Source organism: Oribacterium sp. FC2011 (genome assembly GCF_000701645.1).
Taxonomy (GTDB): domain Bacteria; phylum Bacillota; class Clostridia; order Lachnospirales; family Lachnospiraceae; genus Oribacterium.
In genome coordinates, this window is record NZ_JNJM01000008.1 from 57,672 (window position 1) to 173,014 (window position 115,343).

Consider the following 115,343-nt stretch of genomic DNA (forward strand, 5'->3'; position numbering starts at 1 on the left):
ATTTACCCGCGGTGCGCTGTCATGGTTGCCGCTTATGAGCATTATTTCTGCATCGGGAGCAGCGGCTGTAAGCTTCCGTATGAAATAATCAAAAAGATCCACAGCCTCTACAGGCGGTATGGCCTTGTCGTATATGTCTCCCGCTATAATGATGGCATCCGGTTTATGTTCTTTTGCGTAGTTGATGATTTTTTCGAGAATGTATTTTTGATCTTCCAGGAGATCGTGATTTATGAGTTTGAGACCCAGATGAAGGTCGGATAAGTGGAAAAAAGTCATGTTGTGCCTCCGTATTAATTTATAGTATATCATGGATCAGAAGACGAAAAAACGGAGGTCCGATAAACGAACCTCCGTGATGTGATCGTCGGAGTGACAGGATTCGAACTTGCGACCTCTTGGTCCCTAACCAAGCGCTCTAACCAAACTGAGCTACACCCCGATATCTATATGAAAATGAAAAAGTCGGGGTGACAGGATTCGAACCTGCGACCCCCTGGTCCCAAACCAGGTGCTCTAGCCAAACTGAGCCACACCCCGAGCTAAATGACCGCTCTTTTCAAGCGACTAGTGTATTCTACAAGAATAGAGAGCTGTTGTCAACAATAAATTTGTGGAAAAATAAAATTCTAAAAGCATGGCGCCGTCAGCGCCATGCTTCTTAAGTTATTACTTGATCTCGATGTATCTCGGAGCCTCGATTCTCTTAACTTCCTTCTTGGGAAGGTCGATCTTGAGGATTCCGTCTTCGAATTTAGCTTCGATGTCCTGTGGAGTGAAGTCATCGCCTACGTAGAAGCTTCTCTGCATTGAGCCGCTGTAACGCTCGCGGCGGATAACTCTGCCCTCTTTGTCCTTCTCTTCTTTGTTGTCATTATGTGTAGCGCTTATCTTCAGGTATCCATCATTAAGCTCAAGTTTAACGTCCTCTTTCTTGTAACCCGGAAGCTCGACAGCCATTTCATAAGCCTTGTCGTTTTCCCTGATGTCGGTTCTCATCAGATTTGCAGGCTGACTGTTATGTGCAGGTCTTGAATGCAGGTCGCGATTGAAGTCGCCGAAAAAGTCATCCATAAAGTTATCACCAAAAATACTAGGCATATACAACATATCAAATTCCTCCTTTATATTCAGGCTCTTGAAGATTTGTTTTTGATTCAGTATCAACTGCGGATCAGTTGTGATCCGGGAAGATTTGAATCAGTTTCTTGTCTTTTTGAACCCCTTTTTTTGTTTACAACTAAGTTATAGTCTTATTGTTAGCACATGTCAACGGCGAGTGCTAACAAAAATTATAAACTTTTTGTAAACTTAAAAATCCCCTGCCTCCATTTGGTGGTGGAGACAAGGGATTAATTTATTTATTCCGTACTTATAGTCCATCGAATAATAAGTATCTGACACATTGTGTGTTGTTAAATCGCTAAAACATAAGCTGTAATAACGAATATGATGTATCTGATACTTAACATATGCTGGACTAGTTTGTTTTATACGGTGCTCCGCAGCTCGGACAGAAATTGCCGCCCTTGTTTTCGGTTCCGCAGTACGGACAGAACTTGGGAACCTTCAGGCCAAACTTTTGAGCTTCCTGAAGAAGCGCATTACGCTCCTGCTCAGACTCCCGCATCATTCTCTCTGCTTCTGCCTTTGCACGCTCCTGTTCTTCCGGAGTCAGCTTGTTAAAAGCTTCCTGAGCAGCCTTTTGTGCCTCTTCCATCTTCTTCGCGAGCTCCTCAGGGGTAAGAGATGCAAATGCTTTTAATCTGGCAAGTTCCTTTTCATGGTCGATTTTTTCATCTTTTTTTCCGAACAATCCCATTATTTCAGCCTCCTATGTAAATATTATCATATTTCTTTTATACAAAACCGGGTCATCGGCTTAGGGCGATCAATGTCATGAGGACAGCAATGATCGTTAACAGTATGCCGATAATTGAAGCATTCTTACTTATTTCATTATAACGAGGATCGACTATGAATGAAACACATCTGGGTGTAAAAGGTAAAAATATATAAGGGGTTTAGTAACAGTTCAGCCGAGGTGCAGGCGGGTAGGATCCTTGAATTATATGTTTATTTTTATTCTTGATACTTATTGATAATAGATTCAGGAAATGCCTCATATTGGATAATTTCGATAACAGAGTCATCTATAACAAGCTGATACATTGACTCACATCAGCCAATCTCGGAAATGAAGTCATCCATTATAAGCGCAGCTATGACTCACATTTGGAAATACCGGATATAGAGTCAATAATAACAACATCAATTAATGACTCAAAACGACTATCACCGGAAATTGAGTCAATATGGAGTATCCTTTTTGATGACTTGGTTCTAAAATAATAAGATTGCGGTCAATGAAACCCTCTACTATCATTGACTCACTTTTGATATTTCATGTTTTGAGTCATATAAGTAATCTGAGATTATTGACTTATTATGACGAATACGAATATGTAGTCAATCAAAAGTTTCATAATCAGATAAACTGTCTGCGAGACTCCGGAATTGATTAAATCCATTGTCGGCTGAACTGTTACGGGTTTTATGCGTTAATGTCCCAGTCCCGGACTTCAAGGAGTGCCTTTGCAAGTTTTTCTGCGGAACGTCTGAAAATAATCTCGCCCTTTCCGGATGTGGCGCCACGGGGATCGCCTCCGATTCCGATAGGCTTTCCGTCGGAAGTTCTTAAGTCCTCTCCCATCCAATTGATGGCAGCTTCACCTGAAAAATTCAGGATTTTCTTTCCTTTGTAGCCTCCGTCTTTGTAGCCGGTTTCCGAAAGCTCAAGTTTGACGGTTTCAGGGTGAATCGCCATGATCATGGAGGTTTCCATCTCTCCTCCGTGGAAATCCCAATGATTATCCGGGCTTATGGTGGCCTGAACTTCAGGATCCAGGAAAGCACCTGATGTCAGAACAAAGGTGAAGATTCCGAAATCATGACGTAGCTGTCTTGAAAGAATATCAGCCACCGGACGGTTTCCTCCGTGACAAATAAGGAAAACAAGCTTCTTGAAGCCGTGATTTTGTATAGACTCAGCAATGTCATAAAGCATGTGGTAGTAGGTATCCGGCTTAAAGGAAACGGAGCCGGAGAAATTAAGATGCTCTATGGAAAGTCCCACCGGGATTACAGGAAAAATGAGCATGGGGAAATCAGGATCGATTTTCTCAAGCTCTTCTTTAACGTATTTGGGCATCGCTTCCGCTATCATTGAATCTGTGCCCAGAGGTGCCTGCGACCCATGCTGTTCTATGGCGCCGAGAGGTATGAGGACCATAGTTCGGTCCTTGTCGATAGCTTCCATTTCTTTTCTGGTTAAATCTCTGTAATTCTGAATCATGATAGTCTCCTGTTTGAAGGTGAAATAAGGTTACTGATTAAAGCCCCGGGGACTCACGGAAACTCTTTTACCCGGTCTTCACTACAGTAAAGAAAAGGCGAATGCCTCCGGATCGGAAACATTCGCCACCTGATGATCTTATGATATGGAAATAAATGTCTCCATAAAACCTGAAGTTATGCCTGTGCTGCGCTGTTCATTGAACGAAACCCTGGAACAGCAGCCCTTACTCTGCTGAAGATCACATATGAAAGTGTGTAAACCAAAGTGAGCTTGATGAGGTTAAACGGAATTGTTGCAAGGATGATAAAGGTCGGAAGATTCTTGATGAGAGGATTTACCGAAGATACCATAACCACAACATCGTCAATGCTTACGCCCATGGCCTTGGCATACATAGGAAGTGTGATGAAAGCATTGCAGAAGCACATCCATGCGGTGCGGATGAAAACATTGGTGATGAGTAAGATGGCAATGCTCTTTATGGACTTATCAGACTTCTTGTACATGAGCCACATAGGAACGATGAAAATAAACGCTCCAAGAAGGTTTGAAACCTCACCTACATACATGCTGTTTGTTCCCACTGTGAAAAGCTTGATGAGAAGCTTTGAAACTTCAACAAAGAATGCGGAAAATGGTCCGAGAGTGAAAAGTGCGATTACGCTCGGCATATCACTGAAGTCTATCTTGTAGAACGGCGGGAAGAAAGGAATGCTGAATTCAAGGGACATGAGCACTCCCGCAAGAGCTGCAAGAAGTCCGGTGTAAACCATTTTCTGAATGTTTGATCTGTTTGTCATAATGTTGTCCTCCAAAATTATAATGATAATTGAGGAAACAAGCTCTTTGAGATGGTTGAAATTTCGATCTATAATCGAACCGGAAATGCCCGGTAACGAAAAAAATCTCAGTACCTGAAATTCGGGTACTGAGATAAATCGTCGTTTATTTCACGTTTTCTTCTCTCATCCAGACTATACTGTCGGTACCGGAATCACACCGGTTCATGCACAAAGGCTCGCGGACTATACCGCCGGTAGGGAATCACACCCTGCCCCGAAGAACTTATTTCGTTTTCTGACTTTAGACTAGCATCAGAAGGCAGGACTGTCAACAGGTGATTTTGTATACGGTGAGGGTTCACAATACATTTTTATGAGAAATCCTGGGAAAATCCACGGGGGACCACTCTCGTTGGTGAGAACTGTTTCAAGTGTATTTCGAAATGATTAAGTACATTTTTTGTAAAAATATTGAAAAAATTATGGAAATCTTAATTATTTGCTGTATAATAGGCAAGGTAATTATGTATCACCCAAAGTGGTAAAAAATGCAAAAGAGGTATATTGAGATGAAAACTTCTAAGAAAATCTTAGCTGTCGCAATGACAGGCGTAATCGCAGCTTCAATGGCAGTTCCTGCATTTGCATCATCACAGGTTCGCAACATTGATCCATATTCAGGATCAGCTCTTGCTGCCAATGACGCTAATGCAAAGCATGATGCTATCATGGCTTCATGGGATGCTTATGTTCAGTCAGTAGGTGGTGAGGAAGCAGCTGCAGCAATTGCAAACGCTTCACAGGGAATCAAGCTTGCTCAGAACACAACAGAGTCAAGAATTGCCAATTCCAAGGCAGCAGCAGCTCAGGCTAACAACACTATTGAGCTTGCAAAGGAAGAGTTAGCAGGCAATACAGTAGTTGTAGCACCTGTAGTTACTTCAGCTGATTTAGCAGCTATTGCCAATGCAACATATGAGGCAACTCACGGCGCTAACTAATTTTAGTGCATAACGGTTTTCACTAAGAAAATCGGAGCCCATATCAATGATTGTATAGAGGTCATTGATATGGGCTCCATTTTTTTGATTTTTCCGGGAGACAGTGAATCTCTTATACATGTTTTGATGGAAAAACGTAGAATAAATGTAACATTTTGCAAGTGCCTTTTGGAATATAATGAACTTAGGGACTGGTGCTTATTTCAGGATCTTCGCGTAATGAATGGATAGCCATATGATCTTCAAAAACACCTGTATCCTAAAGTAAGGGGTTAGAGTTATGAATAAAATACCGGGTAAGTTATTGGTATCAATGATGTTAAGCGGGGTTATGATATCCGGCTTTGCGATACCTGCGATGGCGGACAATGTAGTGACAGTTTCTTCACTGCCCTCTTCCACATCTGCATATACAACATCAAACAGTCAGAATAAATCGTCTGCTGCTATCGGCGTTGAGCCGGGTTCTGAAGTCGCTTCAGGCAAAGCTGTTACACCGGTTATAACAGCTGCTGTCAATGTCCAGACCGCAGAGACTATCACGACACAAAATGTATCGTCAGCTTCATCATCAGAATCTTCAAAGGTTACGATACCCGTTATAAACGCGGCAGACACGATAGAGGCATCCAATACAAAAAAAGCTGTTGCAAACGAAGAGAAAACTGAGGCTGTTTCAACTGAAAAGATTGGAGTTGTGGATGCTACGCTGGGAAATATAAGTCTGAGCAGTCAGGCCGTAGCAGCAACTGAAGTAGGATATTGCGTTATCCTGTCATCATCACCGACAGGACTCATGACAGACTTATAAGAGCGAATTATTAAAGAAGCTCCGGGGATCACTATAGCAAGTGGTTTCCGGAGCTTTCGTGTTTAGAGCGGTTCAAAAGAATCCGTAAGGATTCTTTATATGTATGCCCGGGATGATAATCCCGGGAGCCGCGCGGCTTAGAGCGGTTCAAAAGAATCCGTAAGGATTCTTTCTATGACTAATCTATTGCAGTTATATACAGGCTGTATCCATCAGATACAATATTATCAAAAGTGTCTGACAAGTCTGCTTCAGCTATATGGTATCTTGAGCCGTACTCTTCGTCTGTCCAGATACGGACAGAGTCTTTTACTTCGGGTTCTCCGAAAAGATTTTTCAGGATCTGAGTAAGCTCCTCTTTTGAACGGGAAAGACCCTTGGTATTTACAGTGATTCTATTGAGGCCTTTATCGTTTATGTGAAAATAAACTTCTGAAGGTGTGTCAAAAGTAAGAAGATAAAGGTTTCCGCTGTAGATATCTGCACCGTCAGGATCTTTCATTCCGGTTTCTGTCAGCCTTACTCCCAGTTCCTCAGATATTTTCATCATGGATAAAGACTCCGGGTAGGCTTTCCTTACGAAAGAGCCGGAACCGGGTTCTCTCATATCCATAGATCTGATGGAATCTATAAAAGCTGTGCTGTTTTTGGAGACAGCATTTGTGAGCATATTTCCTATTATGGCTGCTGTGTCGGAAAGCTGTTCTGCATCCGGCACAAGAGATGACTTCTTTGCGATGCTCTCTTTTGTCAAATGTTGGGTCAGTAAAACAGATGGAATACCATTTATATGGTAAACAACATAATCTGTATCTGTGGATCTTTGAAGTTCAACCTTCTGCCCTGTCATTTTTTTGATGGAGCTTATCAGGGCATCTGAAAGGGGCGTTGCCTTTCCATTAACTGTTGCGGCTTTGAACCTTGGGTATTCGTCAGAGTTCTCCAGGTCAAGGCTTAATTCAAAAAGTATCCGCTGCTTATCCTCTGAGGAAAGATTCGACATATATTCTTCTGCTGTATTCCTCCCCTGACCGGGATCCCGGGATATAAGGAAGCGGATTTCCGCTGAAGCATCCATGGCAGACAGTCTTTTTGCTACCGACTCCAGGACCGCAATTTTTGCTGTATCATAAAATATGGCATCCGCATCCGAAGAATCAATATATGTAGAAATCAGGATGATGTCTGAGGCATCAGAATCTGATGATGTGGCTTTTACAGCACTAAGCATTTGAAATTCGTTCCCGGAATCACCATCTGAACTTCCGGTTAAGTAATCGATACTATATCCATTTTCCGATAATCTTTCTGCCAATGCCTCAAGCTGCAGTTTTTCAATCTGTTCATCATAAGAGGCAGAAGAATCATTAATTATACCGGTGGCTTTGATGGACGTTTTTATAAGGCCGGCATAATCAGATCCGTCAATCCTGACTTTTTGATAAATGAGTCTGGGAGCAAGTAAGATCACAGCCAGGAGAAAGGTTTTAAGTCCATGTATCAGAGCCTTTTTTTCTTTATAGATAGCGCCGTGAACAAACTGCATGGCGCTGTATACCATGACCAGAACTCCTGTGACGTATATTAGGAGAAATGGTATATCAACAGGGTCTTTTAACAAATTTGAAAGGTTCATGGTATCACTTGTGCATCTTCTTTAAGGTTTCAACCATTTCCACATCATCCTCAAGAACCTTGAAGTTGGTAGTCACAGGGTCAGAGCCCGGTTTTGTGATGGTTAACTCAATTACCGAACCGATGGGAATGCTGCTTGAAAAGGTGTGCTGCATAAATGCTACAACCTTAGGGTGATTGCTCTGGAATTTCTTCATTATACCTGCAATCTTCATCATTTCTGCGGGATTTATCATTAGTGGTACCTCCGATATTTATAAAAAAAAGTGGGGGCGAATTAAATCGCTCCCCACATATTAATCTAAAACGGGATATATTGAAAGAGAAAAAAGTATAAAGAAATAGTGAATAAATGTAACCATTCAGACGTCCACCGGATCTGACCAGGTTACTTCCCTGAGACCTGTTTGATTCATAAGCGTTTATGTTTATCTTCTCTTTCCAGCGTGAACCAGAAATCCACTCCGGTTCTGGTATTTTTTGCTCCGCACTTCTGATGGTGAGCTTCAACTATGGCCTTGACAATGCTTAAACCAAGTCCGCTTCCGCCATAGCTTCTGGTGTGAGCTTTATCCACCTTGAAAAACTTCTCCCATATCTTTGTAAGGTCTTCCTCCGGAATTGGATTTCCGGTATTTGACACATGAATGGACAGGGTTCCGTCCCGTTCTTTTTCGGAGAAGATGCTTATGTTATTTGGTTCCTTCAGGTGGTGTAAAGCATTGTTCAGGTAGTTTGTTATGATCTGCTCTACCTTAAACTCGTCTGCCCATACCATGGTGCCGTCGGGAATGTCTACTTCTACGTGGGCAGAAGCCTGCTTTATAAGAATCTCTGACTTGGTTATGACACCGTTTACCACCTTTGAAATATCAAAAAGTGCGAAGTCAGGAAGGTCCTTGCCCTGTTCTATGGAACTTAGATTCATAAGCTCATGAACCAAAGTGTTCATCCTTTTTGCTTCATCCACTATAACTCCGCAATAGTAGGCTCTGGTTTCCGGATCCTCTGCCAACCCTTCATTTAGTCCTTCCGCATAGCCCTGAATAAGAGCTATGGGTGTTTTGAGCTCGTGGGAGACATTGGCAACAAATTCCTGCTGACGTTCGGCATATTTTATCCTGGTTTCAACATCAGACTGCAGCTCATTGTTGGCGGTTTTTAGTTCTGCGATGGTTTTCTGAAGACTTTCAGACAGGGTGTTCATGGAATTACCGAGTACACCTATCTCATCCTGGGATGCCCCTTCATATCTGGCGCTGTAATCCTGGGCAGAAATCTTTTCACTGAGGCGGGCCAGCTGATTTATGGGTTTTGTGATCTCGCGGCTCATGAAATATACTATGATGGATCCAAAGATCATGGCCAGAATACCGATAAAAAGCAGGAAGCGGTTAAAAAAACCAACGGATTCCTTCAGGCTGGAAACCGGCATGGACATGATGAAGCAGGTGGTGTTATCTGAAAAATATCCCCAGCTTTCAAGATAAGTGTCCTTTGACAGATTATCAACATTTCTTTCAATTGAATAGTTGTCGAACTTTCTGACCACTTCGGCCGTAATGCCGGATCTGTTTCCGAGAATGTACTGATTTAGTTTTCGAAGCTGAAAATTAAGGTCTCCAAAGGTCGAGAAAATCCTGTCGGTTTTTGTGTCCAGGATGATAACATTAACATTGTAGGTCTCGGACAGTTCCTTAAGATACCTTGTAGCTGTTGTCTCGGTTTTGGGATCGGAACTGTCATAATCTGCCGGGAAGAGTTCTGAGGCGATGCCGGAATCTGCAGTGCTGTTAAGCATGTTGTCAAGCTTCATATATGCAGTCTCAAGAGTTGTAATCTTCTCTTTGGTATATATTCTTTCCAGAAGGAAAGTATTGGTCAAAAGTATGGCAGCCAGTATGGCGGCGATAATACAGATGAAAATGCAGGTATACCGCCACTTAATGCTTTTTTTCAGGATAGAGTTTTTATTCATTTAAATCTCCATTCCGTTTTTCTATACTCATTACGCTTCGAACTTGTAGCCCATGCCCCATACGGTCTTAATGTAGTCGCCCTTTTCACCCATCTTGGCACGCAGCTTTTTTACATGAGTATCAATGGTTCTGGCGTCTCCGAAATAGTCATAGTTCCATACGTTATTGAGGATCTTCTCTCTGGAGAGAGCTATGCCCTTGTTTTCTATGAAATAAACCAGGAGTTCATACTCCTTGAAGCTAAGCTCAACTTCTTTTTGGTCTATCTTTACGGAATGGGCGGATTTGTCAATGATTATGCCGCCGATATCTATCACGTCATCCTGGTTTATACCGGATCGTCTAAGTATTGCTTCGACTCTCGCCACAAGTATCTTTGGTGAAAAAGGTTTAGAGATGTATTCATCTGCACCATATTCAAAGCCTTTCAGCTCATCAGACTCCTCAGAACGGGCCGTCAGCATTATCACAGGAACCTTGCTGTGCTCCCGTACAGTTTTGAGAACATCCCATCCGTTCATTTTCGGCATCATTACGTCAAGAATGATAAGGGCTATATCCTTTACGGAGAAAAACTTATCTATGGCTTCCTCTCCGTCAGCGGCTTCGATAACTTCAAAGTCCTTGATTTTGAGAAAGTCGGAAATCAGCTTTCTCATACGATCTTCATCATCTACAACAAGTATTTTTAAACGATCCATAACTCCTCCCATCGTACCCGTTTCAAACATGATCCAGAGACCGAAAGTGTGCGGGTTTAAAATATATAGGATGCCCCGTGAGCGAAAGGACACATAAGGGCATTTATTTTTTCATTGCCTCCAGCAGAAACCTGCTTGGACTGCAATTTTTACTATATCTTTGATCTGTGAAATAAATGTGAAGTTCCTTTCTGGCTCTTGTGATGGCTACATAGAAACCACGGCGCTCTTCCTCGATATCCTCCTTTGAAACAGCCTTCCGGTAAGGAACAATGGTTTCATTTATATCCACAAGATGAACGATGTCAAACTCCAGCCCCTTGCTGCCATGGAAGGTCATGAGGTGGATGCCCTTTTCGGAACCATCCTGTTTTTTCGCAAGTTCTTCTCCGTAGTTTTCAACGAATTTCAGCCATTCATTTTTGTCCGGCAGGTGCCGTGCGGAAGCCTCTATCTCATCCATTATAGCATTTATGTTTTCAGGATTTACATGGTTCTCTCTTGCATTATCCTCGATAAAGCGGTCATAGCCGATCTTTTTCCGTATATAGATAATAGCTGCCACCGTAGGGAGTCGCTTTACAGCTTCCAGATCTCTCACAAGTAAGTTTATCTTATATATCATTTCAGATGATGAAGAGTAGTACCGCTTCAATTTGTCAAAGTTCATGTCCCGGTGGTCCATGGCCTTTCTCGATATATAGCGAAGCGGCTTATTCATTATCCTGAGAAAATCTGCCCGGGTTCCCAGGTTAAGGGATAACCTGATATAGGAGATAATGTCCCTGGCGGAGCTGCTGTCGTAGATATTTTTGACCTTGTTCTTTAAGGTATAGGGAATCTCCAGTTTGGAAAGCTCTGTCAATAGTGGGTGCACCAGAAGCTCTGTTCTGAAAAGAACTGCGATCTCCTCAGGTGGAACACCTGTCTTAAGCTCCTTTTTGATATTTTCGAGAACCTGGAGGTATTCGTTAAGCGGGTCCTTTGTCCTGTAGCATAATGTCACTCCCCCGGGACCATTCACAGCCCGGATATCCTTTGAAAAGCGCTGCTTATTGTGACTTATGACCTTTTTTGCGAAATTTACTATCTCCTGTCTTGAACGGTAATTGTTGGAAAGGAAAATCTGTTGTGAGTCGGGATAATCATTTGGAAAACCAAGCATGATGGAGGGTTCTGCACCTCTGAAACGGTATATGGACTGATCGTCGTCTCCTACTATGAAAAGATTGTTTTCGGGAGCCGCAAGCATTTTGACTATTTCATACTGAACAGGGCTGATGTCCTGAAACTCATCAACGAGAATGAAACGGTATTTCTCCTGCCATTTTCTGAGTTCCTCAGGTTCCCTCAGAAACAGTTCATGACATAAAAGAAGCATGTCATCAAAATCCACCAATCGCTGAATCCTGAGTTCCTGTCGGTACTGTTCCACGATGCGTAGAAACTTATCGGTATCTATGAGTTTGGAGGTGAAGCCGGAGGTATCCTTTCCGAGAGATTTAAACTTTGAGATTTCGGAAAGAAGCAGTCTGAAAAAGTCTATGTCATAGGAGCTGTCAATGTGTTCTCTCATGGTCAGCTCACGCAGAATCATTACCTTGGTTCTGTCGTTTATTATGTTCTTGAAGGAAAGATTGTATCTTAGTCTCAGGATAAAGAAAAAAACCGAGTGAAAGGTTCCGAATGTGATCTGATGTCCTGACATGCCTCTTTCTTTTATCAGTTTATTAAATCGTGTTTCCATTTCCTGAGCAGCATCTTTTGTGAAGGTAATGACCAAAATGTCTTCTGAAGGAATGCCTATGGACAAAAGGTGAAGGAGTCTTTGGGTGATGACTGTGGTTTTTCCGGAGCCGGGGCCGGCAAGCACCATGGCGGGACCGTATATGTGATTGATTGCCTGAATTTGTTCATTAGAAAAGCTCATGGCACACAGTGTACCATGAGCTTTCAAAATCTCCTATGGTCTGAATTTAGACCATACGGGTTAGCCCCGCCGGGGCTAACCCTGGTTTATCGAAGGTCTGTGCCGTATAAGATCTTTGCGAGTTCGGAATCTTTATCGAGGATGATGGTCTTGTCGCCTCTGCCTTTGAGTGAGGTTTTCAGGGCGTCGAGGGAGCGGATGTAGTTGTAGAATTCCGCTTTCTCAGTGGTGTTGTAGGCTTCGGCGAGGGTTTTCATGTATTCGGCTTCACCTTCGGCTTCAATGATGGCGGCCTGCTTTTTGGCCTCTGCCTCCATGATTGTTATCTGACGGTTGGTATCATTTCGGATCTTCTGGGCCTGGCTGTCACCCTGTGCTTTATAGGATGCAGCGATATTCTGGCGCTCGGAGATCATTCGTTCGTAAACGGCTTCCTTGTTGTCGTCGGGAAGGTCAAGGGCTTTAATCTTTGCTTCAGTGATGGTAATGCCGTAGCCACCGATGTCCGAATTGGAATCTTCGGTTATGAGCTTTGTAAGCTGTTCACCTCTTGCGGCAATGACTTCGTCCTGAGACATTGAGGAGATGGTGTTCTTTGTGGCATTATAAACTGCTACGCCTACACGATCTTCTGCGGCTCTTGTGGAAGCATTGAGAGTCTGCGTGAACTTTACGGGATCTGTGACCTTCCAGAGAATGAAATCATTCGCAATCATGGATTTTTTATCTTTTGTGATAACATCTGAAGGCTGTATATCGTAGATCTGAAGATCTTTCGGGATGTAGCGGACGCTCTCCAGGAATGGGAGCTTTGTATAAAGTCCTGCTTCGGTGCTTACTTTTGTGATCTTCCCAAGATGTGTTACAACCCCGTATTCATTGGGATTTACAGTATAAAAGGCGGTACCCGACAGGAATAAAAAACAAATGAGTACTACCACAAGGACAGCTCTTATTTTGTTGAATGTTTTCTTCATGAGTTGCTCTCCTCCTCAGTCAGGTAGTCTTCAGATGAATATGCATCTGTATCCGTAGTTTCAGAATAATTCACAGTATTAGTGCGGTTTTCTGATGTGAAGCTTGCAAGAGGAAGCATGGTCTGGGTTCCGCCGTCATCGATTATGACCTTAAGATCCGGAAGAACATCCTCCATTGTTTCGTAGAATAAACGTTGTTTTGTAATTAGAGGATTAAGCTTGTACTGATCGTACATAGCATTAAACCTTGCTACCTGTCCTTCGGCTTCAGCTATTCTGGCTTCCTTCTTTGCTTCTGCATCTTTTTCAATTTTGTCAGCGTTGGCCTCGGCTGCAGGAAGCTGTTCTGACTTGTATTTATTTGCGTTGTTAATTGAAGTCTCAGAGCCCTGCTTTGCATTTTCAACAGATTTGAAAGCGGACATAACCAGCTGGTTTGGCGGTTCAACGTCCTGTATGGAGACATTAACAACCTCAAGACCTATGTTTGCCTTTGTAAGGGCACTTACCAAAGAATCACGTACATCGGACTGTACTTTGTTCTTGCTGGTTGTCATGACATCATCAACATTGTAATTGGAAACAATGGTACGAATGGCTGCCTGTGCAAGGTTTTCCAGGATTGCCTCCGGGGCACTGGAATTATACAGATAGCTGACCGGGTCTGAGACTCTGTACTCAATGTAAAAATCGGTGTTTACAAAGTTGAAGTCTGAGGTAATCATCAGAGACTGTTCGGTAAGTGACTCGGCTTTTCCGTTTTCTCCGGCATTTTCGTCTACAACCTTGTAACCGATGGGAATGCCGTATGTGGTTGTGCGAACCAGGTGAACAGAATCGATAAAAGGAATCTTGAAATACATTCCGGCGGTTTTTACGTCCTGAACCTTTCCGAATCTTGTTAAGACCGCCTGTTCCTGCTCAGAAACTCTGTAAATGCCGGAAGTGATAAAGCTAATGGCCACGAAGGCTACGATGACCAATGTCAGAACATTAAGGAGCTTTCCGGCTGTTTCCTTTGCTTTTTTGGGATCCGGCATATCGATATGAGGCATTCCGGGGCCATTGCCCGCGCCTCCGTTGTTAAAATTTTTCATCTATTACTCTCCTCGTTTTTGATTTTAGAAATCATTAAAACGCCCAGCCTGAGCGGAAGGGCATCCGTATATAAACGAGTCGCTTGCGGCGGAAAATCTATAACTGAACTCCTTAGAGGCTCTAAGGGTTTGGTTATGATTTTTCTCGTCCGCGCTCAACGTTTATATACAGATGCCCTTCTTCGGTTCAGGCTTCCATTCCAGAATGGATTTATTTTTCTAAATATTATCCTCTGCGTTCTATGTCGTCTGCGATCTGGTTTGACTTTCCTGCGGCCTCCAAAGTGATCGGAGTGCTATGCTCATTTAAACATGGGTCAACCGGACGCTGAGCTTCCTCCTTCGGAGTTCTGTCAATCTTTGTGTAATCACCGATTCCCACAGCTTCTGTAAGAGCGCCAAGTGAAGAAACGGTTGCAGAAATATCTGTCGGAAGGAAAATCTTTGTTGCGCGACCGTCAGCCACAGTCTTAAGTGCTTCAAGACCGCGAAGCTTCAGAACTGTGTCATTAACATTGGCAGACTTAAGCATCTCAAGACCCTCAGCCTCTGCTCTGTAAACAAGCTTTACAGATTCAGCCTTACCTTGAGCAATGGCGATCTGAGCATCTCTCTCAGCCTCAGCCGCAAGAACCTTAGCCCTCTTGTCACCCTCTGCTCTCTTGACGATAGATTCCTGATGAGCCTCTGCCTGAAGGACAGTCTCACGTCTCTCACGCTCAGCTCTCATCTGCTTGGTCATAACCTCCTCAATCTCACGAGGCGGCTGGATATTCTTGACCTCAACTCTTGTAACCTTGATTCCCCATGGATCAGTTGCAGTATCAAGGGCCATCTGCATCTTGCTGTTGATGATGTCTCTGCCTGAAAGAGTCATATCAAGCTCCATCTCACCAACGATTGAACGAAGGTTTGTGGCTGTAAGATTGGCAAGACCGCTCATGGCATTTTCGATACCATACTGATAAGCCTTTGGATCAAAAACTGTCATATAAACTACAGAATCAATGGAAATAGTAACATTGTCCTTTGTAATAACAGGCTGAGGATCAAAATCGCAAACCTGCTCCTTCAGAGAAATCTTACGGAAAACCCTGTCAATGATAGGCATCTTAAAGTGAAGCCCCGCGTGCCAGGTATCATGATACTTTCCGAGACGCTCAACATTAACGGCATACCCCTGAGGTACGACCTTAATGCAGCCACTCAGAATAACGAAAATGATAACCAGAAAAGGAAAAAATAAAAAGAATCCCATACATACTCCAATCTGTCCTCCGAATATTGGAAGGACTAAAAAAATATACGAGACTATAATAGCATATAAGACAAAGATAAAATATTAACGATTATATACGAAAAAAGAAATTTGTGAGAAGACGATTAACAACATTTAAAACAGTTAAGCTGTGGCGAAAATAGAATATATTTTTTTGTAAATTAAGAGAAAATGTGAAAGAAAATGCAAGGGATGGGTGGCTAGGCTTGCGAACTGAAAGAACATCCTGCTCCTTATGTACGAACCAGATGCACAGAGTGCAGCTGGGGCGAACATAAGGAGCAGGATGTTCTTTCAACTTCGTGGGCCGTCACACGTCCCTTGCATTTTCTTGACCCATTTCAAAACCCTGCGGTAAAAACACTACCCCTCAAGCTTTGCGATTCCCGCCTCAAGTCTCTTAATAGACTCGTCCTTTCCGAGAACCTCCATGATTTCGGTAGCCCCCGCAGGAGTCATCTGCTTGCCTGAAAGAGCGATACGGATAGGCCACATAACAAAACCTGTCTTAAGCTCCTTCTCCTTGCCGTACTCCGAAAGAAGTGCGAAAAGCGCATCATTGGAGTAATCCTCCTGAGCCTTAAGAAGAGGAAGCACATCCTTAAGAAGCTCAAGAGAGTTCTCAAGATTGGTCTTTGACTTCTTGTTTACATAAAGATCATTCTCGTACTCCGGAACCTCCTCAAAGAAAGAAATCATCTCAGGGATATCCGGGAAAATCTCGATACGGGTCTTAACCATGGTAGCGATATGCTTGAAGTCAAGAGGCTTCTTAATGGTATCCTGAATGAAAGGAAGCGCTCTTTCATAGTACTTATCGAAATCCATAGCCTTGATATACTCGCCGTTCATCCAGCGGAGCTTGCCCATGTCGAAAACAGCCGGGCTCTTTGAGATACGGGTGTAATCAAACTTACGGATGAGATCCTGAAGAGACATGATCTCCTCATTATCATCCGGTGACCATCCGAGAAGTGCTACGAAGTTGACAACAGCCTCCGCTACAAAGCCCTGGTCAATGAGATCCTCAAAGGAAGAATGTCCTGAACGCTTTGAAAGCTTCTTGTGGTTCTCATCTGTGATAAGCGGGCAGTGAACATACTTAGGGATTTCCCATCCGTAAGCATCATAGAGACGGTTGTACTTAGGGCTTGAGCTGAGATACTCATTGCCGCGGACAACGTGAGTGATGCCCATGAGATGATCGTCGATAACATTGGCAAAATTGTAAGTAGGGAATCCGTCAGACTTGATAAGTACCATGTCATCAAGCTCGGAATTGTCTACTGTAACATCTCCGTAAAGTTCGTCGTGGAAAGATGTTGTTCCCTCTGTAGGGTTGTTCTGACGGATAACATAAGGCTTTCCTGCCTTAAGGTTCTCCTCGATCTCTTCCTTTGAAAGGCCGAGACAATGCTTATCATAGTGCATGATCTCTTCGCCGTTAACGGTTGTCTTCAGAGTCTCAAGACGCTCCTTTGTACAGAAGCAGTAGTAAGCCTTGCCCTCGTTTACGAGCTGCTTTGCATAATCCATGTAGATTCCGGACTTAACACGGTCTGACTGAACATAAGGTCCGCAATTACCCGGCTTATCAGGAGACTCATCAGGGATGAGACCTGTGTCGGCAAGGGTTCTGTTAATGAGGTCTACCGCACCTTCAACAAGACGCTCCTGGTCTGTATCTTCTATTCTGAGAAGGAAATCGCCGTCCTCGTGCTTTGAAATGAGGTAAGCATACAGTGCAGTTCTTAAATTACCAACATGCATTCTTCCGGTTGGTGACGGAGCGTATCGTGTTCTGATCTTCATTTTGTTCTCCTAAATGTAAAGAAGGGACTGTCGCCAGTCCCCGCTCTTAGATTTGAAATTTGATATTCACAGAAATCTATGCCTGAAAAGGCTATTCTCTATGTATTGAAGCCTCGGGAATAACATTGACACGAGATTCCCGAGGATGATTTTTTGTGATTATATCAGTCTTTGAGATCCTGTGGTCTCATGGTGAGGTTGATTCTGCCCATCTTGTCGATTTCCTGTACCTTTACGGTAACTTCATCGCCGATGTTTACAACATCCTCAACCTTCTCAACTCTTCCATCAGCAAGCTTTGAGATGTGAACCATACCGTCCTTGTTAGGGCTTAACTGTACGAATGCACCAAAGTTCATGATACGTACAACCTTACCTGTGAGGATCTGTCCCGGCTCGATGTCATTAACGATGGACTCAACGATCTTCTTAGCCTTCTCAAGAGCTGCAAGGTCGATGCCGGAGATGGAAACCATACCGTTATCGTCGATATCGATCTTTGCACCTGTTTCATCAATGATTGCATTGATGGTCTTGCCCTGCTTACCGATAACATCACCGATCTTCTCAGGATCGATCTGGAGAGTGATGATTTTAGGTGCATATGGTGAAAGCTCCTTACGAGGCTCTGCAATAGCATCCTTCATTACGCCATCCATGATGAAAAGACGTGCTTCATGTGCTCTCTTGATAGCTTCTGTTACGATATCCTTTGTAAGACCGTGGATCTTGATATCCATCTGGATAGCTGTGATACCTTCGTGAGTACCTGTTACCTTGAAGTCCATGTCGCCGAAGAAATCTTCGAGACCCTGAATATCTGTAAGTACGAGATAGTCATCATCTGTATCACCGGTTACAAGACCGCAGCTGATACCTGCTACAGGCTCCTTGATAGGAACACCGGCTGCCATAAGTGAGAGGCAGGATGCGCAGGTTGAACCCATTGATGTTGAACCGTTTGACTCCATTGTCTCTGAAACCGCACGGATAGCATATGGGAAATCCTCTACTGAAGGAAGTACAGGAAGGAGTGCTCTCTCTGCAAGTGCTCCGTGACCGATCTCACGACGTCCCGGGCCGCGGCTTGCTTTAGCCTCACCTACTGAGTAACCGGGGAAGTTGTACTGGTGAAGGTAACGCTTCTCTGTGATGTACTCATTAAGTTCCTCAACCTTCTGAACCTCTGAAAGAGGAGCAAGGGTTACGATATCAAGAATCTGAGTCTGTCCACGCTTGAACATAGCAGAACCGTGTACTCTCGGAATAAGGTCTACCTCAGCCTCAAGAGGTCTGATCTCGTCGATTCTACGACCATCCGGTCTCTTGTGGTCCTTGAGGATCATCTTACGAACTGTCTTCTTCTCATACTGATAGATGGCATCAGGAAGGATGGCAAGAGCTTCTTCATCCTCTGCAAGAGCCTCTTCAAGCTTCTTTGTAACCTCAGCCATGTTGAGATCTCTCTGCTGCTTGTCATCAGTGAATACTGCTGTTTCCATCTCCTCAGGAGGAACGATGGCCTTGATCTTCTCAAATACCTCTTCAGGTACTGCAGCACTAACGTACTCCATCTTCTTCTTTCCGCACTCTGCGATGATGGAATCGAAGAATCCGATGATCTGCTTGTTGATCTCGTCAGCCTTGTAGATAGCCTCGATCATCTTATCATCGGAAATGCAGTTTGCACCTGCTTCAATCATGATAACTTTGTCACGGGTTGAAGCAACTGTAAGGGCAAGGTCTGAAACAGCCTTCTCTGCATTGGTAGGATTGATGATGAACTCACCGTTGATCATACCAACCTGTGTTGAAGCACATGGACCGTCCCAAGGTACATCTGAGATAGCTGTTGCAAGGGATGAACCAAGCATCGCAAGAAGCTCAGGTGAGCAATCCTGATCAACTGACATAACCAGGTTGTCAACGAGACAGTCATTTCTGAAATCCTTAGGGAAAAGAGGTCTCATAGGACGGTCGATAACACGTGATGTAAGGATAGCATTATCACCTGCACGGCCTTCTCTCTTCTTAAATCCACCCGGGAATTTACCGACTGAATACATCTTCTCCTCATACTCGATCTGAAGAGGGAAGAAGTCAATGCCGTCTCTTGGAGCGGCTGAAGCGGTACATGTTGAAAGAACGGTTGTATCGCCATAGTGCATAAGTGCTGCACCGTTTGCCTGGGCACAAACACGACCGATATCAACGGTAAGTGTTCTGCCGGCGAGTTCCATTGAATAACTCTTGTACATTATTTACCTCCATTATTTTGACAGGGAGGTCCAAAAACACTGATATAACTCTGCTTCAAAGTCATGCCGTATATCCCCGAACAGAACACAGGGCATGATTAATCATGCCGGATGTATACAGCCGATTGTTTATACCGCTCTTTGAACCGGAATCTCATCAGTGATCTCGGATATCTCTCCTGTCGTTTGTTTTTTTGATCCGACCTTCTTAAAGAAAACTAAAATCTCTGATTTCTCATTTGATGATCACCATACAGATTTTAACAGATTCTCTAAGTTTGGTCGACCGTTTTTAAGTGATTTCTTAATAAAGAAAAAGAGCAGAGAAAAAATCTCCGCTCTTCTTTATCAAAATTACTTTCTGATACCGAGCTTCTCGATGAGTGATCTGTAACCCTCAAGGTCTGTCTTAGCAAGGTACTGAAGAAGTCCTCTTCTCTGACCAACCATCATAAGAAGTCCTCTTCTTGAGTGGTGATCCTTAGGGTTCTTCTTAAGGTGCTCAGTAAGCTCGTTGATTCTTGTTGTAAGAATAGCAACCTGAACCTCAGGTGAACCTGTGTCACCAGGCTTACGTCCGTACTGTGCAATAAGCTCAGCTTTCTTTTCCTTAGAAATCATTTTTAATTCCTCCTAAAATAACTTTTCACGATCTCTCGTGATTAAACTTACGTTAACAGAGTTCCCGAAAGGAGTTCCGAAGAACCATGCCAACGCGCATACTCATGTAATTTAACAAAGCACTTAAGCCTTGTCAATGCATTTCAAAAAAATAAACAAAAATTTACAAATCCATGGGATAATGCATAGCCGCGTCCACATCCTTTTCCAACTGGTGTTTGAGAACTTCAAGGGATGCAAATTTTTCCTGGTCTCTTATTCTGTCCATAAATTCCACGCGGATCTTTTGCCCATATATGTCTTTATTGAAATTAATGATATGGGTTTCTATGCTTACCGGATTGTCGGCTGCTACAGTTGGATTTGTACCTATATTGGTAACTCCCCGGTAAAGCACCTGCCCCACCAGGACTCTGGAGATATATACTCCGGCTTTTGGAAGGGTCTTTCCTGAAGTCGGCAGTATGTTCGCGGTAGGAAACCCCAGGACTGTTGAGCCTAAGTGTTTTCCGTGGATGACAGTGCCGCTTAATGCAACGTGCCTTCCGAGAAGATCTGCTGCCAGCTTGACATTACCCTTTTGGATCTCTTCGCGGATAAAGGTACTGGATATCTCTCTGGAGTTACCGTTCTCATCAAGAACCTGACGTTTCTTGATGATGTGGGCGGTATAACCGTATTTATCCTGGAGGGCCAGCAGCATGTCCGCATCTCCCTGGGCCTTGTGACCAAAACGGCAGTCGGTTCCTGCAACGATATCCTTTGCATTCATGCCCTCGATAAGCACATCTCGTAAAAAAAACTCCGCCGGAACCTTCATGGTGTCGTGGTTCACAGGATATGAAAATACGTAATCAAAACCAAGGTTTCTGAGTCTCGTGAGGTGTTCATCACTTGAAGAAATCGAGGTTTTGCTGGTTCCGGAAAAAAGATTGTCCGGATTTTGCGAAAATGTCAGCACAGCGGTTTTGCAATGCTTAGCTCCTGCGATGGCAAACATATTCTCAAATATGAGCTGGTGTCCTTTATGGCTTCCGTCAAATTTTCCGAAGGCAACAACTGCCGGCTCCGGAACAAAAATAGGAGGTTTTACTACGGAATAGAGTTCACCCTTCTCTTCAAGTTCAGAAAGCTCTGATATGGTATGGCTTTCTGAAAGAGTGTATTTTCCAACTCTGGTGCGGAGCAGTGCAGTCATGGCAGCTCCTGTTCCAAGCTTTTCACCTATATCCTTACATAAGGTTCTTATGTAGGTGCCTTTGGAACAGGTAATCTCCATTTTTACATAAGGAAGACTGATATCAAGTATTTTAATGTCGTGTACCGTTATTCTGTTGGCTTTACGTTCAACGGTCTTTCCCTGACGGGCAAGATCATAAAGCTTTTTGCCATTGATCTTTTTTGCACTGTACATGGGCGGGATCTGGTCATAGGTTCCTATGAAAGAACTTATGGCATCCCTGACCTCATCTTCGGTAACCTTCACAGGCTTCTCTTCCAGCACGGTTCCCGTTATATCCTCTGTATCAGTGATTATACCAAGCTGCATCTCGGCTTCATAAACTTTTTCGGTACCGGAGATGGTTTCCACAAGTTTTGTTGCGGCACCGGCGCAGACCACCAGTACTCCTTCCGCCAGAGGGTCAAGGGTTCCGGTGTGTCCGATTTTCTTTTCATGAAGTATTGAGCGCAGCTTTTTTGTGACATCAAAGCTGGTCCAGTTTTTTTCTTTATTTATTACTATTATTCCATCCATTGGTTATTTATCATTGGGCGCTGTTTGAAACGAATTCCGGCGCATCCAGCTGTTTTGCCAACTCCTTTGTAACGTTATTTATAACATCAAAATGTGATCCCTGAAGAGTGCATCCGGCTGCCATTTTATGACCGCCGCCGCCGAAATGAGAAGCCACTTTGGCAACATCCAGCATATTGTTGTTGCTTCTGAGACTTACCTTGTAATTCTGGTTAGTCATCTCGTAAATGAAGATGGCACAATCCACGCCACGAGTCTCACGCATGGTGCTTACTATACCGTCAATGTCTTTGGAGGTGACATTGTAAAATCTCATATCTTTGCAGGTCAGCCAGCCGGCTATGCATCGTTTATCCATGATCATCAGGCTTTCGGTGAGAACTCGTCCCAGTACCTGCTGCTGTGCATATGTTTTTGTGTAGTAAGTATCATCAATTATGGAACCGAAATCTATTCCCTTTGACATAAGACGACCGGCTATCTCCATGGTATGTCTGGAGGTGCAGTTATACTTAAAAACACCGGTATCATGCACTATTCCGAGATAGAGACAGGAAGCGGCATCTTTATTAACGTAGCTGTCATCCATAAGATCGTAAACTACCTCACAGGTACTTGATGCTTCAGGAATAATAGTACACTTTTCGAATTTCTGATTTCCCGGGATGTGGTGATCCACAACATAGAGATTTTCAGCATGTTCGGCAAGGATCTTGAAGTCGCCTACCCTGTCATAACCGTTGCAGTCACAGATGATACATAACTGGTATTTGCGGTCTGAGGGTACATGTATAATGTCATTGAAACCGGGCATAAACCTGAATTTTTCATTGGCGTTCTGGAGATAAACATTGACCTTCTTGTCAGGGTAACGCTCCTGTATATAAAGCTTTGTACCGAGTGTGGAACCAAGGCAGTCGCCATCGGGATTTGTGTGTCCAAGGATACAAATGCTTTCTGCTGCTTCTATCAACTTTTCAAATTCGTTCATGAAATACTCTCTCTCATAGTAGAAATTCAGGCAGATAATGCATGGCTGCACCTCTGCCTGTGAATGATCATACTTCTTCTGTTGTGTCAGGATCCTGAGCAGGATCTTCTTCCTGATCAACATGCTTTTCCGCATCTTCTCTGGCAACCTTGCTGATGAGCTCTTCCATGTGGGCACCATACTCTATGGAGTGATCCTCGATGAACTGAAGCTCCGGGGTGTGACGGAGATTTACGGTCTGCGCAAGTTCACGACGCAGGAAACCACTGGCGGCTTTTAAGCCTTCCATGGTCTTTTTAAGGGATTCCTCGCTGCCGAGTACCGAAATGTAAACTCTGCAATACTGAAGATCGGGAGTTACATCAGCACCGGTAACAGACACCATAGGTGAAATGCGGGGATCCTTGAGGTCACGGATCGCTACGGAAAGTTCTCTCATGACCTCGGCATTTATTCTTGTATTTTTAACGGAATTTTTTCTCAACGCTTAACCTCTTCCATTACATAGACTTCAACATAATCATCGATCTCGATCTCGTTAAAGGCTTCAAATACAAGACCACACTCGTAGCCTGCCTTTACTTCCTTTACATCGTCCTTGAAACGCTTTACGGAAGCAATCTCGCCCTCGAATACCAGATCCTGCTTTGGTCCGCGCATGATACGGGCCTTGGCGCCTCTCTGTACGAGACCGTCCTTAACCATACATCCTGCGATGTTACCAACGCCGGAAGCCTTGAAGATCTGACGGATCTCAGCATGACCGATAACCTTCTCCTCATAAACAGGAGCAAGCATACCCTTCATTGCATCCTCGATATCTTCGATAGCCTTATAGATAATGTTGTAAAGTCTTACATCAACATGCTCGCGTTCTGCAATTTCCTTTGCGGTTGCATCAGGCTTAACGTCAAAACCGATGACGATAGCATTGGAAGCACTTGCAAGAACCACATCGGATTCGTTGATGGCACCAACACCGGAATGGATAACCTTAACGGCAACCTCATCGTTCTTGATCTTCTCAAGGGAATCCTTAACGGCCTCAACTGAACCCTGAACGTCAGCCTTGACAACGATAGGAAGTTCCTTGATCTCGCCGGCCTTGATCTGATCAAAGAGTGCATCAAGAGATACCTTCTTCTTGGATTCCTCAACCATCTTCTGCTTGTTCTCTGTTACGAAGGCAGCAGCATAAGCCTTAGCTTCCTTCTCGCTGTCCTTAACCTGGAAAATCTCTCCGGCATTGGGAACAGTATTGAGACCAAGTATCTCACATGGCTGTGAAGGACCGGCTTTCTTGATACGTCTGCCCTTGTCGTCAGTCATGGCACGAACCTTACCGTAAGCGGAACCTACTGCAACTACATCACCCTGGTGAAGAGTTCCCTTCTGAACCAGAAGTCTTGCAACGGAACCACGTCCCTTATCAAGCTCTGCCTCGATAACAACACCGTAAGCTGAACGGTTCTGGTTAGCCTTAAGCTCCATAACGTCTGCCTCAAGAACTATGTTCTCAAGAAGATCTTCGATACCGATACCCTTCTTTGCAGAAACAGGTACACAGATGGTATCTCCGCCGTAATCCTCGGGAACAAGGTCATATTTCATAAGTTCCTGTTTAACACGGTCAGGATTTGCACCTTCCTTATCAATCTTGTTGATTGCTACGATGATAGGGGTGTTTGCAGCCTTTGCGTGGTTGATAGCTTCCACTGTCTGAGGCATTACACCGTCATCTGCTGCAACTACGAGTACAGCGATATCTGTTGACTGTGCACCACGCATACGCATGGCTGTGAATGCTTCGTGTCCCGGTGTATCAAGGAAGGTAATGAGACGGTCCTCGCCGTTAACATTAACGGATACCTGGTAAGCACCGATAGACTGTGTGATACCGCCGGCTTCCTTTGCTGTAACATTTGTATTACGGATAGCATCAAGGATAGATGTTTTACCGTGGTCAACGTGACCCATTACGCAGACTACAGGAGGTCTGGATACCATATCCTCTTCCTGATCTTCGATATCATCCTTAACAAGCTCGGCGATTACATCTACCTTCTCTTCCATCTCGCAAAGGATATCGTAATCAACTGCGATATTCTCGGCTTCTTCATAGGAAAGTTCGGTATTGAGAGTTACCATCTGGCCCTGCATGAAGAGCTTCTTTATAATGTCGGCAGGCTTCTGCTTCATCTTGTCCGCAAGATCCTTGATGGTGATAACCTCAGGAATGGTGATGGACTTGATCTCTTCCTCAACCGGCTTAACAACTTCAGGCTTAATAAATGCACCCTTTCCGGTCTTCTTCTTGCGTGCTGCCATCTCATCGTCTCTCTCGTAAGACTGCTCTGCAGTGTACTTGTTCTGCTTACGATTGGTACGGTTTCTCTTAGCTGCCTCAGCTCTCTCATTATCAAAATTCTTATTTCCGAAGTTCTTGTCTGAAGACTTGTGAGCATTTCTTCCTGCTGTAGGCTTTGAGGAAATATCTACGGCTGCTGCTGAGCTGTCTGTGCGTCTCTGACCGCCAAAGCCTGCACCTGCAGGTCTCTGTCCCGGTCTCTGCTGACCGCTGCGATCTGCGGGTCTTCCTGTACCGGAAGGTCTTGCGCCATCCTTATGGAAACCGCCCTGAGGTCTGTCGCCACGGTCGGTTCTCGGTGTGAAACCGGTTCTCGGCTGACGGTCGCCTGTTCTTCCTTCGCCGGAAGCTGCAGAACGTGTTTCAGCCTTCTTTCTTGCTTCTTCCTCTTGAGCTTTACGTGCTGCTTCAGCCTTTGCTTCTTCTTCAGCTCTTGCCTTGGCCTCGATTTCAGCCTTCTTTCTTGCTTCTTCCTCAGCTGCCTTACGTGCTGCTTCGGCCCTTGCTTCTTCTTCGGCCTGACGCTGCTGAATTTCATTCAGCTCGCGAAGAGGTGTAACTCTTGCTGTTCCGGGAGGAAGCGGTCTTCCGTTGGGACTTGTCTTCTTGGGTTGCTCCTTTTCCTTTGCCTCTGCAGCAGATCTGGTTTTGCGTGCACCCTGCTCCTTGGCTGAAGAAAGCTTTCCGCCAAGGGGATGGTTCTTATGATTAGCGGAGTTCTGGGAATGGAAAACCACAGCAAGCTTTTTCTTCTTTGGTGCCTCTTCCTTCTTAGCTTCCTTGCTGTTTAATCCATTTTCTTTCTGGTTCTCATCTGACATTCACATTACCTCCGTCAATATATTTGATCATCGCTTTTGCGAAACCTTCATCTTCTACGCTGAGAGATGACCGTTCGGATTTTCCGAGCTGCGCCCCCAGCCTGTCTTTAGTTCCCAATTCAAAATACGGCACATTTCTGTAGGTTGTCATATTTTTGAATTTTTTCTTTGTGTTATCTGACGCATCCTCGGGAACTATCACTAGCTGGGATTTACCGCCCTTAAGGGATTTTTCCACTGCGAACTCGCCACTTTTCAATTTGCCTGCTCTTTGGCATAGGCCCAGCAGACCGTATATTCTATCATCTATCAAGCTTTATCAGTTCCTCTCTGAGTGCCTGTGCTGTAGCTTCAGAAATACTTACCTTGAAAGCACGATCCAGTGCCTTGCGTTTTATTGCTTTTTCAAAGCATGCAAGGTCGTTGCAGATATATGCACCGCGGCCGTTTTTTCGGCCGGTCGGATCAATGCTGAAGGTATCGTCCTGTGAATGAACGATACGTATAAGGTCAGGTTTTTCTCTTTTCTGACCACAGCCTACACAGGTTCTTTCCGGCAGTTTCTTCATACCGGTCATACTTCTTCGCTTTCATCAGAAATCATTTCTGAATCTGACTCGTAATCATCTTCGGCTACACCATCATCTTCATAGTCTTCGCCCTGATAATCGATACCCATCTCATCAAAGATGCCCTGCTCCTGAGCCTGGGATTCTGATTTGATATCGATCTTGTAGTTTGTGAGCTTTGCAGCAAGGCGGGCATTCTGTCCTTCCTTACCGATGGCAAGACTGAGCATGGCGTCAGGTACGATAACCATGGCTTCTTTATTATCCTGATCAGCGATAACTGCGATAACCTTTGCAGGTGAAAGAGCATTTTCTATAAGGTATGCAGGGTTCTCGTCATAGTTAATGATATCGATCTTCTCTCCGCGAAGTTCTTCAACTACTGTATTAACTCTTGAACCGTTGAGACCTACACATGCTCCAACCGGATCAACATCGGGATCGTTTGATAAAACAGCCATCTTGGTTCTGGAACCGGCTTCGCGGGAGATAGCCTTGATCTCTACGATACCGTCTCTTACTTCGGAAACCTCTTCTTCGAAAAGGCGCTTAACGAGTTCAGGATGGGTTCTGGATACCATAACGCGCGGTCCGCGAGGAGAATCCTTGACTTCTACTACGTATACCTTGACTCTGTCATTGGTCTCAAGCTTTTCGCCCTTGATCTGCTCATTTTCTGAAAGATATCCGTCAACCTTTCCTAAATTGATGATAATGGATCTTCCGGTATCTCTGTCAACTGTTCCTGTAACAACTTCTTTCTCCATGGAGTAGTACTCGTTGTAAAGAACCTTGCGCTCTTCTTCGCGAATGCGCTGTACTATAACGCCCTTTGCATTCTGTGTCGCGATACGTCCGAAGGTCTTTGAATCAACTTTTACCGGAACGATGGAACCAAGTGTATAGCCGGGATCTATCATTCTTGCATCAGCAAGGGAGATCTCGGTATTTTTATCAAGTACTTCCTCTACTACAGTCTTGTCAGCTATAACTGAATAATCGCAAGTGTCAGGATCTACACTGACACGGATGTTGTCAGAAGAACCGAAGTGATTCTTACATGCTGTCTGAAGTGAAAGCTCGATTGCTTCTATAAGAGACTGCTTTGAAATACCTTTTTCCTTCTCAAGTAGATCGAGTGCTTCGCTAAGTTCTTTATTCATTAGTTTTTACCCCTCCCGGTAATATTGTCATTTGATCCATCATCTGAGGTTTCCTCTGCGTTATCATCAGCCGCAGTATCCGGTATGATATCGTCGTTTCCAGGCTGGTCTTTGAAACCGAGTGAACATACTTCCATCATATATTGCTCAGGAATGAAGTCCTCTTTGTCGAGCCACTTTGAAAGTTTTCTTGAAACTCTGGCACAATCATCTACAGTCATGTCGACTCCGTCTGTGCGGTAAATGAAAGATCTAAGGTACCATTCTCCGTTTTCAAGTGTAAAAGTAACGCTGTCCACCTGATAACCTTCTTTGGGGCACATCTCATCGAGATATTTTTTTACCCTTACTGTGTAATCACCGTTTGCCTGCATATAAAAATCCTCTAAACTTAAGTAAAAGGAGCGGGCTTAGCGCCTGCTCCTTTTAACTAGTCAATAAATACGGTACAAAGATAACACAAGAACATCGTAAAATCAACACTTTTTTAAAAATCTCCGGTATTAAACTCACAGAATTCCACAGGGGACGTTTCTCGCCGGTGAGAAACGTCCCCTGTGGATTAACGGCGAGAAACGGTCGCCGGTGGTTTTTCGTAAAAAATCTTTACATCAGTCCACGGATAAGGATAATAAGTATGAGTACCGGTAGAACGAACTGGAAGTAGCGTTTTACGCCCGGATGGATCTTCATACCCTCTCCCTTGTTGCATTCATTCATGTAATTATCAAAGCCCCAGCCCCACTTGCTCACGCAGAAAAGAAGATAAATAAGAGAGCCTGCCGGGAGAAGAATATTGGAAACAATAAAATCTTCTGAATCCAGGACGTCTCTTCCGCCAATCAGATGAACATCTGACCAGATATTGTAACCAAGTACACAAGGGATACTTGTGATAAGTATGAAAATGCAGTTTACAAGAACTGCTTTCTTTCTTGTCCATTTGAAATTATCAATGGAGGTGGAAAGGATGTTTTCAAATACAGTTATAACCGTACTAAAGCTTGCAAAGGACATGAACAGGAAGAAAAGAGAACCCCAGACCCTTCCCCCGGTCATGCTCATGAATACTTTAGGCAGCGTCATGAATATAAGACTCGGACCTGCATCGGGATCGACATTGAAACTGAAGCATGCAGGGAAAATGATGAGACCGGATGTTATTGCAACAAAAGTGTCCAGGGCGCAGATCCTTACGGATTCACCTACAAGTGTAAATCGGTCAGACATATAAGAACCGAAGATTTCCATACAAGCAACGCCAAGGCTCAGAGTGAAAAATGCCTGGTTCATGGCTGCCGAGATAACCGAACCAAGACCTTTCAGGATGCTTCCTTCTCCTGCTGCCGCAACCTTTTCAAGGCTGGGAACAAGGTAGAAATTAAGGCCCTTTGCTGCTCCCGGAAGAGAAATGCTGTGTATTGCAAGAATGATGATCAGGGCAAGCAGAACAGTCATCATGGCTGTTGTGACCTTTTCCAGGCCTTTCTGTATTCCGAATGAACATACAAGGAAACCTAAGAGAACTGTCAGCATCATACAGATCATCATTTCTTCCGGGTCTGAAAGAAGGTTAACAAAAACAGAATCCACTTCATCCATGGATATGTTATCGAATTTTCCGACGGCAAATTTCATAAAATATGAAACCATCCAGCCGGAAACGGTTGTGTAGTACATCATAAGGATGTAAGCTCCGGCAATGGCAAACCATCCGTGAATATGCCATTTGCTGCCGTAGGGTTCCAGATTTTTATATGCCAATACTGCACTCTTTCGTGAGGCACGTCCCACCGCAAGCTCCATTGTAAGGACGGGAACACCCATAATTACAAGGAAGATAAGATAGAATATTACAAATATTCCTCCTCCGTTCTGCCCTGCAAGGTATGGGAATTTCCATACGTTTCCTATTCCTATGGCACAACCGGCACTTACCAGAAGAAAGCCCAGTCTTGATTTAAAACTTTCACGATTATCGTTCATAAAATCTCCTCAAAAAAGGGCTTGCAGCAAACTGCAAGCCCTGAAATATTTATACAGAGCCGCCGGATAAAAAGGTGTCGGTCAAAATGACCGGCGGCTTACACGGTTAATGAATAAGAAGTTTATCCGTCATACCGGGACTTTCAGATAAGGTCAGTGTTCTTTGCGTTTTCCAAAACTGATGGAATCTCAGCAAGTGAAACAATGCGGTACTTGAGTTCGGCACGGGAACCGGCAAGTTCCTTAAGCTTCTTGGAAATTCTGTGATAGATTATGCCGCAATCTTCTTTTTTTGTACCTATAAGAAGAAGGAGGTACTGGCTTGAGCTGTATTTTGTATAGACATCACCCTGTCTGAGCTCTGCATAGAGAGCGTTTTTCAAGGCTTCGGCTCTTGCGGAAAGCTTCTCCTGATTCTGTATAGGTTTTCCTTCGTAGTCAACCAGAGTACAAAGCATCATAAAGATGGAGTTTCCTCTACGTACCAGGTTACGACGGAGAACATTGTAAACGTCGATAAAGCTTGAGAACGCACAGTAGTATGATCCGAGGCTGCGACTGTCGCCCTTACTGTTCTTAAGAGCTGCATCACGCTCAAGGATACCGGCCTGGATTTCCTCGATATCATCGGAAACAACCTTGATGTCATCATAGATGCGTTCGTAGCACTTGATAAGGTCGTCAGGAAGAGGAACTTCCAGATCATCAAGATAATAACGGGCTGTTTTATTGTAAAGCTCATAAGCTTCTTTGTATTCTTTGCGAAGAATCAATGCATCGATAACATTGATCTGCCATCCGCCGTCAGGATAAATCTGGCTGGCTTTGCTGTAAAGCTTGTAGAGGTTATTGTAATCTTCTTTTTTTCTGTAATAATCACCGAGGAACAGTACAAGCTCATCGAAGAGATGCTTCAGCTTGACAGATTCAACGATAACCCAGTTATCTGTGAAAAATTCGGGAAGAAGTTCGCCTTTATAGAGTTCGAAAGCTTGCTCATAAAGTTTTGCTTTTGTATCCTCATCTTCAGCTTCGGCAGCCTTGCGGCAATCGTCTGTGTAGGTCTTTACATCAAGAGTTACCTCGTAGCCTTCGGGCTTCTCAATGTAGTAAATGCCTTTCTTTCCTTCGATATACCGCTTTCCCGGAACACCGCTCTTTTTAAGCTGTGTTCTTGCCTGATGGAGCAGGTTGTTCAAGCTGTTGTTTTCGTCAAGAAGATCTTTGTAGCCGAAAACGCCGTCGATAAGTTCTCTCTTGGAGATGCCCTTCTTATAATTAAGAAGTATGATCTGTATCAGTTTTAAGAAATTTGCTTTATTATTCTGCCCGAGTCCCATGTACTGTCCGTTAACAGAAATGGAAAATCCACCGAGCATACGTATGTCTATTCTGTTTTCACTCATAATTTCCCCTTACTTTAAGACATTTTATAAGTTTTATATTAGTCTTATTCAAATGAAAAGTAAACAGAAAAATAAAAATTTTAAGCCTTTTTGTAATTATTTTTGTATAGCATGCCGCTTTTTTAATGAAGTTGGAAGAGCTTAAGCCCTGTTAAGCTCTTCTTCGGCCTTTATATAAGCCTCCTCCGGGATGCCTATATCTTCAACAAAGATCTTCCCGCTATACTCTTTTCCGGCCCCGTTCATAAGTCCGGTCTTATTTTTTCCGAAGGTGATGGTGACATCTGCTTTTATGCCGCATCCCAGAAGTTCGCCGGTGTCGGTATTGATACCTGAGGGAGAGTCAATGGCAAGGGTAAAGCCACGAGTGTGAGCATTGGCCTCCTCTATGAAGCTCCTGTAAACACCTTCTACTGGGCGGTGAAGACCTATACCGAAGATTCCGTCGATGCAAATGTCACAGTCCGGAAGCTCGTCACCGGCACGGAAAAGGTTTACTCTTCCGAGAAGTTTTTGAAAGTGGAACATCTGATAGAGAAATTCCCAACTTGCCTTTTCAAGCTTCCCCACAACCCATACCACCGGGTCATAGCCGGTCTCTTTAAGCATGCGGGCAGCAGCCACAGCGTCGGCGCCATTGTTGCCGACGCCTGCCAGCACCAGTATGCGGGCGTCTCTCTCATAGGTAAAATGTCTGTTTATATAGATGGCAATCTTTGAACTTGCGGTTTCCATTAGGGCAAGGGACTCAAACCCCATCTCTCCCATGGCTATCATGTCTGCCTTTTTAGCAACTGTTCCTGTTATCAGATCCTGCATATGAAGTCCTCCAAAAATATGATCCTCTCGGCATCAACAGCTTGTGACGGCTCAGGGAATTCCGTTCTTTTAATTATACAACAAAGCTAGTACAGGATGACGAATTTTCTAAACGTGCTCAAAATATCATAATGTTTACTTTTAAAACAAACAAAAAGCGCATAAGTCCGGATCCTGACTTATGCGCTATGAAAAATTTTAATCCGACCTCAGAGCGTCTATCGGGTTCAATGTTGCCGCGCTTCTTGCGGGCATGTAACCGAAAATGAGACCGATGGCAATGGAAATACTGAAGGATGCGATGACCCATCCGAAGGAGGGCTGCGCGTCAATGTTCATCACCTTACCGGCCAGAGTGGTACCGATGAAGCCGACTATAATGCCGATGATTCCGCCCATGGAACTGGTAACAGCCGCCTCAATGACAAACTGTGTAAGTATGGTGGAACGCTTGGCACCGAGAGCTTTTCTTATACCGATCTCTCTGGTTCTCTCCGTCACGGATACAAGCATAATGTTCATGACACCCACGCCGGCAACAAGAAGTGAGATTCCTGCGATACCGCCCAGCATCAGAGACATGGATGCGATCATTTCATTCATGGAATCCAGGAGCTCGCTCATGGCTGTGACCTTATACAGGTCATCATTTTTAAATATGGTGTAAAGGAAATCTTCGATGAGAGTGGTGACTGTTGAGGATTCCTCAACGTACTCATCATGAAGAGTGAAGGTGTAGCTGTTGATGGTTCCGTTTCGGGACAGCTTTACGGCTGCAGTGTAGGGGATGTAAACGAAATCATCACTTCCGCCCTCGCTCATCTCGTCGCTTTCGGAGGTCTGCCGTTCAACAACGCCCACTATCTCATACTTTGTTCCGTTAATGCTTATGCGTTGTCCGAGAGCCTTTTCGGCGCTCTCGTAATAGGTCTTCGCCACATAAAGTCCGATGACCGCAACCTTCTGTCTTGCGGCAATGTCTGCGTACTGGATGAAACGGCCTTTCTCAAGGTCATAAGCCATGATATCCAGATAGTCCTCAGAAACACCTGTAACAGAAGTGTTTGAGGAGTTTTCATTACCCACCTTTACAGTGGCACTGACATTAACCGTAGGTGAAAGATGTGAAAAATACTTTTCGTTATCCTGATAAAAGTCATACATCTCATCAACGCTTACCGAACGGGAGCTGAGATTTGTGACATTTACGTTGATACGGTTGGTTCCCATTGAGGCAAAGCTTGAGGTCATAAAGGACATCTCGCCGTTTACTATTCCTACCAGAATGATAACCGCCGCAACACCGATGATGATACCAAGCATCGTAAGGAACGAACGCATTTTATTTGCCCAGATGCTCTTAAGAGCAAGATTAAATGAGTTTAGCATAGTCCTCCGCTGTTCCGTCATAAACTACTTTGCCGTCAGAGATACGGATGATTCTTTTGGCTTCAAGTGCGATGGAATTGTCATGGGTTATCATGACTACCGTGTTTCCGTCTTCGTTGATTTCCTTAAGGAAGCCCAGCACCTGCTTTGAGGTTTTTGAATCAAGGGCACCCGTCGGCTCGTCTGCAAGTATAAGTTCGGGATCTCCCGCGAGAGCTCTCGCAATGGAAACTCTCTGCTGCTGACCACCGGAAAGCTGTGCCGGCTTCTGCATCCATTTGTCTGCAAGTCCGACGCGCTCCAGCTGCTTCATGGCTCTCTCCTTCTGCTCAGCCTTTGGAACTCCTGCATAAAGAAGGGGCAGGCAGACATTATCAAGAAGGTTATCCTTCGGAAGCAGGTTGTACTGCTGGAAGACAAAACCGATCTTCTTGTTTCTGATGGCTGCCAGTTCGTCATCCTTCATGGAAGAGGTATCCTGACCGCTGATGAGATATTTTCCGCTGGTGGGCACGTCCAGAGCTCCGATAATGTTCATAAGGGTAGATTTTCCCGAGCCGGATTTTCCGACTATGGCCACGAACTCTCCTTTGTAAATGTTTACGGAGATGCCGTCATTGGCATGAACCTCTTCGGAACCCATCTTGTAGATTTTGTAAATGTCGTGGAGCTCCAGCAGAGGAAGCTCTCCGATATGCTCCTTTGGGATGAAGACCACATTGGCATGTTCGGAGCTTGCCGAGGCTGCATCCCGGGCAGCCTTCAGCTTCGCGATTTCGTCGTGGTTTTCGGCATACTCGTCAGGTTCTTCTTCCTCAGCTTCGTTTTCTACGGAAGTGCTTTCTGTGTCAGCAGTACTGTCATTATTTAAATGATCAGCTTCATCCTTTGAGGAAACATCATCTGACGTAGTGTCAGAAATTGTCAAATCTTCTATTTTGAGAGATTCATTCTCCTGACTTTTTTCAGTTTTATTTTTATTGATAAAATCTTTTAATGACATAATTTCCTAAACACACACTAGGGTTATTTAAATCAGCAGTTTATTGCGGTTACAAGTATAACTATACCGGTATGGGATACGTATTTGTTCCCATGCCGGTATATTGATTTTTGTTCTGACTATTACATCGGACCGCCGCCCATGCCGCCACTTCTGCTTCCGCCAGAGCCGCCGCTTCTGCTTCCGCCTGAACCGCCTCCGAAGCCTCCGCCACTGGGCGGACCGCCGGAGCCGCTGAAACCTCCGCTCGGCTGGCCTCCGAAGCCTCCCATCATCATGCCGGCATCATCTGAGCCGACTGTGGATTGGGAAATGTAAACCTCGTCATCTTCGCTGAGGTCTCCCGAAAGGATCTCAACGTAGCTGTCTGAAGTAAGACCAGTTTCAACGGAAACCGAATGGAATCCTTCAGGTACATGGGAATTCTCATCTTCAGTGTAGGTCTCTCCTTCCTTATTCTTTACATAAACCTTGTTGCCTCTCTGAAGAGCATCGATAGGGATTGCAAGAGTGTTCTCAGCCTCATCAAGGATTATGACACCCTCAACGTTCATGCCCGGAAGGAGACTTCCGAATTCAGTCATGGTAACCGTTACAGGATAATAGGTAACACCGTTTGAAGAAGTACCTTCCATAGAAATCTTTGTTACCGTTCCCTTGAAGGTCTGGCCTTCAAAGGCATCTGCCGTAACATCCACAGACTGACCAACAGCAACATTGGAGATATCAAGCTCGTCAATGTTCATGTCAAAGGTCACTTCTGTCAGGTCATATATAACTGCAAGGGAAGTTGCCTGAGAACCGTTCTGGACATTCTCACCGGCATTAACTGTTTTTGTGACAACAGTTCCGGAAATAGGAGCAGTGATGGTGTAGTCTTCAAAGTTATCTGTAGTTGTATCAAGGCTTGACTGGGCGCTTTCCACTGAGGATTTTGCACTGTCGACTTTATCTTTATAGGAGTCAATGATGTCGTCTATATCATCTGCTTCTGCCAGGAAAAGTGCCTGCCCTGCTGTGACATAATCACCTTCATCAACCAAAATGTCTGCAACAGTTACAGTAGAAGTAAGATTCTTCGCCTTAATGGTAAAATCCCTTGCGGCTTCGAAGACTGCACTTCCTGAGGAATTCATGCCATTGATATTGGCAGTGGCATACATATCGGTGGTGAGTCCGCCGGGGTTTGCCACTTCGATGGTGATGTATCTTACAAGCTGTCCGCCGGTAAGTGTGGTTTCCATGGAATCCACAGAAGTAACAACACCGATGAGCTCTTCCAGAGTGTCATCAAGAATGACTGTGGCTGTATTTCCCACAGGGATCATTGCTGCTTCCACGGAAAGAAATGGAATGTCTATTTTCATGGTGGAGTCATCATAGATCTCGGCTATTGCGGTGTTGGAATTTACCTGATCACCTATAGAGATGTTGAGGGTCTTAATGTGACCGGAATAGGGAGACTTTACGGTATTTCCGCTGAAATCCGCCACTGCCGTGTCGTAATCCTTCACGGCATCACTGTACTTGTTTTCCGAACGCTCAAGGGAGTTGGTTGCGGAACTAAGCTTTGATGTAATGGAGGAAGAATCTATCTCGTAAAGAACCTGTCCCTTTTCTACCACATCTCCTTCCTGGAAATCTGCGGAAATGACTTTACCGTCCACCATGGAAGTGATATTGTAGCTGTTTTTTGGCGAGATGGTTCCGGAACTTGAAAGGGATGACTGGATGGTCTGTCTCGTTACGGTTCCGGTCTTTACTTTTTCTTCGGAAGCGGATTTTTGGCTTTTCTTTGAGTTAAAGAACTTTACTCCGCCTATCACCAGAGCCACTACTACAGCTCCGATGATGATCTTTTTAACTGGTAATCTTAATTTCATGAAATGCTCCAAAAAAGATTATTTTGAGTTTCCTGTATGTCCGGTCTGGTATAACCGGACCGGATATCAGGGATCTGAATGAGGGAAGATACATCCTTCTTTCAATATCATTTTGCAACTGCTGTGATCTCCTGCGTTCCGTCAGAGTCACGTCTCCATACAACGGTTACCTTGTCGCCCTTCTCACGGGTACTGTATACGGAGAATGCATAAGCCACATCGTCGCTGCCAACCTCGTATTCTGTTCCGTCGATCTCTACTGAGGTAGGAGTCATTAAGCTGCTTGAACTATAGTAAATATTGGTAATCTCGCCGGTGATGGTACCCATATCGTTTCCGTTTGAGGAATATGCGTATACCGACTTTGTTGAGGCATTATAGTAGATAACCACAGGATCACCGCTGGAAGCTTCATTTTCGATATCATCCGCAGAGGAAGACTCTCCGTTGAGAGTACAGCTTGCATCGCTTCTGCTGAAGGGGATGATGGAAGTGAGACTCTTGTCCACCTTAAGAAGGTAAGGACCTTTAAGATTGGACTCAAGGGTATCCAGAAGATTGATCTCATCGTTATCTGAAAGGGTGTAGCCAAATAATTTGCCGTAGATGGTGCTGTTGGATCTGGTGGCAGTTTCATTGGTAGAAGTATTGGTCTTCATAAGATTATAGAAAATGTTGACGCAATCCTCGTAGGTCAGGTATTCGTTCACACCCTTCGAAATGTTTTCCACGAGACCTATGGCTGTTGCTTTGGCATTTCTGTTTGACACCATGCTGCCGCTGAAATCCTCGTTGGTGTAACCAAGAAGAGTCAGGCAGGCTTTCTCTGCCTCCGCCATTTTTATGCCCTGATCAGGCTTGAAAAGACCGCCGAGATAGGCGCTGAGCCATCCCTGCTCTGCTGCTATTCTTATATAGGAAGCGTACTCTGAAGTTGAGAGTACGTCTGAAAATACTGAAACATTGGACTCCGCAGCAACTGTGGTATGGTAGGTTGATGCCATGACCAGCATTTTTGCGAAGAGTGCCCTGGAAACCGGCTGCTCATTTAAAGTCACATCGAAGTTCTCAATTATCTTTGCACTCACAAGCGCATTCTTTCTCTGGTTTAAGGTTGTTGATGCAAATGCTGTCATCGGTGTATATGAAACGACGCTCACAATGCCGGTTACTGCGGCGAGGGCGCCATACGTGAATCTGTTGTACATGTGATCTCCTTATCTGTGAATACTTTTTTGAGCCTCAATATCTGACACCTGGATGCAGATCTAATTGGCTCCCGAGCTCAATACGTTTTGCATTGTAAAGACGAAAACTGAAACGAAGCTGAAAAGTTTTTCAGAAATGGGCAAATTGCAGCATAGTTCACAAAAAAATCATAAATAGAAAAGCCGCAGGAATTCCACCGGGGCGGTTCCCGGCGGCGAGAACCGTCTCCGGTGGGATTTGGAAGTTCTCTTGCGGATTTTCAGTTTCTTTTAAGACTTAAAAGTTATGATTTTTCCCGTACTAAGATATAATAAAGAAGTGAGTGTTTTCAGGTGCTTAGCATTAGCATATTTAAAAATGTTGAAGGATAAAGGATAAGATAATGAAGATTTTGATTGTAGAAGACGAAAAACTACTGGCGGATTCCGTAAAGACTCTTCTGGAAGAAAAAGGTTACGATGCAGACGCTGTTTATGACGGTGAGTCCGGGGTTGATTACGCGGAAACCGGAGTTTACGACCTTATAATACTTGACGTAATGATGCCGAAGATGAATGGCTACCAGGTGGCAAAAAAGCTTCGCCAGATTCATTTAAGCACTCCTATCCTGATGCTGACTGCAAAGTCGGAGCTTTTGGACCGTGTGGAGGGGCTTAACTCCGGGGCTGACTACTATCTCACAAAGCCCTTTGACAGCAGGGAGCTCCTTGCCTGTGTCTCTGCTCTTCTTCGTCGTCAGGGGAATGAAGTAGACGAGCTTTGCTTCGGTAATACTTCCCTGGATCTTGAGACCGGTGCCCTCCTGTGTGAAGGCAATGAGCTTCGTCTCAGCGCCAAGGAATTTGACGTCATGAGAATGCTTATGCAGTCAAAGGAGAAGAATCTTTCAAAGGAAACCATTCTCAGCAAAGCCTGGGGCTACGACTCCGATGCGGTTGAAAACCATGTGGAGGTTTATGTAGGTTTTCTTCGTAAAAAACTTAAGTCCATAGGTTCCAATGTCAACATCGTTGCTGCAAGACGTCTCGGTTACCATCTCGAGCTCGAGGGGTAAATGATTATGGAAATGATAAAGAAACTGAGATTCCGTTTTGTAGCCATTACCATGACTATAGTAACCGTAATGCTCATAGTCATTTTTGGACTGGTGCTGAGTCTCACCCACAGACGTATATATTCAGACAGTGTGAAAATGCTCAGTCAATTGTCCGGAGTGCCTCTCGGTATGAACCAGAACCGTCGTCCGGAAAGACGGGAACGAAACAAGGAAACCAATGTACAGCTTCCTTTTTTCAGGGTTGAAGTGGACAGTAACGGAGAAATCATTGCCACAGACGGCGATTTTTATGATCTGACGGATGAAGACAGCCTCCAGACACTTGTAGATGATGTGCTGTCACGTTCAGACCGAATCGGAGACTTAAGCGACTATAATCTAAGATACTTCCGTTCAATGGCATCTGATATGAAAATGATGGATCCGGGAACCCAGCCGGCACCCGGCGAGAGTCCTGCAGTAGATAAAGATGGTAAAGCATTGGCAGAAGGGAGTTCAGAACCGATACCTTCGGAATTAAGTGGAAACAATAATATCATGCCTCAGGGAGATGATAACTCAAAGTCCATGAGTCAGCCTCAGGAGAATTCCGGCATGAAGGGTCCGGAGCAGCCACCCGAAAACTCCGGTCAGAATATTACAGGAAATGAAGCTCCAAATCCTGAAATAACCAATAAGGAAGATTTTGATCCGGGAGCGATAGGGAAGGAAAACTGGGACGGAAAGAGAAACCGTGTTATCGTTTTTGCCGACATTTCTTCCGAAGTTGCAACCATGCGAAACCTTATCAGAAACTGTATGCTTATTGCTATTCTCAGTTTCCTGGTATTCCTCGTTATAGCAATCTTCTTTGCTAGATGGGCAGTCAAGCCCGTGGAGGACGCCTGGGTTCAGCAGCGGCAGTTTGTGTCGGATGCTTCCCATGAGCTGAAGACTCCTCTCACAGTCATACTGACGGATGCGGAAATGCTTAAATCCCGGAAGCTGGATGATTCACAGAAAAAGCAGTTCGCTGAAAACATCTTCACCATGGCTCATCAGATGCGGGGCCTGGTGGACAGTCTTCTGCAGCTTGCCAGAGTCGATAACGGTGCCATCCAAAAGCAGCCCCAGGAGATAATCGATCTTTCAAAGATGATCTCCGACGAAATCCTTACCTTCGAAGTCCTCTTCTTTGAGAAGGGGCTGATGCTCACAGAAAATGTTCAGGAAGGAATCAGCATCAAAGGTTCAAGACAGCATATCAAGCAGGCTATAGAAATCCTTTTGGATAACGCCCAAAAGTACTCGGATCCAAAGGGTACGGTTACCGTCTCCCTTGAGAAGTCCGGATCACACAAGTGCCTCATAAGTGTTGCGGATCCCGGAGAACAGATATCCGAGGAAGATCTCAAAAACATCTTCAAACGTTTCTACCGCATCGACGAAGCCCGCGCCATGAACCATTCATACGGCCTCGGCCTCTCCATAGCCCAGAATATAGTGACAGAGCATAAAGGTAAGATCTGGGCGGAGTCGAAAGACGGCATCAACACATTTAAAATCGAACTTCCGATGGTATGAAATCATACTGTTATCAGTTTGGTTCCCGGTGGATAAATAAGCTAATAATCAGAGCCGGCTGGCATCCATTTTAAATGGATGCCAACCGGTTTTTTACAGAAACTTATGATTGAGCCACTTGTTACCCATGAATCGATGCAGGTAGAAAAGTCCTCTTACAAGCCAGTCCAGGCTCATGCCGTACCAGACAGCAATGGGACCGAAGCCGAAAAAGCGGATAAGGATGGTTGACAGAGCGACTCTTGAAAGCCACATGGAAAGGGAGGAGACTATCATCGAATACTTTACATCTCCCGCAGCTCTAAGGCCATAAGGGGTTATGAAGCTTGGTACCCAGATAAGACACTTTACTATGGTGATAAAGATCATCATGTCAAAACAGATTCGGGCACTCTCCGGCTCCATACCGGCCAAAGACATAACCGGCTTACAAAACAGAAAGGTCAGGAGGCAGGAAAGGATAATGATGTAATCTCCTATCCTCATATGCTTTACAATGTAGTATTTGGCTTCTTCTCTTCTGCCGGCTCCCAGTGTCTGACCGACGACAGTCATGAGTCCCATGCCGACAGCAATGGCGGCAATTCCATTGATGCTCTCAAAGATAATGGTCATGGCCTGGGCTGCTATGGCTGTGGTTCCCAGGGTTGAAACCGAGGACTGGATAGCCAGCTTTCCAAACTGAAACATACCGTTTTCTATGCCGGAAGGGATTCCGATGTAAAGGATCCGCTTTATCATCCCGGGATCCGGCTTTACGAGATAATGCCGTATCACGATGGGTTGTCTCGGAAATCTAAGGGAAACAGTCAGCACTACGGCGGAAAAGATTCTCGATAAAAGTGTTGATAATGCTGCCCCCATTACGCCCCATTTAAAGATGAATATAAACGTGAAATTTCCTATTATGTTAAGGATATTGGAAAGTACGGATATATTCATGGGATACTTGCTGTTTCCGCCGGCTCTGTAAAATGCTGCACAGACCTGATAAAGGCCGATGAAGGGGAAGGATGCAGCAGTAAACCGGAAGTAAATTTTTGAAGCTTCCATGACTGAATCATCTACCGAGCCGAAGATGAGTTTCAGGATTTCGGCATTGAAAATCTCTGCAATAAGCATTACCAGAAAAGCGATGACCATGACGGAAAGGACAATCTGCCGGGCAGCTTGATTGGCTTTTTTTGTATCCTTTGCCCCGATATACTGGGAACAAATGATGGTTCCGCCGGTGGCTATGGCCGAGAACATCTGAAGCACCAGGGTGTTGATGGCGTCGGTAAGGGATACTGCGGAGATGGCAGCGCTGCCGATACGTGTCACCATCATGGAATCTGCCATACCCATAAAGGAGGTCAGCAGATTCTCTATCATAAGGGGAATGAGAAGTTTACGTAGATCAAGGTCGGTAAACTCAAGATCATCCCAGGCGATTTTGCTTTTGTCATAAAGACGGTCTAAACGAAAAAGATAGTGGTACAAGTAGAGCTCCTTTATAAATGTATATGTATGCGTGGCAATTCAGAGAAGTATAAAGCTGAGGGTATCCATTTAAGTATGGAGCGCTTAGTCGAAATAACCTAAAATTGGATTCCCAGGTGTCTTCAGGACGATTAATCGTTTTCGTTCAAATACTTTTTTATCCTCTGATAAACTTCTGCAACCGGGAGGCCCACTACATTGTTGTAGTCTCCATCTATGCCTATAATGTACCTGGCGAAAGCACCTTGAATGCCGTAAGCCCCTGCTTTGTCCATGGGTTCAGCGGACTCGGCATAAGTTTTGATCTCTGATTCGGTCATGGGGTAGACATTAACATCCGTTTTAACTGCAAAAGAATCAATGGTAGCCTGACCTGCACTGTCTCTTGCTATGATGGTGACACCGGTGTAGACCTGATGGGTGCGGCCCTGTATGGACCGAATCATCTCCTTTGCTTCTTCGTGTGAATGAGGCTTTCCGAGGATATGGCCATCCACGGAGACCACTGTGTCAGCGCCGAGAATAAGGGTCATTTTATTTTGAAGAGATGATCCATGGGAAATGTTTCCGGAATTCAACGGTTGATGATCAGCTGCAGCGGAAATCTCATAATCACTCTCCGATTCCTGCAGCTTTGAAGCGATATCCATGGCCTTGCTTTTTGAGAGGCTGATCACAAGCTCACCGGGAACAGAGGTGGTGACCTTTTCATCTATATCACTTGGAATGATCTCCGGATTTATACCTATCTGCCCCAACAGCTCCTTTCGACGGGGGGAACCGGAGGCTAAAATAAAACGATCGATACTCATATTTTTATCCTTTCACAAAAAATGTAAGCCTTTACATTTTTGAAATGACTTCATTATACATTAATCCTTTCGGTAATGCCATATCAAAAAAACACATGGTAATAAGGATTATTCTTTTATGGAATTCTGTCATGTTGACAATAATTGTCCGGATAATTAGAATAAAAATATCAAGTAAATTCAATGAGTTTACCGGTTTTATGCCAGATCGGAGTAATGGAATGGGACGAGATGGAAAGATAACCATAAAAGATATAGCGTTAATGGCCGGAGTATCCAAGACTACGGTTTCTTTTTTTCTGAACGGAAAAACAGATAAGATGTCACCGGAAACTGAGGCCAGGATCCGTGAGATGATCGAAAAGACAAATTATCGTCCGAATATCGCTGCCCGAACTCTGAATCAGAAAAAGACAAAGCTGATAGGAGTGATCATCGGAGACATTACAAATTCTTTTTCAAGCAAGATTGTCAAGGGAATCGAGGATACCGCAAGAAAGCATGGTTTTCAGACTCTGATCGGAAATTCTTCTTATGATGCTGAGATGGAAGCAAGTTATGTGAACAGAATGCTGACTCTTGGGGCAGATGGATTTATCATTCAGCCTACACCGGGATTTTATGAGACCTCAAAGATACTAAAGAGGGAAGGAAAGCCCTTCGTATATTTTGACAGTAAGGTTTATGAGGACGATGCCTACTGGGTTAAGACGGACAATTATACTGCTACGTACCGAACCATGGAAAATCTTATGGAAAAGGGCTATAAAACTTTTCTTATGATTGGGGCGGATCCTTCCAGATTAAGTACCCGTATAGAGAGATCCTCCGGATTTACAGACTGTATACTTGAGAATGGGTACAGTTACGAGAGCCTTGAGATTAAGGATGGGGAAATAGATGGTGAAAAGGTTTTGGATTTTGTGAAATCCCATATGAAAGCAAATCATCCTACCCTTGTGTATGTACCTAACTGCTGGGCACTTCCTGAGGTCTATCATGCATTGCAGCCATTAAAAGAAAAGATCCCAAAGGAGCTAGGAATCATAGGCTTTGACAATGTTGAATGGGCCATATATTCTGACCCTAAGCTTACAACCATAGTACAACCGGCTTATGAAGAAGGTCAGAAAGCCGCCGAAATTCTCATAGATCAGATTGAAGAAAAGAACTCCGAAAAGCCTCATCAGACCTTGAAGTGCTCTGTGAACTGGCTGGAATCCACCATGTAAATCAAAAAATCCCGACGGTTTGGTCCGTCGGGATTTTCTTTATAATGTTGGGTTTTATCGTTTATCCCTGTCGATCATTTCAAGAGAAATGATTCCGATTGTTATACATACGATTCCTATGAGTGCGATGACGCCCCAGCAGTGAAGTATGTTATCGATGTTTCCGGCATAAAGAGGATTCTGCATGGACTGGGCTGAGAGCAGATCCATCTTATAACGTATATTGGTTTTCTGAATGTAGTCCACCAGTGACTGAACCTCAGGCACGGATCTGAACTGGTATATGGCTGAGAACAACGCATGCGATGTCAATGAATTGTAATCGGCAACAGAACATATGGCAACTGTTCCCCAGTGGCTGATGGTCATTTTCTCCACGATGACCGCAGGACCTGAGCTGAATGAAAAAATGACTCCCGCAAAAACAAGCTGTATTATGAGGAGGAAAGGCATCACAGTCATGGCAGCTGTGGTTGTCTTTACAATGCAGGATATCATCAGCGCTATCATATCCGCAGAGAAGGTGATGATCCAGAGTGTGATGGCAAAATCCAAAGTAAAGGATCCTGTGACTATACTTTCTTCCGGAAATTTGATGCCATAAAGCTTATATACAACTATGGATATGATAACCTGCAGGAGACACATTATGGCCTGATAGATCATGTGGGCGCCTATATAGGCAGTGATATGAAGTCCGGCCCTGTGTTCTCTTTTTACGATCGCTCTTTCACGGCACACCACCTGAATGGAATTAAAAAAACCATTCCATATACATACGCAGACGATGGCAAATGATCCCGCCTTGAGTCTTTCCATGTTGGTGAAGAGGCTCTTTCCCATTACAAATGCCACCATCAGTGCTATGGCAGCAGAAAGGGGAAGACCCTTCCAGTCGCGTTCATTTACAAAGATGCGGAAGAGCTTTCCGAGATAAATATTAACCTGCCCTAACCTTCCGGTGTGAATAGCGTTATCCATTTGCTGCATCCTCATTTCTTTTACAAAATATTTTCTCGGATGATATATCCGAGGTGCCCTTCATGTGAGAGACACTTCCACCTCAGGGTCCGGAGTAATGGTGTCTCCCGAAGGAGTTTTACCGGATTTTTTCTTGTCATCAGCGGTGATATTTTCTGAAGCAATCTTCTCTCCTGTTTCAGTTTTTACCTCCGCATCATCCACCTCCGGTTCTGTGTTTTCAACAGATGATGCCGCTTTTTCTGCCTGCAGCTTTGCAAATTTCTCTATGAAAACATCGGCCTGGCCTTCACCGCCCTCTCCCTCGCTGTTGATGGCAAGGACTATGTCTTCCATGGTCTCTTTATTGAAGAATTCCTTAGCTTCGCTGATGCTTCCGTAGAATGCCAGCTGGCCGGTATGGCTGCTGTTCTTTGCCAGAACGATAACTTTGTCAAAGAGGTCGATAACACGGTCCGGTGTGTGGGTGATTACCATAACAATCTTGTACTGATCGGCAATGTTTCTGAGCTGTTTCATAAGATCCCGGGCCATAACTCCGTCAAGTCCGGAATCCGGTTCGTCAAGGATGAAAAGACTTGGATCAGCTACGAATTCAACAGCTATGGAAAGACGCTTTCTCTGACCGCCTGAAAGCTTGTCAACCAGTTCATTTTTAACCGCATCAAGACCAAAGAGATCCAGGGTATCCTGGACACGGGCCCTGCGTGCCTCAAAGCTTGTATCACTGGGCATACGCATTTCCGCAGCATTGGTAAGGGTCATGATAACAGTATCATCTCCGCGGAGAAGATCCTGCTGTGGAACCATACCGATCTTGTATTTCATTTTTCCATAGTCATTATAAACGTTAAGGTCACCCTGGGTGATGTCTGCCTTCGCTTTCTCGTAGCCGGTGACGGCATTGATAAAGGTGGTCTTACCTGCACCGGAACCTCCCAGGATCAGAACCATATTGCCCGGTTCTATCTTCAGGTTGATGTCTTTCAGAAGAATCTGCTTTTTGAACATGTTCCGTACGGAACGCTCCTGGATATGGATTTCCAGGTCATGGTTTTTGAAGGTTTCGTGATTATAAGCAAGATAGTCCCCTACAAAAACAAAATGGGTATCGCCAATGTTTATAACATCATAAAGCTCCAGCTTCCTTGAACCTTCAATCTTATTCTGGTTTACAAGGACGCCTCTTGTGGTGTCAATGTCTTCAACGTACCAGCTTCCGTCAGTGTAGCGTACTACGGCATGATGCTCGGATTCTGACCTTGTTTCATCTATGGAAGCTGCCGGTTCGCCCTTTCTGTTTTTCAGATAATCACTGACATGACTATAGATATGATATACCTTTTGCTCCGGGTTAAGAGGCACACGCTTCCACTCCAGATTTCCTGCAAACTTCTTCAGGAAAACAAATATGAGCATATCATCGTCTTTTTTAATTCGTATAACATCACCGTTTTTTAAAATGGTATAGGAACCGAATTCCACTTCTGTGTCATTAATAGTTGTGACATTGTTTTCTGTGAGATTGGAATAATGCCAGTTTCCAAAGGTATGGCTGAATTTCCCCTGGTTTTTATCAAGAAGGGGATATTCCAAAGAGATTTTGTCATCATTTTTAAAGTGGAACAGACTCTGCTTTCCGATTGCGAGCTCCTTTTCCACTTTGAACTGCTTGGGAACACTTCCTATTTTTATCACGACGATTTTCGCGGGGTCGACGAGATCTTCCAAAAGTCCGGACATATATACCTCCATTTTATGAACATCGGTCCGGTGAAACATCACTTTCCTTTGAACCGATGTTACATATCAGGTTTTCAGGGAAAACCTGACACAACATAATCCAGGTAAATTATAGCACAGGATTTAATGCTATACCTATTTAATATCGGCTAAGACAGATTATATATAAAAGAAACCGCCGCCATCGGCGACGGTAAATATCAATCGTTGTAACAGGTCAGCAAGGGATAGTCAGTCTGGAGCAATATGATATCCCGGATTTAACTGCTGCAAATCACTTTCCATACTGTTTATACAGATCAGCATGGGCATAGACCACATTCCATGCACCGGAAGTTTTTCCTGTGACGCAGATATAATGCGAGCCGCTTGGACCTGTAAAGGAAGATACCGCACAGTTACCGGCTTTTGAAACATAACCGGTCTTTGCCATGAGGGCCTTTCCGCCTGTGGACTGGGAATCTATACGTGTCAGGAATTTGTTTGAGAAGCTTATTCCTGAGCTATGCTTGTTGTTTGCCTTTGTGGTGTAGTTTCTGGTTGAGAGAACCGCACTTGCATAAGGATTAGCCGCAGCATATTTCATGACCAATGCCATGTCCTTTGCTGTAGTGTAATGATTATCATCGTAAAGACCGGTACAGTTTGTATAGTGAGTAGTTGCGGATATACCAATCTCCTGTGCCTTCTCGTTCATAAGATTTACGAACTGTTTTTCGGAACCGGCAATAAGCCTTACAAGGGCAAGGGCTGCATCGGCTCCGGAAGGAAGTATAAGACCATATAAAAGATCCTTTACGGTCACTATCTCACCTGCCTTGAAGCCACAGTTTGAAGCGTCATTATCATTAACATAATCAATGATATCACTTGTTATCTCCACTTCCTGATCAAGATCGGTAATATGTTCACAAGCTACGAGAAGAGTCATAACCTTGGTCATGGAGGCAGGATACATCTTTGAATCCCCGTTTTTCTCAGCCACGATCATATCAGAGTCCGCATCTACCAGAATCATGAAATTGGCATTTACATCAGGATTGGCTGTAAGGGCAGTTTTGACAAAACCGGTACCGGCAGTTGTAGTTTGAAAGAAGCTGCCGATCTCTGCTTTTGCGGAATTTGATTCAGTGAATGTTTCGAATGTCCCGGTGGTCAATGATGTTGTAGTATCTGTAACAGCTGTCCCGGTTGTCTGTTCAGAAGCTGCTTCAGTCTCTGAAACCTGAGCTGCTTCTGCAGTCGGTGCTGAATACTGAACGTTTTCTGTTCCGGCAGCAGATGTTTCATCAACCTGAGAACCTTCAGTCATGGTAACATCAACCGTCTGAGAATCTGCAGAAACTGCGGAACCTGAAACCTCAACAGTAACAGAATTACCGGCCTCAACAACCTGAGCAGTACCGGCAGTGCCTGTTTCGGAACCTGCTGTATCTGAAACAGAAACCTTCAACCCCTCACTTGCTGCAGCAGCCTGAGACTCCCCCAACGCTGCACTTAAAGGGCCGTATTCTGAAATGACAACAGCAACCTCATTATCCGCAAGAACCGTAGACGATATGGACAATGTTGACATCACCGCCACCATAAGTCCGGCAGTTACTTTTCTCAAATATTTCTTGTAATTTTTCATATTATTTATTATGCTGACGCCCGACTCCGTGCAATAAAAGCTGTACTGAAAAAATCTCCAGATTTCCGGACGGACAAAGCAACCCTCCCTTTTTAGTACGTATATAGTACCATGAGGAGAGGCTCTAAAACCTTACCAAAACTTTTCAGATTTCCTTTGATTTTGAAACAGTTCAGATGTAAGTGAGTATGCCGGGGCGATTCGCATTCAAATGGATGCTCACCGCCCCGGCATACGGACTAACGGCTTTTAAGCTTATTCAGTGGCTTGTTGCCTTGCTTTTGAGGTTTCTGCGCCCTCGGCCGTATGAGACATTCGGGTCCGAACCCGATGAGGTCCTCCCGGTGCTCCCGGAGCAAAGCCTCCTTCACAAGCTCATAGTTCTCCGGCTTCTTATACTGTATAAGTGCACGCTGCATAGCCTTCTCATGCGGATTCTTCGGAACATAAACCTCCTCCATAGTGAGAGGATTGAGCCCTGTATAGTACATGGTTGTTGAAACGGTACCCGGCGTAGGATAGAAATCCTGCACCTGCTCCGGAATATAACCCATATCACGGATGTACTCCGCAAGAGTAATGGCATCCTTAAGCCTTGATCCCGGATGACTCGACATGAGATAGGGAACGATGTACTGATTAAGCCCCAGCTCCCGGTTGATCTTCTCAAACTCCTTTACAAAGGAATTGTAGACATTAACACCGGGCTTGCCCATCTCTTTCAGAACATTATCTGAAACATGCTCCGGAGCCACTCTCATCTGTCCGGAAACATGGTATTTACAGATCTCCTTCAGGAACTCCTTGTTGGAGTCCGCCATGAGATAATCAAATCTGAAACCTGAACGGACAAATACCTTTTTCACTCCCGGAAGCGACCTTACCTCCCTGAGCATCTTCACATAGTCAGAGTGGTCGACTTTGAGGTTTTTGCAGGGTTCCGGCCATAAGCATTTTTTATTGACACAGGCACCGTGTTTAAGCTGCTTATCGCAGGCGGGACCTCGGAACTCAGCAGTGGGGCCGCCAACATCAAAGATATAGCCCTTAAACTCCGGATCTTTCGTGATCTGCTTCGCTTCCTCCAGTACACTCTCATGGGAACGTACCTGGACGATTCGCCCCTGGTGCATAGTGAGGGCGCAGAAATTGCATTCCCCGAAGCAGCCCCTGGCCTGGGTGATGCTTTCCTTTATTTCGCCAAAAGCAGGGATGCCGCCATCCTTATCATAAATGGGATGCCATGCCCTCATAAAAGGCAGGGCGTAAACATCGTCCATTTCCATTTCCGTAAGAGGTGCGGCAGGCGGGTTCTGAACCACAAACATGGCGCCGTCATAGCATTCATATATTCGTTTTGCGCTTATAGGATCTGTATTTCTGTACTGGGTGGCAAAGCTTTCTGCATATTTCCGCTTACTGCTTTTGATATCCTCAAAATCCGGAAGCCTCACGGCATCATAGATTTCATCCTCGTGACGCGTCTTGTAAACAGTGCCCGGAATCCAGGTAATGTCTTTGACCTGAAGTCCTGAGTTAAGAGCATCCGCTATCTCAACGATACTGTGCTCTCCCATTCCATACGAAATAAGATCGGCTCCACTGTCCAGAAGGATGGAGCGGCGAATGCTGTCGGACCAGTAATCGTAGTGGGCAAGCCTTCTGAGACTGGCCTCGATACCTCCGATAATGACGGGAGTATGTTTATAGGTTTTTCTGATGAGGTTACAGTAAACCGTGGCAGCTCTGTCCGGGCGCTTTCCCATTACCCCGCCGGGGGTGTAGGCATCAGTCTTACGATGACGTTTTGCCACGGTATAGTGATTCACCATGGAATCCATATTGCCGGCAGAAACCAGGAAGCCGAGCCTGGGTTCACCAAACTCCGTAACAGAAGAAGGATTGTTCCAGTCAGGCTGAGGCAGCATGGCAACCTTGTAGCCGTGGGCCTCGAGTATTCTTGAGATAATGGCAGCGCCAAAGCTGGAGTGATCAACGTAAGCATCACCGCATACGTACACAAAATCAGGCTGCACCCAGCCTCTGTCCAGCATATCCTTTTTATTGATCGGTAAAAATCCTTCAAACATATCCTAAATCCTTTAGTTCAAATAAGGGCCAAGTACAGTTGTTATACAATGCAAAAACATTGCACTTACCCATTTTCTGATTTAAACAATGAAATTTGTAATTAATAAAGATTGTTAGTTTTCCGATGGAACTGAGGGAATTAAAACAATTTGATCCTCTATTATCATATGGCTATGGGTTTAGCGCCGTCTTCTATAGGACAAACGTAACCGGTGGCGGTTCTCTTCTCAAACTCCACCCGGGCTTCCTCAAGTATCTTCGGTTTTTCATAGAGATCAACCGCTGCACAGGCAAGGACCTTTCCTGCATGGATAAGTGCCTTGTGGCCGATGGAGGAGCCGCCGCAGGAAACATTCTGCCAGCTGTGACCGGGAGCACCGTTTACAAAACCCGCAACGTGTATCTGCGCTGTAGGTGTCTGCCAGGAAACGTCTCCGACATCTGTGGAGCCTGCCTGAAATGCGGTGCTGTGGAGAAGCGGTACGAGAAAATTATTGAGTCCGCTTTTTCCGTGGCTGCTCTGCTCCTCTGCAAATTCACGAATCTTGTCATCTAACTTTGACGCAAAACCGGGAGCCGGGTTTTCCGGACAGGTGGCACTTAGAGCCTTTGCAAAGCTTATTTCCTCTTCAGTGTATGCAGGAAGCCCAACCTCCTTGAAATTCTCGTAAAGCACTGTCTCCAATGTGAAGTTCGGCACCAGATCTGCTGTCCCGTCAATAAAGGTGCGATCAAAGCTCGTTTCAGTCATAAGCGCTGCACCCTCAGCTATTTTATCGACGCGTTTTAAAAGTTCAACACAATTTCTTACTATTCCGGCACGAACCATGTATAAAACCGATGCATGCTCCTGAACAACATTGGGGGAAACTCCGCCGGCATCAGTAATGGCATAATGCACACGACAGTCAGAAGTCATATGTTCCCTCAGGTACTGGACACCGGTATTCATCAGTTCCACTGCATCAAGCGCAGATCTTCCGTGCTCGGGATCTCCTGCGGCATGCGCGGAAACTCCGTGGAAGTCGTAAAGCACCTGAATAGTTGAGTTGTTGGTGCCGGTTTTTATTTCGTTAACATCCTCAGGATGCCAGGTAAGAGCTGCGTCCAGATCCTTCCAGATTCCGTCTCTCGCCATAAAAGCCTTTGCGGCACCGCCTTCTTCTCCCGGGCAGCCGAAAAAGATAACCGTTCCCTCATGCCCCGAAGTTTCCAGATAATGCTTAATGCCAAAGGCAGCGGCAAGAGCTCCGGTACCCAGCATATTGTGACCGCAGCCATGTCCCGGAGCACCGGTCTCCAGTGGCTTATGACTCAAAGCTCCCCTCTCCTGGCTTAAACCTGAAAGTGCATCATACTCCCCGAGAATCCCGATGACAGGTCGTCCGGAACCAAAAGTGCCGGTAAAAGCAGTCTCGATATCGTCGAAATTCTTCTCGACCTTGAACCCATTCTCTTCTAAAACCTTCTCATAAAGGGCAGCCGACTTAAACTCCTTCAGACTCAGCTCCGGATTCTCCCAGATCCTGTCCGATAAGTCAGTGAAGATTTTTTTGTTCTTTTCGATGAAGTCAATTATTTGCTGTTTTACTTCTGTCATGCAGTCCTTCCCTCCAGGTGATATTTTTTTGTTCTTTTTTCTATTTTTGATTGTATCGTAAAGTTTCTGTTGCTGTCATCAAAAAAGATGCACCTCTCAAGAGATGCATCTTTAGTCTATCGGATACTTTCAGGCTTCCAGAACTTTTCCGAGGAAATCCTTGAGACGTGCACTCTTCGGGTGATCAAAAATATCCTCCGGAGTACCCTCCTCAATGATATTCCCATCTGCCATAAATACGACACGGTTTCCAACTTCTCTTGCGAATCCCATCTCGTGAGTTACGCAGACCATGGTCATGCCGGCCTTTGCCAGCTCCTTCATAACCTCAAGAACTTCTCCAACCATTTCCGGGTCCAGTGCTGATGTAGGCTCATCGAAAAGCATAACCTCAGGGTTCATGCAAAGAGCACGAACTATGGCAACACGCTGCTTCTGACCGCCGGAAAGCTGTACGGGATAAGCACTGGCTCTGTCCTTAAGTCCTACTCTTTCAAGAAGCTCAAGGGCTCTCTTTTCTGCTTCTTCCTTGCCGGTTTTCTTGACGATCTGAGGCGCAAGAGTGAGGTTCTCCAGGATGGTCTTGTGAGGAAAAAGATTGAAGTGCTGGAACACCATACCCATGCGCTGGCGGAAGGCATCCAGATTGATCTTTGAATTAACTATCTCCTGCCCGTCAAAGATGATGCTTCCGTCTGTAGGTTCTTCAAGAAGATTTAAGCTGCGGAGGAATGTTGACTTTCCGGAACCGGATGGTCCGATGACAACCATTACATCGCCTTTATTGATATCGATATTAACTCCGTCGAGTGCTTTCAGTTTTCCGTAATTATAATGTTTTTTCAGGTTTCGCACCTGGATCAGTGCTTTATTATCTGTTGTCACTTTGACGCATCCTCCTCTCTACATGTTCAATGATCTTTGATGTCGGGTAGCACAGGCAGAAGTACAGGAAGGTTGCCATGAGGAGCGGTTCAGCGATGATGAAGGTGGCTGACTGCACGCTCTTGACATTAAACATGATATCCTGAACTCCGATGGTGTAACAAACGGAAGACTCCTTTATGATGGTAACGAACTCGTTTGCCACAGCCGGAAGGATGTTTTTAACTGCCTGGGGAAGGATGATATGGTACATTGTCTGTCCCTTGGACATACCGAGAGACCTTGCGGCCTCTGTCTGTCCTCCGTCAACGCCTTCGATACCTCCACGGATGACAGCACTCATGTATCCACCTGAGTTTAGTGCCAGGGCCACAGCAGCCGGGAAAAATCTCTCAAACTGTATAAAGCCAAGGAAGGTGAATTTTGGCAGTGATATATATCCAAATACAATGTAATAAACCAGGAATATCTGAACCAGCATAGGAGTACATCTTACGAACTGTACATATGCGCTTGCGATAAACTTAACCGGATTGAAACGGGCGATGAAATCAAGGCGCTTCTTTCTTTCCATGTCATCTGTCTTTATCTTTTCGAGATATCTCAAGGGTCTTACATCCGACAAAAGCATAAGTGCCAGTCCAAATGCCAAGAAGAAACCAAAGAATACAGTACATAAAGCAAGCAGAACCGTTACGATCAGGCCCTGCTGGAACATGGTGCTGTAGTTGAGGAGTTTGGTTATATTGCTCCAACTGATGGTCATATATAATTCCTGCCTTTCAAAATTAAAAACCGAAAAAATCTCCGGGACGGACGCCCGGAGAAAAATATTAAACTGAATGCCATGTATCGGTTCGGTTTCCGATGCTATGACACGATCTTTAAAAAACTATATCAGATCGCTCTTTTTGGTATCAGTTAGCTGTAGCTTTGCCGTTCTCGTCAAGCTGACCTTCGAAAACATTAGCCTCATCAGATGCAAGATCCTGAGCAGTAGCAATGTACTCAGCCATTGATCCGTCTGAAAGTGCATTGTTGATAACAGCATTTACTGCAGGTGCGAGATCGCTGCCCTTCTTAAGAGCGATAGCAGAACCTTCTGCTTCATAAGGAACATCCCATGCAATCTGAAGCTCAGGATAGTTCTTGATGTACTGCTCTGCAACGGCTGTCTCAATGAATGCGCCCTCGAGCTTTCCGGAAATAAGCTCTGAAATGATGTCTGTAACCTTTGTAAGACCGATGATGTTGGCATCAGGAGTATTCTTCTCTGCAAGACCCATCTGGATAGAACCGTTCTGTGCTCCTACAGGAAGACCTTTGAAGGCTTCGAAATCTTTATACTTGTCAACGTCTGCCTTACGGATAACAAATGCCTGTCCGCCTGTGTAGTAAAGGTCTGAGAAATCAAAGGTCTCTTTACGCTCAGGGCTTGGTGAGAAACCTGAGATACCGAGATCGATGTTGCCGTTCTGAAGCTCCATAAGGATACCATCAAAATCGATAGTAACTACCTGAAGTTCGAGGCCTAAATCATCTGCGATTCTCTGGGCAAGTGCCATGTCAAAACCTGCAAGTTCCGGAGTACCGTTGTTAACGTGATAGAACTCGTATGGTGCAAAGTCAGGTGATGTACCAACTGTAAGTTTTCCCGGTGTGATTGTTGTGAAATCTGTCGGGATCTCTGCTGTTCCTTCTGATGCGCTGTCTGCCTTGGATTCTTCGGCAGCAGCTGTAGTCTCTTCGGCAGCGGTTGTGGCAGCCTCTGTAGCAGCAGCTTCTGTTGCTGCGGCGGTTGTAGCGGCAGCGTTTGTCTCTGCAGGCTTGCTTGATCCGCAACCTGCAAGTGATGCAGCGGCAAGTACAGCAGCCATAAGTACTGTAAGATTCTTTTTCATATTGTCCTCCTCAAACCCTTCGCCTAAGTTATAAATAAAAATAGTTTTATAACTTGGGAGTTTATACTGTTGCAAGAAATTATAGACCTTTTATAAAGGAAATCAAGTATTTTTATTCATGAAAATGTATTTTTGAAACGCAATATACAAAAAATATGCATAAATCATTGCATAGAGTGAGATTTATGCATAAGTTTAATGATTTTCGGGACATAGCAGGCGGAATCTGTTTTAATAACATGACATTTTATGATTAACGTTATAAAGTGGATGCCCGCGGGATATGATCCAAAATCACATCAAAGTATATCCTCTATCATTTTGTGCTTCCCATTGATGGATTCAAAAACCCGTATCTCACAGTTCTTTGGCTTTGGCCACCAGCAGACGCCGTTCGGTTTATCCGTGAGATAGCCTGTAAGGGGACGCATGATGCCGCCGTGACAGGCAACCAGGACATTTTCGTAGTCTTTTTGTTCCAGTTCCTTCAGGAAGGAATGGCTGCGTTCGATAAGTTCTGAAAGCTTTTCAACTGTTGCCGGTGCCGGGAAGAATTCCGGCATGGACCAGTAAAGCACCATGGCGGGGTTCAGAAGATAATATTTCTTTTGCTCATATTTTCCGAAATCGGCCTCGATCAGCCTGTCATCAATGATGATTTCGGAGCGGTCAACATTGCCAATGATGGAGCCCGTCATTATGGCGCGATCCAAGGGGCTGGCATAAACCGCATCAAATCTGATATCTCTTATCTTTTCTCTAGCGGCCTTCGCCTGGGCTATGCCGGTCTCGTTAAGCGGTTCATCCGTCCGCCCCTGCATAAGCCTCATTTTATTTAAACGGGTCTGACCGTGTCTTGCTATCCAGATTTTCATATAAAATTGATTCCTTTCGAAATACATTTATTGAATAGAAAACAAATGTTTGCTGTAATAATAGCCAGTTTATAGTCACGTTAGTTTTGTTTTTTGTAAAATAAAAACGACCACCCTGATCCTGGCAGACTAGGTGATCGTTTCTTAAATCATTTTATCGCCAGATCGGATGGAGGCACCCATCTCTGCCGGCTGCTTGATAATTAAAGTATATCAGCTTAAAAAGATTTGTCAATCCGGCCATAAAAAGTTCACTTATTAGAAGAAATCTTACATCTTGCTACTGTGCAAAATATTTCTTGTGAGATGTAACGATCAAAAGTGGCATTGATGGTAGCCTTACCTTGTCTTTCAACGCAAAGGAAGGAGCTGCCAAATCTGTCTCTTATTATCGGATTTCAGAGGTGCCAGATAGATTTCCCCATTGTCCCCTGCAGTTAAGGCCTGCTCATCTTCGCTTTTCAATAATATGTAATAACCGTCATCTGAACCCTTTTTTATAAACCAACTGCCGGCAGTTTCGCTTTTTTCTGCCGAAAATACCACCGTTGTTAATTCTTCATCATGTTCATCATCGGTGTTTTTTGATTGTTCCTTCACATCAAGATATGTGTTCTCCGGAACCAGGTGTATAAATGCTCTGTCGCCGTTAGTTTCAATCTTTACTCCGGTTATTTCACACCCCGCGCCTTCAAGGGGCGTAATAGTTCTGATTCCGCTGAATCTCTCGGATGTATTATCTCTGAGATATACCTGGTATGAAAAGTCAGAGTATCGTTTCATGGCAAGGAGACTCCCTGCGATGCCTGAGCTGCTGCAGATGGAAAAATATATCATACAGGCAAGCATAAGCATTGAGATACGTAATGGTTTGAGATATTTATTTCTGAATTTCCACTTCTTCAAAATCACTTCGTCCACCAGGATATCCGATTGTCTTACGGTATTCATCCATCCTGAGCATGATAGAGGGATAAGGCAAACGAAATAGGGTAATGTGTACTGCCCTTTTGCTTCCCAGACAGTATGGAACAGAAATCCTCCGATAAATATCACGGCAAAGCACAGAGAGACATTATCCTTCCTTGAGAACATGGCAAATATCAATGCTCCGGCTATAATCCAGAACTGGAGCAGATTAAGCAGCCTTGAGATCCCTTCGCTGCGATACACTGACAGGAACTCCACTATCCAGCCCGGACTTTTGAAATCTGAAGCAGTACTCAGGCCCTGATTTATCCAGAAAGCCTGAAAATCAGGATTACACCATTGGGATATATTCTTTCCGGAGAAAAAGCTGACAGCCATAAGAGGTTTTTCGGCAAATTCATTTAGCCTTTCTTTCAGATCCACAAGGCATCTTTCTGTCTGAAGATTTTTGTCGAAACCTGCCTTCTTGTAGGATACGTAATTATACTCATTGTACCAGCCATTAAAGCGTTTAGGGTTATCCTGAAGGCCCATGACAATAAAGGAAACACTTGATAAACCTCCTTTTTTGTCTATGCCGGTTAGTTGTTTCATCAGAAAGCCGGGAACAATGGAGCCGAAGCTTAATGTAAAGAGAATACCGAAAAATGCCGCAAGAGTTCTCAGATTCCTTCTTTTCAGAAGCTCCATCAGGCAGTAGATACCAAGCCCCAGAGTGAAGATCATATAGTTTTGTTTGATGAGAACAGAAAATGCGCTTAATGCTACTGCCGCTGCAAGCTTCCACCGGCCCTTTTCTTCCATAAAACCATAAAGATAATACAGGCTGCCTATGCCTGCGGTTAAACCAAGAATGTTACCGTATACGAAAGTAACATACAGAGCCAGGGGAAGAAACATAAGAAGAACCACACAGTTCAAAATGCTTGTGGGAACATCAAATATTTTCTCTGTCAGGGAACGCATGAATCCAAACAGCAGCCCAAGGGCCAGGACATTGATCAGTCGGAAGATAAGATAATTGTTGCTTCCGAAAATGACAGTCAGGCAGTACATAATAAGCACAATGCCATATTGATTCGGATAGTAATCAAGATACCCTTCCGGTTCAAAGCAAGAATAATCATGGTTCAGGATCTCTTCTGCGCAATCGACAACATACTTCTGATCTGATCTCGGAATATGCTGTGTTGTGATCACAAAAATGAAACACATAATTGTAAAGGCCAAAAGCATTACCCCGGTCACCTTTCGGTGATCAATCCGATGCAAGACACTATCCTTCAGTTGTTTTTCCTTAAAACGTTTAAAGCTTCTGAAAATCAGCGTCATAAGGAATAGTATCACCACAGAAAACAGCAGATTCTGAACCATACTGTCATGAATGATATAGGACCGCTCATTCATGTCACCCAGTCTTACTGTCGAATATCCGGTTACTATAAAGAGCCAGAAAATGAAGCAGAAAAAAATACCCCATGCGATTTTAGCCGCAAGAGCCGCAATTTGTTCATATACTCTACCCGTTGAGTCGGCGGATTCATTTATCTGCTTTTCGTGATCCATGGAGATTTTTGTATTCATAAACGACTGCTTTCTCCTTATCGTCTAACGGATGGTCTATCCGGTTCTGAAACAGCTTCCGTATACGTCCGTTCACTTATTATATATCTTGGACGTGCTTTCACCTCTATATATGACTTCCCTACATACTCACCTATGATGCCAAGAGCCAGCATGTTTGCCCCGCCAAAAAAACATATGAGACATATCAGACTCGCCCAGCCGGCTACAGTGCTGCCATTAAAGAATCCAATAACTGCCCAGACAATTCCAAGGAATGAAATAAAGGTAACCAGCGATCCAAATCCGATGATGATTCTGATAGGTTTTATGGTAAGGCTGGTAATTCCGTCAAAGGCAAGAGCCAGCATCTTTGACAATGGATAATGACTCTTTCCGGCCATTCTTCCGTGCCTTTCATAGTAAACAACGGTACTGGGAAAACCTACCAATGGAATCAGGCCGCGAAGAAACAAGTTCACCTCATGAAAATTCGCAAACTCCCTCAGAACCTTTTTGGAAATGAGCCTGTAATCTGCATGGTTGTAAATGACCTCAACCCCGCCTACTGTATCGAGCATTTTATAGTAGCTTTCTGCTGAGAATTTTTTTAAAAAAGAATCATCGGCTCTCTTAGACCTGACTCCATAAACTACTTCATAGCCCTGTGAATATTTTTCGATCATTTCGTCCATGGCATTGATATCATCCTGCCCGTCACAGTCAATGGAAATGGTTATATCGCAAAATTCCATTGCTTCCAGGAGCCCTGCCAGAAGAGCATTCTGATGTCCTCTGTTACGACTTAGGGAAATGCCTATGAAATGAACATTTGCTTCTGAGTACTCTTTAATAAGTTTCCAGGTACCGTCACTTGACCCATCATTAACAAATAAAATCCGGGACTCATCACTGATCTTTCCCTGAGATATGAGCTCATTTAACTTCTTCAGAAATAAATCCGAAGTAATGGGAAGCACCTGTTCTTCGTTGTAACAGGGAATCACAATATATAATTTCGGTTTTGAACATGCACCATTTGAATTATTGACGACCAAGTTCATTCCTCCTCATCTCAAACTCTTCGCTGTCTGGCAATTGTTACCACATCCGATACATGTTTTTCTTTTTTTACATAATCCGCAAGATATGGGATACAGAACATGACTTTCCCACGTTCCGGAGAGGCGATTATTCCATGATTTATGAGATATGTATTAAGTCTAGATGTATACTAATTATGTATTAGATTTAGAAATATGTATAGTTAAAAGTACCTCCGGCCGGAAATGATCCAACCGGAGGTTTACATTGTCAATGTTTTTTTGTCAGCTCAATGAAATTCCTTAGAATCTTTTCTCCCTCCGGAGTCATGATGGACTCGGGATGGAACTGAACGCCGTAGACATGGTTGGTACGGTCCTCCACAGCCATGACTTCTCCATCGGTGGTGATGCCGCAGACCTTCAGAGCGGTGTCTTTCAAGGTTTCCTCCACCACTGCAAGAGAGTGGTATCTTGCAACCCTGATGACCTCGGGAAGATCTTTAAACAGAGGACAGTCGGTGTCGATTTTTGTATCGGACTGCTTTCCGTGCATGAGCTTCTTCGCATAGCTCACGGTGGCACCATAGACCATGCAGATGGCCTGCTCTCCGAGGCAGACTCCGAGAATTGGGAATTCGCCTTTTAGCTCGCGGATAACTTCGGGGCAGACTCCCGAGTCCTCAGGCCGTCCCGGTCCCGGGGAGATAATGATTCCGGCAGGGTTCAGCTTCCTGATCTCATCCACAGTGAGGGCATCGTTTCTAACCACCTTAAGGTCAGGCTCGATGCTGCCTGCCATCTGGAAAAGGTTATATGTAAAACTGTCGTAGTTGTCGAGTAATAATATCATAGATCAGTACCTCCATCATTCGTAAACGGCAGTCATATTTAATCCGGGATTTCGAGATGGATTTCAACATGAATCGTTCACGTTATTTCATCAAATCGCAGAATCACTAAAAATTACAGAAAGTCCGGTTCTTCAGATTGTTTCAGCGCCGTCACCACCGCAGCAGCCTTATTGATGCACTCCTGGTATTCCTTCTCCGGCACGGAATCCGCAACGATGCCCGCACCGCTCCGGACAAACACCTTTCCGTTTTTCTTGTAGGCGATTCTGATTGCGATGCAGAGATCCAGATTTCCCGTGAAATCGATGTAGCCGATTCCGCCTCCGTAAATTCCGCGTTTGTTGTTTTCGAGATCATTTATGAGCTGGCAGGCGCGGATTTTGGGGGCACCTGATAATGTTCCCGCCGGAAGTATGGAACCAACCGCGTCAAGAGCGTCGCAGTCATCTCTGATCTCACCCCGGACAGTTGACCCTATATGCATCACATGGCTGTAGCGCTCGACTTGATGATATTTTTCCACTTTCACAGAGCCGAATTTACTGATGCGGCCGATGTCGTTTCTCCCGAGATCTACCAGCATATTGTGTTCAGCCAGCTCCTTTTCATCCTGCAGCAGCTCTTCCTCAAGCCTTTTATCTTCTTCCTCGGTTTTACCGCGGGGTCTGGTGCCTGCCAGAGGGAAGGTATGAAGAACCCCGTCCTGAAGCTTGACCAGAGTCTCCGGTGAAGCCCCCGCAACCTCCAGATCAGCGCTTGAAAAGTAAAACATGTAAGGCGACGGATTCAGTGTTCGGAGAATCCTGTAGGTGTTAAGGAGGGAACCCTCATAGTCTGCCTCCAGTCTGTTGGAGAGTACGATCTGGAAAATGTCTCCTTCATGAATATAATGCTTCGCCTTTTCCACCATGCCGCAGAAATGTTCTTTGTCAAAGAACGGTCTTACTTCGCTCAGAATCCTGCCGGGCTCCTCCTCTTTCGGAGCTCCGGTTTTCAGGAGCTTCACAATGTTTTCGATTTCCATCTCAGCATTGTGATAGGCGCTTTCTCCGCCTGAAAGCTTCATGTCAACGATGACCATTATTTTCTGCTTCAGATTATCAAAAGCGATAACCTTGTCAAAAAGCATCAGGTCAATGTCATTGAAATGCTCTGTATCCTCCGCATCCAGATTCAGAGTCAGCTCATAGTATTTCAGGTAGTCATAGGAAAAGTAGCCTACAAGCCCGCCGGTAAAAGGCGGCATCCCGGGCATCTTCGGCATTTTATACTCGTTAAGAAGCTGTCTGATATAGTCATCCGGACGATAGGTTTTAATGTTAAGCCCACCGGCCTTAAACTCTCCGTTGAGACAGGTTATCTCCATCTTTGGGTTAAAGCCTATAAAGGTATATCTGCCCCATTTGTCCCGTCCTTCAACGGATTCAAGCATGAAAACATGATCTGAAACATTTTTAAGTATTCTGAGTGCTGTGATGGGGGTGAGGAAATCCGAAAGTATCTCACAGGCCACCGGAATATATTTGTAGCTTGCATCGTTCTGGTACTGCTTTACTTTTTCATAAGATGGAATGATCATTTGTGAAATCTCCTTTCAAAGATCTCGCTGCGCTAATATGTAACATAAAGAATACCATTTGATTTTAGATGATTCATAAACCAGCTTTATAAGCTAGGCGACTTCACTGAATCCTTCGGATTTAGGGATATACAATAAAAGTCCCCGGCAGAATCAAAAAGATTCTGCCAGGGACGAATATCCTTCGCGGTGCCACCCTGCTTCACATACTATGTGCGCTTTGCGAGATACCAACATATCTCCGGCTACTAACGTAAGCCTCACGTCACAGGATACTCGGCAAAAAACTGATCCTTCGCTACATCAGATCATATCAGGATTTCCGAACCTGTCTTTTCTGACTACATTCAGAAAACCATCAAATGCCTTTCATTGTGCCCTTAGCGGTCCATTTGCGAAACTGTAATTCTGCCGGATTCTCACCATCGCCGGCTCTCTGTGAGAGCATATCCCGTTTTATTTCCGCCTCAACGGTTTAATTTATTAAATTAAAATAATTTTATGTTTGCCTTAAGACTCTGTCAACGAAAATGCATTTGAGATATCAGAGCAAAAATTCATATAAGCCAAAAATAATATTCATGCCTCCCATACATGAGCGCTTGCAGTGCTTCCTTCGCTGTCCGGGTTGTAAAGTTTTTCACGGCCGGAATTGCTTTTGGCACGCTTCACCTTGAGGGCTTCCGGAGTGGACTCGGCCTCAACGGTACTCTTATAAACCTTCTTAGTGCCATCTGCGGAGACCTTCTTTCCGCCCGGGTTACCGCCGCCCTGTGAGGCATGGGATACTCCTTTGAAAACCGGCTCCTGATGGTTTCTATTATGGGGCAATGATTCGGCATTTTCAGCATCTGATTCATGAATGAAGCTGTCCACCTCAGTATCTTCCGCATCCTCCTCAGTTCTTCCTGAGTTACGGATCTCTTCTTCTCTTGCCTCCATGATCTCACGCTCGGCTTCACGCTTTTCGGCATCCGTCGGAAGCTTTGCATATTCGCCCTTTTCCGCAAATTTTTTGAATATCTCCTGTTTTGCCACAAGTTTTCTGTACTCCGCGGCACATACCGCCATCTTATCGGCTTCGGAAATGTGAGGATTGTTGGTTACAGAATTGACTTTACTAAGAGCTGAATTGGTTTCATCTGTAATTACTCTCTGTGTTTCCTCCTTGGTTTTTGCGGACTTCAGCTTTTTCTCAAAGTTTTTGATTTCGTCCTTCTCTGCCTTGATTTCGGAATACAGTTTTGTGTCCTTCCGTCTGATATAATCAAGTTCATCAGGAGACAGATTGCCGCCATACATATATTTGGTTCTGATCTTGTTGAGTTTTTCGTCGGAATCTTCCTTCTGAGCTGACATCCTGTAGGCATCTTCTATCTTCTGTGCTTCGGACCGGATCATAGTCCGCACCTTCTCGGAAGTAGTCCGGGTGTCATATTTTACAGTTTTCGCTTCTTTCGAAGTAAAATCGCTTTCGTTTTTACGTCGCTCTACCTTCTGCTTCATTTTCTGCGTCCTGGAATAGTTCCCAACAGTCCCGTAACGCATAAAAAACGACATATCTACACTCATGGTAATCTCCTTTCTCCATCGTTCCCTCGATGGAAAAAAAGCACACTACACCTGTTTCACTATCCGTTATATCGACTGGAACAGCGATAATATAAAAGTAACCATGTTGTTAACCATATAAGCGGAATGGGTTGACAATCGTTGATATAACAGATATAGTTAACCTGTTAAAAAATCTTGGTTGACCATCAATTGTGATTTAATCGATACAGTAGGAAAATGCAAGGGATGGGTGCCTAGGCTTGCGAGTTGAAAGAACAGACTGTTTGTGATGTCCGTACACGACACACGTCAGTGTGATCGGGTACGGACATCACAAGCAGGATGTACTTTCAATCTCGTGGGCCGGCGCACATCCCTTGCATTTTCCGGCCTGTATCCACTAAACTTAAAGGAGCCCACATCATGCGAAACTCAAAAACACTTGACCTTTGTCTTATAGCACTGTTTACAGCGATTATCTCAATCGTGAGCCAGTTTAACATCCCGCTTCCCGGCGGCGTCCCCATGACATTGCAAACCTTCATCGTTCCGGTTGCAGGCATAGTTATAGGCAGCAGGCGCGGTTTCATGGCAACTCTTTCATATGTGATTCTGGGAGCCATAGGCGTACCGGTGTTTCATGGACTTACCGGAGGCCTCGGCAGCATCATGGGACCAACCGGGGGATTCATCATTTCCTTCCCGGTTATGGCACTTCTTGCAGGAATGTTTTATGAACTCGCAGTGACGATTTCAGGAGAAAGAGTCGGAAACAGAAAAGCAGCCATATATTACGGATTGACCACTGCCGGCCTTCTTGCCGGTACCCTTTTCAATTATGTTGTGGGAGTGCTTTGGTTTATGATCATGACCCATAACACATTGGGTGCTGCCCTCTCCGCCTGCGTGATTCCCTTCATTCCGACAACCATAATAAAGATTGTCCTGGTTTTGATCCTCGCTCCTGCATTAAGACACACCCTCTTCCAGGCAAGACTCATAGGATCTGCAAATGCAGCGTGAAAAACAGTGTATTCAAGCCTCCGATTTCGGAATAAAACCCGGATGAGGAGGCTTTTATTATACGCTCTGACTCGAAATCCTTTCTTATATCAGTTATAATTAACGGTAATGATAAAGCTTAAGGAAAACTGATACAGGAGGCAAACATGAACTATCAGATGAAATACGAAGAATGGCTGGACAGACTTCCGGATACAGATCCGTTAAAGCAGGAGCTGATTTCCATAAAAGATAATCAAACCGAGAAGGAGGAACGCTTCTACAAGGATCTTTCTTTCGGAACAGCCGGACTCAGAGGCAAGGTTGGTGCCGGTACTAACCGCATGAACTTCTATACAGTAGGTAAGGCCACCCAGGGAATCGCTGACTACATCATAGCCCATGGTGAAGAAGCCATGAAAAAAGGTGTTGTCATCGCCCACGACCCTAGACATTTTTCAAAGGAATTTGCAGAGCTTGCGGCAGAGATATTCGCAGCAAACGGCATAAAGGTTTATACATTTCCTTCTCTCCGTCCAACCCCGGAGCTTGCCTTTATGGTAAACCGTCTCGGAACGAAGGCCGGCATAAACATTACCGCCTCACATAATCCAAAGGAGTATAACGGCTACAAGGCTTATTGGGAGGATGGCTGCCAGGTATCAAGCGAGGTTGCGGACGGCATGCTTGAGAAGATCAATGCTGTCGACATCTGGACCGGCGTCAAAAAATCCGATTACGAGGTGGGAATCAAATCAGGTCTTATTACAGTTCTTGGCGATGAATACGACAGAGAGTATCTTGATAAGGTTTTAAGCCTGAAGATCCATGACGGTGACGAGCTGGATCTGGACATCCCTTTTGTTTACACACCGCTTAACGGTGCCGGATCCATACCCTTCCGTGAGATGCTTAAGGAGCGCGGTTTTAAGAACTGGAAGATAGTTCCGGAGCAGGAAATGCCGGATCCGGATTTCACAACTGTAGGGTATCCGAACCCGGAGGATCCGAAGGCATTTAAACTTAGCGAGCGCTATGGCCGTGAATTTGGAGCAGAGCTTCTCATGGCAACAGATCCGGACTCGGACAGATTCGCCATTGAGATCAGAGATGATGAAGGCAATTACATCCCGCTTAACGGAAATCAGACAGGATATCTTCTTGTGAATTACATTCTGGAAGGCCGTAAAACTGCAGGCACTCTTCCTGAGAAGGGAGCAATGATAAAGTCCATTGTCACTTCCACTCTCTCGGATATAATAGCGAAATCCTATGGTGTGGAAATGTTCGAGACCCTTACAGGTTTCAAGAACATCTGCGGAAAGATTCCATATCTTCATGAGAACGGTTACACCTATCTTTTCGGATATGAAGAGTCCGTCGGATATGCAGCCTGCGAAGAGATCCGCGACAAAGATGGTATTTCCGCCGGAATGCTGGTAGCTGAGGCCGCTGCCTACTACAGAAAGCAGGGAAAGACACTCTATGATGTGCTTTGCGAGATTTATGAAAAGTACGGATACTTTGCCGAGGATGAACCGAATCTTGTTTTGGAGGGAATTGCGGGAGCCAATCGCATAGGGCGCATGATGACATACATTCGCGAAAACCATCCTACAGAACTTGCGGGTGCAAAGGTAGTTAAAATTATTGACTATATAAACGGCTACGAAGACATCCCGGCTCAGAATGCCATGAAATTCTTCCTGGACAACGGCTCCTGGTTTGCCATGAGACCAAGCGGCACCGAACCAAAGATCAAGTTCTATATTTACTCGGTTCAGGACTCCAGGGAAAAAGCCCTCTCCGTCAACCGGCAATTGAAAGAGGAGATACTAGAATCCATCAACACCATAGAGTAAAAGTGTTATTTCAGCAGAGGCACAAGAAAAACAGCAGCCGGCGGTCATCCATTCAAAAACGTTGAGCTGAGACGAGAAAAATCATAAAAGCTCCCCTTAGAACCACTTGGATACCTTTTTCCTTGTTCCCCTCGCCAAGTTAGATTTTTCATAAAGAAAATATCTGACATTGCTGCCCAAGATTTGTTTTTTAATCTTGGGAGCCGCGCGGCTTTGAGCGGTTCAAAAGAATCCGTCAGGATTCTTTCTTTGGCGAGGGCCTAGTGGTTCTTAGGGGAGCTTTTATAGATTTTTCCGTCGAAGCGACCCGTTTTTGAATGGATGACCGCCGGCTGCGTCAGGATCTCAGTACCCTGAGGACATTGTCAACTGATGAAACCGAGCCGTTATTCAGCAGCACCTTAAGTGCTGTTGTAAGAATGCTCTTATCTACTTCATATACGATGAAGATCATCGGTACTGTGCCGCCTGTGTTGTCGCCGGCGCGCTGCATCATGGTCTTGATGCCGATGCCGTATACGCCAAGAGTAGAGGCGATCTGACCCAGTACACCTGGATGATCCACAGCCTGTACGCGGATATAGTACTGATGTGCGCCCTCTCCTGCAAACTGGAGATCCGCATCATATCTGAGATGCGGGAGAAGATCATAGGCAGCACCCTTTTCAATCTTTCGTGCCACGCTCACCACATCACCCATTACTGCGCTTCCTGTGGGAAGAGGTCCTGCTCCGCGGCCGTAGAACATAAGATTATCTACCGCGTTTCCTGTAATGTAAACGGCATTAAACTCATTGTTAACATTGGCAAGAGGATGGCTCTCAGAAACAAGAGATGGTTCAACATTGCAGGTGACTTTTCCGTCCTCGTTATGGGCAGTTGCCAGAAGCTTTATCTTATAACCGAATTCCTTGGCAAATGCGATATCCTCGCTGGTCACCTTTGTAATGCCCTTTGTGGGGATGTCACCGGGCTTGATACCGATACCGAAAAGAAGGGAAATAAGTATGGACAGCTTGTTTGCTGCATCGATTCCCTCAACGTCAGCTGTAGGATCTGCCTCCGCAAAACCCTTAGCCTGAGCGTCCTTCAGCACTTCTTCATAAGGAGTTCCGTTTTCTGTCATCTTTGTCAGGATATAGTTGGTGGTTCCGTTAAGGATTCCCTGAACCTGGCTGAATTCATTGGAGATGAGGGCGCTGGAGATGGCATTGAGGATAGGGATACCTCCGGCAACGCTGGCCTCAAATCGAAGCATAAGCTGGTTTTTGTAGGCAAGCTCCTGAAGCATCTGTCCGTTGGCTGCGATGGCAGCTTTGTTCGCTGTTACCACATGTTTTCCGGCTTTCAATGCATCCGCCATAAAGGTTGTTGCAGGCTCGATGCCGCCGATAAGTTCGATAACAATGTCTATCTCCGGATCATTTATGATATCGTATGCATCTGTTACATACTTTTCCTTAGGTATATCTATGCCTCTGTCAATTTCTGGGTGACGATTCAGGATCTTCACAATTTCAAGGGACATTCCCGTTGACTGTTCAATCTTTGAACGGCTCATTTCGAGAGTCTGATAGGTTCCCTTTCCGATATTTCCGATACCAAGCATTCCGATGTTTATTTTCTTCATGATCGCTCCGATTAAATTTAATTCTAATTAATTATACCAAACAGAAATGGCATAAATGAAATTTATAACATCTTAGCACATTATTAGTTACCTGTTCAATTTCATTTAAGTAATACCAACGATAATTATACCAAATGTAGTTACAGTATAGCCTGAGTACATGTAGGCCGGAGCCGGAGGGCATCCATTTAGAGCCGTTAAGTTGAGTCTTGAAAAATCAAAAACGAACCCCTTAGAACCACTTGATTCTAAGGGATCCGTTTTTAGATTTTTCTGACGAAGCGCCTCGGCTTTAAATGGATGCCCTCCGGCTCCGGCCGGCTTGCCTATTGGTAAATGTTATTTAGTAGTATCCGAATTCCTGTCCCCAGTACCACTTTCCGCCGCTTTCGTAAATGCCTATTCCGCATGACTTAAAGCTTGCGTTCATTATGTTCTCGCGATGCGCCGGGGAGTTCATCCATGCGTTCACTGCGGCGTCAGGTGAATTATAGCCCTGTGCGAGATTTTCACCATACATTATATTCGGGGCTACGGTGTACCAGTCACTGCCATCGGGTCTTGAGTGCGAAAAGAGAGATGGAAGCTCCGCTGCTCTTATCATCGCGCAGGCTGCAAGGCTGTCGTCCCATTCCAGGGCTGCCAGTCCGCTGCCGGCTCTTTGCTGGTTAACCAGATTAAGAGCGTTTTTAGAGTTGGTTTGAAAACTCTGGCCCTGCCACAGGCTGTTTCCCTTTGCAATTACATTTGGATCTACCGAACCCGCAGGTGCTGCTTTCGGCCTGCTTCGTGTAGCTGCATCATCTCCTACGCTGCCTCCGGATCTTCCTTTAACTATTACAAGTACAGCCACCAGACATATAACGAGCAGTACGCCCGCTATACCTAGCTTACGATTAACTTTTATTCCTTCCTTCATAACCTTGTCCCCCTGGTATTAAATTATTTCCATTGTAATTTTACTCATAATTGCAAGGTTTCGCCATTAATATTTCGTTTTTTTAATCTTCTCCAAGTGATGTCATCACATAGCGGAAAATTTCATTTCCCTTCTTGTCAACACAAGCATAGGAATCTCCGTCGAAGAATGAAGCATAACCATCGTACAGATATGGATAAGCCTTGGTTTCCAGTATAACCTTCAGGTCTTTGTTATAGATCCTGCAGCTGTCATTGTAATCCTCTGAGCCCAAGAACAGCCATTCATTGGTCAGATTGTCGCTGACAACATTGACATAACCGTCATAATCCATAAGCTCATTCAGATTCTCGTCATACATCCACTGATGGTTTTTACCGGTTGTGTCATCATAAGAGCTTACGGCGATATAAGGTACATCCGCCACACCGTTTAAGGTGTAGAATGCATTGGCATAACCTGCACCCTTTACAAAGATGCGCTTTCCTGTCAGGACATTCATGAGCCATACGCCGGTATCCTGGATCTCATAAGAGTTGTCGGGACCGTCCTCTGTGCCGGTTGCAAAGGCTACAGGGATCTTGTCGCAGTACTGCCATACGTCATCATCATCTCTGAAAAGCTCGTTGCCCTCGTTGTCAAATACTGCTCTCTTCCAGCGTGAATCCTCTGTATAGTCGCTTGTATAGAAGCCCCACTGATATACTCCTGTGCTGTCGAAGCCGTCTATGGTCTTTATGAGATAACCCTTTGGATCAATGACATCCACATGGTCTTCTGCAACACCAAGCATATTGCCGTTCTTAAGCTTGTCTGCGTAAACATAATTGTTGCCCAGAATGTTGTCACCGTACTTGTTGATAATAACAGCAGAGTCATCCTTTCGTGCAAATGCAGTTCCATCGGTGAAAGGCTGTGCATACTGGAAAGGACCCATAGCTATCTTGTGGTCGTTTTCATCAATGTAGTAGTAACTGTCATACAGGTAGAATACATAGTAGCCGTCGCCATAGGAAACGTCATACAGAGAATCGGTATCATTGAGAAGCTCCGTGAGTTTTCCGTCATTGGCTTCATCCAAGGTTTTGTAATCGAGAACGATATTTCCTTTGTTATCGTAGATCACGAAATCATTGGTCTCAGAGTTGGCTTTACATAATACATGATCCTTCATGCCGCTGATGTAGCCGTATTCAGGTGAAACAAAGCTTCCGTCCGGAGAGATGAGCTGGCGGTGAATGTTTTCATCCGGAACATCTATCTCATCTGAGCTGTTGTTCTTTGCACCTTCAACAGGGTCGTACTTACATACTTCATAATACGGCAGATAAAACTCATTGTAATCTGCAGGATCATAGTAGGAAAGAACCTCAATGCTGTTGTAAACAGGATCTGTAATGAGGTGTCCCTTTGTATCAAAGAAGCCGCACATGTATCCGCCGATATAAGAGTAACTCTCATCCTCGCCGTACTGGACATCCACAACGAGAGGACTGCCGCAATAAGGAAGCAGTAAGCCGTAATCACCGCCGGGCTCCACTGAGGTAAGTGTGCCTTCGGGTGCGTCATTAAGGCGGGTGTAGTTTGCCTCAGGTGCAGGCTTTGCTTCGACACCCTTGCTATCGTACATGGATACATCCATGACGGAAACGTAACCCTTTGAAGCAACAAGGCGCTGTCCGTCCACCGACATGATCCAGTCGTAGAGAACTCTTGCTGCCTTGGCTCTGCTGTCCTCAGGGTCTGTCTCCTCCGGAATAACGGCATAGTATGCGTTACGATGAGGATACTTCTTTTCACGGATGGTTGCAGGCTCAGGTTTTACTCCGTCAACGGAAATGATCTTTAACCCCTTTGCCTTTTCCATATCATTAGCGTAGTAGTATACGGAATAGCCAATGGCATTGGCGGAGTTGTCATAGGATTTAACCGCGGTCATCAACTCTCCCATTTCTGAGGCTACAAGGCTTGAAGGAGGAGTAACCATAGGAGTATCTTTCATGATGTGCTTCAGGATAAGTGCCTGTGATCCGGCGCCTTCATTACGCTGGAAAGCCTTGATTTCGGCATCATTACCTCCGACTTCCTTCCAGTTGGTGATCTTTCCGGAATAGATATCTCTGATCTGTTCGGTGGTCAGGTTATCAACCGGGTTATCCTTATTTACAACGAAGATAAGCGCATCGGTGGCAAAATCCTCTATGCGGTACTTGAAGCCTGCGTCTGCCATTTCCTGAAAGACCTTGGCATTCGGCTCACCCACGATGAGCATGTCGGCCTCACCCGCAAGAAGATTCCGGAAGGACTGGGTAGTACGGTTGAATACGCAGAAATCTTCGGCTTCTTTTTCACTTATTCCAAGAAGCGCTGAAGTGAGAGTTTTGCCAAGAGGTACTGTTGAGGTGGAACCATCAAGTCTTGGGAAATTCTCTTTTGTGAAATCGAAATCGGGAAGCTTTATCGGCTCGGATTTCTTTTCTGTGTTTGCTTCTTTTGATTCCGAAGTTTCTCCCGAGTCTTCTGACTCAGGGGTTGTTTCAGCTTCAGTGCCTGCAGCGCCGGATTCTGTGCCTCCGGAAGGCTGAGGATTTGGATTATTTCCGTTACATCCAACCAGGGAAACTGAGGCTGCCATCAGCATAGCGATCAGTAAACGTTTCTTCATAAAACCTCCTTTTACCGGAACGGGATGAGTACTTCTCCTCACACCCATCCCCTCCGGGAATAAAAAAGAGCGTGAGTTCCAAAGAAACCACGCTCCATAGTTACGTATCGGACAAGGATCAGGCCTCATAGTCCTGCCCTCTGTTCTTCCTCATTCTGGTATAGGAAAGATTTACCAGATCCTGAACAGAGCTGCATTCGGAAGCTCTGGCCATGCCGAAATCAGCATGAATGGTACATTTAAAGCCGTTTAACATATCGATCCGGTGTATTTCGGCCTCTGCTTTCTGTACAAGATCCATCATGCCGTTAAAGCTTGTGGTTTTTCTGCATATAGAAAACTGACCTCCATTGGTTCTTGAAAGAATAAAACCGGTATTGAAAACAGATCTCAGAATGTCTGCTGTTTTTTTCAGAAGTGTCTGTGCAGCAGCATCACCGTAATCTTCCACGATGCCGGAGTATTCCCTTATGGAAAAAGAGATATGCGCATAGTTCTCCCGAGTCTTTTTATAGATATCATCGAGATCCAGCATGGCAATCATAAGCCCCTTCACGTTCATAAGTCCGGTAACCGGATCTTCGAGATCCAGCCGGCGGGCTTCATTGCCATTATCAGGCTCTTCAGTGTCCACAAAGAATCCAATAAGACCACATATTTTACCTTTATTATACATCGGATACTTGTTTACTGCCACATGATGAACCACTCCGTCCACAACATTTTTGCCCAGGGCCTTTATGACTGCTTCACCCTTGTTTATTACTTCCTTGTCAATGTTTCTGCCGGAGGCGCTGTCGATCCGGAAATCAAGCTCCGCGTCTGTTCTGCCTATAAGCTTTTCGGGAGTCAGATCGTAATAATCGTAAAATGCTTTGCTTGCTCCCACATAGCGAAGTTCCGTATCCTTCCAGAAAATTCTGTAAGAACTCTTATTGGTGAGTATGTCCCAGGCATTTTCCGCCTCAATGTGACGGTCGGAAGCGGTGGCACCATTCTTGAGCAGTCCTTCGATGATCCACATAACTTCCGGGTCATTAATGATGGCAGGCTTTGAGCTGACAAGGAGTTTGTGTGCATTGTCACCTCTGAAGGAGGTAACGGTAAACTCTGTCCATTCATAACTTCCGTTCACCTGTCGCATGCGGAATAATGCCGAGAAGTTGCCGTTCTTGTACTCTCTCAGCTTGTTTTTGATATTTTCCGGAGAGACGAATCTCTTCCACCGATCCTGCTCACTTGGATGGATATATCTTGAAACATTATCCGAGTAGTAGGTTTCCGGAGTTTCGATGGTACTTCCCACGGTCTCAGAAGGTATATTGGTAGATATGATGGTCCCCTTGTGTTCGTCGAGGTCTACGTAGTGAATGCGGTCATAATTAAACATTATCTTTCTGGCAAGGGCATCCAGTTCGGAGGTGAACTGCCGCTCCTGCTCATATACCAGACTGTCCATGGTAGCAAATATCACGGAAAGATCGTCTGAGGAAGAAAGAACCCTGAAGGAAAGCTTGTAGTAGTTGCCGTTGGCAAGGAATGTCATATATTCTTCCTCGTTGTTGTTTTTTGCCTTGAAGGCAAGATCCCGGCACTTTCTGCCCTTGGGACTCTCAGGATGGTTCATGTCAGCTTCCAGAGACTGAATATCCTTATAACCGGCGGTCAAAAGAGTTTCATTAAACTCTTCATTGCTGTATAGTCCCTTAAAGTATTTGCCATCATGAAGGAGCAGCGCCACCGGATTGTCAACGATGACATTGGTGAGACCTGCTTTGTCGTACATGACGGAAACACTTCTTGACTCCCACCTGTAGCCTTTCTTTTTCAGTTCCTTCATGAGGATATCGCAGGGAACGGCACTTCCGAAGAGATTACCCTGGATCTTTTCGCAGCCGATGCTTCTAAGGAAACTGAGCTGTTCTTCTGTCTCAACTCCCTCTGCCAATGTGTGCATGCCAAGCTTCTTCGACATTTCAACGATCATGGACACTATGGTCTTCGCCTTGTCGTTGAAATTGGTGAAGAAACCCATATCTATCTTTATCTCGTCAAAGAGATAATCCTTAAGAACATTAAGGGAGGAATAACCGCTTCCGAAATCGTCCATCCAAACCTGGAAGCCTTCGTCGTGGAATCTGTCGATATTCCTCGAGATGATACCGTTATCGGAAACCAGAGAGGTTTCGGTTATTTCAATGTTTATGAGACTTTTACGTATCCCCAGGGCTTCCGTAAGCGTGGATATATCTGTTACAGGGTCGTTGAAAACAAAGTCGGTTCGGGAAAGGTTAACAGAAATAGGAACCACAGGGAGTCCGTTTTCCTGTCTTTCCTTAAGGAGCTTCGCAACCTCCTTTACCACATAAAAATCAAGATTATAGGAAATTCTGTTCAGTTCCAAAAGCTGTATAAAGTCATTGGGATAAAGTAATCCATAAGTCGGGTCATCCCAGCGGGAAAGAGCTTCAAAACCACAGAGCTCACCTGTGAGGGTACGCATTACAGGCTGCAGACATATCCGGATCCATCCGTTATTGATGGCAGCATCCAGGTTTCTGACCAGATAGTCCTTTTTGGTATTTTCGTCTGCCAGTTTTTCGTCAAACCATACGAAACCGGAATTGTAATTATTCCTGAGGGTATCGCAGGCCATACGGGCCCTGTTGCAGGCAACGTCCACGGAGATGTTCTCATCCTCAATACCATAGATACCTATACGTACGGGCAGGGTGTGTCCATTGTTGATATTCTGTATCTGTTTAATGATTCCGTTTAGCTCGATATCGATGCCTACTGCACGGGTGAAGACGTAGAAACGGTCTTCACCGAACCTTGAGCAGTATTCCTTACCGAAATGCTGCTTCAGGATATTCGATATACTGCAGAGCAGAAGGTCTCCTGCCTCCTGACCGAAGCTTGTGTTGAAACCCTTCATGTCTTTTAAGTCAAGGGTTAGGACAACTGCCTGACCGTATCGTTTTATAAGTCCGGGGATATCATTTTGAGCTTTTTTCAGAAATGAGCGACGACTAAGAAGCCCTGTCAGCGGGTCGAACTGAAGCTCCACAGGGACATTGAAAGAATGAAATTGTTTATCTATATGACTTAAATCAGTTATATTTGCAGGATCATCCATATTTATTCAGCTCCGTGATAGTATGTGTAAAAATATCGTTGAGCTTTGATGTTAATATCAATGCCGGCGAGAAAAAACTTTCCTGATACCGGTCACGTACAAAAAATATTTCTGATACTATAATATCACATTTAAGTCACAAATGTGTCACAAGTTTTAAGACGAAATAAGAGGGCATTCCGGGTTTAACCGGATGCCCTCCTGCTGTGGAAAAATCATCTTTCGTTTATGGGTTTGAATTCCTTCAGCTCTCCGACATATTTCGTTGCAGGACGCATGATGCGGCCGTCGTAAAGCTTGTTCTCCATATTGTGGGATACCCAGCCCGCAACACGTGCTATTGCAAAAAGCGGTGTATAGAGTTCATCAGGTATTCCAAGCATGCTGTAAGCAAGACCTGAATAGAAGTCAACATTGGTAGGCAGCGGCTTCTTCTTTTTCTCTGAAAGCACTTCGTGAACGGTATCTTCAAATAACTTGTAGAAATTGAAAGTAGGCATCATTCCCTTTTCAGCGGCAAGATTGCGGCAAAGGTCACGAAGTATCTCTGCACGCGGATCTGATAATGTATATACCGCATGTCCAAAGCCGTAGATAAGTCCCGAATGGTCGTAAAGCTTGCCGTCGATGAGATCTGTGACAACCTTACGGATCTTTGCCTTATCATTTGTGAAGCCTGTGACAGAGATCACCTCTTCCATCATCCTGGATACGGAGATATTGGCACCGCCGTGCTTGGGACCCTTTAAGGAGCCGAGGCTTGCACAGATAGCCGAATAAAGATCGGTACCGGTTGAACCTACCACTACGTTTGTGAAGGTTGAGTTGTTTCCGCCGCCGTGGTCCGCATGGATAACCAGCAGGGCATCCAGAAGATTGGCTTCCTTATTTGTGAATTTTCCATCGGGACGAAGCATCTGCAGGATGTTTTCGGCTATGGAATAATTTACATTAGGGTTATGAATGATGAGAGAATTGCGGTACACCTTGTGAAGCTTTGACTGATAAGCGTAGCAGGCAAGAGTCGGAAGCTTCGCAATGAGGTTTAAGCCTTTTCTCAAAGTCTCGTAAACATCAGTATCATCAGGAGAATCGTCGTAGTTGTAGAGCTGAAGTGTAAGGGTCTGAAGACGATTCATCAGGTTAAGTGATGGAGAACTGAGTATTTCATTTATAAGGAAATTGTCCGGAAGAGAATATCTGTCGGATAAACAGCCTTTGAAATTACTGAGCTGCTTTTCATCCGGAAGGAAACCGAAAAGCAGGAGGAAGCAGGTTTCTTCAAAACCAAAGTTACCCTGACGGTTATTGATAAGGTCGTTTACACTATAGCCTCTGTATAAAAGGTCTCCGTCACAGGGAGAAACCTTGCCGTCTTTGTCTTTAACGTAGCCGACTACGTCCGAAACTCTGGTAAGTCCTACGAGAACGCCGGTGCCATCTTCATTCCTGAGACCTTTCTTAACATTGTAGGTTCCGTAAAGTTCACCCGGGATATCCGTGTAGTTTGAGGATTTTCCAAAGAAGCGTGCCAGGATGCTGTCATCAAAATATAAAGTCCTTATGGCTTCTGTTGTCTCTTTTGTAAATGCAGCGTTACTCATATTGTTCCCCTTCCCCTTGTAGGTATGCCAACCGTTAAAAATATGTTTTCCAAATGGCTGACACAACACTTGTAGTCATAGATTCAAGTTGCTAAATAAAAGACACAATTAATATGTCCTTTAATATAATGCAAATTATACGCCTTAAATAAAGGACATGTCAATTACGTCTTATATTCTTTTTGGTAATATTGATTATTCGTATTGTTGATAAGAGACGTATCTCAGATAAAGAATCTCGTATGAATATTATGAGAAGAAATAATATCGGACAGGCGGTAAAGCACCGACCTGTCCGATATTGGGGAAAAAGAGTTATACAATCATTAATAGATCACAGTTTTGTTTTTGCCTGTATTTTTTGCTTCATAGAGCGCCTGATCCGCATGGGAAGCAAGGCTGTCTCCGGTTTCCCGGTTCTGGTTTTCTGCAACACCCAGACTTATGGTGCAGTTTCCGGCCAGAGGAAATGTGATGTCAGAAAAGGCCTTTCGGATTGCTTCTGCAATTTCATATGCTTTTTCCTTACCCATTCCGGGAAGCAGTATCATGAATTCTTCACCACCCCATCGTCCTGCCGAAGCATCGGTTATTTCCGAGGTTTGTTTCTTCATAACCTCTGCCAGAGTTCGGATTACATAATCACCTTCATTATGTCCGAAGTTATCGTTAACCTTTTTGAAATTATCGATATCCATCATGACAAGTGAAACAGTTTCATAAGAATCTGACTCAGCAGCTTCAGTTATCCTCCTCTGGATCTCGCCGCGATTAAGCAGCTGTGTCAGTCCGTCAGTGATAGCCATGTTGCTGAGTTTCTGATTCATGTCTGAGAGTTGTTCGTTGGCGGTTTCAAGTTCACTTGTAGCCTGTTCTATAAAGTTTGCAAGACGCTCAACGGTTGAAAGTCTCTTACTGCCATGAATCTCCTCACAGGCGGTTTTTTTCCGGTGCTCTCTTCCCGGGATCATTTCCTTCAGGGTAGCGATGACCAGAGTAAGATTGTGCTGATTTACGTTGTCATCCGTTCTCAGGAATTCACTTATGGTATAGAAACCAGATGAAGGTGCTATAGTCTCAAAGGCTTTGGTTTCATTTCCGATCTCACTGTCTCCCCAGAAGGCTTTTCTTCCGGCACATGAAAAGATCATGATGACATCAGGGTCTTCTTTTTGTATTTCCCGGATATTCTGATATATGGATTCCATGATGGTTACAGGATCTCCGTAAGCAAGTCTGATCTTTGAAGTATTCTCCACATCAGAAGCCATGACAAGAGATCCGTCCTTCAGACATTGCTGAGGGTGACGGAGGATGTCGATTCCGTTTCTCTTGATGATGTATGGGAATTCAAGGGTATTGTATAAAAAAGTATCGTCATTTTCGATTTTCAGGTATCTGTGGTAAATGTTGAATGCACTGACACCATCGATTTCCTGAAGGACATTACCCATTGCTTTCGTAATGTCCATATATTTGCCAAGGGGTTTCCAGCCGCTGATATATCTGCTGTTCACAACCAGATCATCTCCGCCTATGAAAACAAATACTATACTGTGATCAGCAGCGTTTCCTCCATTTGAAAGCACATAGGAGGAGAAGGAATCCAGAGCAGCATTGAAAGCTCCGCCGCCCATGATACGGACGTCAGATCTTACTTCATCAAGACCGGTGCACAGCTTTGTCATGGAAGTTTTCCATACCGTAGTATAAAAAAGTATGGCTTTAACCCAGCTGTTCTCATTGGCAAAGCTGGCAACCTTTGGCATAACACCGTCAACACTTTCCATATCCAGACGATACTGTTTTACATCCACTTTTGCTGTAGGTGATTCAAACAAGGTGCAAACCAGAGCATAAGTATCTGTGCTCAGATCCCCCTCAATGATGCTCCCTGCCGTTGAACAACCGACATAGGCGGCACCGGGGAATTCATTTTCCAGCTTCTTACAAACATACTCGATGGCATCTCTTTCCAGAGATCTGCTGAAAAGCTGAAAAAGTAAATGATCTTCCTGCCCCGGACCGGTTTGTTCTCTTAATTTATGTAAGGCTTCCACGGAGTCTTCCGGTTTTTGAAAAGTAACTTGAAACTGTTTCATCCATAGTCTCCTTTTGGTTATTCCTGTATCAATAAAACAGCTTTTATATCACATGAAAAAGCTGCAGAACGTTTTGTGAATACAAAATCTATATGTTATCTGTCGGCAGTTTTCTGATTTTTATCAGTTTAAAAAGGCGGTGATTTTGGAAACACCGTTTTTCGGGCTTATTATTTTGAGGTTTTTTTACGATGATATATGTAGAAAAGCGGTTTAATGCTTTTATGAGGACATGTATGAAGAATAAAAATGCTTATCTGATAGCCAATTTAATTATAATTTTCATGGCCCTTGCGGTTTTTTTTGGTATCCAGACCAATGAATATGCCTATTTTAAGGAACTGGCTTTTAAACAGGCACAGAATGACGCGGAAATGGCTGCCGTAGACATCAATGCCCAGATCACGAATTTTTCATTATCACAGCGTGTCGCAGGCGAGATGATGGCCAATGATCTTTTCCTTAAGGAATGGTGTATGGAAGAAACAAATGATGTTGATTCGGCACATCACCAGGTGCTGTACCGTTATCTTAAGAATTACAAGGAAAAGTACGATTACGATGTGGTTTTTTTTGTTTCAGACAAAACCTGGAATTATTACTATGACGGAGGCCTCAACAGGACTGTCTCTCCGGCGTCTGATTATGATGTATGGTATTTTAATTTTCTTAATCTCAATAATGACTATGATATACAGGTTGACCGAGATGAGGTAAATGATTATAACGTAACTATCTTTGTGAACTGTCTCGTTAAGGACTTGGAAGGGAAAACCCTTGGAGTTGTGGGATCGGGCAGAGAGATAAAAGGGTTTCAGGATTTTATAGATGATCTGACGGGGCGACTGGGTGTAGATATATGTGTTGTTAATTCGGGTAATGCACTTTCCTCCTTTTTTGACAGCAACGGGGCTTTTATGAATGTGGCCGATGCCGTGAAAAAGATGGGTGTTATCAAGGATGATATAGTAGGTGAAGTTCCTGAAGAAGGAAAACGCTTCACAATAGGAAGTAACTGCTATTGCGTCAAAAAGAATGATGAAATGAAATGGAACATTGTAGTTAAAAAAGATACTACAGAGACCATTCGGGGATTTTTAAAAAAATCTGCTCAGCGCATAGCTTTTATGATTATCATACTGATCATATATGTAATCATAAGTTTTACCTTCCTCATAAAGCTTCAGAGGATGACAGCGATCAGTCTCAATACGGATGATGTAACCGGACTTCAAAATAATAAAATCTTCAAGGAGGACTTTGAAAGATATTCCAAATCCTGGTTTAAAAAGTCCAAAGCCTCATTTTTTGTTCTGGATATAGACAATTTCAAGTCTTTTAATGACACTTACGGTCATCTGTACGGAAATACAGTGCTTCGTATGGTGGCTGATGAGTTGAAAAACGGTATCGGAACCGAGGGACGTGTGGCAAGATGGGGCGGAGATGAATTTGCCGGTGTGATCTTCCGGGATTCCGGCGAGGCACTGAAGATAATGAATGGCATACAGGAATCCATAATGGCCAGGGAAACTAAGCAGACAGTATCCTTCAGCTGCGGCATCGCTGACATTCAGCCTCATGATACCATAAAAAACTGTTTTGATAATGCTGATACAGCAGTATATAAAGCCAAGGAAAACGGAAAAGCACAGTGTGCTGTGTATAAAAAAGAATAATTACGATAAGAAAGAGCCGGTGGGCATCCATTAAAATGGTATGCCCGCCGGCTTTAGTATTTTTAAATATCGGAAACAAATTTTATGTTTTACTTCAGGAATCCGTTTATGATCTGCTCTTCTGCCTCAGCTTCAGTGAGACCGAGAGTCATCAGCTTGATGATCTGGTCGCCCGCGATCTTTCCGATGGCGGCTTCATGCACAAGTGCTGCGTCGAGATCATTGGCCTCAAGAGCGGGAACCGCAAGGATCTTACCTTTGTCCATGATGATGGAATCACACTCTGTGTGACCTGAGCAGGCAGCATTACCCACAAGCTTCGCATCAAATTTCTGGTATGAATCATCTCTTGCTACGGATCTGGAAACAACATCGGCGCTGGCTCCCTCTCCGTTAAGGTTTACAACATAAGTACTGTAGGCCTTTTGGTCTCCGTGAGTCATGAGACGCTCTCTCACCACAAGCTTTGCGCCGGCAGCAAGTTCAGCGGTTGTGGAACGGTTTGTATCATCCACACCCTTGATCTGAACCATCTCCATCTCAACTGAACTGCCCTCTTCCTGGTAAACCTCTGTGCCCGGGTTAAGGATCCTCTTACCGCTTCCTGTACCGGAACCATAATGCTTCTCCACATAGCGGATGTGAGCATTCTTACCCACATAAAAACGATGGATACCATCATGCTCTGAATCCTGGGAACCGCAGTTATCGATTCCGCATCCTGCAACGATGGTTACATCGGCATCTTCACCGATATAGAAGTCGTTGTACACTATCTCTTTAAGTCCTGTCTGGGTCATAACAACAGGGATATGAACGCTCTCGTTCTTTGTGCCGGGCTTAATGCGGATGGTCAGACCCTGTCCGTCTTCCCTTGGTGTGATCTCAATGTTTTCTGTGGAAACACGTCCTGCGGAAGTTCCGTTTGAACGGATGTTGTAGGCACCTTCCGGAACCTTGTGAAGATCTGCAACCTCCTTAAGGAGTCTCTTCTGAATTTCGTCAAGCTTAAGCATCCTTCTCACCTCCCATTACCTTTTCGATAGTTTTGCAGGCAGGAACGGCTGAGGTTGTGCCCATAAGCTCAGGAAGCACCTCATCCTTAGCACCACGCTTAACAACATTACCGTCTCTTATAACTATGATCTCATCTGCTATGTTAAGGATTCTCTCCTGATGAGAAATGATGAGGATGGAGCTTTCCTGGATGTTCTTTCTCATGCGCTGGAATACCTCTATGAGATTCTGGAAACTCCAGAGGTCGATGCCTGCCTCAGGCTCATCGAAAACAGAGAGCTTTGATGCTTTGGCAAGAACCGTTGCGATTTCGATACGCTTTAATTCTCCGCCGGAGAGGCTGCTGTTAACCTCGCGGTTAATGTAATCTCTTGCACAAAGGCCAACCTCTGAAAGGTAATTGCAGGCGTTTGCGATGGAGATATTCTTTCCGGTAGCAAGCTTTATAAGATCAAAAACCTGTATGCCTTTGAATTTTACGGGCTGTTGGAAAGCAAAGCCAATTCCCTTTTTCGCTCTGTCTGTGATGGACATGTCAGTTATGTCCTCTCCGTTAAAAAGGATCTTTCCGGATGTGGGTTTTTCGATACCTGCTATAAGTCTCGCAAGTGTGGACTTTCCTCCTCCGTTTGGTCCTGTTATGACAACCAGCTTATCATCAGGGATCGATAAAGTGATGTCTCTGATGATTTCCTTGTCCTGCCCTTCCGTATCTACCTGGAAGGAGACATTTTGTAATTCAAGCATACTATAACCTCCGATATCCTAGTGTTTCACTATAGTATCACACTGGAATGTGGTTTTCTAGAGAAATAATGTATTTATCTAAGAAATACAAAAAGATCCTCGGGATTTTAGTGAATCCCGAGGATCAACCTGTTTTGCTTATTATGCTATTTTCGATCCTGAAGCTTTCTTCATTTCATCAGACTCTTCCGAGATACCGTGCTTCTCAGCATAACCTGTAAGGATAAGTGAAAGGGCACCGTCTCCGGTTACGTTACATGCTGTACCGAAGGAATCCTGAAGTGCGAAGATTGTGAGCATAAGTGCGGTTCCGGTCTCATCGAAGCCAAGCACGCTGATGATAAGACCAAGAGACGCCATAACAGTTCCGCCCGGAACACCGGGAGCTCCGATGGCGAATACACCGAGGAGCAGACAGAAAAGTATCATCTTGGATACCGGAGGGAAGGTTCCGTAAAGCATCTTTGATACTGCCATAACGAAGAAGGTCTCAGTCATAACAGATCCGCAAAGATGAATGTTTGCAAAAAGCGGGATGCCAAAGCTTACCATGTCGCTTCTCAATGTAGGCTCTGATTTCTTTGCACACTGAAGAGCAACTGAAAGTGTTGCGGCCGATGACATTGTACCAACGGCGGTCATGTATGCAGGACCGTAATTCTTCAGGATGTTCATAGGATTTCTTCCTGAATATGCACCTGCAATACCGTAAAGAAGTGCAAGCCAGATATAATGTCCTATCATTACGATGATGATAATTGCAAGGAATATCGGAAGCTGCTTTGTGATTGTTCCCTCATAAGCGAGTGTGCAGAAGGTTGTTCCGATAAGGATCGGAAGTACCGGGATAACAAACTTTGTTACGATGCTGAGAACGATACCCTGGAACTCCTCCAGAATGTTTGTGATGTACTTACTTGAATTCCATGCTGCCGCAAGTCCTACCAGCACTGAGAAGAATAATGCTGACATAACCGGCATGATCTGCGGGATATCAAGCGCAAATACAGGTGAAGGGAGCTCCTTAAGTCCGTCAACCTCAGGGTTGATAGCCATATGGGGAAGGATCGCATAGCCTGATGCTGTTGCGAAGAATGCTGCACCGATGGATGAAACATAAGCGATGCAAAGTGCAACCATAAGCATTCTTGATGCGTTGTTTCCAAGTCTTGTAATCGAGGGTGCGATAAATCCGATTATGATAAGCGGTACGCAGAAACTGATGAACTGTCCCACGATGTACTTAACGCATACAAGCACGTTTAGTACTGCGGTTGATAATGCTGAGCCGTCCGAAGCGTTCAGTGCAAGTCCGACTATGATACCCAAAGCCAGGGCACACAGAAGCTTAAACGGTAAACTGTGAATAAAGCCTTTCTTTTCCATCCCCATGTCCTCCTTTTTTTAGGGAACACCGGCTTTAGATTTTTAAATGGCCGGTGTTTAATGCCGGCCCCTAATAACCGGCATTTTTATTATTTCCTAATATATAATACACAATTATATCTGATATATCCAGTGCAAAATATACAATTTGCACAAATAATCCCACGGTTTTAATTACAGACAGGCACCAACGTCAACCCTGTCGGTCATGACATTGAGAATCTCCTTATCTGTAGGCATCATACCTATCTTTCCGATGTAGCCCATGTTCTTGATGGTCTGTTCAACATCAGCTTCAACGATACCTTCGCCGGGCTGGAATGACTTATCATTCATACTCATGTAGTGGGCAAGTATAGCTGCATGAACAGAGGCAGCAATCTTGGCAGCACAGCTTGGCTTTGCACCGTCACATACGATTCCGCCTACATTGGCAATGGTATTGGTAATAGTCTTTGCAATGTGGGCATAATCTCCGCCGCTCATGTAGGTAATGGCTGCTCCGGCTCCGCAGGAAGCACTTACCGCTCCGCAGAATGCAGAAAGGGCGCCGATATAATGCTTTATATAGATAGACACAAGATTTGAGACAATGAGTGCACGCATACGCTTTTCATCTGAGATCAGGAACTCCTTTGCGTATACCACAACCGGCATGGTTACTGTGATTCCCTGATTACCGGAGCCGGAGTTTATAACTACCGGCATGGGGCATCCCGACATTCTGGCGTCGGATCCTGCTGCGGCGCAAGCACAGGCACGGGACTTGACATTATTCCCGAAGCTCTCAAGGATGGTCTTTCCGACGCTGGCACCCCAGGGGTTATCCAGACCTTCCTGTGCAATAGCGGAATTCATCTTTATCTGACGGTTCAGTATATCCTCAACCTCTGAAAGGTCCACCTGATTTGCATAATCAAGAAGTCCCTTGAAGCTCATGAGGCTTCTGTCTCCGGAATGAATAGATTCCGAATACTCATTCTTTGTGCCATGCTCTACCAGCACCTTACCATCCTTTTTGATAAGTTTAATGTCTGTGTGATGCTCTGCTATCACAACCTCGGCTTCATGATCTTTGCTCCTGATGACAGCCTGAATATACAGATTGGGAACATTCTCGACATAGTTACAATCACAGAAATTTTCAGAAACCAGCTCTCTGGTCTTCTCACGGTCCTCATCTGTAACCGCTGCTATAACCTCCAGCTTTTTATCCGGATTACCGCCTACAACTCCAAGTGTAGCTGCAACCTCGATGCCTCTCTGACCACTGGAATTGGGAACCTTAACGCCCTTTACATTCTTGATCATATTGCCGGAACAATTGATGGTGATATGGACCGGTTCATCCTCCAGAACCTTTCTTGCCATAGCAGCTGCATAGGCAATGGCGATAGGCTCTGTACATCCCATGGCAGGGATCAGTTCATTTCGGAGAATATCGGTATAATTGTCCATCAGTTCCTTACTGAGTGATACCTCTTCCATAATTACCTCCTGATGTTATACTTTCTGACAACTCAGTGTTCGTTATAGATTATATAACCAAAAATTATGATATCAAAGCGATATAGAGGTGGTTTTTCCTGTTATTTCAAAAAGACCATCGGGGACGGTTCTATCCGGCGAGAACCGTCCCCGATGGTCTTCTTTAATTTACTCTATAGATTTAATTTCTTTCTGCAGATCCTGCTTGAGAGTATAGGTGTCAAAAGCCGGGTCTTTAGGAAGATTTATATAGATATTGGTGATCTTGTCTACTTTCGCAAGGCCCTCTTTTATGCTGACATCAAAGACATGTCCGCCTTTGGTTCTGTCTTCGGAAAGGAAATGAAGATGCCATCCGGGCATATTGATTCCGTCCATATAATCCGGGAAATATACGCCCACTAGTGAACCGCGGATATTCTCAAAAATGAATGCTTCCTGGTTCATGCTGAGAACTTCTTTCAGGGTGACATGATGTGATCTGTAAGGAGCTTCGGATCTTGCATCCACCTTTTCAAACTCCCCATCTATCTTCACGATATGCATACTGTTAAGACCGAACCTCTCTTCTATCTTCAGATTCAATTCTGTTTTTATGGAGTTGAAATCCGGCATACTCTTAAGGGGAAATTGCTGCTCACCATAAGATTTAGCCACAGCGGCAAATGGTACACCTGTCCCGGGAGGAACTATAGTTATATTTCCGTATTGATCCGCCCTGTAACAATGTCCGTCCATGAGGATCATTTCCCCATTCACATCTTCAAAGGTTCCGAGTCCTGTATCGCCTTCCTTCAGAAGATCTTCAACTGTTATTACAGCACGACTGTATCCCAGAGCAAGTGCCTGCAATGTTGAGACCTGATACATTTTATTGTTATCCATCTGCTTCTATCTCCTGATTTTAAAATAAAAATCTGCCGTGTCCTGAAAGCAGCAGTTTCAGCTTACTTTACTTGTCATCGTCAAAAAATAAACTTTTTATCACGCTCATAGCACCTTCTGCATTTTTACTATCTGTGCCGAAACTTTCTCTGAAAATACTATCCATTGACTCATAGAAGTTCTCCAGAGCATGAGCCCTGAATGCTTTCATATTTTCATCTTTATTTTTGCCATCATGATATTCTGTAAACTCCTTATAGGCATCATAAAGATACTTATGCCAATCAGGCCCAAGCAGATTGACGCCGTATTCTTTTTCGAAGTCCAAAAGATCTTCACAAACATCAAGAGGGATGTCCAGATAATAATGCTTTGCCAGACTAATGGTTTCTTCATTATATTTTTTAAGCTCAGCGATTTTATCGTCATTAAGTGAATCTATATCCGAAAAGTATTCCTCATAGAGATGCATGTATCTGGTATAAATGCCGCGGAGAATCGTTGCAAGGTCCTCCTTGCCTGCGGTTTCTTCATGAAGAATCTGATTTATTCTTCCGGTGGTTAATTCAACCATAGTGAGCCTCCTTAAAAATGCTCATATTCCAATATGTATCAGAGTTCATAGGATCAGGTTTGATAAACTTTAGTTCATTTTCTTTCCGCCAAAATATACATCCTTTGGCTTGTTGAAGCTAAATCCCTCGTGCTCTGCCGTAAGAAGGTCATTGTCGAACACCAGGAAGTCGGCATCCTTACCGACTGTGATGGATCCCTTAGAAGCTTCTATACCAAGCTGCTTTGCACCGTTGATCGTAAATCCCAGCAGCATTTCTTCAATGTTCATTCTCTCATTTTCCGGAGGGAATATCGTAGAGCATCTTGTGAATTCATAATTTCTGGTCTTTTCGGTAATCTTTCGTGTCATGCCGACTTCCATACCAAGATATGGATTCCATGTCGTAAAGTCCATGAAAGTGATATTGTCGCTTGACCATGCTACCAGAGCGCCGGTGTCCCATATTGTTTTGCAGCGGAACTGCTTTCTGGAGCGTTCCTCACCGAGCCAGGTAGCACTGAAAGAAGTGTCCCCGGCGTGCCAGTGCGGTGTAAAATTCGCGATTACGCCAAGCTTCGCGAAACGATCAAGATCTGCGTCATCCTGAATCTCCAGGTGAGCGCAGGTTACTCTCACCTTTAAGCTGTCTCCCATTTCTTTTCTGGCCATCTCCACACCATCCAGTACCGTACGTGAAGCACGCTCTCCCACCGTGTGAAGATGAAGATCCAGACCCGCCTCATTGAGATTCTTCAAAAGTTCGCACATTCCCTCTGCGGAAAAAGCAGTAGTTCCAAGTGTATGGACATCCACATAAGGCGTAACCATAGCTGCGGTATGGATCTTCTGGGTACCATCCATGAAGATCTTCATGGTATGAACCTTTAAATGCTCTGTATTGTACTCATCCCGGAAGCGCTTCACCTGTTCCAGACCCTCCTCAGCATCCTTCTCTGCATTGATAACAAGGCTTCCGTCAATATAAACGGGGAGTTTTCCCTGTTCATCAAGAGCACGAAGACGTTTATAGACCTTCTCATGGAATTTCATATCCCCCGGAAGGCCGGCATCAAATACTGCACACACGCCATATTCGACTGAAAAATCGATCCAGCGTTGGAGTGCTGCATCAACCTGCTCATCGGTAAGTTCCATGGAACTGTCGAGAATGATAGGTACTTCCGCTGCGCCTTCAATACAATTTCCGGTTACATGTCCGTCCTTACGCACATAAATAGCAAGTCCAGGTATGGGATCCGGCGTATCATCTGTAATGCCATGCCGCTCAAGGATCTTTGAATTCACCCAGATACTGTGTCCCTCTCCTTCCTGGATCTGAAGCTCGGCATCAGGACAGATCGCATCGAGATCCTCCTTTACTATATCCTCACCTTTCAGAAATTTTTTCTCCATAAGGAATCTGTAGCGCTTCTGTCCGGGATTCTCTTTGATACGTTTGGTCATAATGTCCAATGCTTCCTGTTTGCCATCTGGCTCAATGCGTTCTCCCATATCGGCATACTCGAATCCGACCGGTATTGTAATATGCATGTGGCTGTCAATGATTCCCGGCATGATGAACTTTCCACCGAGATCTGTAACATCTCCATCATAATCCGTAAGTCCTGATTCATCGCCCACATAGACAAATTTGCCGTCCTTTACCACAAGAGCTGTTGCCTGTGGCTTGTCCTTGTCTGATGTGAAGATTTTCGCGTTCTTGATGATCTTGTCTGCTTTCATATCAATTTCCTTTCGCTATTGAATTTTTGTATGATAAAACCAAGTTACTTTCTATTCGATAAGATACGCATCTCCTCGTTTGGTCATGCTGTCAAAATGTCAAAAATCTTTACTTGCGTGCGGCGATGATATCTGTAAGGTAACAGGGGGTAAAGTACTTGTCCATGAACTGGTAGTAGCCGAGCAAAGGGAGCACGGCCTTGTACTGGTCGGCAAGAAGATCCTTCTTGATACGTATGTCACCCGGCCCGGCGATATCCAGGACGTTCTGTTCATCCGCCGAGTATGCCTTCCATTCGATCCGGTCGGTCGACGGGTTGCCGCAGCGTGCGAAATTGGTCCACGTCTGCAGAACCGCCGTGTAGATCTCATCGGAGATGTTTGTGCCGTTAAAGGCGCTGCTTGTCCCGATGTCACGAAGATTGAACACGAATATGAGCTCCACGGAATGTGCTGCACCTATATCTGGATTGCTGCCAGGGTACGACCAATAGTAGCAGAACGTCTTGTTGAATGCGCTCTGCACGTCTAGCTGCTGGAGCATCGGAATCCTGAACATGAGCTCATCTATGAACTCCGTCTCGATAAGTCCCGGTTCATGGAACCTGCAGACACGCTGGAACTCCTCGTAATACTTCTTGTCCTCTTCCTTCAGGTAGGGAACTGCGTCGCCCACGGCGCGCTGGGCGAATAGCTTTTGCTCTTCCATGCTCAGCATTGCGCCCTCTCCCATGAACAGCCTGGCCTCGTCGGCCGTACTGCCTGCCATGATGGAAATGTGTTTTGCGTAGCCCTTCCGGTACAGCTCGATGGGTGCCTCAGGGAGCACCTCGGTTCCATAGTATGGACAGGACGTGAACTTTCCGACCGCATCGACATACGCCTTTTGGAGCTCCTCTTCGGTCAGCGCCATGATGTCGTCCATGGTCTTGCAGCCGGTGTACTCGAGCAGCGCCTTAGTCTTGCCCTGAGCGGATTCGCAGTTGACCGGGAAGGCCAGGCCGGTGGAGCCGCTCTGTGCGATAACCTTCTGGAAATACTGGTTCGCTTCCTTCATGACTGGAAGAATGGATACTGAACCGCCGCCGGCGCTTTGTCCGAAGATAGTCACGTTGTCGGGATCGCCACCAAAAGCGGCTATATTCTCATGCACCCACCTGAGTGCCATTGCCTGATCCAGCAAACCGTTGCAGGGTGCCGTCTTGAAGTTTTCGCCGCCGGGTACCGACGAGAAGTCCATGAAGCCGTACATATTCAGGCGGTAGTTAATGTTCACCATTATGATGTCACTTTGTGCCTGAACAAGATTGGCTCCGGTATAGGAGATCTGCGAGCCCGAGCCGACGACGTACGCACCGCCATGGATCCAGACCATAACAGGCTTCTTTTCGGTCTTATCGTCGGCGTTGACCCAGATGTTAAGGTACAGGCAGTCCTCGGACATTAGCTTCTGTATGCAATCCTCATAGCCGAGTGAGCCGAAAGCACCTTTACCATAATACCTTGCTTCAAATACCCGGTCGCTCGCTTCCACATATTCCGGTGCCTTGAAGCGTCGCTCGCCCACTGGCGGCTTCGCATAGGGGATGCCCAGCCACGACGTTACTCCGTGATTCTCGGTTCCAACGAAGGTGCCGTTGACGCATTTCACGGCATGGGACTTGTCGTAGTCTCCGGTGATTTCGCTGTTTAAGTACTCGTACGGTTCGAAAATGGCCAGATCCTTAAATTCCCTTTTCTTGTCACTCATTGTTTTGGTCTCCTTTTCAATGATATACCAATTACTGCTATTTGCTGTCGGTAATCAGTCTTCCACAAATTTCAATAGATAATCCTTAAACTCTCCATCCAGAGATTCACAGGCTTGCTGAAGATTATCTTGCTTATGAGCTCTTCCACCGCTATTCCGACAGCAAAGCAAGCGACTATACAGGCAGGTCCTGGCCATTCCAGAAGCCTCGTAACTGTTTCTCCAAAGCCATATCCGAGTGCCGAAATAAAAGCGACTGCAAAATCATCGATAGTAAATAGTTTTTTCATCTGCATTTTCACCGCTAAAGCACTCTAAACACCAAATCAGACAGAGCTGATCTTTATACAGAGAAAACCTTCTTTCCCTCAAAATAGGTAGCCGCAGGCCTGGCAGTGTGTATATCATTTTCCGGACAGGAAAGCACATCCTTGTCAACGAGGAGGAAATCCGCATATTTCCCTTCACTTATGCTGCCCCTTTCTTTATCAATAAACATCTGCCTGGCACAGTTTATGGTAAGGGCCGTGAGAGCCTGCTCGCGAGTCAGGCGCTCTTCAGGCCACCAGGGATCTCCTTTCACAGTCGGATGTACGGCTGTGACCGCAATCTCCATAATGCCGAAGGGATCGTCAGGGCAGCCGCTCAATGCCGGATAATCCGAATGTGAAGACATATTGATGCCGTGATCAAAATAGGATTTTATAGGATAAGATTTGTCCTCCATGCCCGCAGGAACAATGGTCTTCAGCTTCTCAGACGCCCCGCTCGGCATATTATGCCAAAGTATCCCCGCAGTTGCATAGATGTTATGTTCTGCCATACGCTTCCAGTCTGTGTCGTTTACGTTACGCACATGCACAAGCGTATTGCGCATTTCATCCTTACCGCCGCTAACAAATGCACTGACAGCGCGGTTAACGGCCTTGTTACCCATCGTATGTATATGCATGGACATGCCTTTTTCGTTCGTCTTGCGGGTAATATCTGTAGTTTCCTCTTCCGTCCAGTTGACGAGCCCCTGGTGTCCATCGGGATACAGGGGATCCACAAATCCGGTACCGCCTTCCACAGTACCGTCCATGAAGAGCTTGACCCAGTTAGGCACTACGTGTGCGGAAGCATACTTTCTGGCCTCATCAGCCTCGGCCAGAGCCTGGTCTATGTTCATCCAGCTTTCAATTTCATAGCTTAAGCCCAAAATAAAGTGCATATCTCCGGCCTCGTCCACCTGACGGGCACCCTGATAGAAATGATCATTATAGAAATAGTTGCCCCAGCCGTCGATATACATCGTATAACCTTCCGAAAGCAGCTGTTCCTGAATTTTAGCCATAACAGCCTTCGCTGTTTCAACGGTATAGAGCCTGTCATTATCCAGGAAGGAACGCACAAAAGTTCCGGCCTGCTCCTTCAGGAATCCGGTAGGAGTGCCGTCAGTGTCCATCACGATCTCGCCTCCCCTCACTTCCTTCCTGAGTACGGTGCCGTCCTCCTTCATGATACCGGCTTTGACTAGACAAAGCGTGTTCACCAGACCCTTGTGTCCTTCCTCATCTGCAAAGTATATGGGAATGTCATCGCATATGGCATCCAGCTGTTTACGGGTGGGCATATTATCCTTGAAAAGCATATAATTCCAGCCGAAACCGAATATTGTCGTTGCCCCGGTGTCCCTCGCCTTCTTCACCGCAGCGGGAAGGATCTCTGTGAGAAACTTATCCGCATCATCATTTGCTCCAAGGATTGTACCTACTGACTGCAAAGCATAGCCCATCGAATAATGAGCATGTCCATTGCCGCAGGAAGGCATCACAAGACCTTTTCCGGTATAATCCACAACCTCCGTCCTGCCTTCTTCAACAAAGGCCTCGGCTCCTTTCCTGTCTCCCGTATAAATATATTTTCCATCCTTTACGGCAAACGCCTCTACGATCCGGTTTTCTTCAGAAGTGAAGATCTTCCCGTAAACCACCAGATCCGCTTTGTTTTTTTCAATATCGCTGCCTGCCATTTTCATTATCAGTCCCCTCTCAATGTTTTTTTGTTATTTCATTATGTCAGGATCAAAAGCCGATATCCGATATCAGTTCACTTTCTTTCCTGTTATATATACTTCCTTCGGCATATTATGACTGAAGCCCTCCTGCTCAGCCTCAAGCAGGTTGTTATCGAACACCAGAAAATCCGCGTCCTTTACCACCAGCGCCGCAGCTTGCGGGTTATCCTTATCAGCCGTAAATATTTTTGCGTTTTTGATGATCATGTCTGCTCTCATCATTGCTCTCCTCGTTATCTGATGTTCCCTCCACCGAGGGGTGGTGGGAACAGGAACACGTCGAAATTGCGGTTCTCTCCCGATCAGGGATCCGGGCTTCCTCCTTAGGATTTCTGCTCGCGTTCTGCCACGATATCGAAAAGGTAGTGGGGGGTAAAGTACTTGTCCATGAACTGGTAGTAATTAACCAGAGGGAGCACGGCCTTGTACTGGTCGGTCAGAAGCCCCTGTTCGATATGCATGTCATCAGGTCCTGCAATGACCAGGACGTTCTGGTCGTCGACCGAATACGGCTTCCAGTCGATCTTATCTGTCGACGGGTTGCCGCAGCGTGCGAAATTGGTCCACGTCTGCTGAACGAACTTGAAGATCTCATCGGCGATGTTCGTGCCGTTGAAGGTGCTGTTCGTCCCGGCGCCGCGATCGTTGAACACGAATATGATTTCCACGGAATGTGGGGCGCCCATATCCGCAAAGCTGGCCGGATACGACCAGTAATAGCAGAACGTCTTGTTGAACGCGCTCTGCACGTCGAGCTGATTAAGCATGGGAACCCGGAACATGAGCTCATTGATGAACTCCGTCTCAGCAAGCCCCGGCTCCTGGAACCTGCAGACCCGGTAGAATTCCTCGTAGTACTTTTTGTCCTCCTCCTTCAGGTAGGGGACTGCATCGCCCACGGCGCGCCGGGCGAATTTCTTTTGCTCTTCTATGTTCATCTCCGGGCCCTGACCCATGAACAGCCTGGCTTCATCGGCCGTGCTGCCTGCCATAATGGATATGTGCTTTGCCAGACCCTTCTTATACAGCTCGATGGGCGCCTCGGGGAGCACCTCCGTTCCGTAGTAGGGACAGGACGTGTACCTGCTGACCGCCTGGACATAGGCCTCCTGAAGCTTCTCTTCGGATAACGCCATTATGTCGTCCATGGTCTTGCAGCCGGTGTACTCGAGCAGCGCCTTCGTTTTGCCCTGCGCGGATTCGCAGTCCACCGGGAAGGCCAGTGTGGTGGAGCCGCTCTGGGCGATGACCTTCTGGAAATACTGGTTCGCCTCCTTCATGACCGGCAGAATGGAGACCGAGCCGCCTCCTGCGCTCTGGCCGAATATGGTCACGTTTCCGGGGTCACCGCCGAAAGCGGCTATATTCTCGTGCACCCACCTGAGCGCCATAGCCTGATCCAGCAGGCCGTTGCATGGTGCCGTCCCAAAGCTTTCGCCGCCGGGCACTGACGAGAAGTCCATGAAGCCGTACATGCTCAGGCGGTAGTTGATGTTCACCATGATGATGTCACTTTGTGCCTGGACGAGGTTGGCTCCGCTGTAGCAGGCCTGGGAGCCGGAGCCGTCGACATAGGCCCCGCCGTGAATCCAGACCATCACCGGCTTCTTCGCGGTCTTGTCATCTTCGTTTACCCAGATATTCAGATAGAGGCAGTCCTCGGCAGCCTGATTCTGAACGTAATCTCCTCCCTCGCTTTGGCCGTAGGATCTCTTTCCGTAGTACCTGGCCTCGAAGATACGGTCGCTCTCGTCCACGTATTCCGGTGCCTTAAAGCGGCGCTCGCCCACGGGCGGCTTCGCAAAGGGGATGCCCAGCCACGACGCGACCCCGTTCTCCTCGGTTCCGACGAAGGTGCCGTTCACGCACTTCACTGCATGGGCCTTGTCATAGTCTCCCGTGATTTCGCTGTTTAAGTAGTCGTAAGGCTCGAACCTGATTAAATCCTTGAATTCCCTCTTCATGTCACTCACTGTTTTGTTCTCCTTTCTGTATTGCCCTGTTTTCCACGAAATCAGAATTTCGCCCCAACTGATGCCACGCCCTGATATCAGATGGAGTAGTATTTGGTCAGGTCATAGGTTCTCTCCCAGTCAAGGATCTTTCTCACGGCTTCCTTCTCCGCATGAATGTCGAACTCATCGAAGACCATCACATACCTGTCCTTCAGGTCGTACATCGGCCACTCATGCGCTTTGCCATCGGGAGAAATGTCCGCCGTAAGGGACGGGTTGCCGGTCTTTGCGAACTGGACCCACATCCTGCGCAGGGTCTTACAGAAGGTTTCATCAAGCGCCCTCCCGGTAACGAGAGTTTCCTCCGGATGATTGAATACGACCGCAAGCTCGATACCGTGTCCGCTGCGGATCAAAGGTGTTCCGGATTCCGGCGTAAAGTAATAGGTAAAGTGTCTTCCCCCCGCTTTTGTCTGACCTTCAGACATCTTAAACACCGGCGCTATAAAACAAATCTGGTCAAAAAACCGGCTGTCGCTGCTGTATTCCGGACTTACATCCTTCGCGTTCCCCAGATAGCTCTCCGCCAGTGCCTTCTCATCCTCTGTCATTTGTGCCAGCTTCTTTTCTCTTCGGTCACTGGCGAACGCATCGTAGGCTTCCACCCCAAACCCCCACACGAAATAACCCATTTCATCCTTGTTGAAGCCCTGGAGTATGTCCACATTCTTCGCAGCCCCGTCCTCGTAAGCTTTATAGGGATTAAGGGGTATTATCCTTCCGTCACGCTCCGCCCAGGTACGAAGGTTGAGTGCGATTCCCGCTTCATGTAAGAACTTTTCTACTTCAACCTTCTGCAGATCAGCAACGGTTTTGCATCCGAGGATCTCCATCACTTCATTCGTACAGGCAATGGATTCCTCCGTAGACCGCGTGAAAACGGGAGTGCCGCTCTCGGCAATGACGCGGCGGAAATATTTCTGGGCGCCATCGATCAGCGGAAGCGATGTCACGCTTGCGCCGCCGGCGGATTCACCAAAGATCGTCACATTTTCGGGATCGCCGCCAAAGGCAGCAATATTCTCATGAACCCACTTCAATGCCATTACCTGATCTAAGAGCCCCAGATTCTGGGCATCCGGATAGTCCCCTCCGTCCGGAAGGTGGGAGAGATGGAAGAAGCCAAAGACACCCAGGCGGTACTCGACGGAAACCAGAATGACATCCGGATTCTCTTTGACGAAATTTGTCCCCTCCTCCCGCGGTTCAGCAGTCGACCCGATCTCAAAAGCACCGCCGTGGATCCATACCATGACAGGCTTTTTCTCTGTTCCCGCATTCTCTGCCTTCCATACGTTCAGATACAGACACGCTTCACTCTGAGGGTAAAACGACCCCACCTGACCGATGCTTCCCTCCTGACGGGGGATCTTTCCAAAGTAATACGCCTCATACACGCCGTCATCGCTCACGCAGTCCACCGGTGCTTTCCAGCGAAGCTCACCCACGGGCTGTTTCCCAACGAAGGGAATGCCCTTGTAAGCAATGACACCTTCCGACTTCCTGCCGATGAAGGTGCCGTTCACGCACTTTACCGCCAGCGACTTGTCATAATTTCCGTCCGTGATCTTTTTGTTCTCGCCATACAGCGCCTGTACTCTCTCTGCTGCCTCCCTCACTATGTTCTCGTCATTAGTAATACCTGCCGCATTATTCTCAGCACCCATTTTATTATTCTCCTTTCTGAAAATGAAATCTCTTTTTCTTAAAATATATTTTTAGGTTTTGAATATGTTGTTTTTTCTGATTTTTCTTAATAAGTCGGCTACAATAGATGTAACTTGACACACAGAAATATTATATTGGAAATAACGTTAAAAAACCGTAAAAAAACAATTTACGAAAATATATTTTAATCGAAATCATTTTTTATCAAGCTTATATTTCCAAATTTTAGGAGGATTATAGTTGGATATTCAGACTTCTTTATCCGGTAGGAAATTCGGAACTTTTCAGAAGATTTGTTTTGGAATCATGTCTTTCCTGACCCTGTTTTGTATCCTAATGTCGGTAATACATAATGTTTTTCGCGACAGCTATATATTGCTTATCAATAGTATATGCATTATTAGTCTTGTATTTATGACAGTGTTAACCGGAATTTTGGCATCAAAAAAAGAAGAAACTACATTACCCAGGCGGTATTTCATGCTGTTTCTTCTTAATCTTTATGCCGGAGCCTTTTTCCTGACACTTGTGTCCTGTTTATATCAAATCCCAAAATATGCTCAAATCATCAGAATACTTTATACCCTGTGTTACTTTTTTGTAATGCTGGTCTTTTGGACTCTGTGGCTTTATCAGAAACAATTTATCAGAGAATCTGTTGTGACTCATGCCGTTACTGTTTTGATAGCTTCAGTAGTTATCATTTACACATTTATACTCGTCATTAATCTGTTTAAGCCTGTTATTTTCAGCATAACGGATCAGAGCGGTTATTCGTATATGATTAAGGATTATTTCAGTGTTGCTGCATCATGTTTCTGCCTCTTGCTTTTATGTGTAGCCACCTTTACATCCAATCTCAGCAGAAACCGGAAATTCTCATTTTTTTGCTGTGTTTTTTTCCCCTGTCTTTTTTCAACAATTGCCATAAATCATGAACTTTTTAAGTGGGGGATTTATATCTTGGGGTTAGTCAGCTTTACAGTAATACTGCCGCTGTATCTTATTTTCTTTAATGCCCATGATGAGCTTGAAAATGACATTCTGCGACATGAAAAAGAACAGACTCAGCTTAGGGTTTCTGCCATGATGTCTCAGATGCAGCCACATTTTTTGTATAATTCCCTTGCTGTTATAGAGGCCCTTTGTGAAGAGGATCCAAAGCTTGCCGCTGAGGCCACCAATGCCTTCTCTAAGTATCTCAGGGAAAATATGAATTTTGCAGATAAGAGTAAACCTATCTCGTTCTCAGAAGAACTGAATCACATAAAGACCTATGTCTGGCTCGAGGAACTGCGATTCCCAAACAAATTAAGGGTAGAATACGATATAGAATGTGATGCCTTTCCTGTTCCTGCACTGTCGGTACAGCCCATGGTTGAAAACGCAATTAAGCATGGTATCTGTAAGACCAAATCAGGCGGAACGGTAAGGATTCGCTCTTCTGAAACAGATGCATTTTACTGTATCTCAGTTTCAGATGATGGAGCCGGGTTTGATGTACAAAAAACCATCGACGACACAAAGCTTCACCTGGGCATAAATAATACCCAGTCCCGCCTCCATGACATGGTAGGAGGCAGCCTGGATATAGAAAGTGTTCCCGGAAAAGGAACCGAGGTGACGATTAAGATTCCGAAGAATTGATGGGACCAGGAGACAGAGTTACTGTTTCATGGATTTGTAGCTTTGTCCCTATAACGCATTCAGCCAGAAATAATATTAGCCCGAGCCTGCAATGGTTGTTCGCTGGCTCAGGCTTGTTTTATTCTGACATATGTTTTCTAAGTTTCAAGTCGGAAGCGTGTCGCTTCGGCCCAAGGGTACTGTTGCATATATGCACCTTTATATCGATTCAGAACCATAGGTTTTCCGTCAAGATAATCAAAATAATCGCATCTGACCTTTGATTTGTTTATTCCAAGGTTTCCCCAACCTTTGATAAGAATATCTTCTTCCCCGATATCTGAAAGAACCTTGATAAGGTCTTTTTTTACAACCCTGATATAAGAGTCGGCACTGCCGCGGAAAATGCTGTCGCAGATATCTGAGGAGGAACAAACTGCCCCTGCCTTATCAATAAGATAAGCCAGAAGTTCTTTAGAACGTTTTGTAAATGAAATGATGGGTTCACCATCATAGAAAACCTCAAATTCACCAAAACAGCGGATATACAGCCCCTGCTCAGTGATCTTGCTAAGGTTGGTCTGACGGAGCAGAGACAGAGCGTGTTCAATCTTCTCTTTGGTAATAGGCTTCATGAGATAATCACTGGCTCCCAGTTCAAAGGCCTGAGTGGCATAGTCACTGTAACCCGTGCAGAAAACAATGTCACAGCAGGGATGAACAGTTTTGATGCGTTTAGCCAGGTCAACACCGTTCATTTCACCGATAGCAATGTCAAGAAATGCGATATCAGCATCTGTCTCAGGTAAGATATCAAGCACATCGTCAGTATTATCAAAAGCCAGAATTTCAGCTTCAGGCAGAGCATCATGTATGCGATTAGTCAAATGTTTTAACAGGATGACCTCATCCTCTACAGCAAGTACCTTCATTTTTGCATTTCCTTTCCCACTTAATGCATCTGATTTTCAAAATTGCATATCCCTGTCACTTATGATGTCGAGGAAAGCAGTATTTCCGACATCTGTAATGTTGTAGGCATTGACAGCGGCAAATACAGCCGCCATGATCGTCAGTACAACATTCTTCTCGCCCAAATAGCTCATCTTCAGAAAATAGGTTTCAAATACAGATCCTAACCCGTTTCTGAAATCCTGTAACCACAAAAGATAACTGATATCCATATGTTCCCCTCTATATTAAATTCACTTTATTCCGCTTGCAGCCTTAATGGCTGCCAGCAGACTGATACTGGTCGCTCCGGCCTCAAAACCAAGCGCCGTAATTTTCTCCGGATCGCCACTAAAGCCTGCGATGTTTTCATGAACCCATTTTAAAGCCATAATCTGATCAAGGATTCCCAGATTCTGGGTGTCGGGATAGTCCGCACCATCATCCAGGTCTGCTTTCTTATTCTGCTTTTTTAGAATATTTTTCTGAATACTTTTCTGTGATCTCCGTAGGCAGCTCAAAATGCTGGTAATCCTTCCGATCAGTCCAGTCGCCGCCCCACTCGAAGCCCTTTTCCGTAAAAAGTTTGTAACAGAGATCATCTTTTTCTATCTTGTAATCAAAGTCCTTTGATCTGTTAAGATAAGGTTTTCCTGTAGCCGGTTCTATCACTTCTTTTTCAGAACCGTCTTCATTTTTCACGATCTTATGATAGGGATTATATAAGGTGTTGATATCCACTGCCATTCCAAGTCCGTGCTTTGAGATTCTATTCGTGTGTGATATAAACCTGAAATTAAAGCAGGAGGAGTTGTTATCACGCATCATGATCTCATCATTAGCCATATAATTATCAGGAAGCACCATACGTTCTATGGGGTAGTCAGCATCATAAAGTTTCTCGAAAATCTCAAGTACATCTTCGGCGATAAGCTTATGAACCACCATTTCTCCCTGATGGGTGTTGCCGTCCTTATCTTTGTGCAGCACCAGAAGATAGCGGAGATCTTCACGGGGAACAATGCAATCATCCTTATAAGTATTACCACTCTTCATCCGGTCAAACAGATCATCTGAGATTAACATAAGGAGAACGGCTTTTTTTGACATAGGGCATTTCCTTTCATTCTTGTTTGTCTCATATAATTCTACATAAAATCGCACTACAAATATCGGCAATTGTTTGACATTTTATAAAAAATTAAAAAAAACCCATCGGGGACGAATCTCGCCGGCGAAATCCGTCCCCGATGGGGTTGACATTTAACTTTATTTGATTATTACTTCACCATGAGCATGCGGAACATCTCAATTACCTGCTCTTTTGTAGCCTCACGAGGATTTCCGGGATAGCATGCATCGTTAAGTGCATCTGTAGCAAGAGTATCGAGGTCCTCTTCCTTGATCTTATCAAGAGTCTTAGGAATTCCTACATCCTCTGAAAGCTTCTTTACAGCTTCGATAGCGGCATCACGATACTGATCCTGAGTCATATCGTCTACACCCTTAACGCCCATAGCTCTTGCAACCTCTCTGAGTCTCTCACCTGTGTACTCACGGTTGAATTCCATGGAGATAGGAAGGAACATAGCGCATGCTACTCCATGAGGTGTGTCATAGTGAGCTGAAAGTGTATGAGCCATAGCGTGATCAATTCCGAGACCAACATTGGAGAAGCCCATACCTGCGATGTACTGACCGAGAGCCATTCCCTCTCTGCCCTCTTTCTTATTCTCAACTGCATCACGAAGATTTGAAGAAATAAGACGGATAGCCTCAAGATGGAACATATCTGTCATTTCCCAAGCTGCTCTTGTGGTATAACCCTCGATGGCATGAGTAAGAGCATCCATACCGGTTGATGCTGTAAGGCCCTTTGGCATTGAAGACATCATCTCAGGATCTACAACAGCAACGATTGGCATATCGTGGGTATCTACACAAACGAACTTACGCTCTTTTTCAACATCAGTGATAACGTAGTTGATGGTAACCTCTGCAGCTGTACCTGCAGTTGTAGGAACAGCGATGATAGGAACGCAAGGATTCTTTGTAGGTGCAACACCCTCAAGAGAACGAACATCTGCAAACTCAGGGTTTGTAATGATGATTCCGATTGCCTTTGAAGTATCCATGGAAGATCCGCCGCCGATAGCAACGATGCAGTCTGCACCTGACTTTTTGAATGCTTCAACACCGTTCTTTACATTCTCGATGGTTGGGTTTGGCTTGATATCTGAATAAATCTCATATGGAATCTTTGCTTCATCAAGAAGAGTTGTAACCTTTCCTGTAACTCCGAACTTGATGAGGTCAGGATCTGATGCAACAAAAGCCTTCTTGAAACCGTTGTTGTTTATCTCATTAACTATCTCCTTGATGGCTCCTGCTCCATGATAAGATGTCTGATTAAGTGAAATTCTGTTTGCCATAATACGCAATCTCCTTTAATTGTGAATATCTATGTGTTAAAAATTTAACACGTTCTTATGGGAGTATTCTACATCTTTAGAATGCGTAATATAAGTTACAGATTTTCACTTTTGTAACATCTTAGAGAATATTTATTTTTGAGAATTGATCTGCCAGCGCTCCCGGCATGGCATCTATCATGAGATCGGCAAGTTCCTCTTCCGTTTCCTGCATGCCCTTCAAAAGCCACTGAACAGTCATATAAATGGAGGCCTGACAATACATCTCCAAAAGCTTCCGGGTATGTTTGTCGGGAGGTGTGCCGGTTTTTTCTCTGATAAGGGAACAGTAAAATTCATAGATCATTATGAAGTCATGTTCCTTCAGATTATTCTGCTCATCTCCTTTGAATCCCGCAGAAAAAAATAATCGCTCTTCCCTGATGTACTGGAACTTCTTTATGAGACCGTCACGAACGGTCTCTCCTTTTCCCATCTCCTTGAAGGATTGCTTTAATATGCGATCAAAGTACCAGTTTATAAGGTCGTATTTATCTATAAAATTCCTGTAGAAGCTCTGCCTCGAAACACCGCACTTCTCAACTATCTGAGTCACGGTAATGTTCTCGGGATCTGCACTTTTCATACATTTCTTCATGGCTTCCGCAAGCCTTAGTTTAATTTCAGCCATAGTTTGTCCTGTTTTCGAATGGATTTCCATCGGGGACGGTTCTCGCCGGAGTGAACCGTCCCCAATGGATACAGAGCTTTAATATTGACCGGCATATTCATTTTCATTTTGTATGTTCATCATCTGAAGCTGTTTTTTCTGAATATACATTAAGAGCTTTTCACGCCCTATCCAGAAAATACAAAAGGCCATACCATATAAACCGATCATCATTGGATTTATCGATAATAATATGTCCACTATCCTATCTAATATTTGGATATGGAACATTCCGACTCTGATCATATTTTTCATTAATCCCAGTAAGAAAAATAAAAAATAAACGATCACCATCAGATTCCAGTAAAACCCTTTTTTATAATAGATATTTGTGATCTTTTTATCTTCCCTTGAAAGCAGGGCGTACTGATCTAACAAAATATACGCGATGGAAAGGGACGTTATGGCCACCCAGCTGTATTCACTGTAAGATCCCGGGAGGGTTCCTCCGCGCTGCATAATTGAAATAAAATTTGCTATCAGTACAAGGGCAGAAAAATATCCTGAGAAGGTTCCTGACGAAATGATCATACAAAGTAATAGCAGTAATTTTATCCATGAAAATCCCGAGCTTATCATCAGGTATATACCTGCGCAAAGTATTACAAAAGTTGTGAAACCTGTATTATTCTTAAATACATTTAAAACGTATTTCCCTAAACACGCTGCAAGAAATATATATTCCCATAAAGAGAGATCGATCATCATATCGGGGGCCAATGTCAGCTTCCAGGCAGCAGCACCAAATAAAAGCATTATACTTCCCATAACAAGGGAACTTCTTTTATGCTCTATTTTAAACCCAAGATTGGCGTCATACATCAGTTTTTCGATATCAATAAGCATATCATCCATTGACTGATATCTGTCATCGGGGTTATACATACATGCTTTTGCTATCACAGAATAAAAATCTCTTGAAATATTGCATTCCGGTTCGGGCACAATATATCCGGGAGTATACTGCATGCCTGAGTTCACATTATATGTATTTGAATCAGGGAATTTAAGATTATTGGACAGAACATACAGCATCATTCCAAAAGAATATATATCTGCCGTATTGTCGTATCTGTCCTCTGATGATCTTACTTCAGGCGCAGCATAACCTTTTGTGAAGGCAATGGTTCCTGCGAATCCGTCTTTGGTTTTTTTGGCAATTCCAAAATCTCCGAGTTTATACTGCTTTTTTGTTTCTGAATAAAAAACGTTTTCAAGCTTAACATCTCTATGCAAAACGTTATTGTTATGGGCCTTTTTTAACGCAAGTCCTATCTCATAAGCCAGTTTCAGAATTTCTTTTTCATCGCCATGTGACAGTGCCTCAGGCAACATCCTGATGTTTCCGCTTTTTGTTCTTGTTATAACAGAAGGTATTTTTTCCATTACAACAATTTGCAGCTTTAAGGTTGTTCTCGAAACAGTTTCCGGTTTTTCCTTTACAGCAGAAACTACATCATCCTTTTCGTCCAGAGTTACCCAGATTTCTGTGTGATCATATATTTTTACAACGTAATTCTGAAAATCACCGATATCCTTTTGTACCTGAACGGATTCTTTGAAGAATTCAGAATCGGAATTATGATTTCTGAATCCCATGATCTTCATTGCATATTTTTTCTTTTCAGATGAACGGGACATAGCTTCATAAACTTCTGAGGATCCACCTCGCCCCAATAGCTTTAATTGCCCCTGTTCCCGGCAAAGAGCATACTTAGGGAAAGGAAGCTGCATCTCATCTAACTGTATAAGGATTTTAGCAATATCTTCACTCGTCCAAATGTTCATCTGTATCAGCTTCCTCTGTATCTAATAATCCGTAATTCCAAAGGCAGAATATCTCTGCGGCGAAAATTCCGATTCCGGTTCTTATAAGGTGGATATGTTTTAGGATATCAGGGATTACAAGTACATTAAAATGTTCCAAAACCAACAGTATTATTCCTGCTATGATCATTAATGCCCAACTTTTTTCCATTATCCAGCCATTTTTAGTTGATTCAAAATAAGTCGCTTTATTATAACTGATCCTGAAAAGGATGTGGCAATTAATAATATAAGTTAAAAAAACCAGGATAAGCCACCCCAGATCCCACCTGCTGAAAATATTTAACCATTCAAATCTTCCCGTTAACATCTGAGCAATCCATAATCCCATTCCGATTGAAAAACCTGCCGTAATAGCCGACATCCCCAGCAGGACGGCGAAAATAGCAGCAATCTGAGGAACATCGATGCCCAGACAATGCATAGAAAACACCGCTATACCTATAGTGATAAATCCAAACTCTGCATTAAACTCTTTAAGACGCTGCAATATTGATTCAACAAACAACGCTACCGGTACGATCCAGAATTCCCATCTTCCGATATACGATGCTTCAGGAGATAATGCTTTTAAAAGTAACAATGTCAACAGAGCCGTATACACCATTCTCCAATTACTTGAAGAGGTATACGACTCATTTTCTGCCTGTATTTTCTTTTTTCGTTCTTCTCTGGTTAGTTCACTGTCATCTTTGTTCAGCCATGATGGTTCTTCTTCTGTATCCGATGGCTGATCTTCTTCATTTGTAAAGTCGTGATAGGTTTCTGTTTCTGAATCCTGTATATCCATATAGGTTTCAGTTTCCAGATCATCATACTCTGTGAATCCCTGATCAGTGTAGCTTCCATCAATCCTGCCTATATCCATGAGAACTTCTTCTACAGACTGGTATCTGTCTTCCACATGGTAGCTGCACATTTTTCTTATTATTCCGGCCATCTCCTGAGATGAGTTTTTCGGGGCAGGAACGATAAAATCCTTAGAGTACTGTATGATATTCGGGCGATATCCATCTGAAGCCGGAAACCGTAATTCATTTAATAACAAAAAAAGAGTTATTCCAAAAGAATAAATGTCAGCAGTTAAATTATATGATTCTAAAAGCTGACGCTCGATTTCAGGCGCACCATAGCCGTCAGTAAAAACTACTGTTTCAGCCTCGCCCTCACCCACGTACCTTGCAATGCCAAAATCCCCCAATTTGTATTGCCGGGTTTTGGGATCCCAGAATATGTTTTCAAGCTTTACATCTCTATGTAAAAAGCCGTTATTATGAACCGTAAAAAGTGCTCTGCCGATATTTTCTGCAAATCGGATCACACCCTCTTCTGTTTTCAGCTCATCTCTTAACAGCTCTGTGTTTCCGTACTTATCCTTAGACAGTATATTGTCCAGCTTTTCCATAAGAACAATCTCAAGAAGAACTCCTTCGGATTCCTCATAGCCTTCCTGATTTACTCCTATTACAGCTGTTACTTTCCCGCTCTCATCCAAATGAAGTTTCATTGTCCATAGGGCAATAACCCTCATTATGTTTTCTGACTGCTCACTCAAAAAATACTGGATCTGAGTAGTATCTGAAATAAGCTGCTCATTCGCGGCTTTATTACTGAGGCCTATAACCTTTGCTGCATAATGATTCTCCGGCGCCAACAAATCAAACATTTCATAAACATATGAAAAACCGCCTGCACCAAGTAGTTTGAGTTCATTATTATCTTTTACAAACCGATATCTTGGATCTATAAACTGCCTTTCCTCCAGCTGAAGAAGCAGTTTATCAATTCCTGACTTATCTAAGCCAAGCATATTTTAAGTACCTTTCCTGTTTTATAAGCCGATTACTTCGACATCACCGGTCAAATATGTTAAATCGTCCATATAAATTGCAATTCCGGTTTCTTTTTCAAACACGAAACCTTTTTTCGGGGAGTCCATGGTGATACTGTCTTCTCCTGAGATGAATTTAAGTTTTTGATATCCTTTTGAATCAACAACTCTCCAGCCGTCATCAAAAGATTTTGTGACAAACATTCCCCAGATTGTTTTGCAGTTTATGATCTCTTCTTCTCCGCCGCCAAATACAAATGTATCTCCATCATCAAGCATAACAGGTCTGATTCTGCCATTTAACCCGGCTTCTAAATGTCTATGATTATATACAGTCCCGTTCTTGCCCTTGTAGTCCAGGTAAAACCATATTCCATCCATGTTTTGAAATTTTCCGTGTTTTCGGCTTATTGTTGTCGAATGCAGTTTGATATCCGGAACATTGTCTTTTGAAGGTCTTCCCAGTTCCCAACTGCTCTTGTTATCTAAAGCATACGAGAAAAGCTGACCGTTTTCTATTATAATCAGGTTGTTTTCTTTTTTTACATGTATCATCATCCATCTCCGGTTATTATGTGATAATAGACTCCACCTCCGGCAGGGTAAATTCTCTATCTCCCCTGCCGGGTCAGATTGTGTGACAGGGAGCCACGCATCACATATATTAAATAATCAGTAATACATGCTCTCCTTATATGCCTTTCTTATAGGAATGATAGGAAGGAATATAAATGCGTAAATTGCAATAAGGAAGGAGAAAGCAAATGTAGGAATGTCATAAGGGAAAGGAGCAATAAACCAACCCCACTTTGCAATTCCACCGGCCATCTTAATGGCAGTTAAAAGACCTCCGAAAAGGTAGGAAATCAGGCCTGTGATAAATCCGATTACTAACAGGATGCCACCCAGATCACCTGAGAAATTATATGCTGTAATCCATCCTAAAACTGAAAATACTGTTCCTGCTAATGCGATGTACTGTGCGGTTCTTAATCTGTTCATGATAAATCCTCTTTTCTTTTTGTGTTTTTGTTTTTTGTTCCTCAGCTCTTGCTGATGATCATATAATACACTCAAAAGAAATTATCATTTTCAGATGAAGTTTACACCAGTTATATCATAAAAAAACCGCCCGGGGAAATATCCCGAGCGGTTTTTGGTCTCATATCACAGCTCTTCGCCGTTTGTCTTTATTACATTCCTGTACCAGTCGAAGGACTTCTTCTTTCTTCTTGCAAGAGTTCCGGTACCGTCATCGTATTTCTCAACAAAGATAAATCCGTAACGTTTTGCCATCTCTCCTGTTGAAGCAGAAACCAGGTCGATACAGCCCCAGGGTGTGTAGCCCATGAGGTCGACGCCTTCCGAAACGGCCTTCTTCATCTCCTCGATATGCTGACGGAGATAATCGATTCTGTAGCTGTCGTTAATGCTTCCGTCCTCTTCTATCTCATCGTAGGCACCAAGACCGTTCTCCACTACCATAAGAGGAATGTGGTATCTGTCGTAGATTTCATTAAGTGCAAATCTGAGTCCCTGAGGATCGATCTGCCAGCCCCAGTCGGAAGCCTTAAGATAAGGATTCTTAAGTCCCGCAATGAGGTTTCCGTCAGATTTCTCATTCTCGGGATTTGCACTTATGCAGTTTGTCATGTAGTAGCTGAAGGTATAGAAATCAATGGTTCCTGCTTTGAGATCCTCAAGGTCGCCATCCTCAATCTTCAGCTTAACATTGTATTTGTCCCAGATGCTCTGTGCAAATGACGGATATTCTCCTCTTGCCTGAACATCTGAACAGTACCAGTTAACTTCTCTCATGTGCTCCTGATTTAACAGAACGTCATCAGGCTTACAGGTCATAGGATATGAAAGCACGAAGCAGATCATATTTCCCATCTTGAACTGAGGGTAATGCTCATGTGCATACTTTATCACACGGGCGCTGGCAACGAACTGATGATGAAGAGCCTGATAGCGCTCCTGCGGTTTGTCCGGAACCTTGTTTACAGGTCCCTCAAATCCCTTGATGGTTCCTGTAGAAAGAACTGCACCGAAGGGCATGGTGCCTGCATTGATCTCGTTAAATGTAAGCCAGTACTTAACCTTATCCTTATATCGCTCAAACAGCACGTGGCAATATCTCTCAAAGAGTTCGATGAGCTCTCTTCCCTCCCAGCCGTTGTACTTCTCTACAAGGTTGAATGGAAGCTCATAATGAGAAATAGTTACCAGAGGTTCGATGCCATGTTTTTTACAGCAGTCAAAAAGCCTGTCATAAAACTCAAGGCCCTTTTCATTGGGCTCAGTCTCCTCGCCTGTTGGGAAGATACGGGTCCAGTTGATGGAAGTACGGAAGCATTTGAATCCCATTTCTGCAAAGAGGGCAATGTCTTCTTCGTAGTGATGATAAAAATCTATTGCCTCATGTGAAGGATACAGTGTGTCAGGCTCTATTGTACGGGTTACTCTCTTGGGAGTCTTATGACTTCCGTTTGTACACATATCGGAAACGGAAGCGCCCTTTCCGTCGAGGTTCCAGGCACCTTCACACTGGTTGGCAGCTACTGCGCCGCCCCATAAAAAGTCTTTTCTCAATACTGACATATAAACTCCTTTTCTAATACAACAGGCTGAATGTCCAGCTCTGATGCCAATGTTTCTATGTATTCACGACGCCGTCTTTCATGAGATTTACCGGCGGCATCGTGACCAATGTCTCTAAAAGTACTCTGCTATTAAACTACTGTCAGAAGGTTGTCGCCGTTCTGTACGTTTACGCTGTCTGTAGCCTTTACTGAAACATAATCCTCTGAGTTAGTAACAATGATCGGTGTGATGATCTTCTTTCCGGCCTCTTCAATAGCCTTAAGATCAGCTGTCATGAGAAGGTCACCCTTTTTAACGTGAGCACCTTCAGTAGTCTTGTACTCAAAGGGTGCACCATTAAGTTCTACTGTGTCTATTCCTACGTGGATAAGAAGTTCAAGTCCGTCATCTGTTGTGAATCCGATGGCGTGCTTTGTGTCCATCATTGAGGTTACAACACCGTCAGCAGGGGCATAAACATTACCGTCTTCAGGAAGGATAGCTACACCTTCACCAAGTGCTCCGGAGGAGAAGCCTTCATCAGGGATCTGAGCCATGCGAACTACCTTGCCTGTTAAGGGAGCTGAAATCTCAATTTTCTTTACGAGGGGCTTCTTGACGTCCCATAACATAGGATTATCTAGAGAGATATTCTGACGGCTTCTTTCAATGCTTCCTGCCATGTGATCGCAAAGGGGAAGTATGATCCTGTCTGAGACATGGATATTACACTCTTTTCTTGCGTATTCAAGAACATCTTCAGCAATCTCCCAGTACTCATCGGGGATTTCCATGAAAAGTTCCTGAAAGTGACGGCTTTCCGAAGCATTTTCCGGGATAAAACGACGTTCAATCTTGTCTTCTTCCAGGCAGTCACCGTTTTTTTTCTGAAACCCGATACCCTTTCCCTGACAGATTGACTCATTCCCATTCTCATCACGGACCAGCACCATATTATTATTAAGTGCTTTAACTACTTTCACAAAAGAACCTCCGTCAAAACAGGAAATACAGAGACAAAAAAAGACAGGGCATACGCATACAAAAATACCGAATCATCTACAGTCAGTATCATCTGCGTGAGCCTTGCCTGCCTTACCAGTCACAATTCACGATAGCTAGTTTAACAAATGACGCTGTGTTTGTATATCTGTACAGTTATACAATTTTGTAGATGTGATTTTGGTAATTTCGCACAATATGATCTCATGGCAACAAAAAAATAAGTATAAGAACAAGGATTGTTGTTGTAATAAAAAAGTTATAAATAAGACATCATTCTGTTATAAATCCATCTGGGCTTGTCGAAATATCTTTCATATACGTGGAAAAATTACGCAGAAGTTATGACATCGTGTCAGGTGATTTTTTTCACATGAAAGGAGCGTAAATGAAACGAATTTCAAAAATCTTAAGTCTCATATTAGCTCTGTGCCTCATAAGCAGTCTGACACTGCCTTTGGCATATGCAGCCAATGAGAAAAAGAACGAAACGACTCAGACAGAAGAAACCAATGCCACCGAAGAAAAGGCATCACCCAGTGAGCTTTCCAGAGCTCAGGCTGAGTGGGACGTAATGGTCTATCTCTGTGGAACCGATCTTGAATCCGTGGGCCAAATGGCCACCACCAACCTGGAAATGATCAAAAATACTATTCCGAACGATAGTGTCAATGTCCTGATTCAGACAGGCGGTACAAAGAAATGGCACGCCAAGGAAACTGTCGGCATAGACATTTCCACAGAAAAATTACAGCGCTGGAGCTATGGTGAAGGCGGTTTCAACCTTGAGGAGGAACTGGATAATGCCTCCATGGCGAAATACACAACCTTGTCAGACTTTATCACCTGGGGTGAAAAGAAATTCCCTGCAAAGAAGCACCTTCTCATCATCTGGGATCATGGCGGCGGAAGCTCAACAGGTCTTGTGGTTGATGAATTACATGACAAAGCCATCATGAGTCTGGAAGGCCTCGAAAGAGCGCTTAAAAAATCCGGTGTTCATCTTGATCTGTTCATGACAGATGCCTGCCTTATGGCTTCCCTTGAGACAGCTCAGGCAATCCAGCCTTATGCAGACTATCTGATCGCATCGGAAGAAGTACTCCCGGGATATGGCAGCAATTACGAAGAGTGGCTCCAGTCTCTCTATGACGAACCTGAGAGCGACGCTCCGCGTCTGGGCTCCAACATATGTAATTCCACCGAGATCATGTACGCCGAAAAAGGCGATGACGGAAGTCTGAAGGGTCTTACCTTCTCTGTCATAGATCTGAGTAAGATAGCTCCTGTAGCAGAAGCCTTTGAGGCATATATGAAAGAAGCTGTTTCCCTGGTTCCGGACCCCGTTGCCTTCGGACAGTATCTTAATGCCGTAAGCAAGACCGACAGATATCAGGAACGTAATATGTGGGATATTTATGATCTTGCACGCAGAGGACAAAAGGGCGGTATTTCAAAGAATACTGTTAAGAAGCTGGAGAATGCAGTCGATGCTGCGGTACTGACCCGTGTCCGCGGATCTTACCATCCATATGCTCACGGCTTATCTGCATTTATTACCTACAACGGTACAACCGATAAACTGGATCGTTTTGCAAGAACCTGTAAGAATCCATGGCAGCTGGCATTTCTTGATGCTGTAAGTCTGAAGTGGGATGCTCCGGAATGGGCTTGTGAAGTTACAGGTGAGATACCTCAGCTTAAGCCGGAACTTTATACAGTGAAATTTGAAACTGAAAATAATAATGATAACAGCCAGCACCTTGTTCACATCAATTCCGGTATCGATAGCGGAGGATCCATATGCTACGAGATCCAGAGCTTTGATGAAGAATATCAGGAGTGGCATGATCTCGGACAGAGTGAGGACGTGAAGCTGCTCAGCTATAATGACAACGCCCTTACATATACTGCAGATTTCACAGGAAAATGGCCGGCAATCAATGACCAGTTCCTGCATGTGACCACCAAGGACGTTCAGGGACATACTGTACTCATGCAGGCAACCGTACGAGTACCTGAGGTCAACCCCACAAAGCTCATGAAGCTCAGAATCCAGGCAGAATATCCGGAAGGTCTGTCAAATCAGATTGAAGAAGAAACTGAAGCAGATGAAGATGAAGATCATGTAGTTCTATATCAGTTTGCAGGTCTTTGGGACGGTTACGATTCTTCAACCGGCCTCTCGGACAGAAATACTTATTCCATACTTGATCTTGCAGGATTACAAATGGAAATATGTACTCCTATATACAGCAATTATCTGAACAAGATCGGTGACATGAGATACAATCCTCCGATGACCCTTGACTTCGACATCGACGTTAAGGATACCGTGCTTCCGGAAGGAAACTACAGAATGCGTTATTCCATCAATGATATGCTGGACAGAACCTATACTACAGAGTTTGTAAACTTCACCTGGGACGGCAGCAAGGCAGTATTTGATCCTCCTGTTAAGACAAGTGAAGAAAGCGGTTCAAAAATGATTATCCGCAGCTGATGACAAAAATCCCTGCAAACCGTGTAACGGTTTGCAGGGATTTTTGTATTTACAATGGTTCTATCCTGATCTGTGCAAGGGAAATAGATATCGTTTGTCTTACATAGAATTTTGAGATGATCATATTTAGTTTTTTCTGTCTGTCCGATGTATCCCGCTGTGGTAGCCGATAAGTTCATCCAGCATCGGCTGCATCGCTGCTATCTCGCTCTTCTTTTTTGTTTCAATGCTGAAGCGGTCACCGTCATCATATTCAACATATATATCCACATAATTATTATCCGAGTCGGATTCTGTGTAATCAGGTTTGGCCTCCCCGAAACCGAAATATCCGTTTTCGTGATTGTCATATACTCCGGAGCTGTAGTTGAATCTACTGTAATCGTACTTTAGTGTAAGATCGTATTTCGAAAGAATGGCTGTCAGACCAGCATAATAATCATCCGGAAGCGTATAAACGTATTCACCGTCCTGATTCTTTAGTGCAGTGGAAAAATCACACACTTCCTCTCCGTCTTCAATTACAGTGATGCTGAAGCGCTTTGCCGTTGCAGTATATTTATCGGGATACAGCGAATCGATTCCATTATCGGAAAACCATTTTGCAAATACATCATATATATCGCACTCCCATTCTGAGTACGGCTCGTTGTCGATGGTAAAGGTAAGCTTCTCGCCGGTATCGTATATGGCGGTAAACTCGCATGGGCTTCCGTACTCTGGATCTATGCCTGCAGTTATCCGGTACCGTCCGTTTCTTGACACCAGGTCATGATCTTTTATGACTTTTTGAAGAGACTTCATAAGTTCATCATCGGCAGGGAGACTTACACCGGAAACATGCTCGTATGCTGTCAGTACGTTTCCATTATCCTGTTTTACCTCAAATTTAAAGTCATGTGCTCCCCTTTCATCCCGGTCACCCTTCCATCTGTCGGGAAGAGATATATTTGTATAGAAACTCACAATGTTATCCGATTTGATCTCCTTTGGTGCATTCGGATCCGCTTTGTCGGTTATGGTACCGCCCTCCACGGGTTCATCGGTTGCCCCGGGGGTCTCCGGCGTCTCAGATGAGGTGCACGCGCAGAGAACGGAGGATGCAAGCACGAGGGATATGATAGCTATCGCTGTCAGTCCCGGTATATGTTTTTCATTTGATGTTTTTTTCATTTGAGTGTTTTCCTTCTCAATATACTTTTAGTAAGGGATTCAGCGAAACATTCTTTGAAATTTCGAGTGAATCAGCTACATGCTTACCTCAGCATACCCTCTTGGATGACCCGTTTCCAAGGCGTTCTGCCCAGGACATCATCAGGTCCTCACGCTTTCCGAACAGATCCTTCTGCATGCCGATGACATCGTCAAAGACCATGGTCTGGCGGTCATCCCCTGAGAACTTATTCCACTGGTATTTGTCGGTGGAGGGATTTCCTGTCCGGGCGAAGTTGACCCACATCTCCTTTACAACGTGGCGGAACTCGCAGTCTTCGGTACTGACGATCTTGCCGCTGCCCATAGGGTCCTCTAGGCAGGTGTCGAAAAGGTAAGGAATCTCGCAGGCGTGTATCGCACCAAGCTCCGGAGTTGTCACCGGCTTCCTGACGAAGTACATGTAGGTGTTGCCGCCTGCGGCAGAGTGTCTGATGGCCATATTGGTGTTGCCGGCGCGGAAGTTAATGTCGTTGCAGTACTGCTCCAGCCTGCTCACTTCTCTTTCGTTTGCGAGGGTGGCCATGAACTCGTCGTACATAGACTTCTCACGGTCATTGAGCATCGCGCGATCTCTCTTAGCAATCCACCTCAGCGTATTTGCAAAGCCTTCTTCACCGCCTTCGGAGGGAACGAAGTATCTGATTTCGTCCAGGGTGGAACCGATCATCAAATCGATTTTGGCCCTCTTCTCATCTCCCCACATACCGTACATGACCGCACGGTCCTCGGGTAATGTGACACCGTCCAAGAGCGGGAAGTTGGCAAATCCGAGAAGACAGTTCTTGTCAATAACACCTGCTTTCTGATAGGCTTCTACAAGCTGCTCGGTGGTGAGTTCCATTAGCTCGTCCATAGTCTGGCAGCCCGTTGCGGTCAGGAAGTTCTGTGTGACGTGGATGCCATGTTCCATCGTGTCGCAATAGGCGATGTTGGCGCTCTGTGCGATGCATCTCTTAAAGAGCCCCTCGCTTCCTTCGATAATCGGGAGGAACGTTACGCTTGCAGAGCCTGCTGACTCTCCGAAAATTGTTACGTTGTCCGGATCTCCGCCGAAGCCGGCGATGTTTTTCTGTACCCACCTGAGGGCCTCGAGCTGGTCAAGCAGACCGAGGTTCCCAGCCTCCCTGAAGTTTTCTCCGCCGGGTACGCGTTCGAAATTCATGAATCCCATGAAGCCGAGTCGGTAGTCGATGGACACGAACAGGATGTCGGGGCACTGTTTGGCGATGTTTGTAAGGTCATAGAGAGGCGATGCCTGGGATTCGGCGCAGAATCCGCCTCCGTGAATCCACACCATGACAGGCTTTTTGTTGTCAGTACAGCCGGTATTGCAATAAATGTTTAGTACGAGGCAGTCTTCACCGAACTCCGCCGTTCCCCCTGAGTCATTCAAGGGTCCGATGGGAACGTGGCCGGGCTTTGTCGCGTCGTATACGCCGTCGTCGTCTGCGGCAGGCAGTGCCTTCTTCCAACGGAGCTTCCCTACCGGCTGAGTTGCGTACGGAATGCCCTTCCAGATAATCAGCCCGTCTGTTTCCTTGCCGATGAATGTACCGTTGTTACACTTGATTTCATTAGAGTTACTCATTTTTTCTCCTTTTCATTCAATATATGTTGTTCATAAAAAAACCACATCACTAGTTATTCTATCGGCACAAAATGAATATAAATCAGTACGGAAAAAAACATCTAAGAAATAATGATCCTGGAACAAAGTTAATATGCTCATATCAAAAAAGCGCACATTTCAAAGTGCGCCTGACAGAAAAGAATGATGAATTAACATCGGAACGATGGACCGGATTACACGGACTCCAGGCATCTGCAAACCTGTAAAAATGAAGCCCGCTCCATCCTTTGCAGAAACATAATGTGTTCTTTTCTGAATAAAATGTTACTTAATAAGTGAGGATCATGTCAAGTGGGAGCTTGGCGGTTTACCGTTTACTTTGCACAGATGGGGATTCCGGTTGAAGCGATCGTGCTGGCTTCACTTATGGGATTTACGATGTCTTTATCTTATCAAAGACAGGGAAAACCATAGGATAAACACCAATGATCACAAATATTGTTATCGCATACCGTGCGGTTCTGATCAGAAGCGCAGCTAAGCTGTTACCGGAAAGAAACTCACCCGAAAAAGGCATTTTCAACAGTTTATTCATCACAAAGAAGATCAGAAACGCACAAATCACGCGAAGTACCTTTGCAAAAACATTACTAGTATCTTTAAACCCAACATACTTCTCTTCAAAAGGAATTGCTGCGATAACACCGATCAGTACTCCCAGGGATGTAAAATAGTCCTGTGTCCGAACAAAAAACACTCCGGGCAATGCAAAAGCCAATAGGATAATATGACGGATCCATGCTTTTTCAACAAACCGGTCCAGAAGCGAAAAGATCCCTATAATTACAAATCCAAATATCCATCCGGCCAGGACATCTGTCGGATAATGTGCACCCACTGCCGGTCTGGATACACCTACCAAAAATGAAAGGCAGATCGAAAGAATCCAAACAAGTCTCTTTTTCACTTTGGATGCCAGAGTAATATAGGCGGCTGTAACTGACGCACTATGCATACTGGGGAATGAATATCCCTGTGCAGAAACATCCTGGGCTGACGCACCTGATTCCACCAGTACCCGTGCTTCAACCCTGTCGGGATACTCCATATAAGGCCGTGGTCTCATCACAACGCTCTTAATCATCGGAAGATACGAATTTACGGATGCAAGAATCAGAGCAATGCGTTTGCCCACTTCTTTCTTCCAACAGAACATCACGATAAGGAGCATTAAAAGCAAGCCCTTTTCTCCGCCTATAAAAGCACAGATCTTCCCTAAAACACGTATGAAATCTCCGGAATTTTCCTGCATCCATTCAATAAGTCTTACTTCCCATTCCATATTTTTAAACCCCTTTATACAATGATTTATTCATAGCGGCAGGCACCAATCATTCGGTTAGAGGATTAAATATATACTGATGTTCAAATTTGCCTGCATTGAAACCTAATACCATTTTTGTACCGCTGCAGGTTCCGCTGGCTATGAAGCTATTGCATTTTGCAAGAAATCTTAGCGCATAGAAATAATTGACAGTAATATCCTCAAGCGCCGCTTCATAATCCTCTCCCGTCCGCTTTTCTTTTTCAAGGTCTTTGATCAGATGGATATTTTTGAAATCCGATACGGAAAATCTCTCCTGTGCTATCACACGGACTTTATCTTTGCCAAATTCTGCAAACATGGCATCCAGAGCATCATTATCCTCGGTTGCGAGAAAGATTTTGTCAAAATGATACTCTTCCATGAATTCTTTTATCTTAGGAATCAATATCTCTGTAGAGGCCTGTTTATGGCTTGGACCAACCTCAGTAAGCTTGTAATCCGTACCTCTGATCAGAACGCCCAGTACCTTGTCATCACCAAACACCGCCTCATAATATTCATCCATCTGACTATTGAATTCATCATCGATGACAGTTTCCTTTAGCGGAATCTGCATCATTTGGAAGGTCGGTATGACATACAGTTTGATAAAGTCGGCACAAATACAGGTGTTGTCCTCATTTGCATCTGCCGGCCTCTTCTTAAGAACGAAATATCTGTTCAGCATCTCATCACTGTATCTTGAACAATGCTCTTTCAGAAAGCATTCAATGCCGAATCCGGCAAGCAGTGCCTCGATTTTGTTATAGGTATCCAGTATTGCTCCGATGCCGATGATTTTATCGAACTCTATTTGGCAATACTTT

General features: G+C 44.6%; 93 protein-coding genes, 2 tRNA genes and 1 riboswitch (2 of these 96 cut by a window edge). Of the genes, 10 read left to right on the top strand and 85 right to left on the bottom strand.

Translation table 11 applies throughout. The features are described from left to right. The 7 genes from T357_RS0107930 to T357_RS0107960 form a co-directional block, all read right to left on the bottom strand. Nucleotides 1-279, bottom strand: the 5' portion of a protein-coding gene (locus T357_RS0107930) for an exonuclease SbcCD subunit D (protein ID WP_031550674.1). It extends 873 nt beyond the left edge of the window; 279 of the gene's 1,152 nt are visible here — the first part of the coding sequence; it begins with the start codon at nt 277-279; the stop codon falls past the left edge of the window. Between the two features lie 88 nt (nt 280-367). Further along, nucleotides 368-442 (bottom strand) — tRNA-Pro (locus tag T357_RS0107935). 23 nt (nt 443-465) lie between these two features. Further along, nucleotides 466-540 (bottom strand) — tRNA-Pro (locus tag T357_RS0107940). Between the two features lie 129 nt (nt 541-669). After that, the gene (locus T357_RS0107945; RefSeq protein WP_031550677.1) at nt 670-1,110 is read right to left on the bottom strand and encodes an Hsp20/alpha crystallin family protein; all 441 of its coding nucleotides are present in this window, start codon (nt 1,108-1,110) and stop codon (nt 670-672) included. A 370-nt stretch (nt 1,111-1,480) separates the two neighbouring features. Further along, nucleotides 1,481-1,822, bottom strand: coding sequence for a zinc ribbon domain-containing protein (locus tag T357_RS0107950; protein WP_031550680.1), 342 nt, complete (start codon nt 1,820-1,822; stop codon nt 1,481-1,483). A gap of 732 nt (nt 1,823-2,554) precedes the next feature. Next, entirely contained in the window at nt 2,555-3,355 is an 801-nt protein-coding gene (locus T357_RS0107955; RefSeq protein ID WP_031550683.1) for a creatininase family protein, read from the bottom strand. A 176-nt stretch (nt 3,356-3,531) separates the two neighbouring features. Continuing rightward, nucleotides 3,532-4,158 (bottom strand): ECF transporter S component, encoded by a 627-nt coding sequence (locus T357_RS0107960; protein WP_031550685.1) that lies wholly within the window; start codon nt 4,156-4,158, stop codon nt 3,532-3,534. 153 nt (nt 4,159-4,311) lie between these two features. After that, a riboswitch (FMN riboswitch) is annotated at nt 4,312-4,426 on the bottom strand. Nucleotides 4,427-4,709: 283 nt separating this feature from the next. On the opposite strand from T357_RS0107960, the gene T357_RS0107965 reads away from it, so the two are divergent. Continuing rightward, on the top strand, nt 4,710-5,141 hold the full coding sequence (locus T357_RS0107965; protein ID WP_031550688.1) for a hypothetical protein: 432 nt from the start codon (nt 4,710-4,712) through the stop codon (nt 5,139-5,141). A 280-nt stretch (nt 5,142-5,421) separates the two neighbouring features. After that, nucleotides 5,422-5,952, top strand: a complete 531-nt coding sequence (locus T357_RS0107975) for a hypothetical protein (RefSeq protein WP_031550690.1) — start codon at nt 5,422-5,424, stop codon at nt 5,950-5,952. 178 nt (nt 5,953-6,130) lie between these two features. Here the strand turns inward: T357_RS0107975 and T357_RS0107980 are convergent, their stop codons facing one another. The 26 genes from T357_RS0107980 to T357_RS0108115 form a co-directional block, all read right to left on the bottom strand. Further along, nucleotides 6,131-7,513, bottom strand: a complete 1,383-nt coding sequence (locus T357_RS0107980; RefSeq protein WP_031550692.1) for a hypothetical protein — start codon at nt 7,511-7,513, stop codon at nt 6,131-6,133. A gap of 79 nt (nt 7,514-7,592) precedes the next feature. Then, nucleotides 7,593-7,823: a hypothetical protein gene (locus T357_RS0107985; protein WP_031550696.1), complete on the bottom strand. Its 231-nt coding sequence runs from the start codon at nt 7,821-7,823 to the stop codon at nt 7,593-7,595. A 176-nt stretch (nt 7,824-7,999) separates the two neighbouring features. Continuing rightward, nucleotides 8,000-9,565, bottom strand: coding sequence for a sensor histidine kinase (locus T357_RS0107990; protein ID WP_090815263.1), 1,566 nt, complete (start codon nt 9,563-9,565; stop codon nt 8,000-8,002). Between the two features lie 30 nt (nt 9,566-9,595). Continuing rightward, a complete protein-coding gene (locus tag T357_RS0107995; RefSeq protein ID WP_031550702.1) occupies nt 9,596-10,267 on the bottom strand; it encodes a response regulator transcription factor in 672 nt (223 codons plus the stop codon). Nucleotides 10,268-10,370: 103 nt separating this feature from the next. Beyond that, nucleotides 10,371-12,224 (bottom strand): ATP-dependent helicase, encoded by a 1,854-nt coding sequence (locus tag T357_RS0108000; RefSeq protein WP_155991319.1) that lies wholly within the window; start codon nt 12,222-12,224, stop codon nt 10,371-10,373. Nucleotides 12,225-12,283: 59 nt separating this feature from the next. Beyond that, nucleotides 12,284-13,174 carry a protease modulator HflC gene (gene hflC / locus T357_RS0108005; protein ID WP_031550707.1) on the bottom strand — a complete coding sequence of 297 codons (891 nt, stop codon included), beginning with the start codon at nt 13,172-13,174 and terminating at the stop codon, nt 12,284-12,286. Next, nucleotides 13,171-14,271, bottom strand: a complete 1,101-nt coding sequence (gene hflK / locus T357_RS0108010) for an FtsH protease activity modulator HflK (protein ID WP_242840079.1) — start codon at nt 14,269-14,271, stop codon at nt 13,171-13,173. Before hflK ends, hflC begins: the two co-directional genes overlap by 4 nt. Before the next feature lie 226 nt (nt 14,272-14,497). Beyond that, complete coding sequence (locus tag T357_RS0108015; RefSeq protein ID WP_031550713.1) at nt 14,498-15,529, bottom strand: SPFH domain-containing protein; 1,032 nt, start codon at nt 15,527-15,529, stop codon at nt 14,498-14,500. Between the two features lie 384 nt (nt 15,530-15,913). After that, nucleotides 15,914-17,362: a glutamate--tRNA ligase gene (gene gltX, locus T357_RS0108020; RefSeq protein WP_031550716.1), complete on the bottom strand. Its 1,449-nt coding sequence runs from the start codon at nt 17,360-17,362 to the stop codon at nt 15,914-15,916. A gap of 164 nt (nt 17,363-17,526) precedes the next feature. Further along, nucleotides 17,527-19,620: a polyribonucleotide nucleotidyltransferase gene (locus T357_RS0108025; protein ID WP_031550719.1), complete on the bottom strand. Its 2,094-nt coding sequence runs from the start codon at nt 19,618-19,620 to the stop codon at nt 17,527-17,529. A 354-nt stretch (nt 19,621-19,974) separates the two neighbouring features. After that, nucleotides 19,975-20,241: a 30S ribosomal protein S15 gene (gene rpsO, locus T357_RS0108030; protein ID WP_031550722.1), complete on the bottom strand. Its 267-nt coding sequence runs from the start codon at nt 20,239-20,241 to the stop codon at nt 19,975-19,977. 163 nt (nt 20,242-20,404) lie between these two features. Further along, on the bottom strand, nt 20,405-21,997 hold the full coding sequence (truB, locus tag T357_RS20185) for a tRNA pseudouridine(55) synthase TruB (protein ID WP_049962342.1): 1,593 nt from the start codon (nt 21,995-21,997) through the stop codon (nt 20,405-20,407). Between the two features lie 10 nt (nt 21,998-22,007). Beyond that, on the bottom strand, nt 22,008-23,111 hold the full coding sequence (locus T357_RS0108045; RefSeq protein WP_242840080.1) for a DHH family phosphoesterase: 1,104 nt from the start codon (nt 23,109-23,111) through the stop codon (nt 22,008-22,010). Further along, entirely contained in the window at nt 23,056-23,472 is a 417-nt protein-coding gene (gene rbfA, locus T357_RS0108050; RefSeq protein ID WP_031550728.1) for a 30S ribosome-binding factor RbfA, read from the bottom strand. The genes T357_RS0108045 and rbfA overlap by 56 nt, the downstream gene beginning before the upstream one ends. Further along, the gene (infB, locus tag T357_RS0108055) at nt 23,469-26,177 is read right to left on the bottom strand and encodes a translation initiation factor IF-2 (RefSeq protein WP_031550732.1); all 2,709 of its coding nucleotides are present in this window, start codon (nt 26,175-26,177) and stop codon (nt 23,469-23,471) included. Before infB ends, rbfA begins: the two co-directional genes overlap by 4 nt. Next, on the bottom strand, nt 26,167-26,487 hold the full coding sequence (locus T357_RS0108060) for a L7Ae/L30e/S12e/Gadd45 family ribosomal protein (protein ID WP_442852565.1): 321 nt from the start codon (nt 26,485-26,487) through the stop codon (nt 26,167-26,169). Before T357_RS0108060 ends, infB begins: the two co-directional genes overlap by 11 nt. Next, entirely contained in the window at nt 26,480-26,746 is a 267-nt protein-coding gene (gene rnpM, locus T357_RS0108065) for an RNase P modulator RnpM (protein WP_197027319.1), read from the bottom strand. The genes T357_RS0108060 and rnpM overlap by 8 nt, the downstream gene beginning before the upstream one ends. 5 nt (nt 26,747-26,751) lie before the next feature. Next, entirely contained in the window at nt 26,752-27,909 is a 1,158-nt protein-coding gene (gene nusA, locus T357_RS0108070) for a transcription termination factor NusA (RefSeq protein ID WP_031550738.1), read from the bottom strand. After that, nucleotides 27,909-28,283 (bottom strand): ribosome maturation factor RimP, encoded by a 375-nt coding sequence (rimP, locus tag T357_RS0108075; RefSeq protein WP_044916483.1) that lies wholly within the window; start codon nt 28,281-28,283, stop codon nt 27,909-27,911. Before rimP ends, nusA begins: the two co-directional genes overlap by 1 nt. 232 nt (nt 28,284-28,515) lie before the next feature. Further along, nucleotides 28,516-29,895, bottom strand: coding sequence for a sodium-dependent transporter (locus T357_RS0108080; protein WP_031550744.1), 1,380 nt, complete (start codon nt 29,893-29,895; stop codon nt 28,516-28,518). A gap of 143 nt (nt 29,896-30,038) precedes the next feature. Then, nucleotides 30,039-31,301, bottom strand: coding sequence for a bacterial transcriptional activator domain-containing protein (locus T357_RS0108085; RefSeq protein ID WP_031550747.1), 1,263 nt, complete (start codon nt 31,299-31,301; stop codon nt 30,039-30,041). A 141-nt stretch (nt 31,302-31,442) separates the two neighbouring features. Further along, nucleotides 31,443-32,120, bottom strand: coding sequence for an NAD(P)H-hydrate epimerase (locus T357_RS0108090; protein ID WP_044916485.1), 678 nt, complete (start codon nt 32,118-32,120; stop codon nt 31,443-31,445). Nucleotides 32,121-32,318: 198 nt separating this feature from the next. Continuing rightward, nucleotides 32,319-33,509 (bottom strand): ABC transporter permease, encoded by a 1,191-nt coding sequence (locus T357_RS0108095; RefSeq protein WP_031550752.1) that lies wholly within the window; start codon nt 33,507-33,509, stop codon nt 32,319-32,321. After that, a complete protein-coding gene (locus T357_RS22165; protein ID WP_081828102.1) occupies nt 33,493-34,152 on the bottom strand; it encodes an ABC transporter ATP-binding protein in 660 nt (219 codons plus the stop codon). The genes T357_RS0108095 and T357_RS22165 overlap by 17 nt, the downstream gene beginning before the upstream one ends. A gap of 482 nt (nt 34,153-34,634) precedes the next feature. Further along, nucleotides 34,635-36,395, bottom strand: coding sequence for an RND family efflux transporter (locus tag T357_RS0108105; protein WP_044916487.1), 1,761 nt, complete (start codon nt 36,393-36,395; stop codon nt 34,635-34,637). A gap of 107 nt (nt 36,396-36,502) precedes the next feature. After that, a complete protein-coding gene (locus tag T357_RS0108115) occupies nt 36,503-37,603 on the bottom strand; it encodes an S-layer homology domain-containing protein (protein ID WP_044916489.1) in 1,101 nt (366 codons plus the stop codon). A 383-nt stretch (nt 37,604-37,986) separates the two neighbouring features. Between T357_RS0108115 and T357_RS0108120 the strand changes: the two genes are divergently transcribed. Beyond that, nucleotides 37,987-38,658 carry a response regulator transcription factor gene (locus T357_RS0108120; protein ID WP_031550764.1) on the top strand — a complete coding sequence of 224 codons (672 nt, stop codon included), beginning with the start codon at nt 37,987-37,989 and terminating at the stop codon, nt 38,656-38,658. 6 nt (nt 38,659-38,664) lie between these two features. Next, on the top strand, nt 38,665-40,224 hold the full coding sequence (locus tag T357_RS20190) for a sensor histidine kinase (protein ID WP_197027320.1): 1,560 nt from the start codon (nt 38,665-38,667) through the stop codon (nt 40,222-40,224). A 93-nt stretch (nt 40,225-40,317) separates the two neighbouring features. On the opposite strand, the gene T357_RS0108130 is transcribed toward T357_RS20190, so the two are convergent. Next, entirely contained in the window at nt 40,318-41,706 is a 1,389-nt protein-coding gene (locus T357_RS0108130) for an MATE family efflux transporter (RefSeq protein WP_242840081.1), read from the bottom strand. Nucleotides 41,707-41,837: 131 nt separating this feature from the next. Next, the gene (locus tag T357_RS0108135; protein WP_031550773.1) at nt 41,838-42,518 is read right to left on the bottom strand and encodes a Maf family protein; all 681 of its coding nucleotides are present in this window, start codon (nt 42,516-42,518) and stop codon (nt 41,838-41,840) included. A 221-nt stretch (nt 42,519-42,739) separates the two neighbouring features. Here T357_RS0108135 and T357_RS0108140 point away from each other — a divergent pair, with 221 nt between their 5' ends. After that, nucleotides 42,740-43,750 carry a LacI family DNA-binding transcriptional regulator gene (locus T357_RS0108140; protein ID WP_031550775.1) on the top strand — a complete coding sequence of 337 codons (1,011 nt, stop codon included), beginning with the start codon at nt 42,740-42,742 and terminating at the stop codon, nt 43,748-43,750. A gap of 54 nt (nt 43,751-43,804) precedes the next feature. Here the strand turns inward: T357_RS0108140 and T357_RS0108145 are convergent, their stop codons facing one another. The 14 genes from T357_RS0108145 to T357_RS0108210 all read right to left on the bottom strand — a co-directional run bounded on the left by T357_RS0108145 (nt 43,805) and on the right by T357_RS0108210 (nt 63,000). Then, nucleotides 43,805-44,731 carry an ABC transporter permease gene (locus tag T357_RS0108145; RefSeq protein ID WP_031550778.1) on the bottom strand — a complete coding sequence of 309 codons (927 nt, stop codon included), beginning with the start codon at nt 44,729-44,731 and terminating at the stop codon, nt 43,805-43,807. A 60-nt stretch (nt 44,732-44,791) separates the two neighbouring features. Next, nucleotides 44,792-46,474 carry an ATP-binding cassette domain-containing protein gene (locus T357_RS20195; RefSeq protein WP_049962344.1) on the bottom strand — a complete coding sequence of 561 codons (1,683 nt, stop codon included), beginning with the start codon at nt 46,472-46,474 and terminating at the stop codon, nt 44,792-44,794. Between the two features lie 274 nt (nt 46,475-46,748). Continuing rightward, nucleotides 46,749-48,107: a D-alanyl-D-alanine carboxypeptidase family protein gene (locus tag T357_RS20200; RefSeq protein ID WP_049962345.1), complete on the bottom strand. Its 1,359-nt coding sequence runs from the start codon at nt 48,105-48,107 to the stop codon at nt 46,749-46,751. 239 nt (nt 48,108-48,346) lie between these two features. Then, complete coding sequence (locus tag T357_RS0108160) at nt 48,347-50,197, bottom strand: YgiQ family radical SAM protein (protein ID WP_044916492.1); 1,851 nt, start codon at nt 50,195-50,197, stop codon at nt 48,347-48,349. 164 nt (nt 50,198-50,361) lie between these two features. Beyond that, nucleotides 50,362-51,798, bottom strand: coding sequence for a M20 family metallopeptidase (locus T357_RS0108165; protein WP_031550790.1), 1,437 nt, complete (start codon nt 51,796-51,798; stop codon nt 50,362-50,364). Between the two features lie 129 nt (nt 51,799-51,927). Beyond that, complete coding sequence (locus tag T357_RS0108170) at nt 51,928-52,683, bottom strand: amino acid ABC transporter ATP-binding protein (protein ID WP_031550794.1); 756 nt, start codon at nt 52,681-52,683, stop codon at nt 51,928-51,930. Then, on the bottom strand, nt 52,670-53,449 hold the full coding sequence (locus tag T357_RS0108175; protein ID WP_049962346.1) for an amino acid ABC transporter permease: 780 nt from the start codon (nt 53,447-53,449) through the stop codon (nt 52,670-52,672). Before T357_RS0108175 ends, T357_RS0108170 begins: the two co-directional genes overlap by 14 nt. A gap of 151 nt (nt 53,450-53,600) precedes the next feature. Continuing rightward, nucleotides 53,601-54,584 (bottom strand): transporter substrate-binding domain-containing protein, encoded by a 984-nt coding sequence (locus T357_RS19130; RefSeq protein WP_049962347.1) that lies wholly within the window; start codon nt 54,582-54,584, stop codon nt 53,601-53,603. Nucleotides 54,585-54,883: 299 nt separating this feature from the next. After that, nucleotides 54,884-55,459, bottom strand: coding sequence for a histidine phosphatase family protein (locus T357_RS0108185; protein ID WP_031550802.1), 576 nt, complete (start codon nt 55,457-55,459; stop codon nt 54,884-54,886). Nucleotides 55,460-55,810: 351 nt separating this feature from the next. Beyond that, a complete protein-coding gene (locus T357_RS0108190) occupies nt 55,811-57,973 on the bottom strand; it encodes an ArnT family glycosyltransferase (RefSeq protein WP_031550805.1) in 2,163 nt (720 codons plus the stop codon). Between the two features lie 17 nt (nt 57,974-57,990). Then, nucleotides 57,991-59,010, bottom strand: coding sequence for a glycosyltransferase family 2 protein (locus tag T357_RS0108195; RefSeq protein ID WP_242840082.1), 1,020 nt, complete (start codon nt 59,008-59,010; stop codon nt 57,991-57,993). A gap of 256 nt (nt 59,011-59,266) precedes the next feature. Further along, nucleotides 59,267-59,848, bottom strand: a complete 582-nt coding sequence (locus T357_RS0108200; protein WP_031550811.1) for an anthranilate synthase component II — start codon at nt 59,846-59,848, stop codon at nt 59,267-59,269. A gap of 113 nt (nt 59,849-59,961) precedes the next feature. Beyond that, entirely contained in the window at nt 59,962-61,428 is a 1,467-nt protein-coding gene (gene trpE / locus T357_RS0108205) for an anthranilate synthase component I (protein WP_031550814.1), read from the bottom strand. 579 nt (nt 61,429-62,007) lie between these two features. Beyond that, nucleotides 62,008-63,000, bottom strand: a complete 993-nt coding sequence (locus T357_RS0108210; RefSeq protein ID WP_031550817.1) for a hypothetical protein — start codon at nt 62,998-63,000, stop codon at nt 62,008-62,010. 405 nt (nt 63,001-63,405) lie between these two features. Here T357_RS0108210 and T357_RS0108215 point away from each other — a divergent pair, with 405 nt between their 5' ends. Next, on the top strand, nt 63,406-64,005 hold the full coding sequence (locus T357_RS0108215; RefSeq protein ID WP_044916498.1) for a biotin transporter BioY: 600 nt from the start codon (nt 63,406-63,408) through the stop codon (nt 64,003-64,005). 146 nt (nt 64,006-64,151) lie between these two features. Beyond that, nucleotides 64,152-65,846: a phospho-sugar mutase gene (locus T357_RS0108220; protein ID WP_031550824.1), complete on the top strand. Its 1,695-nt coding sequence runs from the start codon at nt 64,152-64,154 to the stop codon at nt 65,844-65,846. Nucleotides 65,847-66,183: 337 nt separating this feature from the next. Here the strand turns inward: T357_RS0108220 and T357_RS0108225 are convergent, their stop codons facing one another. The 6 genes from T357_RS0108225 to T357_RS0108250 all read right to left on the bottom strand — a co-directional run bounded on the left by T357_RS0108225 (nt 66,184) and on the right by T357_RS0108250 (nt 77,905). Continuing rightward, on the bottom strand, nt 66,184-67,476 hold the full coding sequence (locus T357_RS0108225; protein ID WP_031550826.1) for a homoserine dehydrogenase: 1,293 nt from the start codon (nt 67,474-67,476) through the stop codon (nt 66,184-66,186). A gap of 343 nt (nt 67,477-67,819) precedes the next feature. Further along, complete coding sequence (locus T357_RS0108230) at nt 67,820-68,395, bottom strand: CAP domain-containing protein (RefSeq protein WP_049962348.1); 576 nt, start codon at nt 68,393-68,395, stop codon at nt 67,820-67,822. Nucleotides 68,396-68,477: 82 nt separating this feature from the next. Beyond that, entirely contained in the window at nt 68,478-71,060 is a 2,583-nt protein-coding gene (locus T357_RS20205) for a substrate-binding domain-containing protein (RefSeq protein WP_049962349.1), read from the bottom strand. 118 nt (nt 71,061-71,178) lie between these two features. After that, nucleotides 71,179-74,199: an EAL domain-containing protein gene (locus T357_RS20210; protein ID WP_049962350.1), complete on the bottom strand. Its 3,021-nt coding sequence runs from the start codon at nt 74,197-74,199 to the stop codon at nt 71,179-71,181. Nucleotides 74,200-74,414: 215 nt separating this feature from the next. Next, complete coding sequence (locus tag T357_RS0108245; RefSeq protein WP_044916502.1) at nt 74,415-75,803, bottom strand: citrate synthase; 1,389 nt, start codon at nt 75,801-75,803, stop codon at nt 74,415-74,417. Nucleotides 75,804-76,129: 326 nt separating this feature from the next. After that, nucleotides 76,130-77,905, bottom strand: a complete 1,776-nt coding sequence (locus T357_RS0108250) for a sensor domain-containing diguanylate cyclase (RefSeq protein WP_031550839.1) — start codon at nt 77,903-77,905, stop codon at nt 76,130-76,132. A gap of 236 nt (nt 77,906-78,141) precedes the next feature. Between T357_RS0108250 and T357_RS0108255 the strand changes: the two genes are divergently transcribed. Continuing rightward, nucleotides 78,142-79,584 (top strand): GGDEF domain-containing protein, encoded by a 1,443-nt coding sequence (locus tag T357_RS0108255; RefSeq protein WP_031550842.1) that lies wholly within the window; start codon nt 78,142-78,144, stop codon nt 79,582-79,584. Between the two features lie 89 nt (nt 79,585-79,673). Here T357_RS0108255 and T357_RS0108260 read toward each other — a convergent pair whose 3' ends face one another. The 14 genes from T357_RS0108260 to T357_RS21430 form a co-directional block, all read right to left on the bottom strand. Continuing rightward, nucleotides 79,674-80,600, bottom strand: a complete 927-nt coding sequence (locus T357_RS0108260) for a SufB/SufD family protein (RefSeq protein ID WP_031550845.1) — start codon at nt 80,598-80,600, stop codon at nt 79,674-79,676. Then, nucleotides 80,593-81,348 (bottom strand): ABC transporter ATP-binding protein, encoded by a 756-nt coding sequence (locus T357_RS0108265; protein WP_044916507.1) that lies wholly within the window; start codon nt 81,346-81,348, stop codon nt 80,593-80,595. The genes T357_RS0108260 and T357_RS0108265 overlap by 8 nt, the downstream gene beginning before the upstream one ends. A gap of 141 nt (nt 81,349-81,489) precedes the next feature. Then, the gene (locus T357_RS0108270; protein ID WP_031550851.1) at nt 81,490-82,734 is read right to left on the bottom strand and encodes a dicarboxylate/amino acid:cation symporter; all 1,245 of its coding nucleotides are present in this window, start codon (nt 82,732-82,734) and stop codon (nt 81,490-81,492) included. A 174-nt stretch (nt 82,735-82,908) separates the two neighbouring features. After that, entirely contained in the window at nt 82,909-84,222 is a 1,314-nt protein-coding gene (locus T357_RS0108275; protein WP_044916510.1) for an L-cysteine desulfidase family protein, read from the bottom strand. Nucleotides 84,223-84,390: 168 nt separating this feature from the next. Beyond that, nucleotides 84,391-85,107 carry an acetolactate decarboxylase gene (locus T357_RS0108280; RefSeq protein WP_031550858.1) on the bottom strand — a complete coding sequence of 239 codons (717 nt, stop codon included), beginning with the start codon at nt 85,105-85,107 and terminating at the stop codon, nt 84,391-84,393. A 67-nt stretch (nt 85,108-85,174) separates the two neighbouring features. Then, nucleotides 85,175-85,681 (bottom strand): hypothetical protein, encoded by a 507-nt coding sequence (locus T357_RS0108285; RefSeq protein ID WP_031550861.1) that lies wholly within the window; start codon nt 85,679-85,681, stop codon nt 85,175-85,177. A gap of 69 nt (nt 85,682-85,750) precedes the next feature. Further along, complete coding sequence (locus tag T357_RS0108290) at nt 85,751-87,406, bottom strand: amidohydrolase (RefSeq protein ID WP_031550864.1); 1,656 nt, start codon at nt 87,404-87,406, stop codon at nt 85,751-85,753. A 109-nt stretch (nt 87,407-87,515) separates the two neighbouring features. Continuing rightward, complete coding sequence (locus T357_RS0108295; protein WP_031550867.1) at nt 87,516-89,156, bottom strand: carboxylesterase/lipase family protein; 1,641 nt, start codon at nt 89,154-89,156, stop codon at nt 87,516-87,518. Between the two features lie 71 nt (nt 89,157-89,227). Next, complete coding sequence (locus tag T357_RS0108300; protein ID WP_031550870.1) at nt 89,228-89,446, bottom strand: hypothetical protein; 219 nt, start codon at nt 89,444-89,446, stop codon at nt 89,228-89,230. 53 nt (nt 89,447-89,499) lie between these two features. Next, nucleotides 89,500-91,176, bottom strand: a complete 1,677-nt coding sequence (locus T357_RS0108305) for an amidohydrolase (RefSeq protein ID WP_031550874.1) — start codon at nt 91,174-91,176, stop codon at nt 89,500-89,502. A 66-nt stretch (nt 91,177-91,242) separates the two neighbouring features. Further along, nucleotides 91,243-91,437, bottom strand: a complete 195-nt coding sequence (locus T357_RS0108310) for a hypothetical protein (RefSeq protein ID WP_139297876.1) — start codon at nt 91,435-91,437, stop codon at nt 91,243-91,245. A gap of 101 nt (nt 91,438-91,538) precedes the next feature. Beyond that, complete coding sequence (locus tag T357_RS0108315; protein ID WP_242840083.1) at nt 91,539-93,179, bottom strand: carboxylesterase/lipase family protein; 1,641 nt, start codon at nt 93,177-93,179, stop codon at nt 91,539-91,541. A gap of 86 nt (nt 93,180-93,265) precedes the next feature. Continuing rightward, a complete protein-coding gene (locus tag T357_RS0108320) occupies nt 93,266-94,897 on the bottom strand; it encodes a carboxylesterase/lipase family protein (RefSeq protein WP_031550883.1) in 1,632 nt (543 codons plus the stop codon). 792 nt (nt 94,898-95,689) lie between these two features. Then, a complete protein-coding gene (locus tag T357_RS21430; RefSeq protein WP_175456435.1) occupies nt 95,690-95,827 on the bottom strand; it encodes a hypothetical protein in 138 nt (45 codons plus the stop codon). A gap of 34 nt (nt 95,828-95,861) precedes the next feature. Here T357_RS21430 and T357_RS21435 point away from each other — a divergent pair, with 34 nt between their 5' ends. Then, nucleotides 95,862-96,545, top strand: a complete 684-nt coding sequence (locus tag T357_RS21435) for a sensor histidine kinase (RefSeq protein WP_175456434.1) — start codon at nt 95,862-95,864, stop codon at nt 96,543-96,545. Nucleotides 96,546-96,682: 137 nt separating this feature from the next. Here the strand turns inward: T357_RS21435 and T357_RS0108330 are convergent, their stop codons facing one another. The 12 genes from T357_RS0108330 to T357_RS20220 all read right to left on the bottom strand — a co-directional run bounded on the left by T357_RS0108330 (nt 96,683) and on the right by T357_RS20220 (nt 107,843). After that, the gene (locus T357_RS0108330; RefSeq protein WP_031550890.1) at nt 96,683-97,456 is read right to left on the bottom strand and encodes a response regulator; all 774 of its coding nucleotides are present in this window, start codon (nt 97,454-97,456) and stop codon (nt 96,683-96,685) included. A gap of 36 nt (nt 97,457-97,492) precedes the next feature. Further along, nucleotides 97,493-97,708 carry a hypothetical protein gene (locus tag T357_RS21440; RefSeq protein ID WP_031550892.1) on the bottom strand — a complete coding sequence of 72 codons (216 nt, stop codon included), beginning with the start codon at nt 97,706-97,708 and terminating at the stop codon, nt 97,493-97,495. A gap of 21 nt (nt 97,709-97,729) precedes the next feature. Continuing rightward, nucleotides 97,730-97,996, bottom strand: a complete 267-nt coding sequence (locus tag T357_RS21710; protein WP_031550895.1) for a carboxylesterase family protein — start codon at nt 97,994-97,996, stop codon at nt 97,730-97,732. Continuing rightward, on the bottom strand, nt 97,935-98,585 hold the full coding sequence (locus T357_RS0108345; protein ID WP_031550898.1) for a M15 family metallopeptidase: 651 nt from the start codon (nt 98,583-98,585) through the stop codon (nt 97,935-97,937). The genes T357_RS21710 and T357_RS0108345 overlap by 62 nt, the downstream gene beginning before the upstream one ends. Before the next feature lie 170 nt (nt 98,586-98,755). Then, the gene (gene fucO, locus T357_RS0108350; RefSeq protein WP_031550901.1) at nt 98,756-99,907 is read right to left on the bottom strand and encodes a lactaldehyde reductase; all 1,152 of its coding nucleotides are present in this window, start codon (nt 99,905-99,907) and stop codon (nt 98,756-98,758) included. 121 nt (nt 99,908-100,028) lie between these two features. Next, nucleotides 100,029-100,577, bottom strand: a complete 549-nt coding sequence (locus T357_RS0108355; protein WP_090815225.1) for a TetR/AcrR family transcriptional regulator — start codon at nt 100,575-100,577, stop codon at nt 100,029-100,031. Between the two features lie 78 nt (nt 100,578-100,655). Continuing rightward, nucleotides 100,656-102,404: a protein kinase domain-containing protein gene (locus T357_RS0108360; protein ID WP_031550907.1), complete on the bottom strand. Its 1,749-nt coding sequence runs from the start codon at nt 102,402-102,404 to the stop codon at nt 100,656-100,658. Then, on the bottom strand, nt 102,385-104,253 hold the full coding sequence (locus T357_RS0108365; protein WP_031550910.1) for a protein kinase domain-containing protein: 1,869 nt from the start codon (nt 104,251-104,253) through the stop codon (nt 102,385-102,387). Before T357_RS0108365 ends, T357_RS0108360 begins: the two co-directional genes overlap by 20 nt. 21 nt (nt 104,254-104,274) lie before the next feature. Next, nucleotides 104,275-104,829, bottom strand: a complete 555-nt coding sequence (locus T357_RS0108370; protein ID WP_031550913.1) for an FHA domain-containing protein — start codon at nt 104,827-104,829, stop codon at nt 104,275-104,277. Nucleotides 104,830-104,946: 117 nt separating this feature from the next. Further along, on the bottom strand, nt 104,947-105,276 hold the full coding sequence (locus T357_RS0108375; RefSeq protein WP_031550916.1) for a hypothetical protein: 330 nt from the start codon (nt 105,274-105,276) through the stop codon (nt 104,947-104,949). A gap of 165 nt (nt 105,277-105,441) precedes the next feature. Then, a complete protein-coding gene (locus tag T357_RS0108380; RefSeq protein WP_031550919.1) occupies nt 105,442-106,878 on the bottom strand; it encodes a 6-phospho-beta-glucosidase in 1,437 nt (478 codons plus the stop codon). Nucleotides 106,879-107,009: 131 nt separating this feature from the next. Further along, entirely contained in the window at nt 107,010-107,843 is an 834-nt protein-coding gene (locus T357_RS20220; RefSeq protein ID WP_049962352.1) for a glucose PTS transporter subunit IIA, read from the bottom strand. Nucleotides 107,844-108,250: 407 nt separating this feature from the next. Here T357_RS20220 and T357_RS20225 point away from each other — a divergent pair, with 407 nt between their 5' ends. Further along, nucleotides 108,251-110,365: a clostripain-related cysteine peptidase gene (locus T357_RS20225; RefSeq protein ID WP_031550926.1), complete on the top strand. Its 2,115-nt coding sequence runs from the start codon at nt 108,251-108,253 to the stop codon at nt 110,363-110,365. Between the two features lie 126 nt (nt 110,366-110,491). On the opposite strand, the gene T357_RS0108395 is transcribed toward T357_RS20225, so the two are convergent. The 4 genes from T357_RS0108395 to T357_RS0108410 form a co-directional block, all read right to left on the bottom strand. Beyond that, entirely contained in the window at nt 110,492-111,538 is a 1,047-nt protein-coding gene (locus tag T357_RS0108395; RefSeq protein ID WP_031550929.1) for a hypothetical protein, read from the bottom strand. Between the two features lie 88 nt (nt 111,539-111,626). Beyond that, entirely contained in the window at nt 111,627-113,168 is a 1,542-nt protein-coding gene (locus T357_RS0108400) for a carboxylesterase/lipase family protein (protein ID WP_031550932.1), read from the bottom strand. 415 nt (nt 113,169-113,583) lie between these two features. Continuing rightward, nucleotides 113,584-114,492 carry a phosphatase PAP2 family protein gene (locus tag T357_RS21975; protein ID WP_031550935.1) on the bottom strand — a complete coding sequence of 303 codons (909 nt, stop codon included), beginning with the start codon at nt 114,490-114,492 and terminating at the stop codon, nt 113,584-113,586. A 49-nt stretch (nt 114,493-114,541) separates the two neighbouring features. Beyond that, a protein-coding gene (locus T357_RS0108410; RefSeq protein WP_031550937.1) for an O-fucosyltransferase family protein crosses the window boundary here: on the bottom strand, nt 114,542-115,343 show its 3' portion. The gene runs 572 nt beyond the window's last position; 802 of the gene's 1,374 nt are visible here — the last part of the coding sequence; its start codon lies beyond the right edge, outside the window; its stop codon occupies nt 114,542-114,544.

Excerpts from the sequence above, each read along its gene's own strand:
- T357_RS0107945 (WP_031550677.1), bottom strand. The coding sequence starts at position 1,110 with ATGTTGTATATGCCTAGTATTTTTGGTGATAACTTTATGGATGACTTT.
- T357_RS0107950 (WP_031550680.1), bottom strand. The coding sequence starts at position 1,822 with ATGGGATTGTTCGGAAAAAAAGATGAAAAAATCGACCATGAAAAGGAA.
- T357_RS0107955 (WP_031550683.1), bottom strand. The coding sequence starts at position 3,355 with ATGATTCAGAATTACAGAGATTTAACCAGAAAAGAAATGGAAGCTATC.
- T357_RS0107960 (WP_031550685.1), bottom strand. The coding sequence starts at position 4,158 with ATGACAAACAGATCAAACATTCAGAAAATGGTTTACACCGGACTTCTT.
- T357_RS0107965 (WP_031550688.1), top strand. The coding sequence starts at position 4,710 with ATGAAAACTTCTAAGAAAATCTTAGCTGTCGCAATGACAGGCGTAATC.
- T357_RS0107975 (WP_031550690.1), top strand. The coding sequence starts at position 5,422 with ATGAATAAAATACCGGGTAAGTTATTGGTATCAATGATGTTAAGCGGG.
- T357_RS0107980 (WP_031550692.1), bottom strand. The coding sequence starts at position 7,513 with ATGGTATACAGCGCCATGCAGTTTGTTCACGGCGCTATCTATAAAGAA.
- T357_RS0107985 (WP_031550696.1), bottom strand. The coding sequence starts at position 7,823 with ATGATAAATCCCGCAGAAATGATGAAGATTGCAGGTATAATGAAGAAA.
- T357_RS0107990 (WP_090815263.1), bottom strand. The coding sequence starts at position 9,565 with ATGAATAAAAACTCTATCCTGAAAAAAAGCATTAAGTGGCGGTATACC.
- T357_RS0107995 (WP_031550702.1), bottom strand. The coding sequence starts at position 10,267 with ATGGATCGTTTAAAAATACTTGTTGTAGATGATGAAGATCGTATGAGA.
- hflC (WP_031550707.1), bottom strand. The coding sequence starts at position 13,174 with ATGAAGAAAACATTCAACAAAATAAGAGCTGTCCTTGTGGTAGTACTC.
- hflK (WP_242840079.1), bottom strand. The coding sequence starts at position 14,271 with ATGAAAAATTTTAACAACGGAGGCGCGGGCAATGGCCCCGGAATGCCT.
- T357_RS0108015 (WP_031550713.1), bottom strand. The coding sequence starts at position 15,529 with ATGGGATTCTTTTTATTTTTTCCTTTTCTGGTTATCATTTTCGTTATT.
- gltX (WP_031550716.1), bottom strand. The coding sequence starts at position 17,362 with ATGAAGATCAGAACACGATACGCTCCGTCACCAACCGGAAGAATGCAT.
- T357_RS0108025 (WP_031550719.1), bottom strand. The coding sequence starts at position 19,620 with ATGTACAAGAGTTATTCAATGGAACTCGCCGGCAGAACACTTACCGTT.
- rpsO (WP_031550722.1), bottom strand. The coding sequence starts at position 20,241 with ATGATTTCTAAGGAAAAGAAAGCTGAGCTTATTGCACAGTACGGACGT.
- truB (WP_049962342.1), bottom strand. The coding sequence starts at position 21,997 with ATGGATGGAATAATAGTAATAAATAAAGAAAAAAACTGGACCAGCTTT.
- T357_RS0108045 (WP_242840080.1), bottom strand. The coding sequence starts at position 23,111 with ATGTTGATCAGGAAGAAGATCCTGCTCAGGATCCTGACACAACAGAAG.
- infB (WP_031550732.1), bottom strand. The coding sequence starts at position 26,177 with ATGTCAGATGAGAACCAGAAAGAAAATGGATTAAACAGCAAGGAAGCT.
- rnpM (WP_197027319.1), bottom strand. The coding sequence starts at position 26,746 with ATGAAGAAACTGCCGGAAAGAACCTGTGTAGGCTGTGGTCAGAAAAGA.
- nusA (WP_031550738.1), bottom strand. The coding sequence starts at position 27,909 with ATGAATAAAGAACTTAGCGAAGCACTCGATCTACTTGAGAAGGAAAAA.
- rimP (WP_044916483.1), bottom strand. The coding sequence starts at position 28,283 with ATGCAGGCAAACGGTGATTACACAGTAAGGGTAAAAAAATATCTCGAT.
- T357_RS0108080 (WP_031550744.1), bottom strand. The coding sequence starts at position 29,895 with ATGAACGATAATCGTGAAAGTTTTAAATCAAGACTGGGCTTTCTTCTG.
- T357_RS0108085 (WP_031550747.1), bottom strand. The coding sequence starts at position 31,301 with ATGAGTGAAAACAGAATAGACATACGTATGCTCGGTGGATTTTCCATT.
- T357_RS0108090 (WP_044916485.1), bottom strand. The coding sequence starts at position 32,120 with ATGCAGGATCTGATAACAGGAACAGTTGCTAAAAAGGCAGACATGATA.
- T357_RS0108095 (WP_031550752.1), bottom strand. The coding sequence starts at position 33,509 with ATGCTAAACTCATTTAATCTTGCTCTTAAGAGCATCTGGGCAAATAAA.
- T357_RS22165 (WP_081828102.1), bottom strand. The coding sequence starts at position 34,152 with ATGGGTTCCGAAGAGGTTCATGCCAATGACGGCATCTCCGTAAACATT.
- T357_RS0108105 (WP_044916487.1), bottom strand. The coding sequence starts at position 36,395 with ATGAAATTAAGATTACCAGTTAAAAAGATCATCATCGGAGCTGTAGTA.
- T357_RS0108115 (WP_044916489.1), bottom strand. The coding sequence starts at position 37,603 with ATGTACAACAGATTCACGTATGGCGCCCTCGCCGCAGTAACCGGCATT.
- T357_RS0108120 (WP_031550764.1), top strand. The coding sequence starts at position 37,987 with ATGAAGATTTTGATTGTAGAAGACGAAAAACTACTGGCGGATTCCGTA.
- T357_RS20190 (WP_197027320.1), top strand. The coding sequence starts at position 38,665 with ATGGAAATGATAAAGAAACTGAGATTCCGTTTTGTAGCCATTACCATG.
- T357_RS0108135 (WP_031550773.1), bottom strand. The coding sequence starts at position 42,518 with ATGAGTATCGATCGTTTTATTTTAGCCTCCGGTTCCCCCCGTCGAAAG.
- T357_RS0108140 (WP_031550775.1), top strand. The coding sequence starts at position 42,740 with ATGGGACGAGATGGAAAGATAACCATAAAAGATATAGCGTTAATGGCC.
- T357_RS0108145 (WP_031550778.1), bottom strand. The coding sequence starts at position 44,731 with ATGGATAACGCTATTCACACCGGAAGGTTAGGGCAGGTTAATATTTAT.
- T357_RS20195 (WP_049962344.1), bottom strand. The coding sequence starts at position 46,474 with ATGTCCGGACTTTTGGAAGATCTCGTCGACCCCGCGAAAATCGTCGTG.
- T357_RS20200 (WP_049962345.1), bottom strand. The coding sequence starts at position 48,107 with ATGAAAAATTACAAGAAATATTTGAGAAAAGTAACTGCCGGACTTATG.
- T357_RS0108160 (WP_044916492.1), bottom strand. The coding sequence starts at position 50,197 with ATGTTTGAAGGATTTTTACCGATCAATAAAAAGGATATGCTGGACAGA.
- T357_RS0108165 (WP_031550790.1), bottom strand. The coding sequence starts at position 51,798 with ATGACAGAAGTAAAACAGCAAATAATTGACTTCATCGAAAAGAACAAA.
- T357_RS0108175 (WP_049962346.1), bottom strand. The coding sequence starts at position 53,449 with ATGACCATCAGTTGGAGCAATATAACCAAACTCCTCAACTACAGCACC.
- T357_RS19130 (WP_049962347.1), bottom strand. The coding sequence starts at position 54,584 with ATGAAAAAGAATCTTACAGTACTTATGGCTGCTGTACTTGCCGCTGCA.
- T357_RS0108185 (WP_031550802.1), bottom strand. The coding sequence starts at position 55,459 with ATGAAAATCTGGATAGCAAGACACGGTCAGACCCGTTTAAATAAAATG.
- T357_RS0108190 (WP_031550805.1), bottom strand. The coding sequence starts at position 57,973 with ATGAATACAAAAATCTCCATGGATCACGAAAAGCAGATAAATGAATCC.
- T357_RS0108200 (WP_031550811.1), bottom strand. The coding sequence starts at position 59,848 with ATGATATTATTACTCGACAACTACGACAGTTTTACATATAACCTTTTC.
- trpE (WP_031550814.1), bottom strand. The coding sequence starts at position 61,428 with ATGATCATTCCATCTTATGAAAAAGTAAAGCAGTACCAGAACGATGCA.
- T357_RS0108210 (WP_031550817.1), bottom strand. The coding sequence starts at position 63,000 with ATGAGTGTAGATATGTCGTTTTTTATGCGTTACGGGACTGTTGGGAAC.
- T357_RS0108215 (WP_044916498.1), top strand. The coding sequence starts at position 63,406 with ATGCGAAACTCAAAAACACTTGACCTTTGTCTTATAGCACTGTTTACA.
- T357_RS0108220 (WP_031550824.1), top strand. The coding sequence starts at position 64,152 with ATGAACTATCAGATGAAATACGAAGAATGGCTGGACAGACTTCCGGAT.
- T357_RS0108225 (WP_031550826.1), bottom strand. The coding sequence starts at position 67,476 with ATGAAGAAAATAAACATCGGAATGCTTGGTATCGGAAATATCGGAAAG.
- T357_RS0108230 (WP_049962348.1), bottom strand. The coding sequence starts at position 68,395 with ATGAAGGAAGGAATAAAAGTTAATCGTAAGCTAGGTATAGCGGGCGTA.
- T357_RS20205 (WP_049962349.1), bottom strand. The coding sequence starts at position 71,060 with ATGAAGAAACGTTTACTGATCGCTATGCTGATGGCAGCCTCAGTTTCC.
- T357_RS20210 (WP_049962350.1), bottom strand. The coding sequence starts at position 74,199 with ATGGATGATCCTGCAAATATAACTGATTTAAGTCATATAGATAAACAA.
- T357_RS0108245 (WP_044916502.1), bottom strand. The coding sequence starts at position 75,803 with ATGAGTAACGCTGCATTTACAAAAGAGACAACAGAAGCCATAAGGACT.
- T357_RS0108250 (WP_031550839.1), bottom strand. The coding sequence starts at position 77,905 with ATGAAACAGTTTCAAGTTACTTTTCAAAAACCGGAAGACTCCGTGGAA.
- T357_RS0108255 (WP_031550842.1), top strand. The coding sequence starts at position 78,142 with ATGAAGAATAAAAATGCTTATCTGATAGCCAATTTAATTATAATTTTC.
- T357_RS0108260 (WP_031550845.1), bottom strand. The coding sequence starts at position 80,600 with ATGCTTAAGCTTGACGAAATTCAGAAGAGACTCCTTAAGGAGGTTGCA.
- T357_RS0108265 (WP_044916507.1), bottom strand. The coding sequence starts at position 81,348 with ATGCTTGAATTACAAAATGTCTCCTTCCAGGTAGATACGGAAGGGCAG.
- T357_RS0108270 (WP_031550851.1), bottom strand. The coding sequence starts at position 82,734 with ATGGAAAAGAAAGGCTTTATTCACAGTTTACCGTTTAAGCTTCTGTGT.
- T357_RS0108275 (WP_044916510.1), bottom strand. The coding sequence starts at position 84,222 with ATGGAAGAGGTATCACTCAGTAAGGAACTGATGGACAATTATACCGAT.
- T357_RS0108280 (WP_031550858.1), bottom strand. The coding sequence starts at position 85,107 with ATGGATAACAATAAAATGTATCAGGTCTCAACATTGCAGGCACTTGCT.
- T357_RS0108285 (WP_031550861.1), bottom strand. The coding sequence starts at position 85,681 with ATGGTTGAATTAACCACCGGAAGAATAAATCAGATTCTTCATGAAGAA.
- T357_RS0108290 (WP_031550864.1), bottom strand. The coding sequence starts at position 87,406 with ATGAAAGCAGACAAGATCATCAAGAACGCGAAAATCTTCACATCAGAC.
- T357_RS0108295 (WP_031550867.1), bottom strand. The coding sequence starts at position 89,156 with ATGAGTGACAAGAAAAGGGAATTTAAGGATCTGGCCATTTTCGAACCG.
- T357_RS0108300 (WP_031550870.1), bottom strand. The coding sequence starts at position 89,446 with ATGAAAAAACTATTTACTATCGATGATTTTGCAGTCGCTTTTATTTCG.
- T357_RS0108305 (WP_031550874.1), bottom strand. The coding sequence starts at position 91,176 with ATGAAAATGGCAGGCAGCGATATTGAAAAAAACAAAGCGGATCTGGTG.
- T357_RS0108310 (WP_139297876.1), bottom strand. The coding sequence starts at position 91,437 with ATGATGAGAGCAGACATGATCATCAAAAACGCAAAAATATTTACGGCT.
- T357_RS0108315 (WP_242840083.1), bottom strand. The coding sequence starts at position 93,179 with ATGAAGAGGGAATTCAAGGATTTAATCAGGTTCGAGCCTTACGACTAC.
- T357_RS0108320 (WP_031550883.1), bottom strand. The coding sequence starts at position 94,897 with ATGGGTGCTGAGAATAATGCGGCAGGTATTACTAATGACGAGAACATA.
- T357_RS21430 (WP_175456435.1), bottom strand. The coding sequence starts at position 95,827 with ATGGCAATTGTTGAAAAAAGACAGGGGAAAAAAACACAGCAAAAAAAT.
- T357_RS0108330 (WP_031550890.1), bottom strand. The coding sequence starts at position 97,456 with ATGAAGGTACTTGCTGTAGAGGATGAGGTCATCCTGTTAAAACATTTG.
- T357_RS21440 (WP_031550892.1), bottom strand. The coding sequence starts at position 97,708 with ATGGATATCAGTTATCTTTTGTGGTTACAGGATTTCAGAAACGGGTTA.
- T357_RS0108345 (WP_031550898.1), bottom strand. The coding sequence starts at position 98,585 with ATGTCAAAAAAAGCCGTTCTCCTTATGTTAATCTCAGATGATCTGTTT.
- fucO (WP_031550901.1), bottom strand. The coding sequence starts at position 99,907 with ATGGCAAACAGAATTTCACTTAATCAGACATCTTATCATGGAGCAGGA.
- T357_RS0108355 (WP_090815225.1), bottom strand. The coding sequence starts at position 100,577 with ATGGCTGAAATTAAACTAAGGCTTGCGGAAGCCATGAAGAAATGTATG.
- T357_RS0108360 (WP_031550907.1), bottom strand. The coding sequence starts at position 102,404 with ATGAACATTTGGACGAGTGAAGATATTGCTAAAATCCTTATACAGTTA.
- T357_RS0108365 (WP_031550910.1), bottom strand. The coding sequence starts at position 104,253 with ATGCTTGGCTTAGATAAGTCAGGAATTGATAAACTGCTTCTTCAGCTG.
- T357_RS0108370 (WP_031550913.1), bottom strand. The coding sequence starts at position 104,829 with ATGATACATGTAAAAAAAGAAAACAACCTGATTATAATAGAAAACGGT.
- T357_RS0108375 (WP_031550916.1), bottom strand. The coding sequence starts at position 105,276 with ATGAACAGATTAAGAACCGCACAGTACATCGCATTAGCAGGAACAGTA.
- T357_RS0108380 (WP_031550919.1), bottom strand. The coding sequence starts at position 106,878 with ATGTCAGTATTGAGAAAAGACTTTTTATGGGGCGGCGCAGTAGCTGCC.
- T357_RS20225 (WP_031550926.1), top strand. The coding sequence starts at position 108,251 with ATGAAACGAATTTCAAAAATCTTAAGTCTCATATTAGCTCTGTGCCTC.
- T357_RS0108395 (WP_031550929.1), bottom strand. The coding sequence starts at position 111,538 with ATGAAAAAAACATCAAATGAAAAACATATACCGGGACTGACAGCGATA.
- T357_RS0108400 (WP_031550932.1), bottom strand. The coding sequence starts at position 113,168 with ATGAGTAACTCTAATGAAATCAAGTGTAACAACGGTACATTCATCGGC.
- T357_RS21975 (WP_031550935.1), bottom strand. The coding sequence starts at position 114,492 with ATGGAATGGGAAGTAAGACTTATTGAATGGATGCAGGAAAATTCCGGA.